Below are 82210 nucleotides of genomic sequence, written 5' to 3' on the forward strand. Positions count from 1 at the left end.
CCAGTGAATGTCTCCACCCACAATGGCTCAGCCCGCAACACCCCACCCATACAGAAGGAATGCCCCATCACGGACGTTCTGCAACAACCTTTAGGAGCTGATGGGCTCGAAGTCCCAGTAGGGGCGGGTGCGGGAGCGGGCCGTCACCGTGTGCGGGTGCTGCGGGCCGAGGGTGGCCGAGAGCGCGGCCAGCGCCTCCTCCTCGATCTTGTCGGCCTCCTGCCGCTTGCGCATGTTGCGCAGGTCGGTGGCGAGCGCGATCCGGCAGGACAGCGTCAGCGGGTGGTCCTTGCCGAGCCGGGCGGTGGCCCGCTCGGCGGTGGCGCGGGAGAGTTCGGCCGCGCTCTCCGGGTCGCCCGCGAAGTTGCGGGCGCCGCTGGCGTTGAGCGCGCAGCCCAGCGTCCACGGGTGGTCGTCGCCGACCGCGCGGGACATGCCGGTCAGCGCGTCCTCGATCTCGATCTGCGACTGCTGCCGCTCTCCGGCCGCCCGCAGCAGCAGGCCGTGGTTGGCGAGCGCGCCGGCGACGAACGCGTGCCGGGCGTTGAACTGCCAGCGGTAGTGCCGCAGTACGAACTCCGACAGCTCCCTGGCCCGGTCGAGGTCGCCGTGCTCCCGCTCGAAACTGGAGTACGTGACCGCGACCCGCAGCGACAGCGGGTCGGTGCTGCCCAGCACCCGCTCGCAGCGTTCCAGCAGCCGGCCCATCAGATGGGCGGCACGCGGCCGGTCGCCCGCCCGGTAGTAGCACTGCGCCAGATTGTGCTCGGCGCGCAGCGTCTGGGGGTTGTCGGCGCCCAGCACGGTGCGGTGGGTCTCGGCGTTGCGCTCCTGCACCGAGGTGGCCTGGTCGTAGCGGCCGAGCAGCCGCAGGTCGTACGCGTAGGAGTTCTCCGAGGAGAGTGTGACGATGTTGCGGGCGCGCAGCAGTTCGCGGCGCGCCTCCAGGATCTCGCCGTCGAGGTCGAGGGCTTCCTGGTAGCGGCCGAGCAGCCGGTAGGTGACGGCCAGGTTGTTCTTGGCGAGCAGGGTGCGGGGGTCCTGCTCCCCGACGAGTCGGGCGTAGCCGCGCTCGACGAACCGGGCCGTCTCCAGGCCCTCGTCGTAGCGGCCGAGGTTGCGCAGGTCCGCGGCGAGACCGTTGGCGGCGCGCAGGGTCAGCAGGTCCTGTTCGCCGCGGTCGGCGCGCAGGGTCTCGAAGGCGTCGCGGTCCAGGGCCTCGGTGGCGACGTAGTCGCCCATGGCGCGCATCATGTTGGCCCGGTTGTTCACCAGGTCCCACAGCCGCGGGTGACCGGGCTCCAGCAGCTCGGGCCAGTGCTTGGCCGTGGCCTCGGCGAGCCGCAGTCCGGCCCGGTACTCGCCCGACAGGTGCAGGTAGCGCAGGCAGTTGACGATCATGAGCTGGATGTCGGGGTTGGTGCTGCGCAGCGCGCCGGACGCCTCCAGGTGCGGGACGATCTCGGCGTAGCGCGGCCACAGCCGGGTGTCGGTGGGGCGGCCGGGGTCGGCGGCGGCCAGGATCTTGCGGACCACCTGGGAGTACAGGTTCTGCTCGGCGGCGGGCATGTCGGCCCGCACCGCCTGGTAGACCAGCCGGTGCATCTGGACGACCTCGGCGCTGCCCGCGGCCTCGTCGTCCTCGGCCTCCGGCGGGTCGGACTGCACGACGGCCCACTGGGCGAGCTTGCTGATCGCCGAGTTCCACAGCAGCGGGTCTTCCATCAGCCCGGTGAGCTGTTCCGGCAGGTCGCGCACGGGCAGGTCGCGCAGCAGCCGGACCGGGATCGGCCCCGGCGCGAAGAAGACGCACAGCCGCAGCAGGTCGACGGCCTCCGGCTTGTCCTCGCGGAGCCGGTTGAGCAGTATCGAGAAGGCGGTGTAGTACGTCATCTGGAAGTCGGCGGCGACCTTGAGGCCGGGCTCGACGTCCGCGCCGTGCCGCAGCAGCTCGATGTAGTCGTCCACCGGCATGGACGAGTCGTTGAGCGCGCCCGCGTTCTGGTCCAGGGCCAGCGCGAGGTCGCCGAGGGCGTCGGCCAGCTTGTCGGCGTCGGCGTCGTCCAGCCGCGGCGCGCGCCGCCGTACGAAGGCGACGCTCTCCGCCCTGCTGTAGACGGGCACTTCGATCAGGGCGCTGTTGTGCTCGGCCCACTCGCGGTTCTGCGAGGTGATCAGTACGTGGCCGGGCCCGGTGGGCACCAGGTCGTGGATGTCCTCGGGCTGGTCGGCGCCGTCGAGGACCACCAGCCAGCGGAAGTAGGGCTCGCCCCGGCGCAGCGCGTCGCGTACCGCGCGCAGCCGTTCGCCGTACTCGCGGCCGGTGACCAGGCCGAGCGCGGGCGCCAGGCCCGCCAGCTTCTCGCGCAGGGTGCCGCGCTCGCTGGCGCGCACCCACCACACGACGTCGTACTCCGGGCCGAAGCGGTAGACGTACTCGGTCGCGATGTGGGTCTTGCCGACCCCGGACAGGCCGTGCAGGGTGGCGACGCCCGCGCCGGGCTCGGCCTGGGTGAAGTGGTTGTGCAGGTCGCCGAGGAGCTCCTCGCGGCCGGTGAAGCGGGTGTTGCGGCGCGGGACACCGCCCCAGACGTCGGGCTGTTCCAGCGGGAAGCGCGGGCCGCCGGAGCCGCTGAGGGTGTCGCTGGAGGAGGCGCGGGAGGGGGTGATGCCGAGCCTGCCGAGCAGTCGCCGCTCGGCCTCGGCCGCGCCCAGGCCCCACAGGTCGGCGGCGCCGAGGGAGGCGACGGCGCTGGGCAGCGCGGCCGGGGTGACGGAGACCGCGGCGAAGCGCTCGCTGTGGTCGGGGACGACCGCGCGCAGCGCCACGTTCCACTCCTCGTGGGTGCGCGGGCCGAGCCGGAAGTACCACTCGCTGAGCACGATCAGCACGCGGCCCTCGGACAGCAGCAGGTCACGTAACATCCGCTCGATGGAGTCCGTGGGGTCGGCGTCCCAGCGTTGCAGCGCCACCTGCTGGCCGTGCCGTTCGAGTCTGCTCGCGATCCACGCCGCCCAGGCCCTGTTGTAGCCCGCGTAACTGATCGTGACGATTCCCGGCCCCCGTGCTGCTGAGGCGGCGTTACGCCCTCCGGCCATGCGTGCGACTCCCTCGTGATACGCGCGTAGTGCTCTGGCGGGTCAGTGGATCGACAGTGAGCCAGGTGCGCCCGACGGCACAGGTGACTTTCGCCAGAAACTACACTGCTTTACTCCCCCGTTGACGTACGGTCATGCCGTTTCGCGCGCCCAAAGACGCCCGTTCAGACCCGCTTTCGCCGCCAGATGACCCGGGCCGTCTCGACGTACGCCGTGGCGCGCGCCAGGTGGCCTTCCGGCGGCGTGTGCCGTCCCAGCCGAGTGTGGTACGCCGCCATGGAGTTGACCAGGGTGCGGCCCTGCGGGGTCAGCCGGTTGGAGCCGAGCAGCTGCGGCAGGACGGCCTCGACCTGGAGGCGGCAGCGGCAGTGCGCGGCCCACGCGGCGTCGCGCTGTGCGGGGTCCGCGGCGGCCAGCGCGACGCCGAGGTGGAAGTCGGCGAGCGCGAGGTGGGCGTACGCGCCCTGGAAGACGCCGTCGAAGGGGCGCGGGTCCTGCCGCCAGGGGGCCCAGTAGCGGGCGGTGTCGTCCGCGGTGTGCAGCGCGGTGACGCCGGCCAGGGCGAGCAGCTTGGTGTGCTGCAACTCGTGGACGAGCGCGGCGGCCATCTTCAGGCCGCCCATCGGCGTACTGCTGAGCAGCGCGCCGAAGGCGTCGCCCAAGGTGGCGCTGTACTGCGCGGACGCGGCGCCGTCCAGCGGCACGAAGCAGTCGAGCAGCGCGGCCACTTCGCGGGCCCGGGTGCCGTCGCCGAGCCGCAGCCAGGGCTGGGCCTCGCGCCAGGCGGTACGCCATCTGGCCCGGTCCTCGTCGGCGAGCCGGTCGGCGGCGGACAGCCCGTACGGGTTGGCGCGGCGGCCCTCCGCGCGGTACGGGTCGGCGTCGTCGATCAGCACCGGGTGGCCGTCGGGGCGGTCCTCCTGCGGCCACAGCGCCTGGATCGGGCGCCAGCCGGGGGCGGCCGAGCGCCACACGCCGTCGGTTCCCCTGCGCACCTCGACCGCGTGGCGGGTGCGCTCCTCGGGGCGCAGCCAGAGCCGGTTGCCGTCGCCGTCCACCCGCATCCGGGGCGCGGCGGCGCCGGGCTTGCGCGGGGGGCCCGCGGCCGGCAGCCGGTAGCCGCCGAGCGTCGGCAGCGTCAACAGGCCGTCGCGTACCGGTACGTCGGCGCTGAAGCGCAGGCCCGCGCGGGCGGCGGCGGACGCGGCGAGCGCGCCCAGGTGCGGCAGCGCCTCCGCGGCCCGCGGCGCCTGGCCCGCCACGGTGAGCGCCCGCAGGCTGCGTTCGGCCCACGCGCCGGTCAGCGGGTAGTGCACGACGCGGCGGGCGGCGGCCGGGTCCGCGCGCTCGGCCCGCTCCAGCAGCCGCCAGTCGCCGAGCACGCGCTCGGCGGTCCCCTCGGGCAGCGACCCGGCGGGCGCGGTCCGCACGGCGTCGAGCAGCGCGCGCAGCACCAGCAGCCGCCGCCCGCGCTGGTGGCTGACCAGCAGTTCCAGTGAGTCCGGCCCGCTGCCGGTGCTGCCGAGCACCGGCAGCACCGCGTCGAGCACGGGCGCAGCGGCGGTGGTCACGGCGTCTCCCGCCGTACGCGGGACGCGGCGGGCGCCGGGGCCGCCGCCTCGGCGAGGCGGCGCGCGATGTGCCGGATGAGCAGCGCCATGTCGGCGCAGTAGACCGACGGGTTGCGGAAGCCGGAGCCCTCCCGGTAGCGGTGGACGTAGTGGCCGCCGCCGCAGACGGTGACCAGCGGGCAGGCGCGGCAGGTGGCGGCGAGGGCGGCGAGCCCGGCCTGGCGGGCGGCGACGCCGGGGTGGGCGAGCGCGTCGTCGAAGCTGTTGCGGAAGACGTCGAGCCCGGTGGCGGCGGCCCCCTCGTACGCGGACTTGAGCGAGTCGACCTGCTCGATGCTGCCGTCGGTCTCGATCACGACGGCGGTGAAGGGCTGGAGCCCGAGCCGTTCTACGGGCGACCGGAGGCCGAGCAGCAGCGCCACGCACTCCTCGAACAGCCGAATCCTGGTCTCCCGGCGCTCCGCGCCCCACCAGCGGTCGAAGACGGCGGAGAGCCAACTCCCGTACGGCGCGGGGTCGTCGGCGGACGCGGGCAGTCCCGGCGGCGGCGCGGTCCAGTTGCCGTGCGGCAGCAGCAGGTCCATCCGCGGCGGCCGGAAGGCCAGCAGCGACTCGTACACCTCGACCGGGTCGTGGGCGAGGTCGACGACGCACAGCAGTCCGCCGTACGCCTCGGGCGCGGTCTCGGCGAGCAGCCGCACCCCGGCGGAGGCGGCGGCCCAGGACGGGCGGCCGGCGTGGTCGACTCGCGCGGCGTTGTGGGCGGGCAGGCCGCCGTCGAGGCTGACGCCGACGCGTATACGCGCGTCACGCAGGACGCGCAGCCGGTCGGCGGTGAGCAGGGTGCCGTTGGTCTGCACGCTGGCGTGCACGGCGCAGTCGGCGGGGACGGTGCGGCGGATCAGGTCGACGTCGGCGGCGAGCGCGTCGGCGCCGTTGAGCAGCGGTTCGCCGCCGTGCAGCACCACGGCGACATCGCGCAGACGGTGGGTCGCGGCGTGTTCCGCGATGCGTTCTGCGGTGCGCCGGGTCACCGCGTCGGGGGCGGCGCGGGGGCGGTCCCGCCAGCCGTGGTCGGGGCCCGCGTAGAGGTAGCAGTAGGTGCAGGCCAGATTGCAGCGGCTGTGCGTCTTGAGGATGAACTGCCGCAGGGGGAAGGCCCCTTCGGCCGCCGTACTGCCGGTCCGCGGCCTGTCGTCGGCCGGATGACGCACCACATCACCTCCCCCGTGTACCTCAGGCCGCCCCGTCGGCCCCAGCGGTTGTTCCCGCTGGGCGGCCGGAAGTAAACACCTCGGCAAGGAATTGGCCGTATTCGCCCTGGAGCACGGCCAAAAGCGGCGTTCCGTCAGGAGTTCACGCGATACGGGGGTACGTGGGCGGTGGTCGCGCGCGCCGGTGCCCGGTGCGCCGGGCGGCGTCAGCCGGTGGCCTCCGGCGCGCTGGGGTCGCTCTCGAAGCCCCACAGCGCCTCGCCGCCGGGACCGGCCGCGCGCGCCCGCAGATCGCTCACCAGGGCGGACAGCACCGGGTGTTCGACGGTGCGCAGCGATTCCAGGTCGAGGCCGAGCAGGTCGATGTCGGCGTCCGCCGGAATCCGGTAGGCGGGGGCGTGCTCGGGCGACGCCGCCTCGGGAAGGTCCCGGTCGGAAGGTGCCCGCTCGGGGGCTGGCCGCTCGGGGGCTGGCCGCTCGGGGACCGCCCGCTCGGGGGCTGGCCGCTCGGGGACCGCCCGTTCGTCAACAGCCCTTTCGTGAACGGCGCGTTCGGGTAACGCCTCGTCGTGGTGAGCGGGTTCGTCCGGGGGCCGCTCGGCCCCGCCGTACGCTCGGTCGTCCATCGTCGGCCTCAGCTCTCGTCCCGTGGTGGCTCGTGGGGGGATGCAGTTGTCGCGGCCCGGATTCGCGCGGGGTCCTGGCCGGTCGGTCCGAGGCGGCCGGACCGGGGCCGGTCGCCCCGGGCTCAGTTCGTCCGTGTCAGCGCCGCCAGCCGTTCGGCGGTCCGCTGCCGTGCCTCCTCGTCCGCGGCGCCGTCCCCTCCGTCGTCCGGCAGCCGCCGCCATTCGGCCTGCGCGGCCCGGTAGGCGTCGGCGGCGGCCCGCGGGCGCCGGGCGAATTCGTAGACCACGCCACGCCAATGATGCGCCAGCGCCGACAGCCGCACCATGGGGCCGGGTTCCGCCGACCGGTCGGCCGCCGTGCCCGCGGCCTCCGCGGCGCGGCGGTAGGCGTCGGCCGCCTGGTCGAGGCGCTCACCGCGCTGGGTGTGCGCGTAGCCCAGCCGGTGCGACTCGCCCAACTCGTACCAGATCCGCGCCACTTGCGCCGGGTCCACGGCGGGCTGCACGGCCAGGCCCAGGACGTGCTCGGCCTCGCGCAGGTCCACCAGGTCCTGTTCCGCCCGGTAGCGCAGCACCAGGGCCCGGCCGAGCATCAGCAGCCTGCCGGACAGCCGCGGGTCGCTCTCGGGGGTCTCCATCCGGCAGTCCCGCAGGACCTGCACGGCCCGGTTGACGAAGAGTTCGCCGCCGGGGAGCGCGGAGCGGCCGAGCAGCGCGTCGCCCCATTCGGCGACGATCTCGCTGTACTCGGGGCGGTCGCGCGGGGTCAGACGGCACGCCTCGGCGAACCGCCCCGCCGCCGCTTCCAGTTCACCGGCCGGGCCGCCCTCGGTGTGCCGGGCGACCCTGATCCGGCCCGCACGCAGCAGGATCGAGGCCCGCGCCAGCCGGTCGCGGGTCTCGCCGAGCGCCCGGTCGACCAGCCGCTGTGCCTCCGGCAGCCGTCCGCCGACCAGCAGATGGGCGTCGACCAGCGACAGCAGCGCGGCGGTCCGCGCTTCGAGGGCCGCCTCCTCGCGCTCCAGCGCGTCCAGTCCCGCGGCGAAGTACTCGGCGGCCTGGAGCGCGTAGACCTGCTCGCGCTCCCGCTCCCCCGCCGTGCCCGCCAGCCGCAGCAGGGCGCGGCCGTGGGCGAGCGACAGCGCGCTGGGGCGGGCGTCGGACAGCGGCCAGGAGTCCGCGAACGCCTCCAGCATCCCCACGGTCTCCTGGAGCAGCCCGGCGTCGCCGCTGAGCTGCCACTGGTCCTCCAGCACCCTGACCCGCTCCAGGGTGGCGCCGAGCACGTCCTGCGGGTCGAGTCCCGGGGCGGCGCAGACCGCGCTGAACTCCCGGTCCGCGCGCCGCAGAAGCTCCAACGCGCCCCGCGTGTCCCCGTTCGCCGCCCGCTCGTCCGCGGCGGCCTGGAACACGCGGGCGCGCACCGCGCGGGCCGGTACCGAACCCGGGTGCGCCGCGGCCGTCGCCGCCGCGTCCTGGGCCTCGCGCAGCAGCGCGGCCCCGCCGCGCAGCCGCCACAGCGTGATGAGATTCTGCGCCAGCTCGCTCCACAGGTCGGGGTCCGAGCCGCGCACCCGCTCCTCGTCCGCCGCGCGGCGCAGCAACTGCACCGCGTCCAGCAGATTCTGGACCATGCCCTCCTCGGTGAAGCGCGCCACCAACTGCCGGGCCCGCTGCACCGCGGACGACGGCTGTCCCGTACCGGCTCCCACGGCCAGCCGGTCGTGGCCGGTGTTCCCCGGCAGCGGCATGAAGCGCTCCAGCACCCGGGCGGCGACCTCCGCGAAGGGCTGCGGGGACTCGGCGACGACGGTCGACGCCTGCTCGGCGAGCGCGGTGGCGCGGGCCGCGGTGGCGACGGCGGCGTCCGCGAGCCGGTCGCCCGGCCCCTCGGTGAGCTGCGTGATGGCCAGCGCGGGGAAGTTGGGGCCGCTCTTGCCGAAACGCTGCTCGACGTACTCCGAGCAGTGCTTGAGCACCAGCAGCGCCTCGTCCCTGCCGAGCGGGCCGAGCAGCACGTCCCGTACGCCGTCGGCGAATTCGTACCAGCGGTGGTCGCGCGCGTCGTCGCCCGATATCCGCTTGAGCAGGCCGCTGAGCAGCACCTCCGACAATTCGGCGGGCCCCGAGTCGGGCAGCATCGTGCGCTGGACGAGCTGCATGACGGGCAGGAAGAGCGGGGCGGCGGCGAGGTAGACGGCGAGCTGGGCGGCGGCGGGCGAGGCGGCCGAGCGGAACCGGCCGACCAGGGCGACCGGCGGCACCGGGGACTGCCGTACGGGCGCCGGGGTCGCGGGCTGGTCGGAGCGCACCCAGCCGACGGCGGCGGGCACGCGGGCCGCGCCCGTGCCCGCCAGCAGCCGCGCCCACGCGCCCAACGCCTCGGCGGTGGGCGGCAGTACGGGCACCGGCAGCGCGTCGCCCGCGGGTGCGGCCGGCACGTAGTGGGAGGAGCCGCCGGTGCCCGAGGAGAAGCGCGGCGGCGAGGCGGGCAGCAGCCCTTCGCCGCGGTGCAGCACGCCGTACGAGACGGGCAGCCGGGTCCGGGCCCACAACCGGGCCGGGAGCGGCTGGAGTACGGCGACCGGGCCGTGTCTGGCCAGCCGGTGCAGCAGCCGGTGCGCCTGCCCCGACCGCCACAGCGGCCCCGCGCAGTCGCTGACCAGCAGGGTCACCCGGCGGCCCGTGGGGTCGCTCAACTGCTCGGCGGAGCGCATCCCGACCGCCTCGGGGTCGAAGCGTCCGCTGACCGCGGGGTCGCCGTCCGGGGTGGCGTGCAGATAGCGGACCTGCACCTCGTGGAAGGCGCCGAGCCGTTCGAAGACCTGGCTCAGCTCGCGGAGCATCCGCTCCCACACGTACATCGAGGACGAGGCGTCCATGAGCAGTTGCATCGAGGCGTCGCCGCGCAGCACCGGCCGGAAGACCGGCAGCAGCAGTCCGGCGGCGCGCGCGCTGTTCTCCGCGGTGGCCGACTCGTCGAGCACTTCGCGCAACGGCCGCGCGGGGCTGCGGTAGCGCTGCAACGGCCGCAGTGCCGACTGGAGTTCGAGCAGCCGGGGCAGCGTCGCCGCCTCGGGCACGGCGACCGACAGCGCGGCGGCGGCCGGTCCCGTACGCGCCCGGCCGGGGGCGCTGACGCCCGGATAGAGCTGGACGAGGCGGTCGTCGTCCGGGTCGGTGAGGCTGCGCGGCAGTACGGTGCCGCCGGGTGGGGTGGGGTCGGTGACGCCGGACAGTCCCGGGTGGTGCGCGCCGCTGCCCGTACCGGCGCCGCCGGGGTCGCGGGCCTCCCCCGCGGCGCTCGCGGGGGAGGTCGGGCGGGACCAGCGGGCCAGCCACAGCGCGTCGGCCAACTCGGTGGGTCCCGGGTCGAGTCCGGCCTCGGTCAGGGCGCCGACGACGGACGCGAGCGGGTCGGGCCGCTCGGTGGCGGTGTCGGTGTCGGTGTCGGTGTCTGCGGAGGGTGGTGTCCTCGGGTCGGGCGTCCTCGGGTCGGGGGCCTGCGGGTCGGGTCTCCGGGTGGCCATGGCCGGTTCACCTGGGCCGGTCGAGCCGTTGGATGAGCATGTCCGCCAACCGGCTGCGGGTGGGGGGCGCGGCGTGATGGGTGAGGAAGATCGCGTTCAACAGCTGGTCGGTGGCGAGGAGTTCGCTGCGCGACCGTTCCAGGAAGCGGGTCACCAGGTCGTCGCCGACGGTCGCCGCCTCGTCGCCGAGGTGGGCGCGGACCACGGTGGACAGCCGCTTGTGGTCGGGGCGGCCCAGCTCCAGGTGGATGCAGCGGCGCAGCAGCGGCGGCGGGAAGTCGCGCTCGCCGTTGCTGGTGAGGATGACGAACGGGAAGGCCCGGCAGCGGATGCGGCCCTCACGGAGCGAGACCTTGGCGCCGTCGTCGGTCAACACCTCGACCTGCGGCTCGCGTTCGGCCAGCCGCTCCAGCTCGGGGATGCCGAACTCGCCCTCCTCCATCACGTTCAGCAGGTCGTTGGGCAGGTCGATGTCGCTCTTGTCCAGCTCGTCGATGAGCAGCACCCGCGGCTTGGCGGTCGGCAGCAGGGCGGTGCCCAGCGGGCCGAGCCGGATGTAGCTGCCGATGCCGCCGGGCGGGGCGGTGCCGGAATTCGCCGCGATCTGGGTGTCCTGGAGGCGGGCGATCGCGTCGTAGCGGTACAGCCCGTCCTGGAGCGCGCTGCGGCTGACGATCGGCCAGTGCAGCACGCGGCCGAGGCCCAGTTCGTACGCCACCGCGTGCGCGAGGGTGCTCTTGCCGGTGCCGGGGCTGCCGGTGACCAGCAGCGGACGGCGCAGGTACAGCGCCGCGTTGACCATTTCCAGCTCCTCCGGGCTGGGCCGGTGCATCTCGGCCATGTGCCGGTACGCGCCGAGCCTGCGGGCGGAGGAACTGTCGGGCCCGGGGCCCTGCTGGACCAGTGGGCCGCCGTCGAAGTCCCGCCAGGGCGGCGGCTCTGGCAGTCCGTCGATGCCGGTGTGCGGTTCTCCCGTGCCCCGGTAGATGAGCCACTCGCCGGCGGGGCTGGCGTCGGTCATCTCACTCACCTCGATACCTCGTCCTCATGGAGTCTCCAACAGCTCGTCGGTCCCCGGTAGGGGGCGAGTCGGATCGTCGTAGAGCAGGGTGATTCCCACCGACCAGAACGCCTCGGGCACGCCCGCGTCCACCGCCGCGCGCAGGACGGCGAGGGCGCGGGGCAGCCGTGCGGCCGTGCGCGCGGCGCGCACCGTACGGTTCACGCCGCGGTGGAAGTCGCCGCAGGCCGTCTCGGGGGCGACCGGTTCCCTGCGCCACACCGCGACCGGGTAGCCGGAGGTCACCAGGCGGTGCAGCTCCTCGGGGGCGGTCGCGGCGCTGCGGCAGAGCGCCGGCAGCGTGTCGCGCGCGCGGTCGCGCAGCTCGTCGTCGGCCGGGAGCGGGCCCGGCGTACCGTCGTCGCAGTCGAACAGGTCGGCGCGCGGCCGCTGTTGGTGCAGGGTGTGCCAACGGCCGTGCCTGGCCTCGGTCACCGCCGGGTCGTCGTCGGGCGGCGCGTCGGTGCGGCGCACCACGACCGGGCGTACGGCGCCGAGCGCGCGCCCGCCGGGGCCGAGCGGCCAGGTCTCGACGGGGAAGCCCACCAGGGCGCCGGGGACGGCCAGTTGCAGCGGCGCCGGGTAGCCGGGCTGGTCGCAGCGGCGGAACACCTCGTCCAGCGGCTCGCGCAGCCGGACCGGCAGGTCGTCGAGCGCGGTGCCGCGGAAGTCCTCCTCGACGCACTCCACTTCGCCGTTCTCCGGCACGACGCAGACCCGCCAGTCGAGGCGGCCCGGCTCCCAGCCGCGCGGGATGATCTCCAGCAGGGCCTCGGGGCGGATACGGCGGTCCGGCCGGCCGCCGGGGCCCGCGTCGGCCGCGGTCGCGGTGGCCGCGTCCGCGGTCGTACCGCTGTCCGGTCCCTGATCGTCGAGGTCCGTGCCCGGGCCGCCGAAGCCGGTGCCGAGGTCGGCGCCGAGGCCGACGTCCGGGTCCGCGCCGAGTCCGGCGCCGAGGTCGCCGGTCAGGCCGCTGACCAGGGTGCCGCGGGCGCGCAGCCGGGCCTTGCGCTCGGTGACCAGGGTGTTGCGGAACAGCCGGGTCAGACCGATCGCGTCGGCGGCGGTGTCCTGCGCCCAGTGCCACAGGACGCGTTCGGCCGCCTCGTCCGCCGCGCGGGTCCTGTCGGCGGTCGCGGCCTGCACCGCGAACCGCAGCACCGCCTCCAACTCGCTGGTGCCGCGCCGCAGGTCGTACAGCAGGCCCAGACCGTCCCGCCAGGCGCGCGGCGCGGTCGGCAGGCCCTGCGCGGGGCTGCCGCGGACCGCTCCGACGATGTCCTGGAGGCTCTTCGCGCTGGCGGGCGGCGGGAGTTGGGCGAGCATCCCGAGCAGTGCGGTGCGCTGGCCCGGGGTCAGGGCGCGGCCCGCGGCGGCGCCGATCTCGCCGTGCGCGTCGGTCCAGGTGACCTCCTGGCCGCCGACGAAGGCGTAACGGTCGGCGTGGTAGAGGTCGTGCGCCGTCATCACGCGGTGGTACAGGTCGGCGGCGGTGCCGGTGGCGGGCAGCCTGCGCAACTCCTGCACGCCGATGGCGAGTCCGCCGTCCTGGCCGGTACGGCGCGCCTTCAGCACCCCGATCACCTCGCCGCGCACGAGGTCCACGACCGGGCCGCCCGAGACGCCGTTGGGCATCTCGTCCTCATTGCCGAGCTTGAGCAGTCCGCCGCTGCCGAGCTGGCCGCTGATGGAGCAGCGGCCGTTGTACGCGACGACCTCGCCGTCCATCGGGATGTGGCCGAAGTACGCGACCTGGTTGGTGGTGTAGCCCTTGGCGGTGCGCTCGGTGAGCCAGACGCAGGGGTGGTCGACGCTGTCCAGCAGCCGGATCAGCGCGAGGTCGGGGGACGGCCAGCGGCCGGTGCCGGTGTGGCCCGCCGGTTCCGCCCACTCCACGACGCCGCTGAGCATGCGGTCGCCGTATCCGACGGAGACCTTGCGGCCGGCCGGGCCGCCGCCGTCGCCGCCGTCATTGCCGCCGCCCTCGCCGCTCTGGGCGAGCGCGACGTGCGCGCAGGTGAGCACCCAGTTCGGCGCCACGAAGAAGCCGCTGCCCCGCAGCGGGTAGCCGGGTTCCCGGCCGTGAACGCGTACGGTCGCCTCGCTGACCAGCGGGGTCAGGATCTCGGCGGGGTCGGCGGGCTCGTCGAGCCCGCCGGGACCGCCGAACGCCGTCATCGCGCGCCCCGCCCTAATCGCGGTGCCGCGGCGGCAGCCGTCTGCGCCCCCATCCCACCCCCAGTGACTGATCGTCTCCGAAGGCTAGCCCGCGGCCAGGACCGGCGCGAGGACCTTCGGACATACTCCCTATCCTTGCGGTGTACGTCCCGTCTCGTCCCTCCCGTTCTTCCCCGTCCACCACCGTCCCACCCCGTTCCGGAGCAGATCTTGTACTTCACCGACCGCGGCATCGAGGAGCTCGCCACCCGGCGCGGCGAGGAGGAAGTCTCTTTCGACTGGCTGGCCGAGCGCTTGCGCGAATTCGTGGACCTCAACCCTGAGTTCGAGATTCCGACCGAGCGGTTGGCGACGTGGCTGGCGCGGCTCGACGACGAGGACTAGCCTCCGGCTCGGTCCTTGGTCTTTGTCTTTGCCCGCCCGCCCACCCGTGCGGGTGCTTTCTTCGTCTGCGGGTGCCGCTTGTGCCTGGTCGGTGCCGGTCCGGGGCACCTCCTCGAAATGCGGCTACCTGGTCTCCTGTATCCGGTGCCCTTCTTGTCACCGCATTTCTGCGGGGGCACCCCGGCCCGTCCCCTCCCGGTACGTCGGCGTCCGGCGGTCCGGTGGGGGTTGCCGGGGAGGGGGGTTCTTTCGGCGTGCCGCCCTGCGCCGGTCCCCCTCCCGGTGAGTCGGAATGCTCGGGCCCTTCCTCCAAGAGCCCAACAAAGCCCCTGCCCACCCCGCCGGAAGGTCGGGGCGCACAGGGCCCGGGCTCTCACCCACCCCCCTTCGCCCACCCCGCCGGAAGGTCGGGGGCGCAGGGGCCGGACTCCCACCCACCCCCTCCACCACCACCACAGCGGACCGTCAGCCGCCGACGTACCCGACCCCACCCACCCCCCTCCGCAACGCCCACCGGCAGGCGGACGCCGACGTACCCAAGCCCACCCACCCCCCTCCCGGCCACCCCCACCGGACCGCCGGACGCCGACGTACCGGGAGGGGACGGGCCGGGGTGCCCCCGCAGAAATGCGGTGACAGGGAGGGTGCTGGATGAGCAAAGAGCAGGTAGCCGCATTTCGAGGAGGTGCCCCGGACCGGCACCGACCAGGCACAGGCGGCACCCGCAGACGACAAAGCACCCGCACGGGTGGGCGGGCGGGCAAAAAGACACCACTTGACTTGTGAGCCACGCGATATATCGTGAATGCACGAGACGCGATATGTTGCGTCCCAAGGCGCACCCGAGGAGGGGCACGATGAGCGGCATGTCGTCGGACCGGACCGTGGCGGAGCCGGAAAAGTTCGTGTTCGAGGAGCCCGTCGACACCCTCTGCGTGCGCATCGTCAACGGCGCCGTGAACGTCGTCGGCACCGACGACGGCCCCGCACGGGTCGAGGTCACCGAGATCGACGGCCCGCCGCTGAAGGTGTACCACCGCGGCGGCACCCTCACCGTGACCTACGACGACCTGCCGTGGAAGGGCTTCCTGAAGCGGCTCGACCCCAAGGGCTGGCAGCGTCACGCGGTCGTGACGCTCGCCGTCCCGCAGCACACCAAGGTCGAAGTGGGAGTCGTCGGCGCCGGCGCCGTGATCTCCGGGATCGCCGGGGAGACCAGCGTCCAGGGGGTCAACGGGGACACGACCCTCGTCGGCCTCAGCGGCCCGGTGCGGGCCAACACGGTCGCGGGCAGCGTCGAGGCCCAGTCCGTCTCCGGCAGCCTGCGGATCAACACCGTCTCCGGTGACCTCACCGTGGTCGAGGGCAGCGGCGCCGAGGTCAAAGCGGACTCCGTGAGCGGCAACATGGTGCTCGACCTCGATCCGTCCGCGGGGGCGGACGTCCGGCTCACCAGCGTCTCCGGCGAGATCGCCATCCGTATCCCGGAACCGGGCGACGCGGAGGTCGACGCCAACACCACCAGCGGCCATGTCTCCTGCGCCTTCGACGAATTGCGCGTCACCGGGCAGTGGGGGGCCAAGCGCATCACCGGCCGGATCGGTTCCGGCGGGGCGCGCCTGAGAGCCACCACCGTCTCCGGCGCCATCGCCCTGCTGCGCAGGCCGCCGCTGGAGGACGCGCCCTCGTTCCGGAAGGACATCTGACATGGCGCCCGTCTTCGCCCACGGCCGACTCCGGCTCTACCTGCTCAAGCTGCTGGACGAGTCGCCCCGGCACGGCTACGAGGTGATCCGGCTGCTGGAAGAACGTTTCCAGGGGCTGTACGCGCCCTCCGCGGGCACCGTCTACCCGCGGCTGGCGAAACTGGAGAAGGAGGGCCTGGTCACGCACTCCACCGAGGGCGGCCGCAAGGTCTACGCCCTCACCGACGCGGGCCGCGGCGAGCTGTCCGACCGCGCCGACGAGATCGCGGGCCTGGAGGCGGAGATCCGCGAGTCCGTCTCCACACTGGCCGCCGAGATCCGCGAGGACGTCCGGGGCGCCGCCGGTGATCTGCGCCGCGAGGTGCGCGCCGCCGCGCAGGAGGCGCGTACGCCCCCGTCGCCCAAGCACGAGTGGCGCGAGCAGGCCGCGCGCGCCAAGGAGGAGAGCCGCCGGGCCAAGGAGGAGGCGCGCGACGCCCGCCGCCAGGCCAAGGCCGCGCGCGAGGAGGTCGAGCGGATCGCCCGCCAGGTCCAGGAGCAGGTGCAGTCGCACGTACGCTCCGGCGACTGGCAGGCGGGGCTGCGCGACGGTCTCGCCGAACTCACCAAGGAGCTGGGCCGGTTCGGCAAGGGCATGGACGTACCGACCACGCCCTGGGGCGCGCCCGGTACGCCCCCGGTCTGGGCCGACGCCACGGCCGAGCCCGCCCAGGAGACGGAGAAGGAGACGGAGGAGGAGACGGAGGAGGAGACGGAGAGGGAAGGGAACACGTCGGCGACGTCGGACGCGGACACGGAAGCGCCCGAGCCCGCGGACGACGACACCCCGCCGTCCGCCGACCCCTTCCGCGACCTCGAACGCCTGCTGGACCGCTTCCGCGACGACATCCGCGACTCGGCCCGCGACCTGGGCGTCGACGACACCCAACTGCGCGAGGTGAGGCGCCACTTGTCCGCCGCGGCGGCGCACATCGCGGCGGCCCTGCACCTCCCGCCCACCTAACGCGGGCCGCTTACACGGTCAGCACGACCTTCCCGAACAGCTCCCCGGCGGCGAGCCGTTCGAAGCCCTCGCGGGCGCGGTCCAGCGGCAGTACGGAGTCGATCACCGGCCGAATGCCGCTGGCCGCGCAGAAGGCCAGCAGGTCCCGCAGCTCCTCCTTGGAGCCCATGGTCGAACCGACCACCTTCAGCTCCAGGAAGAAGATCCGGTTCAGCTCGGCGGCGGGCGGATTCTGCCCGCTGGTGGCGCCGGAGATGACGAGCGTGCCGCCGGGCCGCAGCGACTTGACCGAGTGCGACCAGGTCGCCGCCCCGACGGTCTCGATGACGGCGTCCACCCGCTCCGGCAGCCGCGCGCCCGATTCGTACACCGCGTGCGCGCCCAGTTCGAGCGCGCGTTCCCGCTTGGCCGCGTCCCGGCTGGTGGCGTGCACCCGCAGCCCGGCGGCGCGGGCCAGCACGATCGCGGCGGTGGCGACACCGCCGCCCGCGCCCTGCACGAGGACCGCGTCGCCCGGCCGTACCCCGGCGTTGGTGAAGAGCATGCGGTACGCGGTCAGCCACGCGGTCGGCAGGCAGGCCGCCTCCTCGAAGGAGAGTTCCTTCGGCTTGGGCAGCACATTCCAGGCCGGTACGGAGACCCGTTCGGCGAAGGTGCCCTGGTAGTGCTCGGTGAGGATGGAGCGGCGCTCGGTGGGGCCGACCCCGTGACCGGTCTGGCCGATCACGGAGTGCAGCACCACCTCGTTGCCGTCCTCGTCGATCCCGGCGGCGTCGCAGCCGAGGATCATCGGCAGGCTCTCCCGGCCGAGGCCCACCCCGCGCAGCGACCACAGGTCGTGGTGGTTGAGCGAGGCGGCCTTGACCGTGACGGTGGTCCAGCCGGGGCGCTCCGACGGCTCCGGCCGCTCCCCCAACTCCAACCCGCTCAACGGCTTGTCGGCGTCAATACGTGCGGCGTATGCGGCATACATGCCGTCGACCCTACGGTCGGTCCCGGCGCCCGAGGAACCGCCACGGCATGTGACGCTCCGCGCACCCCGGGCGGCGGTCAGCGGCGCGCCACCCCTTCCGCCCGCGCGGCGGCCGCGACGGCCGCGGTCACGGCGGGGGCGACCCGCGGGTCGAAGGGCGACGGGATGACGCACTGCGGCGAGAGCTCGTCGGCGACGACGGCGGCCAGCGCCTCGGCGGCGGCGATCTTCATCCCCTCGGTGATGGCCGAGGCGCGCACCTGGAGGGCGCCCGCGAAGATCCCGGGGAAGGCGAGCACATTGTTGATCTGGTTCGGGAAGTCGCTGCGCCCGGTCGCCACGACCGCCGCGTACTTGTGCGCGACGTCCGGGTGGATCTCCGGCGTGGGGTTGGCCATCGCGAAGACGAACGCGCCACGGGCCATCGTGGCGACCGCGGACTCCGGGACCGTACCGCCGGAGACCCCGATGAAGACGTCGGCGCCGTCCAGCGCGGCCTCCAACGGCCCGGTGAGACCCGCCTTGTTCGTATACGAGGCCAGCTCGCGCTTGACCGGGTTCAGGTCGTCGCGTCCGGCGTGCACGATGCCCTTGCGGTCGGTGACGGCGACGTCGCCGATGCCCGCCTCGACGAGGATCTTGGCGATGGCGACCCCGGCCGCGCCCGCGCCGGAGATGACCGCGCGCAGGTCGCCGAGGGTACGGCCGGTGAGCGTGCAGGAGTTGCGCAGCGCGGCGAGGGTGACGACGGCGGTGCCGTGCTGGTCGTCGTGGAAGACCGGGATGTCCAGCCGCTCCTGGAGCTTGCGCTCGATCTCGAAGCAGCGGGGGGCGGAGATGTCCTCCAGGTTGACGCCGCCGAAGGACGGGGCGAGCCGGACCACGGTCTCCACGATCTCGTCCACGCCGGTGCAGGCCAGCGCGATCGGCACGGCGTCGACGCCGCCGAACTGCTTGAAGAGGATGGCCTTGCCCTCCATGACCGGCAGGGACGCCTCGGGGCCGATGTCGCCCAGGCCCAGCACCGCGGTGCCGTCGGTGACGACCGCGACGACCTGGGACTTCCAGGTGTAGTCGTGCACCAGCTCCGGCTTGTTCGCGATGGCGGTGCAGACCTCGGCGACACCGGGTGTGTACGCGAGCGACAAGTCGTCGGCGTCGCGGACCGGCACGGTCGAGGTGACCTCCATCTTGCCGCCGCGGTGCAGGGCGAAGACCGGATCGATGGGGAACGCGTCGTCCGTACCGCTCATGCCGTCCGCACGGTCGGCGCCGTCCGCACTGTCGGCGCTGTCCGTACTGTCCGCATCGGTCCGGGGATTGACGATCTCCGCTGCCACTTTTTGACCCCTTTGTCTGAATGATGAATGAGGGTACTCCGCCCGAAGGGGGTGGAGGTGGGCTCGGCATCCGCGTCACCAGGTACGAGTGAGCAAGGTGACGGCCGACGCCAGGCGCGCCGCACGCACGCCATGGGCCCCGGATGAGGGGTGAGGACCCGTTCTACCGGAAGTCGGTTCCGGCGACGAGTGGGAATTGATCGGCATGGCCTCCGCGTGGTCCGGCCTTGGTGTGCCGGCCTGGTGGAGGCCCGGGGATCGCCCGTTATCCGATTTTGACACAACGGGAACCCTGCCCGGGGGTGTCCGGATGGCAAGATGCACAGATCACACACGGTGGCGGTACTCGATGGCGTGTGCCATGTCCACTGCACGACCCCCTCACTTCCGCAGGAGGACACAGCGATGACCGCATGTACGACCCGGCGTTCGGCCGCTCTCACTCGTCTCACCGCGGTCGCCGCCATAGCGGTCGCCGGCACTCTGGTACTGACCGGATGCGGCGACCAGACCAAGAAGGACAAGCCCGCGAACACCGTCACCCCTAGTGGGACGGGGTCCTCGGCGACCTCGGCGGTCGCCCCGCTCTTCTCGAAGCTCCCCCAGAAGTACCAGGACTCCAAGACGATCAAGGTCGGCACGGACGCCTCCTACGCGCCGATGGAGCAGACCGAGAACGGCAAGATCGTCGGCATCGACCCGGACATCGCGGACGCGCTGGCCAAGCAGCTCGGCGTCACCTTCACGTTCACCAACGGCAAGTTCGACGGCCTGATCACCTCCATCTACACCGGCCGCTCGGACATCGTGATGTCCGCTATGAGCGACACGAAGGCCCGCCAGGGCGGTCTGGACGACAAGGGCAAGAAGATCGGCAAGGGCGTCGACTTCGTCGACTACTACACCTCCGGTTCCTCCCTGCTGGTGAAGAAGGGCAACCCTAAGGGCGTCAAGTCCCTGGCCGACGTGTGCGGGCAGACCGTGGCCGTCCAGCGCGGCACGATCTACGACGACGCGTTCGAGGCCCAGAAGAAGGAGTGCGGCTCCAAGGGTCTGACGATCCAGAAGTTCGACACCGACTCCGAGGCGCAGACCCGGGTGAAGGCGGGCGGCGCGGTCGCCGACCTCAACGACACGCCGGTGGCCGCGTACATCGCGCAGAAGTCCGGCAACGGCAACGACTTCGAGGTCGCGGGCTCCCCCGCCGACGCCGGTCCGTTCGGCATCGCGGTCAGCAAGGACAACACGCAGCTCAGGGACGCGCTGAAGGCGGCCATGGACGCGATCATCGCGGACGGCACCTACGCGCAGGTGCTGCAGAAGTGGAACGCGAGCAGCGGCGCCATCGCGTCGGCCGCGATCAACGGCGGTTCCTGACGTGGCATCGGGCACACCGACCCCCTTCGAGAAACCGTCGGGCGACACCCCGCCGCAGGACGCCCCGCCCCGGGACACCCCGCCGCGGGACCCGCTGCGGAAGGACACACGGCCGGCCACGCCGTACGAGGCCATCCGCGCGGTCCCGGTACGGCACTACGGGCGCTGGGTCAGCGCCGTCGTGGTGGTCGTGCTGCTGGGGTGGCTGGTCTACGCGTTCTCGCAGGGTGATGTCATCTGGGGCACGGTCGGGGACAAGGTCTTCGACCAGCAGGTGCTCAAGGGTCTGTGGCACACCGTCCTGATCAGTGTGTGCTCGATGGCGCTCGGCCTGGTGCTGGGCGTGCTCTTCGCGGTCATGCGGCTGTCGAAGAACCCGGTGACGGGGGCGGTGTCCTGGCTGTACATCTGGTTCTTCCGGGGCACCCCGGTGTACGTGCAGCTCCTGATGTGGTTCAACCTGTCGCTGATCTTCCCGGTGATCAACCTCGGGCCGATCTACAAGAACGACACCGTCGCCGTCATGACCCCCTTCGTGGCCGCCCTGCTGGGCCTCGGCCTCAACGAGGGCGCGTACATGGCGGAGATCGTGCGGGCCGGCATCCAGTCGGTGGACGAGGGCCAGACCGAGGCGGCGCACGCGCTCGGCATGACCGGCGGCAGGACGATGCGGCGGATCGTGCTGCCGCAGGCGATGCGCGTGATCATCCCGCCGACCGGCAACGAGTTCATCAACATGCTGAAGACCTCCTCGCTGGTGTCGGTGGTGCAGTACACCGAAGTGCTGCGCGCCACCTCCGACATCGGGTCCGACTCCGGCGCCGTGATGGAGATGCTGTTCGTGGCCTCCGTCTGGTACCTGGTGCTGACCAGCGTGTTCAGCGTCGGCCAGTTCTATCTGGAACGGCGTTACGCGCGTGGCTCGCTGCGGAGTCTGCCGCTCACGCCGTGGCAGAAGGTCATGTCCAACCTGTCCACCCTGCGCCGACCGAAGGTGGCCTGATGAGCGTCCAGCCGATGGTGAAGTCGGAGGCCGTCCACAAGTCGTTCGGCGCCGCGCACATTCTCAAGGGCATCGACCTGGAGGTCGCGCCCCGCGAGGTGTTCTGTCTGATCGGTCCCTCCGGTTCCGGCAAGTCCACCTTCCTGCGGTGCATCAACCACCTGGAACAGATCAACGCCGGGCGACTGTGGGTCGACGGCGAACTGGTCGGCTACCGGCAGCAGGGCGACCGGCTGCACGAGTTGCGGGACCGCGAGGTCGCGGCCAAGCGCCGGGACATCGGGATGGTCTTCCAGCGGTTCAATCTCTTCCCGCACATGACGGCGATCGAGAACGTCATGGAGGGTCCGGTCCAGGTCAAGCGGGAGCCCAAGGCGGTGGCGCGGGAGCGCGCCGTACGGCTGCTCGACCGGGTCGGCCTCGGCGACAAGGCGGCGAACTACCCGTCGCAGCTCTCCGGCGGGCAGCAGCAGCGGGTGGCCATCGCGCGGGCGCTGGCCATGGAGCCGAAGCTGATGCTGTTCGACGAGCCGACGTCGGCGCTCGACCCGGAGCTGGTCGGCGACGTCCTCGACGTGATGCGGGGGCTGGCCGAGGACGGCATGACGATGATCGTGGTCACGCACGAGATGGGGTTCGCCCGTGAGGTGGGCGACGCTCTGGTCTTCATGGACGACGGTGTCGTCGTCGAGTCGGGTCATCCCCGGGAGGTGCTGGGCAATCCGCAGCACGAGCGCACGAGGGCCTTTCTATCAAAGGTACTGTGACGCGACGCGGGACCACAAGGGGGTACGGGCCTCGGGCCCGTACCCCCTCCGTCGTACGCCCGGCGTCAACTCCCGCGCGATCAGGGCTACTTGAGGCCGAGCACGAGGGCGTCGCTGGGCGAACTCCACACGCCCCGGGCCTCGGAGAAGCCCGCCTCGCGCAGTGTGCGCGCGTGCCATTCGAGCGGCGGGGTGTCGCCGTCGGCGTGCTCGCCGTAGATCTCGAACCGTCTGGCGGTGGGCTCGGCGAGCACCGGGTCGGCGGCGGCGAGCTGCCACCACTGGCTCCAGTCCAGGGCGCCCTCGGCCTTGGCCCGGTCCATCCGGGCGTGCCGCTGCGCGCGGTCGGCCGCGTTGAGGACGGGGGTCGCCGGGTCCGGCATGTGGTCGGCGTTGAGGAAGACCCCGCCCTCGCGCACGAGTCCGGCGAGCTGCCCGTACAGCGTCCGGAGCGCGTCGCTGTGCAGCCAGTGCAGCGCGGTCGCGGTGAGCACGGCGTCGTACGAGTCGTGCGGCAGCTTCTCGGTCCAGCGCGGGTCCTTGAGGTCGGCGGTCACGAGGGTGACCCTGTCGTCCCCGGCGAAGGAACCGGCCGCGATGGCGAGCAGCGCGGGGTCCAGGTCGACGCCGGTGCTCCTGGCCGCCGGGAACCTCCGGAGCAGCCGGTCCGTGATACTTCCGGTACCGCACGCGAGGTCCAGCACCCTGGGCGCGGTGCCGACCAGTGCCTCGACCATGTCCAGCATCACCCGAAAGCGTTCCTCGCGGTCGGGCATGTACCACTCCTGCTGGCGGTCCCAGCTCCGCTGCCAGTCCTGCCAGACACTCTCCGTCGCCACAGCCACACCAGCCTCCGTTTCGTAATACCCTGATAGCCCGTTCAGCCATTACCGAGACTAGACCGCCCCCAGTAAGGACCACAAGTGGAACTGGCTTATTACTCGGAATACGCCGTGCGCCTCGTGAACACCGAGGAGCCCAAGCGCGGCACGGACGCGCTGACCTCGGTCGAGGCCGTACGGGAGTTGATCGGCGCCGGTACGCAGGCCGCCGCGCGGGCGGTCGACGCCGATGTGGCCCGGCTGCGGGCGGTACGCGTCCGGCTGCGCGGGATCTTCGAGGCCGCCGACGAGGGCGACGAGGTCCGGGCGGTGGACCTGCTCAACGCGCTGATGCTGGAGTTCCCGGTCAGCCCGCAGATCTCCGGGCACGACTATCCGGACGACGCCACGGGACGCCCCGACTGGCACATGCACCTCGCCGACCACGCGGCGAACGCCGGCGCGTCGTACTCGGCCACCGCCTGCATGGGCCTGGCCGTCCAGCTCACCACGCTCGGCGTCGACCGGCTCGGCATCTGCGAGGCCGCGCCGTGCCGCAACGCGTACGTGGACACGTCGACCAACCGCTCCCGGCGCTACTGCTCCGACCGGTGCGCCACCCGCGCCAACGTCGCGGCCTACCGGGCCCGCAAGCGCCTGGAGAACGACCGGTCGGGCCGCAGCAGCCGCACGCAGGACGCCGCCCAGGAGGCCGCCCCCGCCACCGACCGCTGAACCTCGCCCGGTGGCCGGAACCGGCCCCGCGCACGCGCCATGACCAGCTCGTCGGGCACCGCGCCGAACTCCCGGCTGTCGTTCTCGACGAACGTGTTGTCGCCCAGCACCCACCAGCCGCCCTCGCGCCGCTCCACGGCACGCTTGACGATCAGCAGGTCCTGCTGCAACGGGTGCCGCAGCACCACCACGTCGCCCTCACGCACCTGCTCGGCGCCACTGGCGATCCGCTGGATCAGCAGCCAGTCCCCGTGCAGCAGCGTGGGTGCCATCGACGGACCAGTGACCTCGACCAACTGCCACGACAGCCTGGCCCCCTGCTCCCGCATCCTGCGCCTCCTGGTTCGTTCCTCCACCGACCCCAGAGTGGCACCAGACTTTTGTCCTAAGCCACCTGGGGCACCCGAGAAAACGACTCTCCCAGGGAGTAATCTCCCACGTGGAAAGACGATCACGAGGAAGGACAGCCATGTTCACTCGCCTGTTCGCGCCCAAGGTCAAGGTCAGCGCCCACTGCGACCTGCCCTGCGGCGTATACGACCCTGCCCAGGCCCGCATCGAGGCCGAGTCCGTCAAGGCGGTCCAGGAGAAGTACCAGGCCAACGAGGACGCGGACTTCCGCACCCGTGCCGTTCTGATCAAGGAGCAGCGCGCGGAGCTGGCCAAGCACCACGTCTCGGTGCTCTGGAGCGACTACTTCAAGCCCCCGCACTTCGAGAAGTACCCGGAGCTGCACCAGCTCGTCAACGACACCCTCAAGGCACTCAGCGCGGCGAAGGCGTCGAACGACCCGGCGACCGGGCAGAAGGCCCTGGACTACATCGCCCAGATCGACAAGATCTTCTGGGAGACCAAGCAGGCCTGACCCCCCGGTTCACCCCGGAGCGTCAACCGCCCGCGCCCGGCCGTCACCCATACGGCCGAGCGCGGGCGTTTTTCTAGTCCCCGTCATCATTCAAGAATGTGGCGTGCGCCACAGCGATGGGCTGTCACATCGTGCCGTCCGGCGCACTCTTATGTAGCGCCGGAGGAAACCGGCACGATCACAGAACGTCCCCGTCCGTCAGGTCCCCCGTACCGGCGGACGGGGGCTTTTTGTCTCGGGGCGCCCGCTCACAGGACGTCGGCCAGCTCCTGGAGCAGCCGCCGCTTGGGGCGCGCGCCGACCAGCACCTTGACCGGCTCGCCCGCGCGGAACAGCAGCAGCGTGGGCATCGACATCACGCCGTACGCGGCCTGGGTCGCCGGATTGGTGTCGACGTCGAGCTGGACGATCCGCAGCCGGTGCGACTCCTCGGCGGCGATCTCGGCCAGCACCGGGGCGATCATCCGGCACGGCGGGCACCAGTCGGCGGTGAAGTCGACCAGGACGGGCAGGTCGGAGCCGAGCACCTCGGCGGCGAAGGTCGCGTCGGTGACGGCGGGGACGGATGTGGCGGTACTGGTCATGGTGAATCCCTTTCACTGACGGACAGTTCGCACATCGGCTCGGGGGCGTTCCCCACCCCGCCCGGCCCGGCCTCCAGCTCCGCGCGGGCGAGCTGGGCGGCGACCTGGGCCCGTACCTCCTGGAGCCGGTCGACGACCGCGTCCAGCTCGGCGAGCTTGCGCCGGTAGACCTCCAGCGAGGCGGCGCAGGTGTCCCCCGCCGGGTGCCCGGCGCGCAGGCAGTCCACGAACGGCCGGGTCTCCTCCAGGCCGAAGCCGAAGTCCTGGAGCACCCGGATCTGCTCCAGCAGCCGCAGATGCTCCTCGTCGTACGACCGGTACCCGTTGCCCGACCGGTCGGCCGGCGGCAGCAGGCCCAGGGACTCGTAGTAGCGGAGGGTCCGGGTGGTGGTGCCCGCCCGTTCCGCGAGTTCGCCGATGCGCATACGGACGACGTTAGACCTTGACGTACGCGTCAAGGCCAGGACGATTTCCGGCCGCGCTGGCAAAAAGTTCCAAGATTTACGTCCAGGTGGTTGCTTACTGCCAGTCCGGCTCGACAGGCTGCGCGGAGCAGTTTCTTGACGTACCCCCGACAGTTTTGCCCCGCACGCCCCCGCATACGCCCGCACACGCCCCCGAACACCCCCGGACGACAGCCCCACCACGCAGACCCACGCACACGCGAGGAGCACGGATGCACCGCCCGCTCAGACAACCGCGCAGCCGCAGAACCCTCACCGTGGCCGCCGCGCTCTCCCTGCTGGCCGGCCTCTCGGTGACCGCCGTCACCACGACCTCCGCCACGGCGGACGACCCGCGGACCGCCCGGCAGGCGGAATTCACCGCGGCGGCCCACGAGTTCGGCGTACCGCTGCCCGTACTGGAAGCCGTGTCCTTCTACGAGACCCGGTGGGAGGCACACGCCGGGCAGTCCAACGCCGAGGCCGGATACGGCCCGATGAACCTGACGAACCTCACCGCCGGGGAACTCGACGCGGACGGCCTGACCACCCAGTCGCCGCGCTACGCCGACCTGTTGAAGGCCCCGGCCGAGCACACCGCCGCCGTCGCGGCCGGACTCCTCGGCACCGACACCGCCGCCGTGCAGAGCGACGAGACCCTGAACATCCGCGGCGGCGCCGCGCTCCTCGCCTCGTACGCCAAGGGCTACGGCCACGGCAGGCTGCCGCGTGACATCGACGGCTGGTACGCCGCCGCCGCCCGCTACAGCCAGTCGACCGAGAACAAGGTCGCGCAGACCTTCGCCGACGGCGTGTGGGACACGATGCGCGCCGGCGCGACCCGCACCACGCAGGACGGCCAGCACATCACCCTCGCGCCGACCGGGCACCTGCGCCCGAACCGCGACGACGTGCGCAAGCTGGGCCTGAAGGAGGTCACTCCGCCCAAGAGCTCTCGGAAGCCGGAGTGCCCCACGTCGCTGAACTGCGACTTCATACCCGGCGCGTACACCCTGCTCGACCCGTCGGACCTGGCGGACTACGGCAGCCACGACCTCGCCGACCGCCCCCACGGCAACCTCGACGTCCGTTACATCACGCTGCACAGCACCGACGAGACGTACGACGGCACGCTCGACCTCTTCCGCGACCCGACCTACGCGGCGGGCGCGCACTACGTCGTCCGCTCGCAGGACGGCCACGTCACGCAGATGATCCCCACCAAGGACATCGCGTGGGACAGCGCGAACCGCTCCTTCTACCAGCACTCGATCGGCATCGAGCAGGAGGGCTGGGCGACGCACGGCGCGAGCTGGTACAGCGAGAACCTGTACCGCTCCACCGCCCGGCTCGTGCGCTACCTCGCGGCGAAGTACGACATCCCGCTGGACCGCGCGCACATCCTCGGCCACGACAACATCCCCGGCGGCACCGAGAGCGGCGTCGCCACCCAGCACTGGGACCCCGGACCCGGCTGGGACTGGGAGCACTTCTTCGACCTGCTCGGCGCGCCGATCCGCGCGACCGCCAAGCCGGGCAGCGCCGTCGTCGCCATCAAGCCGGGCTACGCGCGCAACAAGCAGACCACCACGTACTGCGACGACGTGCAGGGCTACAAGCAGTTCCCCGGCCCGTACCGCGCCTTCGACTGCCCGGTGACGTCCACCGACGTGCCGTCGAGCTTCGTACCGCTCCACACCGCGCCCAGCACGAGCGCGCCGCTGGTCGCCGACCCGTATCTGCACCCGGACGGCAGCGCGGGCACCACCGCGATGAACGACTGGGGCGACAAGGCACCGGCCGGTGAGCAGTACGTCGTCGCCGAGCGCAGGCCCGGCTGGACCGCGATCTGGTGGGGCGGCACCGAGGCGTGGCTCCAGGACTCCGCGCAACACCCGGCCACCGTCCCGGTGAAGGCGTCCCGCATCGTCCCCAAGGCCGGGAAGACCTCGATCCCCGTCTACACCACGGCCTACCCCGAAGCCTCCGTCTACCCGCCGGACTTCGTGGCCTTCGAGGGCGGCGTCGCCCCCCGTGCCCAGCTCGCCCGCGCCAAATACACCATCCCGGCCGGCCAGTCCTACGTCTCCGCCGGCCCCGCCGAGTACACCGACTCCTACTTCGCCATCTACTACGACGGCTCCGCCCCGTACGACCAGCACGATTTCGTCGGCACGACCAAGGTGTACGAGATCGTCTACAACCACCGCGTCGCCTTCGTGAACGCGGCCGACGTCGACGTCATCGCGGCCCACTAGCTTGGCTTGCAGCCCGCCCTGTCCGAGCGCGCAGTTCCCCATCCGGGCAAGCCGGGTTCTTCCGGCGCGCGGAGAACTGCGCCACCCGCCCCCACCGGCCGGTGGCCCGGCCACCACCGAACTGCCCCACCGGGGCGGGCGGTGACCTGCGGAAGCGCTTCGGCTGAGCGCGCAGTTCCCCGTCCGGGCAAGCCGGGCTTTTCAGGGGCGCGGGGAACTGCGCGAGCAACCCACCACCGGCCGGTGGTCCGGGGACAACCGGACTGGCCCGGCGGGGCGGGTGGCACCCACCGGGGTCAGCCGGTGCGGTCGCCCTCCAGGGCGGCGTGTGTGACGCGCAGGGCGCGGCTGGATGTGTCGAAGGTGCGCTGGGCGACACAGACGAAGAAGCAGTCGACGACGACCAGTTGGCTGATGCGGCTGGCCATGGCGCCGGGACGGAACGTCGTCTCCCGGCCCGCCGAGACGAGAATGAAATCGGCGAGCCGGGCGGCGGTGGACAGCGGGTGGTTGGTGATCACCACGGTCGTCGCGCCCTCGGCGGCGGCGCGCCGCAACGGCGCGAGGACGTCACGGCTCTCCCCGGAGTGCGAGACGGCGAGGAAGACGTCCCCCGCCCCCAGGAGCACGGCGCTGGTGAGCGCCGACTGTGAGTCGCCGTGGGCGTGACAGGGCCGCCCGATACGCGCGAGCTTCTGCTGGAGGTCCTGGGCGACGAGACCGGACGCCCCGACCCCGGCTATGTGCAGTTGCCCGCCGCCGCAGACGGCCTTCACGGCGCCCGCGAGCTGCTCGGGATCGAGCTGCGTGGCGGTCTCCAGCACCGCCTGCGACTCGGTGTGCACGAGCTTGGCGATCACCTCGGCGGGCGAGTCGTCCTCGGTGATCCCGGAGGTCAGCGTGGAGCGCGGCGCCTGCCGGGCGGCGGACGCGGCCAGCGCCAGCCGCAGCTCGGGGTACCCGGCGAAGCCCAGCGCCCGCGCGGTGCGGACGATCGACGACTCACTGGTGCCCGCCAGGGCGCTCAGCTCGGAGATCGTGCTGCGCGCGACCTGCGCCGGATCCTCCACGATCAGCGAGGCGATCCTGGCGGCGGCCGGGGTGAGCGAGGGCAGCAGCCCCCGCACCGTGGCGGTGAGCGCGTCACCGGCGTCACTGGCCGCAGTGACGCTGGCTGCTCTGGTGGCCGGTCGTCCCGGGACTTTTTCGTGCACGGGGAAAGAATGCACCGTGAATCCTCCGCGTGGGACCTGCCGGGAGGATTCTCTTGTGCCGTCAGGGGATCGTCGCGGCACCCGGCCGCCCCCGGCGAATGTCACACGTCCGGGTGACAATGTCGGCGTGACCCTACCGCCGCCCGCCGCCCCGGAATCCGCCGGCTCCGGTGCCGCCGACCCGCTGGACGCCCGGCTGCCGTCGCCGCTCGTCGAGGTGGCGGACGAGCGCCTGGCCGCCCGCGGGGTGCGGCTCGCGCTCAAGCGGGACGACCTGATCCACCCCGACCTGCCGGGCAACAAATACCGCAAGCTGCGGCTGAATCTGGCCGCGGCGGCCGAGGCCGGGCACACCACGCTGCTCACCTTCGGCGGCGCCTACTCCAATCACCTGCGGGCGACGGCGGCGGCCGGTCGCCTGCTCGGTTTCCGCACCGTCGGCGTCGTGCGGGGCGACGAACTGGCCGACCGGCCGCTCAACCCCTCGCTGGCACGGGCCGCGGCCGACGGGATGCGGCTGGAATTCGTCGACCGGGCCACGTACCGCCGCAAGGCCGAGCCCGAGACGCTGGCCGCGCTCACCGACCGGTTCGGGCCCGCCTATGTGCTGCCCGAGGGCGGCAGCAACGCGCTGGCGGCCGTCGGCGCCGCCGAGCTGGGGCGCGAGCTGGACGGCGAGGCCGACGTGGTGGCGGTCGCCGTCGGCACCGGCGGCACCCTGGCCGGGCTCGCGGCCGGGCTCGGCCGGGCGGAGGCGATCGGCTTCCCCGTCCTGCGCGGCGGCGGCTTCCTGGCCGCCGAGGTGCTGCGGCTCCAGGAGGAGGCGTTCGGCGGCCGACGCGGCCGGTGGCGCCTCGACGACCGCTTCCACCACGGCGGCTACGCCCGTACCACCCCCGAACTCGACGCCTTCGCCGCCGACTTCGCCGCCCGGCACGGACTGCGCCCCGAGCCGGTCTACGTGGCGAAGATGCTGCACGGCGTCCACTCCCTGGCCGAGGAGGGCGTCTTCCCGCCGGGCACCCGGGTGGCCGCGGTGATCACGGGCACCGACCCCGGAGGGACCGGATGATCATCGAGAGGGCGTACGCGCACATCCCCGCCGCCGAGGGCGACGACGAGTTCCGCGGGGACCGCTGGCCGTGGTCGGTCCCGGCCGTCGCCGGGCTGCTGCGCGACGGGCTGCGCTTCACCGCGCCCGTCACCTTCCTGGTCGGTGAGAACGGCTCGGGCAAGTCCACGCTGGTCGAGGCCATCGCCGAGGGCTTCGGCCTGGACCCGCACGGCGGCCGGGCGGGCTACCGCTACGTCTCGGACCGCCCCCGCTCCCCGCTCGGCGAGCGCATCCGCTTCGACACCACGGCGGCGGGCGGCCGGATGCTCGGCGGGCCGCGTACCGGCCGCCGCGGCTTCTTCCTGCGCGCCGAGACCGCGATGGACGCGCTCGGCCGCGAATTCCTGCCGGTGGAGTCCATGAGCCACGGCGAGGGCTTCCTGCTCGCCTTCCGGGAGCGCTTCAGCCACCCGGTGGGCCTGTACGTGCTGGACGAGCCGGAGTCCGCGCTGTCGTTCACGGCCTGTCTGCACCTGGTGGGCCTCATGCACGAGCTGGGCCGCTCCGGCGCGCAGATCATCTGCGCCACCCACTCCCCGCTGCTCACCGCGACCCCCGACGCGGCCATCCTGGAGGTGGGCGAGCGCGGTGTGCGCGAGACGGCCTGGGAGGACCTGGCGATCGTCGACCACTGGCGTCGCTATCTGGCCGACCCCCGCGCTTACCTGCGTCACATCATCGAGCCGTAACCTGGTGGCATGATCCGCACCGCGACCCCGGACGACGTCCCCGTGATCCACGCGCTGATCCGCGAACTCGCCGAGTACGAGCGGGCGCTGGAGGAGGCGCGGGCCACGCAGGAGCAGTTGCACGCGGCCCTGTTCGGCCCCGACGCGGTGGCGCACGCGCTGATCGCCGAGGAGCCCGCGAAGCCCGCGGCGGACGGTGCGGACGACGGCTCGAGCGAGGGCGAGGGCGCGGGCTCGGACTCGGGCGCGGGCGCGGGCACCGTGGTCGGTTTCGCGCTGTGGTTCCGGAACTTCTCCACCTGGACCGGCACCCCCGGCCTCTACCTGGAGGATCTGTACGTACGCCCGCAGGCGCGCGGCGGCGGGCACGGCAAGGCGCTGCTGGCCGCGCTCGCGGCGGTCTGCGTGGAGCGCGGCTACGAGCGCTTCGAGTGGGCGGTCCTCGACTGGAACGAGAAGGCGCTGGGCGTCTACCGCTCCATCGGCGCCCACCCGCAGGACGAGTGGACCGTACAGCGGCTTTCCGGCCCCGCGCTGGCCGAACTGGCCGCGCTGGCGCACGCTCGGTGAACCGGGCGGATTCTCATGCGAATTGAGTCGGCAGACCACTACCCACGGTCCGTGCTCGTGCGCTTACCATGGGTGACAGAGATACGGATACCGTACCGTTCCCCTACCGTGCGCCGTCCGGGCGACAGCGGGGTACGGATCGCGATAGCGTCGCTGCGAACCAGAGCAATCACTGTGTGCCACCGTGGAGGTGAGGGTGTCCCAGATCGCAGGCGAGCCCGGGTCGAAGGACTTCGTCGAGGTCCGGCTGCCCGCGGCGGGAGCCTATCTGTCAGTGCTGCGCACGGCCACGGCCGGACTCGCGGCACGGCTGGACTTCACCCTCGACGAGATCGAGGATCTGCGGATCGCCGTGGACGAGGCGTGCGCGATCCTGTTGCAGCAAGCCGTCCCCGGGTCCGTCCTGAGCTGTGTCTTCCGGCTCGTCGGGGACTCGTTGTGGGTGACCGTCTCCGCGCCCACCACCGACGGCAGGGCGCCGGAGCGGGACACCTTCGCGTGGACGGTGCTGTCGGCACTGGCCGGCGAGGTGGACTCCACCGTCGCCGAGGACAAGACCGTCAGCATCAGCCTCCACAAGAAGCGCGGCGCCGGTCCAGGGCTGTCGTGACTCTCGCGTGCGGGAAGACGGGGAATCGCCATGAGCGCTGAGCTATCCCGGGGTGAAGACCCCGGCACGCCCGCGGGCCACGACGACGCGCACGACGCGCGTCAGTCGCCCGCGGTGCACGGCCGCGCCTCCGTACCGGCCCAACCCGATCCCGCGGGGCCGGCCGGGCGGCGGCACACGGCCAGGCAGCACCCCGAACCCGGCGGGGAGACCCGCACGGACGACCGTATGGACGGAATGGACGCGGCGCAGCAGGCGGAGCAGGCGGACCCCATGGAGCAGCAGGACCAGCGCGAGCAGCCGGAGCGGCCCGGACAGCCCGAGCCGCCCGAGCGACGGGACGCGCCGCCGGAGCAGCAGGCGGAGCCGGCCGGGCCCCCCTCCGCGCGCCAGGAGGCGGAGCCCCGGTCCGACGGGGAAGCCGACCAGGAGCCCGACCGGGAATCCGACCGCGAGGAGCAGCGGGAGGCGCACGACCCGCACGACCGGGCGGGCGCCCGCGCCCTCTTCGTCGAGCTGAGCAAGCTGCCCGAGGGCTCCAACGAGCGCGCGGAGCTGCGCAATCAGCTCGTACGGATGCATCTGCCGCTCGTCGAGCACCTGGCCCGGCGGTTCCGCAACCGCGGTGAGCCGCTGGACGACCTGACGCAGGTGGCCACGATCGGGCTGATCAAGTCCGTCGACCGGTTCGACGTGGACCGCGGCGTGGAGTTCTCGACGTACGCGACCCCCACCGTGGTCGGCGAGATCAAACGTCACTTCAGGGACAAGGGCTGGGCGGTACGGGTGCCGCGCCGCCTCCAGGAGCTGCGGCTGGCGCTGACCACCGCGACCGGTGAGCTGTCCCAGCGGCACGGGCGGGCGCCGACGGTGCACGAGCTGGCCGAGCACCTGAAGATCTCCGAGGAGGAGGTGCTGGAGGGCCTGGAGTCCGCCAACGCCTACAGCACGCTCTCGCTGGACGTCCCGGACACCGACGACGAGTCGCCGGCCGTCGCCGACACCCTCGGCTCCGAGGACGAGGCGCTGGAGGGCGTGGAGTACCGCGAGTCCCTCAAGCCGCTGCTGGAACAGCTCCCGCCGCGTGAGAAGACGATTCTGCTGCTGCGCTTCTTCGGCAACATGACCCAGTCGCAGATCGCCCAGGAGGTCGGCATCTCGCAGATGCACGTCTCGCGTCTGCTGGCCCGCACGCTGGCCCAGCTCCGGGACAAGCTGCTGATCGAGGAGTAGCCCTCGCCGGGCGGGCGGCCGGCCATCAGGCCCGCCCGGGGCGACCGGGACCCGCACGCCCGCGAGAGGCCGGCCGCGGACCGCCGGGGCGCGCGGTCCGTCAGGACGCGCGGTCCGTCAGGACGACGTCTCCGGCTGTCAGGACGACGTCCAGGCTGTCAGGACGACGTCCGGCTCATTCCCAGGGCGTCCGTGGTGGCCGGGTGGGCCAGGAGGACGAGGCAGGTCAGGGCGAGGGCGCCCAGGACCGCGCCGCCCGCGACGAAGCCGCCGCCGTCGCTGTGCAGCAGCGTCCAGGCGATCGGCAGCGACAGGAGCTGGATGATCAGCGCGGGCCCGCGGCTCCACCGGCGGGCCTTGCGCAGCCCGTACGCGGCGCCGAGCGGAAAGCCCGCGAGGACGAGGACGAGCAGCCCGGCGAGCACGGCCTTGCCCGAGCCGCCGAAGAACATCGTGACGCCCCAGGCGACCACGGCCAGGCCCTCCACGGCGGCGACGGCGGCAGCGGCGGTCAGCCGCAGCGGCGGCGGTCCCGCGTCCGCGTCGGCGGCGGCCTTCGCGGCGGCGGCTGCCTCCCGCTCGCGCTCGGTGGGCTGTTCGCGCATCGGCGGCACGAACTTCTGCATCTTCTCCGCCACCCGCTGAGGCGGCTTCCGCGTCTTCTTCGAGGGCTGGCTCACACCGGCCAGCGTAGCCCGCTGTACCAGACGGTAGGTACGCTGTCGACCATGCGCGCTCTCCTCGTGGTCAACCCTGCCGCCACCACCACCAGCGCGCGGGTGCGTGATGTGATCAGTACCGCACTGGCGAGCGACCTCAAGCTGGACGTCGCGACGACCGAGTACCGCGGGCACGCGCGGGACCTCGCGCGGCGGGCCGCGGAAGGCGGCGAGGTGGGCCTGGTGGTCGCCCTCGGCGGCGACGGCACGGTCAACGAGGTGGTGAACGGGCTGCTGCACCACGGCCCCGACCCGGAGGCGCTGCCGCAGCTCGCGGTGGTGCCCGGCGGGTCCACCAATGTCTTCGCGCGGGCGCTCGGTCTGCCCAACGACGCGGTGGAGGCGACCGGCGCGCTGCTGGACGCGATGCGCGAGGGGTCCTCGCGGACGGTGGGGCTCGGTCTGGTGAGCGGGACGCCGGGCACCGAGGACGAAGGGGTGCCGCCGCGCTGGTTCACCTTCTGCGCGGGTCTGGGGTTCGACGCCGGGGTGGTCGGACGGGTCGAACAGCAGCGGGAGTTGGGCAAGCGCTCCACGCACGCGCTGTATTTGCGCCAGGTCGCACGTCAGTTTCTGGCCGATCCGCACCGCAGGCACGGCACGATCTCGTTGCAACGCCCGGACGGCGAACCGGTGTCGGGGCTCGCGATGGCGATAATCTGCAACACCTCGCCGTGGACCTATCTCGGGAACAGACCGGTGTACGCCTCCCCCGGCGCGTCCTTCGACACCGCCCTCGATCTGCTGGGCGTGACAAAGATGTCCATGGCCTCTGCCACGCGTTACTCGGCGCAATTGCTCCGTTCCACTCCGGAGCGGGGACCGCGCGGGAAGAACGCGCTGGCGCTCCACGACCTGACCGACTTCACCTTGCAATCGCAGGCGGCACTGCCCTTCCAGGTGGACGGTGACCACCTGGGGCTGCGAACGAGCGCGACCTTCACAGGCGTACGCCGTGCACTGCGTGTGATTGTGTAAGTCGAAGAGCCTAAAGTCCTTTTACTCGAACGTTTAGACTGCCCTGCACCCCATGGAAGTACGGCTGTGACCGAGGCGACACCGAGGAATCCAAAAAAACTTCTCTGAAGGGGTTGTATCTCCAGCCGAGGTTTGCGAGTCTCTAGGTGGCGCTCGGGACGGTCTGACAACGACCCCCTTGAGAGCCCGAATCTTCTACCTCACTCAGCGGGACCAGCACCAGTGAAGACTGGGCGGCGTCCCGTTGCCTGCGTAGGGATTCGTGAAAGCGTTCACATTCACAAGCAACGTGCTTGTCACACAAGGAGTTGGAGCAGCCATGGACTGGCGTCACCGCGCCGTTTGCCGCGAGGAAGATCCCGAGCTCTTCTTCCCCATCGGCAACACCGGTCCTGCGCTGCTGCAGATCGAGGAAGCCAAGGCCGTCTGCCGCCGCTGCCCCGTCATGGAGCAGTGCCTGCAGTGGGCGCTGGAGAGTGGCCAGGACGCCGGTGTCTGGGGTGGCCTCAGCGAGGACGAGCGCCGCGCGATGAAGCGCCGCGCCGCTCGCAACCGGGCCCGCAACGCCAGCGCCTGACGCGCACTTACCGCTTCCCCCCGAGCCGCAGCGCGCAGCACCCACCAACACGCGCAGCACACAGCATCATGAAGGACCCCGACCTTCCAGGTCGGGGTCCTTTGCTGTCCCCTCGCGGAGGAAGGGCGAACTCTCAGCTCTCCAGGGGCAGTTCGAGGACGACGCGGGTGCCGCGCGGCTCGGCGGGGACCATGTCGAAGGTGCCGCCCAGTTCGCCGACCACGAGGGTGCGGACGATCTGGAGGCCGAGGTTGCCCGCTTCCTGGGCGTCGAAGCCGTCGGGCAGGCCCCGGCCGTCGTCCTGCACCGAGATGGTGATCCGCTCCCGCCCGCGGGTGGCGGTGACGTCCACCGTGCCCGACTCCCCCGGCCCGAAGCCGTGTTCGAGCGCGTTCTGGAGCAGTTCGGTCAGGACCATGGACAGCGGAGTGGCGATCTCGGCGGTCAGGATGCCGAACCGGCCGGTGCGGCGCGGGGTGACCCGGCCGGGTGAGATCTCCGCGACCATCGACAGCACGCGGTCGGCGATCTCGTCGAACTCGACCCGCTCGTCCAGGGTCTGGGAGAGCGTCTCGTGCACGATGGCGATCGACCCGACCCGGCGGACCGCCTCCTCCAGCGCCTCACGGGCGTTGTCGGAGTCCATCCGGCGGGCCTGGAGGCGCAGCAGCGCGGCGACCGTCTGGAGGTTGTTCTTCACCCGGTGGTGGATCTCCCGGATGGTGGCGTCCTTGGTCATCAACTCGCGCTCGCGGCGGCGCAGTTCCGTCACGTCCCGCAGCAGCACCAGCGAACCGGTGTGGACGCCCTTGGGCTTGAGCGGGATCGCGCGCAGCTGGATGACGCCGTCGCCGCCCTCGACCTCGAATTCGCGCGGCGCCCAGCCGCTGGCCAGCTTCACCAGCGCCTCGTCCACCGGGCCGCGGGCCGGGGCCAGTTCCGCGGTGGCCTTGCCCAGGTGGTGGCCGACCAGGTCGGCCGCCAGGCCCAGCCGGTGGTACGCCGACAGGGCGTTGGGGCTGGCGTACTGCACGAGCCCGTCCGCGTCCAGCCTGATCAGGCCGTCACCGGCGCGCGGTGAGGCGTCCATGTCGACCTGCTCGGCCGGGAACGGGAAGGCGCCCTGGGCGATCATCTGGGCCAGGTCGCTGGCGCTCTGCAAGTAGGTGAGTTCGAGGCGGCTGGGGGTGCGTACGGTCAGCAGGTTGGTGTTGCGCGCGATCACCCCGAGGACCCGGCCGTCGCGGCGCACCGGGATCGACTCGACCCGTACCGGCACCTCCTCGCGCCACTCCGGGTCGCCCTCGCGGACGATACGGCCCTCGTCGAGCGCCATGTCCAGCAGCGGACGCCGCCCGCGCGGCACCAGGTGGCCGACCATGTCGTCCTGGTACGAGGTCGGCCCGGTGTTCGGCCGCATCTGCGCGACGGACACATACCGGGTGCCGTCGCGGGTGGGGACCCACAGCACGAGGTCGGCGAAGGACAGGTCGGAGAGCAGCTGCCACTCCGAGACGAGCAGATGAAGCCATTCGAGGTCGGAGTCGTCGAGGGCCGTGTGCTCGCGTACGAGGTCGTTCATGGAGGGCACGCCTGTGAGCGTACCGGCCGGGGAGGGGGGTGCGGGACGAGCCGTTTTCGGAGATGATTTCGCTGGAGGGTGCATCGACCCGCCGGGGGCCTGGCGAGGAAGCGTCGCCGGGAACCGTAGACAAGGCCGAATGGTCTAGTCCACAATGAAGCGTGACACCACGCGTGGCGCGTACCGCGCGTCGAACGTGACACCTCGTGTGTCGCGTACACGCGTGGCATCAGACCTCCGTCCTCCCCGCACAGGAGGACGGACCGAGGCAAGGCGTTCTCTGCCCTGACTACGCCCTGACCTCAAGGTCGGCCCATCGCGCCGGGGGGAACCGCACACCCCGCCGGCCAGGCGCCGACGGCTGCTCCGGGCTGCGGTGCCGGCGGGGTTGAGGGTCCCCGCTGCGCACCGCGGCCCGTGGGTTTTTTCGGGGGGCTCTTTTGTGGGCGGGCTCTTTTGTGGGGGCGCCGTGGGGTGGGAGCCGTCTTTTGTGGGGGCGCCGTAATTCCCTTTTTATTGCCGCCTTCTCGCCTCCGGGCGCTTAAGCCCGGTGTCGACAGTCGATCGTGCTCGTTCGCTCGTTCCTCGCTCTCTGTGCGCGTTCTCCCTTTCAACACCGGCGCGCCCTTCGGCTCGCTGGCTACCGGCGCACCCACCTCGCGCACACGTGGCCCAGGGGCTCAGCGCCACGCGCAGCCGCACCCGAGCGGTGGCGGGCAGAGGTGCCCCGGCGCAGCGCCGACGGGGCCCTGCTCTGCTAGATTGGTCTATACCACACAAGTCCCCTCCAGAACGGCAGGCCCAGCGTGGAAGTTGTCATCGTCCCGGACGCCGCGGCAGGCGGCGAGCTGATCGCGGAGGCCATGGCCGCGCTGCTGCGCCGCAAGCCGGACGCTCTGCTCGGCGTGGCCACCGGATCCACCCCGCTGCCCATCTACGAGGCGCTGGCGGCGAAGGTCCGCTCGGGCGCCGTCGACGCGGCCCGTGCCCGCGTCTGCCAGCTCGACGAGTACGTCGGCCTGCCCACCGGCCACCCGGAGTCGTACCGCTCGGTCGTGCTGCGGGAGGTCGTGGAGCCGCTGGGGCTGTCGGAGAAGTCCTTCATGGGGCCCGACGGGGCCGCCGACGACGTGCAGGCCGCCTGCGAGGCGTACGACGCGGCGCTGGCCGCGGCCGGCGGCGTCGACCTCCAGCTCCTGGGGATCGGCACCGACGGGCACATCGGCTTCAACGAGCCCTGTTCGTCGCTCGCCTCCAGGACCCGGATCAAGACGCTCACCGAGCAGACCAGGGTCGACAACGCCCGCTTCTTCGACGGCGACATCGAGCAGGTGCCGCACCACGTGATCACGCAGGGCATCGGCACCATCCTGGAGGCCCGGCACCTGGTGCTGCTCGCCACCGGCGAGGGCAAGGCGGAGGCCGTCGCGCAGACCGTCGAGGGGCCCGTCGCCGCCGTCGTTCCCGCCTCGGCGCTCCAGCTCCACCCGCACGCCACCGTGGTCGTGGACGAGGCCGCCGCCTCCAAGCTGAAGCTGGCCCCGTACTTCCGCGCCACCTTCGCGGCCAAGCCCGCCTGGCAGGGCGTCTAGGGCCTGCCCGGCGGAACGCGAAAGAGCGCCGGACGGACTGATCGCAGTCCGTCCGGCGCTCTGTCGTGTCAGACGGAGCCCGCGTCAGACGGAGCCCACGATGGCCTCGGCGGCGGCCGTGCCGCAGACGCGCGCCGCGCCGTGGGTGGCGATGTGGAGAGCGCCGGTGGCGGGCGCCTGGGGCACGCCCATCTCCACGACGACCGTGCTTGGGCGGCGGGAGACGACCGCCGCGAGCGCCTCGGACATCCAGCGGTGCCGGTGGGCGTCGCGGACGACGACGACGATCGTACGGTCGCCGGCCTCGTCGAGGAGTCCGGCGGCGAACGCCTCGGCGCCCAGCTCCTCCACCTCGCGGCCGGGGTAGGTGCCCGTGACCGTGCCCGGCAGGAGCCTGGCGAGGTCGGCGGCGATGCCCCAGGGGGTCACGTCGCCGACCGCGATGTTGGCGACCGGCGTGAGGGCGGCGACGTAGGGCGCCTCGGTGAGCGGGGTGAACTCGGCGCGGCGGGTGATCCGCAGGGCGCGGCGGGCCGCCTCCAGGCCGATGTCGGACTCCCCTGCCGGGGCGGCGGACGCGGTCCCCTCCGCTGCGGCCGCCCGCTCGGCGGCCCACACCTGGAGGTCGCGCACCCGGGCGGCGGCGTCGGCCAGCCGCTCGGCGGGGAGGTCGCCCTCGCGCACCGCGCGCACGATGGCGTCGCGGAGGCCGAGCACGGTCTGCTCGTCGGACAGGCCGCCGCCGACGCAGATCGCGTCGGCCCCGGCGGCCAGCGCCATGACGGTGCCGCGTTCGATGCCGTACGCGGCGGAGATGGCCTGCATCTCGATGCCGTCGGTGACGATGAGGCCGTCGTAGCCGAGGCCGCCCTGCTCGCGCGGGGCGCGCAGCAGGCCGGTGAGGACGGCGGAGCTGAGCGTGCCCGGCAGGTCGGGGTCGAGGGCCGGGACGAGGATGTGAGCGCTCATCACGGCCTTGGTGCCGGCGGCGACGGCCGCCTTGAACGGCACGAGTTCGCGGTCGCGCAGGGTGTCGAGGTCGACGTCGATGCGCGGCATCGCGTGGTGCGAGTCGACGCCGGTGTCGCCGTGGCCGGGGAAGTGCTTGACGCTGGTCGCGACCCCCGCCGACTGCATTCCCTCCACGTAGGCGGCGGTGTTGCGCGCGACCAGTTCGGGCTCGGCGCCGAAGGAGCGGACGCCGATGACCGGGTTGCCGGGGTCGGAGTTGACGTCGGCGGACGGCGCCCAGTTGAGGTTGACGCCGCACGCGGCGAGCCTGCGGCCGAGTTCGGCGGCGACGGCCCGGGTGAGCTTGACGTCGTCGACGGCGCCGAGCGCGAGGTTGCCGGGGAAGGAGGAGCCGCCGCGCGCTTCGAGGCGGGTGACGTCGCCGCCCTCCTCGTCGGCGGCCACGAGCACGTCGGGCCGTACCGCGCGCAACTGGGCGGTGAGCCGGGCGACTTGCTCGGGCGACTCGATGTTGCGGGAGAACAGCGCGACCGCGCCGAGCCCTTCGGCGAGCAGCCGCAGCACCCAGTCGGGGGCCTCGGTGCCGCGGAAGCCGGGCTGGAGGACGGTGAGGGCGTCGCGGGCCAGGACGTCCGCGGGCGTGTCGACGGTAATGACGGTCATCCCTTCACCGCGCCTGCGGTCAGGCCGGAGGCCACCTTGCGCTGGACGAACAGGAAGAAGATCACGACGGGCAGGGCGATCAGGATCGAGCCCGCCATGAGGGCCCCGTAGTCCGTACCGCGCTGTCCGGTGAACTTCAGCAGCCAGATGCTCAACGTGTACTTGTCATTGTCCTGGAGAAGTACGTAGGCGAACAGGTACTCGTTCCAGGCGGTCATCAGCGCGTAGATCGACGCGGCGACCAGGCCGGGCGCGAGCAGCGGGAGGACGACGCGGCGGAACGCCTCCATCTGGCTGCACCCGTCGACCATCGCCGACTCCTCGAGTTCCTTGGGGATGTTGACGATGAAGCCGCGCAGCATCCATACGGCGAAGGGCAGGGTGCTCGCCGCGTAGACGACGATGACGCCCCAGTACTGGTTGAGGCCGCCCATCTTGTTGAGCTGGATGTAGATCGGGATCAGCATCGAGGTGGCCGGGATGAGCTGGATCACCAGCAGCGCGATGACCAGGCCGCGGCGGCCCCAGAACTTGAACCGGCCGATGGCGTACGCCGCGAGCAGGCCGATGCCGATGGCGATCACGACGCTGCACGCCGAGATGATCACGCTGCTCTTGACGTTGTCCCAGAAGTTGGGCATGTCCATCGCGCGCTTGAACTGGTTGAACGTGACGGAGCTGGGATAGAGCTTCTGGTGGTAGCTGAGGATCTCCTGGCTCGGGCGGAGCGCGGTGATGACCATCCAGTACACCGGGAAGCCCATGATCACGGTGACGATCAGGCCGAGCACGTTCCAGCCGTTGCGCTTCTTCTTCGGAGTGCGGTAGACGACTCCGGCCGTGGGGCCCTGGGTCGCGGGGCCGCTCTTGACAGCGGTGCTCACTCGACCTCTCCGATCTTCAGAAGCTGGCGCAGGTAGTAAACGGCGACACCCGACAGCAGCAGGACGGAGACCACGGAGATGGCCGCGCCCCGGCTGAAGGAGTTGGAGATGAACGCCTGGGTGTACGCGTACAGGCCGAGCGTCTGGTAGTCCTGCTCGGGCTGGCCGCCGCGCATCAGCAGGATCTGGCCGAGCACGCCGAAGTCCCAGATCACCGACAGGGTGCTGGTCATCACGAAGACCGGCTTGATGATCGGGAAGGTGACGTAGCGGAAGATGCCGAAGCCCTTGGCGCCGTCGATCCGCGCGGCCTCCTCCAGTTCCTTGGGGACCTGGGTGAGCGCCGCGTGCAGGCTGATGGCGATGAAGGGGATGGCGCCCCAGACGACCAGGACGGCGATGATCGCCATGCCGGTGGTCGGGTTGAGGAACCAGTTGTGCCGGGTGTAGTCGACGCCGGGCAGCCGGGTGAGGAGCTGGTTCACCAGGCCGTAGTCGGAGTCGAACATGAACTTGAAGACCGAGGTGGCGACCAGCAGCGGCATCGCCCACACGGCGATCATCACGCTGCTCATGGTGACCCGGACCCAGTTGGAGACCCGCTGCATCAGCAGCGCGATCAGCAGGCCGAGCGACATGGTGGCGACGACGCAGACGACGACGAAGACCACGGTGCGCAGCACCACGGCCCAGAACTCGCTGTCGCCGAGGATCGAGCTGTACTGGTCGAAGCCGACCCAGGGCGCCGCGACGCCGTTCCAGAGGTTGTTGCGGCGCTCGTCCTGGAAGGACAGCACGATGGTGTCGACGAGCGGGTAGCCCAGCACGCCGATCATGATCAGCAGCGCCGGAGCGATCAGCAGATACGGCAGCGATCTGCTCTGCCGGTTGCGCCCGGCGGCGCGGCCCGCTGTCGTGGCGACCGGACCGGTCGAGCGCGGCGGCGGGATCTGCGGGCGGCCCCCCGTCACCGGCTCGGTGGCATGCGTGTCGGCGGCACTCATCCGCTCTGACCTTTCTTCGGTGTCCATGCCGGGATACCGGGGCGGGCGGCCCGCGACCGCGGACCGCCCTCCCCTGGTGACGACCGCCGTGTCAGGAGGCGGTGTTGATCAGCGAGTTGATCTTGTCGTCGGCGGCCTTGGTGGCGTCGGCGACGGACTTGCCCTTGAGGATGTCGAGCAGCATCGACTTGAGGATGCCCTGCTTCTCGATCGCGGCCCAGCCCGGTGCGATCGGCGTGAACCAGGCGTCCGGCACGGCGTTGGCCGCGGCGGCGGTGGCCGGGTCGGCCTTCATCGGCTCGAGCTGCTTGGTGTTGTTCGGCAGCGTCGCCTTGGTGACCAGCGCGGCTTCGTTCTTCTCGTCGGTGAAGTCCGCGATCCACTCCTTGGCGAGGTCCTTCACCTTGGACTTGTTGACCACGGCGAGGTCGGAGCCGCCGATGAAGGAGGGCAGCGCCTTGCCGTTCGGGCCGGGCATCGTGGCCGTCTTGATGACGTCCTTGAGCTTGGCGTTGCCGTTCGGCGGCGTGATGACCGAGCCGGACTCCCAGCCGTTGCCGTAGATGACGCCGGCCTTCTCGTGGGCCATGACGTTGGCGTGGTCCGCCTCGTCCTTGGTCTGGTCGCCGTGGTTGTACTTCTTCACCAGGTCGATGAAGTGCTGGATGCCCTGCTGCGCCTGCGGGCTCTCCAGGTCGGCGGTCCACTTGCTGCCGTCGGTCTTGGCGATCTGGCCGCCGTACGCCTTCACGTACGACATGGCCGCGTACCAGTACTGGCCGGGGAGGTAGAGCGGCGAGTACGTCTTGTCGCCGCCCTTCTTCGCCTCGATCTTGTCCAGGGCGGCGGTCAGCTCGTCCTCGGTGGCGGGGAAGGCGTCGGAGCCCGTACCGGCCTTGAAGTCGGCGGTGTTGTAGATCGCGACGCGGGCACCGGCGTAGTAGGGCGCGCAGTAGAGCTTGCCCTGGTAGGTGCAGGTGTCCTCGAGGCCCTTGATCCAGGTGTCCGAGTTCTGGAAGGTCTTCTTGTCCAGCTCGGCGAGAGCGCCGTTGAGGATGTACGTCTGGGTCTCGGTGTTGCCCAGCTCGACCACGTCGGGGGCGCTGGAACCGGAGAGCGCGGCGTCCAGCTTCTGGACCTTGTCGCTCCACTGCTGGTACTGGATCTTGACGTTGACCTTCGGGTACTTCGCCTTGAACTGGGCGGTGGTGTTCTGTACCAGCTCGGGCCAGGCGGTCTGCGCCTCGGCCATCAGCCAGACGGTCACCGTGCCGGTCTGGTCGGCCGGCTTCTCAGCGGCCTTGTCGTCCTTCTTGTCCGACCCACAGGCCGCAATACCAGCAATCATGGTCGCGACGCCGATCGCCGCGATGAGCTTGCGCTTCACGCCACCCTCCTCAGGATGCCCGAAACTCCCCCCACCACCCGAAATGTCGGCTACCGCGAGACACGTGTGCAGCCGCGTCCTGCTCGTGGGTCTGGGATTTGGTCGTTAATGGTTTAGACCAGTACCCGGAGCTTGGCCTAGACCTTTGGGGGTGTCAAGGGTGTATAAGAACCCATGTCGGCTCTGTTATCGGACCGACACCTGAGCGGGAAGCGACCACTACCGCCTCCCCGCTCCAGGTCAGGCCGTGCCACGATGTGAGCCGCATATAACGGAGGAGCCGGTGACGGCAGCACGACAGCAGTCGGGAGTAGACGTCATGGACAGCGACGCGGGCAGTGGCGCGGAGAGTACGGCGGGGACCGCGAGCACCGCGGGCCGTACCGCACGCGTGCCCAAGTACTACCGGCTCAAGCGGCATCTTCTGGACATCACCCAGACCATGCCCCCCGGCACGCCCGTACCGCCGGAGCGCACGCTGGCCACCGAGTTCGACACCTCGCGCACCACGGTCCGCCAGGCGCTCCAGGAACTCGTGGTCGAGGGCCGGCTCGAACGCATCCAGGGCAAAGGCACCTTCGTCGCCAAGCCGAAGGTCTCCCAGGCGCTCCAACTGACCTCGTACACCGAGGACATGCGCGCCCAGGGTCTCGAACCCACGTCCCAGCTCCTGGACATCGGCTACATCACCGCCGACGACCGGCTCGCCGGGCTGCTCGACATGAAGGCCGGCGGCCGGGTGTTGCGGATCGAGCGGCTGCGGCTGGCCAACAGCGAGCCGATGGCGATCGAGACGACGCACCTGTCGGCCAAGCGCTTCCCCGCGCTGCGCCGCAGCCTCGCCAAGTACACGTCCCTTTACACGGCGTTGGCCGAGGTCTACGACGTGCGGCTGGCCGAGGCGGAGGAGACCATCGAGACCTCGCTGGCCACCCCGCGCGAGGCCGGGCTGCTCGGCACCGACGTCGGCCTGCCGATGCTGATGCTCTCCCGGCACTCGATCGACACCGTCGGCGAACCGGTCGAGTGGGTGCGCTCGGTCTACCGCGGCGACCGCTACAAGTTCGTGGCACGACTGAGCCGCCCCACCGACTGAGACCGCCGGTTTGACTTCTCACGAGTGAGATCGCCGCACACATGGTGACGTGCGCTACTCCCCTCCCCTAGATTCCCGCGAGTCACACTCGTAGCTCTAGGGGACGGGAGCCGCACGTATGCCCGACGACCTATCACTTGAGGAACACCCCGCACCGCCGCGGCGGCCGGTGGTCACCGCGTCGCGCGTGATCGCCGGGATATGCCTGGTCGCGCCCTTCGTGGCGCTGCTCTGGGTCGGCTCGTACTCGCGGCTCACCCCGAGGTTCATCGGCATCCCGTTCTTCTACTGGTACCAGATGGCGTGGGTGCCGGCGGCGGCGCTGCTGACGTACACCGCGTACGTCCTGGTGCGCCGCGAGGAGCGGGCGCGCAAGGGGGGTGCGGGCAAGTGACGAACGACGTGAACGGCGTGGCGCTCGGCGTCTGCGTCTTCTTCTTCCTCCTGGTCACGGTGATGGGCTTCCTCGCCGCCCGCTGGCGACGCGCGGAGAACGCCCTGCACCTGGACGAATGGGGCCTGGGCGGCCGGAGTTTCGGCACCTGGGTGACCTGGTTCCTGCTCGGCGGCGACCTCTACACCGCGTACACCTTCGTCGCCGTGCCCGCCGCGATCTACTCCGCGGGCGCCGCCGGGTTCTTCGCGGTCCCGTACACGATCATCACCTACCCGCTGGTGTTCCTCTTCCTGCCGCGGCTGTGGTCGGTCTCGCACAAGCACGGGTACGTGACCTCGTCGGACTTCATCCGCGGCCGGTTCGGGTCGAAGAGCCTGTCGGTCGCGATGGCGCTCACCGGGATCGTCGCGACCATGCCGTACATCGCGCTCCAACTCGTCGGCATCCAGGCCGTGCTGGACGTGATGGGCGTGGGCGGCGGCGACTCCACCAACTGGTTCGTCAAGGACCTGCCGCTGCTGATCGCCTTCGGTGTGCTGGCCGCGTACACGTACTCCTCGGGGCTGCGCGCGCCCGCGCTGATCGCCTTCGTCAAGGACGCGCTGATCTACATCGTCATCGTGGTCGCGATCATCTACATCCCGTACAAACTGGGCGGGTTCGGCGACATCTTCGACAAGGCGGACGCGGCCTACAAGGTGACCAATCCCGCCACCGGCAAGCCGCGCGGCTCACTGGTGTCGGCGCCGCAGGCCCAATGGGCGTACGCCACGCTCGCGATGGGCTCGGCGATGGCGCTCTTCCTGTACCCGCACTCGGTGACGGCCGTGCTCTCCGGAAAGAGCCGCAACACCATCCGCCGCAACACCACGATCCTGCCGCTGTATTCGCTGATGCTCGGCCTGCTGGCGATGCTCGGCTTCATGGCGCTGGCGGCGGGCGTCGGAAAGGGCGTCAAGGGGTACAACGCCCAACTGGCCATCCCCCAGCTCTTCGAGGACATGTTCCCCTCCTGGTTCGCCGGGGTGGCCTTCGCCGCCATCGCCATCGGCGCGCTGGTCCCGGCGGCGATCATGTCGATCGCGGCGGCCAACCTGTTCACCCGCAACATCTACAAGGACCTGTTCAAACCGGACGCCACCCCCGCGCAGGAGACCAAGGTCTCCAAGGCCGCGTCCCTGGTGGTCAAGGTCGGCGCGCTCGTCTTCGTGCTGTCGATGGACAAGACGGTCGCGATCAACTTCCAGCTCCTGGGCGGCATCTGGATCCTCCAGACCGTCCCGGCCATCGTCGGCGGCCTGTTCACCCGCTGGTTCCACCGCTGGGCGCTGCTGGCCGGCTGGGCGGCGGGCATGGCGTACGGCACGTGGAAGGCGTACGAGCAGACCAGCGCCAGCCAGTCGCACTTCGGCGGCAACTCCGCGAAGATCCCCGGCATCGGCGAGCTCGGCTACATCGGCCTCACCGCCTTCGTCCTGAACGCGGCGGTCGCGGTCGTCCTCACCCTGGTCCTGCGCGCCCTCAAGGCCCCCGACGGCGTGGACGAGACGGCGAAGGGCGACTACGTGGTGGAGGCGGAGGAGGCGGCGAAGGAGGCGGTTCCCGCACCGGCGTAGAGCGCGAGGGGGCGGGTCCCGGGGGCGCGAGGCCGCGTTGTGGTGTGCGGCCCGCGCCTTGGGGACCCGCGCCTTGGGGACCCGCGCCTCAGCGCGAGGCGAAAGTGCGCCGGTACCCCTGTGGCGTGGTCCCCGTCCAGCGGGCGAAGTGATGCCGCATGGTCGCCGCGTTCCCGAACCCCGCGCGGAGCGCGACGGCGTCCATGGTGTGGTCGGTGGCCTCCAGCAACTCCCGTGCCAGCAGAACCCGTTGACCCAGCAGCCAGCGGTACGGGGTGGTGCCGGTCTCCTGCTGGAAGCGGCGGGCGAAGGTGCGCGGCGACATGTGGGCGCGGGCGGCCAGCTCCTCGACGGTCACCTCGCGGTCCAGGTGCCGTTCCATCCAGGACAGCACCCCGGCCACGGTGTCGCTCTGCCCGCGCGGCAGCGGCCGGTCCACGTACTGCGCCTGGCCGCCCTCGCGGTGCGGCGGCACCACCATGCGGCGGGCGATGCCGTTGGCGACGGCGCTGCCCTGCTCCTTGCGCACCAGGTGCAGGCAGGCGTCGATGCCGGAGGCCGTACCGGCCGAGGTGATCACCCCCGCGTCGTCCACGTACAGCACGTCGGACTCGACCTTGATCTGCGGGTACCGGCTCGCGAGGCGTTCCGCGTGCCGCCAGTGCGTGGCGCAGCGCCGGTCGTCGAGCATGCCGGAGGCGGCCAGCACGAAGACGCCCGAGCACACGCTGAGCACCGTCGCGCCGCGCTCCACGGCCCGGTTGAGCGCCGTGAGCACCTGCGGCGGGAAGTCCCGGTCGATGTACGAGTCCCCGGCCGGTACGGCGATCAGGTCCGCCTCGTCCAGCCGGTCCATGTCGCAGGAGGCCGACAGCTCGAACCCGGCGTGCGTGCGCAGCGTCGGGCCCTCGCCGGAGATCACCGCGAAGTCGTACACGGGCAGCCCGTCCTCGCTGCGGTCGAGGCCGAACACCTCGCAGATCACCCCGAGTTCGAAGGGGTGGACACCGTCGAGCAGTACCGCGGCCACGTTCTTCAGCATGCTCCCGAGGATGCCACTTGGCAGGATGTCGCGGTAGTACGGCGGTCCTGCCACTGTTCGCGGGTAAGCGGCGCGAGCACGATTGACCCATGACCGTTCTCCTGGACATCGCAGCCCTCTCCGCCCTCCTCCTCATCCTCTCCTTCGTCCCCGTCCTGGGCCTGCGCGCCGAGGCCAGGATCACCCGCCAGATCCGCGCGGCCGACGCCGCCCGCGAGGCCGAGGCGACACGCCGGGCGCACGCGAGACGCGCCGCGCGCGCGGACCGCGAACCAGGCCGCGAACCAGGCCGCGAACCAGGCCGCGAACCAGGCCGCGAACCAGGCCGCGAACCGGCCCTCACAGCGGTCGCGGCCCCGCGGATCTGAGGGCGCCGGAGGGAATAAAATCCCCTCCGGCGCTTGCGCGCCGACCTCGGCGACCCGCCCTCACGACACAACATCTGGGCTTCCACGCGAACCGCGGCACTACATGTATGCTCAACTTCGCTGTCGAGCAGGGGAAGCCGGTGCGAATCCGGCGCTGCCCCGCAACGGTGAGCGGGCGTACGCCCGCACAGCCCGAGGACCTGCCGCCAGCGCGCCCGTAGCGCCCACAAGCGACGGGCGCAGTTGTGTCCGGGCCTCGCGGATTGGGCCGGCGGACGCGTCGCGGCACGCCCATGCCTGAGCAGGGGTGCGCCTCCGCACGCGTACCCGCTCCTCCCCGCCTGGCCGTCGCCGCGTTCGAGGGAGAGAGCACCACCGTGACCATCGCGCCCGCAGACCCCGCTTCAGCCGAACTCCGCACCGTCGCCCCCCGGATTCCCTCGGCTCCCCCCTCCGGACCTCTCCCCGGACCTCCCGCCGGTCCCGACGAGGGCCCGGGCGCGGACCTGCTGCGTACGCTGGTGCGGCTCACCGCCGACCTGACCGACACCGACCCCGGCCGGGTCGCCGCCGCCGCGCTGCGCGGCCGTAACGCCGCCTCCGACGCGGCCGAGATGCACAGCCTGGCCACCGAGGCGGCGGCCGGCCTGATCTCCGAGGACCCGGCGTACTCGCGGCTGGCCGCCCGGCTGCTGACCTCGACCATCGCCGAAGAGGCCGCGGGCCAGGGCGCGGTGTCGTTCTCCGCGTCCGTCTCGGTCGGGCACCGCGAGGGCCTGATCGCCGACCGCACGGCCGCCTTCGTGGCCCTGCACAAGCCCCGGCTCGACGCGCTGGTGGACGAGGCGCTGGCCGCCGGTGCGGACGACCGCTTCGGCTACTTCGGCCTGCGCACCCTGCACAGCCGCTACCTGCTGCGGCACCCCATCACCCGTCAGGTGATCGAGACCCCGCAGCACTTCATGCTCCGCGTGGCCTGCGGTCTCGCCGAGGACGACTCGGTGCGCGCCGCCGAGGAAGTCGCCTCGCTCTACCGGCTGATGAGCGCGCTGGACTACCTGCCCAGCTCCCCCACCCTGTTCAACTCCGGCACCCGGCACCCGCAGATGTCCTCCTGCTACCTGCTGGACTCGCCGCTGGACGAGCTGGACTCGATCTACGACCGCTACCACCAGGTGGCGCGGCTGTCGAAGCACGCGGGCGGGATCGGCCTGTCCTACTCCCGGATCCGCTCGCGCGGTTCGCTGATCCGCGGCACCAACGGCCACTCCAACGGCATCGTGCCGTTCCTGAAGACGCTGGACGCGTCGGTGGCCGCGGTCAACCAGGGCGGCCGTCGCAAGGGCGCCGCGGCGGTCTACCTGGAGACCTGGCACTCCGACATCGAGGAGTTCCTCGAACTGCGCGACAACACCGGTGAGGACGCGCGCCGCACCCACAATCTGAACCTGGCGCACTGGATCCCGGACGAGTTCATGCGCCGCGTGGAGACCGACGCCGACTGGTCGCTGTTCTCGCCGTCCGACGTGCCGGAGCTGGTCGACCTGTGGGGCGACGACTTCGACGCCGCGTACCGCAGGGCCGAGGCCAAGGGCCTGGCGCAGCGCACGATCCCGGCGCGCGAGCTGTACGGCCGGATGATGCGGACCCTCGCGCAGACCGGCAACGGCTGGATCACCTTCAAGGACGCCTCGAACCGTACGGCCAACCAGACGGCGGAGCCCGGCCGTACCGTGCACTCCTCGAATCTGTGCACCGAGATCCTTGAGGTCACCGACGACGGCGAGACCGCGGTGTGCAACCTGGGTTCGGTGAACCTGGGCGCCTTCGCCACCCTGGGGGGCGGCGCGGGCGACGAGATGGACTGGGAGCGGCTCGACGAGACCGTCAGGACCGCGGTGACCTTCCTCGACCGGGTCGTGGACATCAACTTCTACCCGACCGAGCAGGCGGGCCGCTCCAACGCCAAGTGGCGCCCGGTGGGCCTGGGCGTGATGGGTCTTCAGGACGTCTTCTTCAAGCTGCGGCTGCCCTTCGACTCGGCCGCGGCGCGCGAGCTGTCCACCCGGATCGCCGAGCGGATCATGCTCGCCGCGTACGAGGCGTCCTGCGACCTCGCCGAGCGGCAGGGCCCGCTGCCCGCCTGGGACAAGACCCGTACCGCCCGCGGTGTGCTGCACCCCGACCACTACGCGACCGAGCTGAACTGGCCGGAGCGCTGGACGGCGCTGCGCGCCCGGATCGCGGCCACCGGCATGCGCAATTCGCTGCTGCTGGCCATCGCGCCGACCGCGACCATCGCGTCCATCGCCGGTGTCTACGAGTGCATCGAGCCGCAGGTCTCCAACCTCTTCAAGCGCGAGACGCTGTCGGGTGAGTTCCTCCAGGTCAACTCGTACCTGGTCGCCGACCTCAAGCGGCTCGGCGTGTGGGACGCGCAGTCCCGCGAGGCGCTGCGCGAGGCCAACGGCTCGGTGAACGGCTTCAGTTGGATTCCGGCCGAGATCCGTGAGCTGTACCGCACGGCGTGGGAGATCCCGCAGCGCGGCCTGATCGACATGGCGGCGGCGCGTACGCCGTTCCTCGACCAGAGCCAGTCGCTGAACCTGTTCCTGGAGACGCCCACCATCGGCAAGCTCAGCTCGATGTACGCGTACGCCTGGAAGCAGGGCCTGAAGACGACGTACTACCTGCGGTCCCGGCCCGCGACCCGGATCGCCCGCGCGGCCCGCGCCCAGCAGCAGACGGCCGCCACCCCCGTCCCCGTACCGGTGATCGCCGACGCCGACGCGATCGCCTGCTCCCTTGAGAACCCCGAGTCCTGCGAGGCCTGCCAGTAATGACGTCCACCGACAAGAATCTGCTCGACCCGGGCTTCGAGCTGACCCTGCGTCCGATGCGCTACCCGGATTTCTACGAGCGCTACCGCGACGCGATCAAGAACACCTGGACCGTGGAGGAGGTCGACCTCCACTCCGACGTGTCCGACCTCGCCAAGCTCAGCCCCGCCGAGCAGCACATGATCGGCCGCCTGGTCGCGTTCTTCGCGACCGGTGACTCGATCGTCTCCAACAACCTGGTGCTCACGCTCTACAAGCACATCAACTCCCCCGAGGCGCGGCTGTACCTGTCCCGCCAGCTCTTCGAGGAGGCCGTGCACGTCCAGTTCTATCTGACGCTGCTCGACACCTACCTGCCCGATCCCGAGGACCGCGCGGCGGCCTTCGACGCGGTCGAGGAGATCCCCTCGATCCGCGAGAAGGCGCAGTTCTGCTTCCGCTGGATGGACTCGGTCGAGAAGATCGACCGCCTGGAGTCCAAGGCCGACCGCCGCCGCTTCCTGCTCAACCTGATCTGCTTCGCCGCGTGCATCGAGGGCCTGTTCTTCTACGGCGCCTTCGCGTACGTCTACTGGTTCCGCTCGCGCGGCCTGCTGCACGGGCTCGCGACCGGCACCAACTGGGTGTTCCGCGACGAGACCATGCACATGAGCTTCGCCTTCGACGTGGTCGACACCGTCCGCAAGGAGGAGCCGGACCTCTTCGACGAGCAGTTGCGGCAGCAGGTCACCGACATGCTGCGCGAAGCCGTCGAGGCCGAGCTCCAGTTCGGCCGCGACCTGTGCGGCGACGGCCTGCCCGGCATGAACACCGAGTCCATGCGCGCCTACCTGGAGTGCGTCGCCGACCAGCGCCTCGCCCGCCTCGGCTTCCCCCCGGTCTACGGCTCGGAGAACCCCTTCTCCTTCATGGAGTTGCAGGGCGTCCAGGAGCTGACGAACTTCTTCGAGCGCCGCCCGTCCGCCTACCAGGTCGCGGTCGAGGGCAGCTTCGCCCTGGACGAGGACTTCTAGACCCCGGGGCCGGAACGGTCAACGGCGAAAGGGGCGGCGGAAGGCGATGAGCCTTCCGCCGCCCCTTTCCCGTCGGGCGGGCGCGCGGGGCGGGTCAGTCGTTGGGGACCGTTTCGAACTTCGGGGTGGCCTCGGCCATTTGCTTCATGACGTCTTTGCGGTCGCGCTTGGAGAGACGGTCGATGTAGAGGCGGCCGTAGAGGTGGTCGGTCTCGTGCTGGAGGCAGCGGGCGAAGTAGCCGCTGCCGTGGACGACGATCGGCTCGCCCTTGGCGTTCTGGCCGCGCACCACCGCGTAGTCGGGGCGGGCCAGTTCCATGTAGGCGCCGGGGACGGACAGGCAGCCCTCGTTGGAGTCGTCCAGGCGGCGCCGGTCGGCGGGCAGTTCGTCCAGTACGGGGTTGCAGACGACGCCGACGTGCCGGTTGTCGTCGTCGTCCGGGCAGTCGTAGACGAAGACCTTGAGGTCGACGCCGATCTGGTTGGCGGCCAGGCCCACGCCCTCGGCGGCGCGCTGGCTGGCGAACATGTCGGCGATCAGCGCGTCCAGGTCGTCGTCGAAGGACGTGACGTCCTTGCACTCCCGGTGCAGCACCGGGTTGCCGACCACGGTGATCGGGCGGACGGTGCCGCGCTCGCGGTACGCCAGTTCGCGCGCCTGCGCGTCGGTCACGTCGTCGAGGAAGCCTTCGGTGGCCGCGTCGTGGCTGTGCGCGTGGTCGTGGTCATGCCCGTGGTGGTGCTGGTGACCGTGGCCGTGCTCGGTGTGCTGCTGGGACATCTGCGCCGTACGCCTTCCGCGAACCCGTAAACGAACCCCCCTAGGGTACGGGCCCGCGCACGACGGTGTTCCCCACACCTCGTGGTTCGTCGCACCTCGCCGTTCGGGGCACGCGGTTCAGGGCGTGCGGTTCAGCAGACCTCTTCGAGGTCCCGCCAGTCCCGGGTGTCCGGGCTGTCGGCGACCCAGCCGTCGAGCAGGCCGCGGACCAGGGACGCGGGGGCGGCGATCCCGCACTCGCGCTCCGGCGACCAGCGCACACCCGCGCTGTGGTGGCTGAGGTGGCCGGGGTGACCGGGCTCACCGTGGTCGTGCGGGTCGCGCGTGGCCATCGAGCCGTCGTCGGTGGGCATCCGGCTCTCCGAACAGGTGCGGCACAGCAGCCGGACGGACGACGACCAGTCCTCGGCCGCGTATCCGGCCTCCGCCGCCAGCCGCTCCAGCGCGTCGCGGTCGGCGGCCGTGTCCGCCTCGAGGAGCACCAGCCAGGTCGGCACCGGGGACGGCGCCCACAGCTCGATCTCGTCGAAGACGGGGTAGACCGCGCCGCCCGCGGTGTCGGCGGTGGCGCGCTCGCCGTGCGGGACGCCGTCGTGCAGCACGACCTCGCCCCAGCGGCGCCCGGACGACGGCAGCGGGATGGAGAGCACCTCGACCCGCGCCGGGTCGAGCCTGCGGCCCCACACGACCTCGGCCTCGCCCTCGGGCGACAGCCGTACGGCGGCGCTGCCCAGCGGCAGCCGTACCGACTCCTCGCCGTTGTGACTCGCGGTGCCCGCGGGCATCCGCAGGCCGTACGCCTGCCAGGCGCGGCGGGCCAGCGGCCAGTCCTGCACGGCGGTGGCGGCGATGCCCAGGTTCCACCAGTCGGGGGAGCCGACCGGGCGGTCGAGCAGCGCCACCGCGCGCAGCCCGGCGATCCGGGCCTGCGCCCAGTCGTGCCGGAACTTGTGCAGCAGCGCGAGGTTGTACCAGGACTCCGACAGCCACGGCTCCAGATCGGCGGCTCGGGTCAGCAGCGCTCCGGCGTCCTCGTAACGGCCGTCGCCGATCAGCGAGAACGCCCGGTCAGTGGCCTGCCGCCACGTGGGCGACGGCCGGTGCCGCACTCTTCCGAAGATGTTCAACGTCGTTACCCGCCTGCCCGCTCAGCCGATCACTGCCAGGACGTCGCCTTCCCGCACCACTACGATCGCGTCCCCCCGTACGACTCCAACCTTGCACATTTTGGCCGTTGTCTCAGCCCGGCCGTCGCCCCCGTCCCCCGGGGCCGGCGACCCGGTCCGTGCGGTCCGCGGCTCCCCGGTGAGCGCGCTTCCTCACTCGACACCCTTGCCACTCCCGTGGGCATCCAACCATGCCCAGGTGGGGCGCCGTGCGAGCACCCTGGTGAGTGCCGCCACCACCTGCGGATCGTACTCACGTGCGGTCGCCAACCGCAGCCGCTCGACCGCCGCGAGCCGGTGGTCGAGGGCCGCGCCCGGCTCCCCCGTCAGGTCCTCGTAGGCGTTGACGGCCCGGACGATCCGGCCCGCCAACGGCTGTTCCCGGTACGGGTGCGCCTGCCGCTCCACGATCAGCGCCACCTCGGCCGGGGCGCCGGTCTGCCGCACCACCTCGCCGCCGAGCGCGGCGATGGCGCGCTGCCGCTCGCCGTCCAGCGGCTCCGTCGCCCCGCGCGGCACCGGGTCGACCAGCGAGAGCTGGCCGATGTCGTGCATCAGCGCCGCGTACTCCAGCAGCATCAGGTGGCGGGCGGGCAGGCCCAGCTCCCTGCCGACCGCCGTCGCCAGCTCGCTCACCCGCCGCGCGTGCCCCTCCGGTGTGTACCCGGCCACCTCGGTGGCCCGCGCCAGCGACCCGATCGTCTGCCGGTACGTGGCCCGCACCGCCGCCTGGCCCCGCAGCGACATCTGCGCCAGCAGCAGCGGCGCCGCGGCCATCGGCAGCGCCCACAGCCCGGCCGTCGCGACCGCCAGCGCCATCACCACACCGCCCGCGCACACCGCGCTGGCCATCCCCGCCAGCGCCCGCACCTCGTCGCGCAGCGCCGGGGCGTACGGGTGGCCGGTCCTGGCCGCGCCCAGGGCCGCCGCCAGCGCCGCGTCGCACAGCGCCGTCAGGCCGAGGACCGCCAGGAGTGCGGCGGCGTACGCGGGGCCTTCGCCTCCCGCGAAGGGTTGGGCGCACACCCCGGCGAAGGTCGCTGCCGCGACCCGCCGCACCTCACCGTCCCCCTTGGCCCCCGACCCCCCATGCCGCCCCGAACCCGGGCGCCCCTCCCCAAAAGGTCCCGCCCCCGCAGCAGGGTCCGCCTGCCCAGGAGGGTCCGCCTGCCCAGGAGGGTCCGCCCCGAAGGGGCGCGGGGAACTGCGCGGCCCGCCCCCACCGGCCGGTGGTCCGGAGACCACCGAACTGCCCCGCCGGGGCGGGTGGTGACCTGCGGGAGCGTCGTGGCTGAGCGCGCAGTTCCCCGCGCCCCTACGGGGCAGCCACCTGCGCAAGGGACCCGCGTTCGCCGCGGCCCTGGGGGGCACCCACCTGCGCAAAGGGCCCTCACCCGCCGCGGCCCTGGGGGGCAGCCACCTGCGCAAGGGGCCCGCGGCCGCCGCGGCCCTGGGGGGCGCCCACCTGGGTGAGGGGGGCGGGGCGGGGGCGGCTGCGTGGCGGGGGCGGCTCAGGGTCAGCGGGACGGCGGCCGCGAGGGCGGAGACGGCCACGGTTTGGGCGAGGCCGTGGCGGCCCGGCGCCAGGAGGGCGTAGGCGAGAGCCGTCGCCGTGGCGAGAGGCGCGGTGTCGCGGTCGACGCCGAAGGGAAGAGGGGCGAGGGGGGCGGGAAGGCGGAAGGTGACGCCCACGGCGATGACGGCGGCGAAGGCGAGGGCGGTGCCGGGCGCGGAGAGGCCGGTGAGGGCGGTACGGGCGACGGCCGCGGCCGTCAGGGTGAGGGCGGCGCCGTACACGCCCAGGACGAGCCGGGCCCTCATCGCGGCACCGGCGCGGAGACGGCGGCCGGAAGAAGCAGCGGGCCCCGCCCGGCGGTGGTGGCGCCGACCGGCCCCGAGGCGGCCACCGGCCAGGAGCGGTGCGCCAGCGCACGCGTCAGGGCGGCGACCATCGCCGGGTCGAAGTGCGTACCGGCGCAGGCGTGGAGTTCGTCGAGCGCGGCGCGAACCGGCCGGGCGCGCCGGTAGGAGCGGGTGGACGTCATGGCGTCGAAGGCGTCCGCGACGGCGACCACGCGGGCGAATTCCGGGATCTGGTCGCCCGCGAGCCCGTGCGGGTAGCCGCTGCCGTCGAGGCGTTCGTGGTGGTGCAGGATCGCGTCCCGCGCCTCGCCGAGGAAGGCGATGCCGCGGACCATCTCGTGCCCGTACTCCGGGTGCAGCTCGACCACCCGCCGCTCGGCCGGGGTCAGCGGCCCGTTCTTGCGCAACAGGCGGGTGGGGACGCCGAGTTTGCCGATGTCGTGCAGGATTCCGGCGAACCGCAGGGCGTCGACGCGGGGTTCGGGCATGCCCAGCTCGCGGGCGATGAACACCGAGGCGCGGCCCACGCGTTCACTGTGCCCGCGCGTGTAGTGGTCCTTGATCTCGACGGCCTGGACGAGCGCGCGCACGGTCGCCCGGTGGGCGTCGCGTTCCCGGCGGGCGCGGGCGAATCCCCAGCAGGCCGCGTACATCGGCAGCGGTACGAGAACCGCGGCGAAGGCGCCGTAGCGGGCCTGCCACAGGACGGCGGTCATGAGGGCGACGAGGCCGTAGGTCAGGTGCGGGGCGAGGGCGCCGAGCAACGGGGCGCCCCAAGCCGCGCGCGGTGTGCGGCCCTCGGCGGTGACCAGGACGGCGCCGGTGAGCGCGGTGGCGGTGACGCAGAGGACGAGCGCGGCGGCGGTCGCGGGCAGCAGCGCGTACGGCAGGTCGGCGGCGGCCAGCGCGCGGGGGCCGTCGAGCAGCCGGGCGGCGAGCGCGGCGGCCCAGACGGCGACGGCCAGGTGGGCGGCGCGCCACAGCCGCCGTACGCGGCGCGGCTCCTGTTCCACGCGGCCCGCGAGCGAGCCGGGGACGGCCACCAGCGCGGCGGCGGCCGGGGGCAGCAGCAGGGCGGCGGCCAGCAGGACGGGCAGGAACGGGCCGACGGCGGCGGGCGGGTGGCGGCCCGCGGCGCGGTCGGGGAGCACGCCGGGCTCGCACAGCGCGTACAGGGCGGCGAGTACGGCGACGGTCCCCCACGCGGTGGCGGGTCGCAGGGCGGGCGCGGCGCACAGCGTCCCGGCGGCGCACACGGCGGCCACGGTGACCCGTGCGGGTGTCGGCATGGCGGACACGAGAGGCGGCCTCCTCCGTACGCGAACGTGCGCGAACGCGCGGCGGGCGCGGCCCGATTCGCTCCCGGCCCGTTGAGAGTCAGGAGGATAGGGCCGCGCCCGTCGTGGAAGAGGCGTTTGCCGGGGTTGGGCCGTCCGTGGGACCCGACGCTCACCCGCACGGGTGACGTGAGGCGTATGCGCCCTCGTCCGAACGCCCGAACCCCGTCCACAAGCGCAACGGGGTACGAGCCGGGACGAAGGGGTACCGGGGAGTGTCCCGGCGGTGGCCGACGGCGGCGGGGAAGCCCTGGCGCGCCCGGCGGTGGAGACAGGAGCTAGCGGGCCTCGGCCTCGGTCGGGGTGGCGAGGATGTCGGGCGCCTGGTCCGGGACCGGGGCGACCTCACCGGAGCGGATCAGCTCGATCCGCATCATGACCTTCGAACGGAGGTCGGTCGGCACGTCGTCGGAGCCGCAGCACCGCTTGACGAGCTTCTTGACGGCCTGTTCGAGGCCGTACTTCTCCAGGCACGGGTGGCACTCGTCGAAGTGCTCCTTGAACTTGGCGCAGCTCTCATCGGGCATCTCGTTGTCGAGGTACTCGTAGAGGTGGCCGAGCACCTCCGAGCAGTCCGTCTCATGTGCGTCGCCGCAACTCATGAATCCGCGCCCTTCTCATCCGCCGCGCCCGCGGGTACAAGACCGCGGTCCCGCGCATAGTCCTCCAGCAGCTCACGCAACTGGCGACGCCCGCGGTGCAGCCGGGACATCACTGTGCCGATGGGTGTTCCCATGATGTCCGCGATCTCCTTGTAGGCAAAGCCCTCGACGTCCGCGAGGTAGACCGCGATGCGGAACTCCTCGGGGATCGTCTGCAACGCCGCCTTCACGTCGGAGTCGGGCAGGTGGTCGAGCGCCTGGGACTCCGCGGAGCGCAGGCCGGTCGACATATGGGATTCGGCTCGTGCGAGCTGCCAGTCCTCGATCTCCTCCGAGCCGCTGCGCAGCGGTTCGCGCTGCTTCTTGCGGTAGGAGTTGATGAAGCTGTTGGTGAGAATGCGGTAGAGCCACGCCTTGAGGTTGGTGCCCTCACGGAACTGGTGGAAGGAGGCGTACGCCTTCGCGTACGTCTCCTGGACGAGGTCTTCCGCGTCGGCCGGATTGCGGGTCATCCGCAGCGCGGCCGAGTACATCTGGTCGAGGAAGCCAAGGGCGTCCCGCTCGAAGCGCTCGGTGCGCTCCGCGCTGCTCTCCTGTGCTGCCTCACCGGACGCACTCGCGTTTTCCGCCGTGCTGTCGTCGGTGCCGGTGACCGCACCCACCTCCTCAGAAACGTCAGCGCGCCCAAAAGCGGCCACGCCTGTTCCGGAGGATATCCCGCTGGAGATCGACGTGCCGGATGCGCCCTTGCCGTCGTCCTTGACCGGCCATTCGGCCCAGTTCAGGTAGGGCGCGGCTGCGTCCGGTCGCGCGGTGGCCTGTGCGGCCTCTGCGCGGGACCGGCAAGCGGCTGAAACCATGCGGCTGCCTCTCTCACAGATCTCACGGATTGCTTCGTCAATGCGGGATCGAATCGTTCTGCCGATTCGCACAACACCGGTATCGCGCGGCTCATTCCCGGTGGCACAGGGGGCGCGCGGGCGGATCGCGCGGAAGTCGCACGGCGGTCGTCCGGAGTTCGCGCCGGGGTCGTACGGCAAACGTGCTTGCCGGTATGGCAAAATCGGCGCATGGCGGAGAAAGCACCCAAGGGCACGGACGACGGCGTCGAGCGCACTCTGGCCGAGGTCGGGCCGCGGTTGCGGGCGGCGCGGCTGGAGCGCGGGGTGACGCTGGCCGCGCTGGCGGAGGCGACCGGGATCTCGGTGAGCACCTTGTCGCGGCTGGAGTCGGGGCAGCGGCGCGCCACGCTCGAACTGCTGCTGCCGCTGGCCCGCGCGCACCAGATGCCGCTGGACGAACTGGTGGGCGCGCCCGAGGTCGGCGACCCGCGGGTGCGCACGGTGCCGCGCAAGATGGACCACATGACGGTGCTGCCGCTGACCCGGCACCCGGGCGCGCTCCAGGCGTACAAGATGATCATCGAGCCGAACAAGCCCTGTGAGCAGCGCACCCACGAGGGCTACGAGTGGATCTACGTGCTCTCCGGGCGGCTGCGGCTGCTGCTCGCCGACAAGGATCTGGAGCTGCGGGCGGGCGAGGCAGCCGAGTTCGACACCCGGCTGCCGCACTGGTTCGGGCCCGCGGGGCACGAGACCGTCGAGGTGCTCAGCCTTTTCGGCCGCCAGGGCGAGCGGATGCATGTCCGAGCCCGGCCAGCCAGTCGCTGACGGCCCCGGTCAGCACGGCCAGCGCCGCGTCCTGCGTCAGCTCCGCGCGCTTGGGTACGGCGAACGAGTGATCGCCGTACGGCACCTCGACCGGTTCGTACCCGGCGGGGAACTCCGCGGGCCGCCCGAAGGTGTCGTTGCCGCCCTGCACGATCAGCAGCGGCCCGGCCGCGGCGCCCAGGTCCAGCTCGGCCGCGCGGGACTTCTCCGGCTTCCCCGGCGGGTGCAGCGGGAAGGACAGCGCGAGGACGGCCGCGGCGCCCAGCTCCTTCGCCGTACGGCAGGCCACCCGGGCGCCGGCGCTGCGTCCGCCCGCGACCACCGGCAGCCCCGGCTCCGCCAGCGCGGGCCACACCGCCGTCCACCCGGTGTCCAGCGTCTTGGGCGCGGGCGCCAGCTTCTTGCCCGCCACCCGCCAGGGCTGCTCGACCAGTGCCACGGTCACGCCGTGCGCGGGCAGCGCCGCCGCGAGCGCGGCCAGGTCGCGGGCCTCAATGCCGCCGCCCGCGCCGTGGCCGAGCGCGAGGACCGCGCGGGCGGCGCGGGCGCGGTGCCAGGTGACGCGGGCCTCGCCCGCGGGGGTGCCGACCGTTTCCACCGACCGCTCGGGGGACGGGGACGCTGTGTGTGCTGCGCGTGCTGTCATCAGAACAGCGTCTCCTCCTCGGGCGCCTCCAGCTCCGTCAGCAGCTCCGGTCCGTTGTTCTTCACACTGCTCACACCGGTGCCGACCGGATAGGCGCGCATCAGGCCGCCGGGCGGCGGGGCGAGCAGGGCGCCGAGCGCGTCGGGGTCGGTGGTGGCCGGGTCGAGCCAGGCGTTCCAGCGGTCGGGGGTCATCATCAGCGGCATCCGGGGGTGGATGTCGGTGAGCGAGCGCGGGCCCTCGCCCGCGTATCCGGCCAGGGTGTCGGTCTCGGCCGCCGTGGTGATCACCGTGCAGGTGGCCCACCAGGCCATCGGGTGGTCGTCGGGCAGCGTCCGGTCGCGCCAGAACTCGTACAGCCCGGCCATCGCCATCACCGAGCCGTCGGCGGGCGTCACGAAATACGGCTGTTTGCGGGACCGCTTCTTCCTGCCCTGCTCCTCCAGCGCGCGCTCCTCGGGCGCCGTCACCCACTCGTAATAGCCGTCGGCGGGTATCAGGCAGCGCCGGGCGGTGAGCGCACGGCGGAAGGACGGCTTCTCGTGCACCGTCTCGGCCCGCGCGTTGATCAGCTTGGCCGCTCCTTCCGGCGACTTGGCCCACGACGGGACCAGGCCCCAGCGCAGCACGCGCAACTGTCTGACCGGTTCCGGGGAACCGGAGTCGCGCACGGGACGGTCAAGCACCGCGTAGACGTCCTTCGTCGGCGCGACGTTCCAATCGGGGGCGATGGTCTCGGTGGGGTCCCACTTACGGACTTCGAAGAGTCCTGCGAGATCCTCTGGTTTCCGGCTCGCCGCATATCGACCGCACATAGGTGCCAGACTGCCACGACCGTGGACCCGAACGGCCCACAGTCCGCCCTTTCGCAAGCCCCCGGCACTCCCCTCCGCAGCCCCCTAGTAGCAAGGACTGGCCACGTCATGAACGTCGCGAGCGTCACCGAGATGTGGGACCGGCTGACGGGGACACAGCCCGATCCCTCGCGCTGGCTGATCGGCGCGACGGCGCTGCTCGCGCTGGCGGCCGTACTGCTGCGGCGGGTGTGGCACGTCACGCGCAACGCGGTGACGATCGCGCACGAGGGCGGTCACGGGCTGCTCGCGCTGCTGACCGGGCGGCGCCTGGAGGGCATACGCCTGCACTCGGACACCTCGGGCCTGACCGTCTCGCGCGGCAAGCCGCACGGCGTGGGCATGGTGCTGACGGCCGCCGCCGGGTACACCGCGCCGCCGCTGCTGGGTCTGGCGGGCGCGGGGCTGCTGGCATCCGGCCACATCACCGCGCTGCTGTGGGGCGCGACGGCGCTGCTGCTGGTCATGCTCGTGATGATCCGCAACGCGTACGGGGCGCTGACCGTGGTGGTCACCGGCGCGATCTTCCTGTTGGTGTCCTGGCTGACCAAGGCGCAGGTACAGGCGGCGTTCGCGTATCTGGTGGTGTGGTTCCTGCTGGTCGGCGGCGCGCGGCCGGTCGCCGAGCTGCAACGTACGCGGCGCCGTGAGCGCTCCGGCACCTCGGACGCGGACCAGCTCGCCCGGCTCACGCACACTCCGGCGGCCCTGTGGCTGCTCCTGTTCTACGCGGTCGCGATCTGCTCGCTGGTGGGCGGCGCCCGGTGGCTGCTCCTCCAATAACGCGGTGACGGCGGTGACGGGAGTGACGGGGAACACCCACCGTGACGGCCGTGGCGGCCCCGGCGGAGAGAACGGCCGGGGCAACGGGGGCAGACCGGCGCACAGACCCACGGCACTGGCCCCGCGCATGAGCCCGGCGCACGACCCCGGCGCATGTGGCCGAGAGTGACAGCACCTGTTTCCGGCAGATTTCGCCGCATTCGGCGTCCTATCTCCCTGTGCCTGAGCCACTACGCTTGGGCCCCATGAGCGACAGCACCGCGCAGACCGCCCTCTGGCCGGCCCCGACCGCGCCCCGCGCCGTGGACGCGACCGTCACGGTGCCCGGCTCGAAGTCGGTGACCAACCGCGCTCTGGTGCTCGCCGCGCACTCCACGGAACCCGGATGGGTGCGCCGTCCGCTGCGCAGCCGCGACACGGTCCTGATGGCCGACGCGCTGCGCGCCATGGGCGTGCAGATCGACGAGACGGTCAACCCGTCCGGCGGCGAGGCGTGGCGGATCATCCCCGCCGGGCTGCACGGCCCCGCCCGGATCGACGTCGGCAACGCGGGCACCGTGATGCGCTTCCTGCCGCCGGTCGCCGCGCTCGCCGACGGCCCGGTCCGCTTCGAGGGCGACGCGCGGGCGTACGAGCGTCCGCTGCACGGCGTGATCGACGCGCTGCGCGCGCTGGGGGCCAGGATCGACGACGAGGGCCGCGGCTCCCTGCCGCTGACCGTGAACGGCGCGGGCTCGCTGTCCGGCGGGAGCGTGTCCGTGGACGCGTCGTCGTCCTCGCAGTTCGTCAGCGCGCTGCTGCTGTCCGCGCCGCGCTTCAACCGGGGCCTCGAACTGCGGCACACCGGCCGCACCCTGCCGTCCCAGCCGCACATCCGGATGACCGTGGACATGCTGCGGAAGGCCGGCGCCAAGGTGGACGCCCCGCAGGACGGCGGCGCGCGCAATGTGTGGCGGGTGGCGCCGAGCGCGCTGCTCGGCCGGGACCTGACGGTGGAGCCCGACCTGTCCAACGCGGCGCCGTTCCTGGCCGCCGCGCTGATCACCGGCGGCCGGGTGACCATCCCGGACTGGCCGCGCCGCACCACCCAGCCGGGTGACGCGCTGCGCACGCTGTTCACCGCGATGGGCGGCTCGTACGAGCTGACCGAGCAGGGGCTGACCCTCAGCGGCACCGGCCGGGTGCTCGGCATCACCGCCGATCTGCACGAGGTCGGCGAGCTGACCCCGGTGATCGCGGCGGTCGCGGCGCTGGCCGAGGGCGAGAGCGTGCTGACCGGCATCGCGCATCTGCGGCTGCACGAGACCGACCGGCTGGCCGCGCTGGCCAAGGAGATCAACGAGCTGGGCGGTGACGTCACCGAGACCGAGGACGGCCTGCGCATCCGGCCGACCACCCTGCACGGCGGGGTCTTCCACACCTACGAGGACCACCGGCTGGCGACCGCCGCGGCCGTCCTGGGCCTGACCGTGGACGGCGTCCAGGTGGAGAACGTGGCGACGACCGCGAAGACCCTGCCCGAATTCCCCGAGCTGTGGACGGCGATGCTCGCGGGCCGCGCGCCCGCGCCGGGGATCTCCACGCCGGGCGCCGTCACCCCGGGCGCCGCCGCACCGGAGACGACCGAGACAGCGGAGACAACCGGCACGGCGGACCCGACGGATACGGCGGACGCGACGGACACAGCGGACACCACCGCACCGGGCCGGGGCTGAGGACCGCCGTGCGCCGCTACGGAAAGAACCCCGACGAGGACGACGTCAGAGTCCGCCCCAACGCCAAGGGCAACCGGCCGCGCAGCACGATCAGGCCCAAGCACGAGGACGCCGCCGAGGGCATGGTGCTGACCGTGGACCGCGGGCGGCTGACCGTGCTGGTCGACGACCGCGAGGTGGTCGCGATGAAGGCCCGCGAACTGGGCCGCAAGTCGATGGTGGTCGGCGACCGGGTCGCGGTCGTCGGCGACCTGTCGGGCGCGAAGGACACCCTGGCCCGGATCGTACGGATCGAGCCGCGCAAGTCGGTGCTGCGGCGGACGGCCGACGACGACGACCCGTTCGAGCGGGTGGTGGTCGCCAACGCCGACCAGCTCGCGATCGTCACGGCGCTGGCCGACCCCGAGCCGCGCCCCCGGATGATCGACCGCTGCCTGGTCGCGGCCTTCGACGCGGGCCTGAAGCCGCTGCTGGTGCTCACCAAGTCCGATCTGGCCCCGGCCGCGCCGCTGTTGGAGACGTACGGCGCGCTGGACCTGGCGTATGTGGTGACCAACAGGGACGACTTCCTGACCGGCGGGGTCGACCAGATCCGCGAGCGGCTGGCCGGGCATGTGACGGCCTTCGTCGGCCACAGCGGCGTCGGAAAGACCACGCTGGTCAACGCGCTGGTGGAGCGTCAGCGCACCACCGGCTCGGTGAACGCGGTGACCGGGCGCGGCCGGCACACCACCACCTCGGCGCTCGCGCTGCCGCTGCCGGGCGACACGGGATGGGTGATCGACACTCCGGGCGTACGGTCGTTCGGCCTGCACCACATCGATCCGTCGCGGGTCATCCACGCCTTCCCCGACCTGGAGCCGGGCACCGAGGAGTGCCCGCGCGGCTGCTCGCACGACGAGCCGGAGTGCGCGCTGGACGCGTGGGTCGCGGCGGGGCACGCCGAGCCCGCCCGGTTGGACTCGCTGCGGCGGCTGCTGGCCACCCGCGAGCGGCGCGAGGGAGACTGACGCGCTTTCGGCGACCGGAGGGGCGGTTTCCGGGCAGGCTGTGTGATGATCGACAGCGCACACAGGTTTCGGAGACGGAGTGGGAACGGGAGGCACCCGATGGCCTGGCTGCTCGTGGTGGTCGCAGGCATCCTTGAGACGGGGTTCGCGGTCTGCCTCAAGCTGTCGCACGGCTTCACCCGTATCTGGCCGACCATCGCCTTCGCCCTGTTCGCGCTGGGCTCCTTCGGTCTGCTGACGCTGTCGCTGAAGAAGCTGGACGTCGGCCCGGCGTACGCCGTCTGGACCGGCATCGGCGCGGCGGGCACCGCGATCTACGGCATGATCTTCCTCGGCGACGTCGTCTCCACGCTGAAGATCGTGTCCATCTCGTTGGTGATCGCGGGCGTCATCGGCCTCCAGATCTCCGGCTCGGCGCACTGACGGTTCACGGGCGGCGCCCGCGCGGACCGTGGCCCGCTACGGCTCCTCCCCCGTCGCGGGCCACGACAGCAGGCTGCGGACGAGCTGCGCCACCCGCAGACACGCCTCCTCGTCACTGGCGGCGGGCGCGATCACGTACGACAGGGTGAGCCGGATCGCCGCCTCGCAGGCCCATCCGATGTCCTGGGGCCGCAGCCGCGGGTAGCCGCGGACGAGCGCGTCGACCGTACGGGCCTTGAGGGATTCGACCAGGCCGCCCTCGGCGCCGGTGAGGGCTGCGGCGACCACCGGGCTGCGCCGGGCGGACCGCAGGGTCCAGCCCGCGGCGCCCGCGAAGCACTCCCCCGCGTCGGCGCCGACCCGGCCCGCGGCGGCCAACTCGCGGTCGACACCGGCCAGATAGCCCTCGGTCTCGCGCCGGGCGAGGGCGCGCGCGAGCCCTTCCTTGCTGCTGAACTCGTTGTAGAGGGTCTGCCGCGACACCCCGGCCGCCGCCGCGACCTCGACCATCCGTACGGCTTCCCAGGGCCGGTCGCCGAGCGCGGCGAACGCCGCGTCCAGGAGCGATTCCCGCGCTGTAGGCATCATTGCCTCCAAGGCGCCACGAGGTGTCCGCGCGATGGCGCGGACAGCGGCCGTGCGGAAAGAATTGACGCGCTGTCCTGGTCTGTCAAGGTTGCGCGCAGGGCGGAGATGACCGGGACCAGGCGAGATCGCTACTGTTCGGCTTATGCCCGAATTCAACGACGATCTGCGCCTGGCCCACGTGCTGGCCGATGCCGCCGACGCCGCGACCATGGCCCGCTTCAAGGCGCTCGACCTCAAGGTCGAGACCAAGCCCGACCTGACGCCGGTGAGCGAGGCGGACAAGGCGGCCGAGGAGCTGATCCGGGGCCAGTTGGCACGGGCGCGCCCGCGGGACGCGGTGCTCGGCGAGGAGTACGGCAGCCAGGGCGCGGGGCCGCGCCGCTGGGTGATCGACCCGATCGACGGCACCAAGAACTACGTGCGCGGCGTTCCGGTGTGGGCGACCCTGATCGCGCTGATGGTCCGCGGCGAGCAGGGCGACGAGAGCGTGGTCGGCGTGGTCTCCGCGCCCGCGCTCGGCCGCCGCTGGTGGGCGGCGAAGGGCGACGGCGCGTACACCGGCCGCAGCCTGTCGTCGGCGACCCGGCTGCACGTCTCGGGCGTGAGCCGGCTGGAGGACGCGTCCTTCGCGTACTCCTCGCTGAGCGGCTGGGAGGAGCGGGGGCGGCTCGACGGCTTCCTGCGCCTGTCGCGCGACGTCTGGCGCACCCGCGGCTACGGCGACTTCTGGCCGTACATGATGGTCGCCGAGGGTTCGGTGGACATCTGCGCGGAGCCCGAGCTGAGCACGTGGGACATGGCGGCCAACGACGTGATCGTGCGCGAGGCCGGTGGCCGCTTCACCTCGCTCGACGGCGAGCCGGGCCCCTTCGGCGGGAACGCGGCGGCCTCCAACGGCCTGCTGCACGAGGAGCTGCTGGGGTACGTGGGCGGTTCGGACGGCGTCGCCTAGCAGGTCGGAGCGGCGCGGCGCGAGCCGCGCGCGGCGGCGGGTCACCTCGCGGCGGGAGCTTCGCGCGCCCCCTTGCCGGTCCTCCGGGGGCGTGTGACTATGAAGGTGCCCCCGCTTGTGAACTTGTGAAACCGTTCACGCGAGCGTCTCCCGGCTCGCCGGACGGCGGTCCCGTGTGAGGGCTTCACACAAGGAGGTGCCCGTCCCATGCTGGTCCGCGACGCGATGAGCACGGTGGTACTCACCATCGGCCCCGCCCACACCCTCCGCCAGGCCGCCCAGTTGATGTCCGCCCGCCGAGTCGGCGCGGCCATAGTCCTCGACACCGACACCTGCGGTCTCGGCATCCTCACCGAGCGCGACGTCCTCGACGCGATCGGGGACGGTCTCAGCCCCGACCGCGAACTCGCCCACGCCCACACCACGACCGATGTCGTCTTCGCCGCCCCGCAGTGGACCCTCGACGAGGCCGCCGCCGCCATGCTGCACGGCGGTTTCCGTCACCTGGTCGTCCTTGAGGGCCGCGATCCGGTCGGCGTGGTCTCCGTCCGCGACATCATCCGCTGCTGGTCCGCGCAGCGGCCCGCGACGCCGTCCACGACACCGGCCACGACACCGGCCGGGACACCGGCCGCGACCGCCCTGACCAGCGCGTAACCGCTTTTCGGAACGGCCGGCACGCTCGGCTTCGGAACGGCACGCACGCGCCTTCGGTTCCGCACGCGGACGCGCAGAAGAGGCCGGAGCCCTTTGGCGTCCGGCCTCTTCGGCCAACGGCGAGCGACGGGTCAGGTGCGGAGGGCCTGGACCGCTGCCTCCAATCGCTTGCCGTAGTCGGGGTCCGCGCGGCGGAAGTTGTCGACGGCGCGCTCGACGACGTCCTCGCGGGAGACCTTGGCGATGAAGCCCGCCAGGTTGTCGATCAGCCGGGTCTTCTCGTCCTCGGACATGAGCCGGTACAAGGTGCCCGCCTGCCCGAAGTCGTCGTCCTCGGCGTGCGCGGGCGCGGCGGAGTACCGGGTCGCGCCGGACACCTCGACGGACTCCCACAGCGGGCGGCCGGTCTCGGCCGGACCGCCGAAGCTGTTCGGCTCGTAGTTCTTGGCACCCTGGTGGCGGCCGTCGTAGAGGGCGCCGTCCCTGCTGTGCGTCCGCGCCTCGGTGGCGTGCGGACGGTTGACCGGCAGGTGGTCGGCGTTGACGCCGACCCGGTAGCGGTGCGCGTCGCCGTACGCGAACAGGCGGCCCTGGAGCATCTTGTCCGGGGACGGGCCGATGCCGGGCACGAAGTGCGCGGGGCTGAAGACCGACTGCTCGACCTCGGCGAAGACGTTCTCCGGGTTGCGGTTCAGCTCCAGCCTGCCGATCTCGACCGGCGGGTAGTCCGCGTGCGGCCACACCTTGGTGAGGTCGAACGGGTTGAAGCGGTACGTGGCCGCGTCCGCCGCGGGCATGATCTGCACCTGCACGGTCCAGGACGGGAACGCGCCGCGCTCGATCGCCTCGCGCAGGTCGCGCTGGTGGGAGTCGGGGTCCATGCCCGAGACGCGCACGGCCTCCCCGGTGGCGAGGTTCCTGATCCCCTGGTCGGTCTTGAAGTGGTACTTGACCCAGAAGACCTCTCCGGCCTCGTTGTTCCACTGGTAGGTGTGCGAGCCGTAGCCGTTCATGTGCCGGTAGCTGGCCGGGATGCCGCGGTCGCCGAAGAGCCAGGTCACCTGGTGTGTCGACTCCGGGCTGAGCCCCCAGAAGTCCCAGACGTTGTCCGCCTCCTGGGAGCCGGTGTACGGGTCGCGCTTCTGGGTGTGGATGAAGTCGGGGAACTTCAGGGCGTCCTTGATGAAGAACACCGGGGTGTTGTTGCCGACGAGGTCGTAGTTGCCCTCCTCGGTGTAGAACTTCAGCGCGAAGCCGCGCGGGTCGCGGACGGCGTCGGCCGAGCCGAGGTTGCCCGCGACGGTGGAGAAGCGCAGGAACGTCTCGGTCCGCTTGCCGACCTCGGACAGGAACTTCGCCCGCGTCCAGCGCGAGACGTCCCGGGTCAGCGTGAAGGTGCCGTACGCACCGGCGCCCCGCGCGTGCACGACCCGCTCCGGGATGCGCTCGCGGTTGAAGTGCGCGAGCTTCTCCAGCAGGTGCTGGCTCTGGACGAGCACCGGGCCGCCGAGGCCCGCCGTCTCGCTGTTCTGGTTGTCCGCGACCGGCGCTCCGGCCTCCGTGGTCAGCGCACTCGTGGTCAGCGGACCCGTCTCCTGAACCGTCACGTGCTTCTCCTCCAGATCGTCCGGCCCCCCGGCATGCCCATCGGCTCGCGCCGGAGCCGATCCTACTCTGGACAATGTCTAAGTCAAGAAGAGAGCCAATAGAGGATGGGAGTCAGGAACAGACCCTTTCGATCCAGGTTGCCCCGCTGTTACCCTGGCTCGCATGAGCGACCTGCTGGAACGACTGCGCGAACGCGGCTGGCGGCTGACCGCCCAGCGGCGCGTGGTGGCGGAGGTCCTCGACGGCGACCATGTCCATCTCACCGCCGACGAGGTGCACGCGCGTGCCATCGCACGGCTGCCGGAGATCTCCCGCGCCACCGTGTACAACACGCTGGGCGAGATGGTGAGCATCGGCGAGATCATCGAGGTCGCCACCGACGGCCGCGCCAAGCGCTACGACCCCAACGCGCACCGGCCGCACCAGCACCTGGTCTGCTCCCGCTGCGGCACCATCCGCGACGTCCACCCGCACGGCGACCCGCTCGCGGCCCTCCCCCCGACCGAACGCTTCGGCTTCGCGGTCCAGGCGGCCGAGGTCACCTACCGGGGACTGTGCCCGGACTGCTCGTAGGCACGGTCCGCTCGCAGGCCCTGCCGCCGATCCGCTCGGCGGCCCTGCGTACGGCCGGTTCCGTACGGGTCCTGCCGACCCACAGGGTCTCCACCGGGACATCGGCAGGCACCCGGGCCAGCGCCTCGAACACCTCGCGCGCCACGCCCGGATCGGGGTCGGTCGCCAACGGGCCGAGCAGGCCGACCAGTTCGGCGGGCTTGGCCAGCCGCCCGATCGCGCGGGCGGCGGCCCTGCGCACCATCGGCGGCCAGTTCTCGGCATGATCGCGCTCGCGGGGTCCGAGCAGCCGCGTCAGCAGCGCCGCGTCGGAGGCGTCCCCGCACTCCCCGAGACCGGCTGCCAGTCCCGCGACGAGCCGGGGCGCGGTCGTCCTGCCGACCTTGCGGAGCTGCCTGCGGTAGACGTCGGCGGGCGGCTCCCCGCGCCGGTACAACTGCCAACGGGCCTGCGCCCGTACCATCCTGGCCCGGTCGGCCAGCGGCGCGACCAGCCGCGTGGCGGGCACGTCGCCGGGCAGCGCGGCCACCGCCAGCTCCCGTACGCCCGCGCCGCGCGCCCACATCAACCGGCCCGCCTGGTCGGGGTCGAGCTCCAGCAGCCGCTGTGCGCAGAGCCTGCGGCAGATCTGGTCGCGGTCGTGCAGCGCGGTCCGCAGCAGGTCGCCGCGGACGTAACTGCCGAGGTCCAGGGCGAGTTCGACGCCGAAGCGGCGGGCCAGCGGGTCGGAGTCGGCGGCCAGCGCCCGCACGGCGCGGCGGTGCGGAGGCTCGCTCAGCACCGCGCGGTACGAGGCGAGCAGCCCGCCCGCCCGGCGCCTGCCGCCCAGCCTGAGCAGCACGCGGACGGCAGCGGCCACCTCGTCCGGCGCGTTGCGGGCCACCAGGGCGGCGGTGGCGCGCTCGCTCACCTCCGGCACCCAGTCGACCGTCCGCAGGGCGAGCGCGGCCACGGCCAGCGGCCCGCCGCACCCGGCCAGGCTCTCGACGGCCCCGGCCCGCACCCGGCCGTCCTCGTCGAGCGAGGCCAGCAGCAGACGCAGCGGATCGACACCGGCGTGGCCGCCGGCGGCCCAGCGGTGGGCGCCGCCGCCGTGCCAGGGCCTGGCGTGCCGGTCGAGCAGCAGCAGGAGGTCCGCGGGAGCGTCGCCGAGCGCGGCGAGCGCGGCGGCCCTGTCGTACGGCGGTCCGTCCTCGACGACGGCGCGCAGGCCCGCGAGCAAGGTCACCGCGTCCTCGCGACGCCCGCCGAGCGCGGCCTCGCACCAGCGCTGCCAGCGTCCCGTGTCCACCACGGTGACACCCGCCTCGGATCGCCCTCGCCGCCTGCGCAGCAATCCCGCCTCCTCGCCCGTCGTACCCGACCAGGATCGCGCGCGAAGGTGCCGCGCCCAAGACGGTTCGGCGGGTCTTTGCCCGAATAAGAAGCCCGCACAAGGAGACTAAGAGAAAGCGCGCGGTGCCGCCGCGCGCGCAGCGCCCAGCGAACCGGCCCCGCAGCCCGGCCGACGACCGGTGTCGCACAGGAAGAAGGCCCGGAAGCCAATGGCTTCCGGGCCTTCTCTTTCCGTAGCGGGGACAGGATTTGAACCTGCGACCTCTGGGTTATGAGCCCAGCGAGCTACCGAGCTGCTCCACCCCGCGTCGTTGTGCCCTCACTGTAGACCAGCGTTCCTGACCAGCGCAAATCCATAGGCGGGCGGCCGTCGCAGCGGGTGGCCATTCCGGCTGAGGGGTGCCCCGCGCGGGGCGCCCCTCAGCCGGAAACGGTCAGGAACCGTACGGATGACCTGGTCAACCGCCGCTGACGACCGTCGGCTCACGCGGTCAGCTCGTGCTTGACCGCGGCGGTCAGCCGGGCCGCGCGCTCGGCGACCTCGGCGGGCCCGTAGGTGACCGCGCGGGAGCACCAGTGCTGCGCCTCGGCCAGCTCGCCGCGCCGGGCGGAGAGCAGCGCCATCCGCAGGGCGGCGCGGCCGTGCCCGGCGTCCGCGGCCCGCGTCCACCACATGGCGGCCTCGGGCTCGGCGCCCTCGCGGGCCAGCAGCAGCCCGAGGTTGAAGGCCCCGTTGCGGGAACCGGCCTCGGCGGCCTGCCGGTACCAGTGCGCCGCGTCCACCACGTCCCCGCGCTTGGCGGCGCACATGCCGAGCCGTACCTGGGCGCGGCGGTGCCCCTGCCGGGCGGCCCGCTCGTACCACTCCTCGGCCTCGACGCTGCCCGTGGCCTCCGCGCCCGCGTCGCCCTCGTCCCGCTCGCGCTGCCTGCGCTCCAGGAGCGCGCCGAGCCGGAAGGCGGCCTCCGGGCTGCCGCCGCCCGCGGCGCACCGCAGGTGCCGCTCGGCGGCGTGGTGGTCGCCGTCGCGCTGGAGCGCGATGGCCACCTGGAGGGCGGCCTCGGCGTGTCCGGCGGCGGCGGCCCGCTCGTACCAGGCGCGCGCGGTGTCGGCCTCCTCGCGCCCGGCGTGCAGGATGCCGAGGTTGAAGGCGGCGTCGATGCTGCCCGCCTCCGCGGCCTTGGAGAACCACGGCTCGGCGCCCATCGCGTCGCCGCGCTGGAGCAGCAGCACCGCCAGCGCGTTGGCGGCCTCGCGGTGCCCGGCGTACGCGGCCTTGCGGTACCACTGCTCGGCCTGCGCGTTGCGGCTCTGGCCCGCGCAGAGCAGGCCGAGGTTGTAGGCGCCGTTGATGTCGCCCGCGTCCAGGGCCGTGCGGTACCAGCGCTCGGCGGTCTGCGTCTCGCCCTCCTGGGCGTGCAGCGCGCCGAGCGCGTTGGCGGCCTGGCCGTCGCCCGCCTGGGCGGCGCGCCGCCACCAGGTGGCGGCCTGGTCGATGTCGCCCGCGTCGCGCAGCAGGAACGCCAGCGCGCAGGCGGCCCGCGCCTCGCCGTCCCTGGCGGCCGTCAGATACCAGCGGCCCGCCTCCGCCTGCTCGCCGCGCTCCTCCAGGAGCGTGCCCAGGCGCAGCGCGGCCCGCCGGTGGCGGCGCGCGGCGGCCTGCCGGTACCACTGCTCGGCCTCGTGGTTCTGGCCGCGCGCGGCGCATATCCGGGCGAGGCGGTACGCGGCCTCGCGGTGGCCGTGCTCGGCCGCGGCGCGGAACCAGCGCTCGGCGCCGCTCTCGCGCCGGTGGTCGAGCAGGTCGGCCAGCGCGTACGCGCCCAGCGTGTGGCCGGACTCGGCGGCCTGCCGCAGCCAGTACTCGGCCGCGGGCTCGTCGCCGCGCTCCCGGTAGTGCCGGCCCAGCGCGTGCGCGGCGGGCGCGGAGCCCGCCACGGCGGCGGTCCGCCACCAGTCGGCCGCCTCGTCGGCGTAACCGCGCTGGTGCAGCAGCAGGGCCAGGTTGTTGGCGGCGGCGCGGTCCCCGTGCGTGACGGCGGCGCGCAGGTACGGCTCCGCGCCGTCGAGGTCGCCGCGGCGCAGCAGCAGCGTGCCGAGCGCGCTCATGGCGTACGGGTCGCCGAGGTCGGCGGCGTGCCGGTGGCGCGCCTCGATCTCGGCCTCCTCGCGGAGTGCGAGTCCGTCCTCGTCGGTCGGTTCGGGAAGCCCGGGCAGGTCGTTGAGCCCGGCGGCCGGGGCCGGGGCCGCGACGGGCCCCAGGGACCGGGTGGCCACCGTCCCGGTGGACGCGGTGAGTTCGGCGGACGCGGGCTGCTCAGCCGACGGGCGCGGTGCGGGCAGCAGCGCGGTCGCGGTGACGGGCACGGTCGCGGACGCGGTCACGGGCGTCGAAGCCGACTCCTGGGCCAACCCTTCGGTCGACATGTCGACATCGCCCGTAGAACCACGCCGTTCGTGGATCTGACGAGTGTTCAGCAGTCTTGCACCATCCCCCATGAGGTCCATCGTCGCACCGTCCACTACCGCCGTACACCTGGTATACCGCAACCCGATTGGTCACTTCAGCGGTTTGTCGACTTCCCGACAAGGCGGCTTGCGAAACCCCGTTCACCGAACATCCCCCATATAAGTGAAGAGGGCCAAAGTCAGTTGACTTTGGCCCTCTTCGTACAGTAGCGGGGACAGGATTTGAACCTGCGACCTCTGGGTTATGAGCCCAGCGAGCTACCGAGCTGCTCCACCCCGCGTCGTTGTGTCCTCACCGTACCACGACGCGGAGTGTCACCCGATCAGCCCGCTTGTCGACCCATCAGGTCGATCGGCCCCGTCCTATGTCCCCTTGGCCGCCTTCTCCGCCTCCCGCGCCTGCTTCAGCGCCTCGGAGAGCTTCTTCTGCGCCTCGCCGTACGCCTGCCAGTCGCCCTTCTTCAGCGCCGCCTGACCGTCGTCGTACGCCTTCTGAGCGTCCGTCAGGGCCTGCTCCAGCGTCGCGTCGCCCGGTGGGCTGGTGGTCGGCGGGCTGGTCGTCGTCGGCGGCTGCGTGGTGTCGTCCGGCGGCGGCTTCGTCGTCGACTCGCCGTCGGGGCCGAACACCTCGTCCAGCGCGGCCTTCAACGTGGGCTGGAAGCCGATCCGGTCGCCGAAGAGCACCACCACGCTCTTCATCAGCGGGTAGTTGTTGCCCGCGCCGCGTACGTACACCGGCTCCACGTACATCAGCCCGCCGTCCATCGGCACGGTGAGCAGATTGCCGTACTCCACGGTGGTGTCCGCGCCCGCCCGTTTGAGCTGGTTGATCTGCGGCGCGACCTTGTTGTCGGAGTTGAGCTTGGCCTGCACCTGTTTGGGCCCGTCGACCGTGGTGTTCGGCGGCAGTTGCAGCACTCTGATCGTGCCGTAGTCCTTGCTGGACGCGTCGGCGTTCACCGCCATGAACGCGCTCAGGTTGGAGCGGTCGTTCGGCGTGAAGGTGGACGTCAGCGAGAACGCCTGCTCCGACTGGTCGGGCATCTTCAGACTCAGGTAGTACGGCGGCACCGCCTTGCCCGTCTGGGCGGCCGGGTCGTCCGGGACCTCCCACACCTCACTGCCGGTGTAGAAGGTGGACGCCTTGGTGACGTGGTACTTGGTGAGCAGTTGCCGCTGCACCTTGAACAGGTCCTGCGGGTAGCGCAGGTGGTCCATCAGCTCGGCGCTGATCTTGTCCTTCGGCTGCACCGTGTGCGGGAACGCCTTCATCCACGTCTTGAGCACCGGGTCCTGGGTGTCCCACTGGTAGAGCGTGACCTCACCGGTGTACGCGTTCACGGTCGCCTTGACCGAGTTGCGGATGTAGTTGACCTGATTCTGCTGCGCGATGACGGACCGCTGGTCGTCGGTGAGCGAGTCGGTCGTGGTGTCGCCGAGCGTGGTGCGCGACGCGTACGGATAGCCGTTGGTGGTGGTGTACGCGTCGACGATCCACTCCACCTGGCCGTTGACCACGGCCGGGTACGGGTCGCCGTCGATGGTCAGCCAGGGCGCGACCGACTCCACCCGCTCCTTGGGAGTGCGGTTGTAGAGGATCTTCGAGCCCTTGCCGATCGCCCCCGAGTACAGGATCTGCGGCTCGCCGAACTGCACCGCGTACGCCGCCCGCGTCAGCGGGTTGGACAGGTCCACGCCGCTCTTGCCGGTGTACGTGAACGGCTTCTCGCCGCCCGCGTCGGTGTAGTCGATCTCCTGGGTCGGACCGCCGACGATCGAGTACTGCGTCGTCCGCTCGCCGTAGTAGACCCGCTGCTCGTACGTGCCGAGCTGGCCGGTGGTCGGCAGGTCCTTCTCGGTGAAGGCCGGTGAGCCGTCGCTGGACACGTCGGTGCCCTTGGCGGCGACGATGCCGTAGCCGTGGGTGTACTTGAAGTGGTCGTTGATCCAGTTGTTCTCGGGGATGCCGTTGATGTTCAGCTCGCGCAGGCCGACGACCGTGTCCTGCTCCTTGCCCTTGGCGTCGCTGTAGCGGTCGACGTCGAGCGTGGAGGGGAAGGCGTAGTAGCCGCGCGTCTGCTGCAACTGCTGGTACGTGGGCGAGACCACGTTCGGGTCCAGCACGCGCACGCTCGCCGTGGTGTCCGCGTCGGCCCGCAGCTTTTCCGTACTGGACTCGCTGGTGCCGCTGTACGGCTTCACCTGGCTGTCCTTGATGCCGTACGCGGCCCGCGTGGCATCGATGTTCTTCTGGATGTACGGCGCTTCCTTGGCCGCCTCGTTCGGCTGCACCTGGAACTTCTGCACGATGGCCGGGTAGAGGCCGCCGATCAGGATCGCCGAGAGCACCATCAGGCCGAAGCCGATCATCGGCAGCGACCAGGTGCGGCGCCAGAGCGTCGCGAAGAACAGCAGCGCGCAGATCACCGCGATGCAGAACAGGATCGTTTTGGCGGGCAGATACGCGTTCGCGTCCACGTACCGCAGACCGGTCCAGTTGTCGGTGGCCTTGAAGCCGCTGGACTTCACCGCGAGGCCGTAGCGGTCCAGCCAGTAGGCGACCGCCTTGAGCGAGATGAAGATGCCCAGCAGGACCGACAGATGCCCGGTGGCGGCGGCCGTGGCCCGGCCGCCGGGCGAGGTGATCCGCAGCCCGCCGTACAGGTAGTGCACCAGGGCGGCGGCGACCAGCGAGAGCACCACGGCCGCGAAGCCGAAGCTCAGCAGGAAGCGGTACCAGGGCAGGTCGAAGGCGTAGAAGGACACGTCCTTGTGGAACTGCGGGTCCTTGACGTTGAACTTCGTGGCGTTCGTCCACAGCAGCCACAGCCGCCACTGCCCCGAGGCCGATCCGCCGGCGATGAGCCCGACCACCGCGCAGACCCCGAGGAGCACCCACTTCTTGTACGGCGCGAGACCCATCCGGTAGCGGTCGAGGCTCTGCTGCTCCAGCGACATCGCGCTGAGCGGCGGGCGGAGCCGGTGTGCCAGATAGATGTTCACGCCGACCGCTCCGGCCATCAGCAGGCCGAAGACGAAGAACAGACCGACCTTGGTCCAGAGCGTGGTGGTGAAGACCGACGAGTAGTGAACCGATCGGTACCAGAGCCAGTCGGTCCAGAATCCCGCGAAGATCACGAACGCGATCATCAGACCGGCGAGCACGCCGATCGTGATGAGCAACGTCCGGGTCCGCCGGGATGGGCGGCCGACTCTGATCCGTGGCCCCGACGATCCTCCGCCGCGGTCCGGCATCTCGAATACCAAGGTGCGCACCTCGAATTGTCCGTATTTCTGGGGTGTCCCGGGTCGGACTCCCACTGGTGCAACTTACCTACGCTTTGGCCGGTTCCCGATTCCGGCAAGGGAAGAGGCAGGATACTGACCATGTCCAACAATGCGACCGATGGTGCACCGCTCGCGGCGAGCCCGCTGACCCGTGCCGTACTGGAAATCGACGAGTACGCGTCCGGCCTCGGCTGGGACCGGCCCGCACGGCTGTTCGCCCTTGTCGACACCGCGCAGCTCCGTACGCAGGAACCCGGCCTCGCCGATCAACTCGGCCTGACCGAGACGAACGAGACGGGGTCGCTGACCCCGATCGAGCAGGACGAGCTGCCGTCCGGCACGGCGCTCGACGAGTTCCTGGCGACGATCGCGTGGCCCGAGGTGATCGCGGGCTGCGCGCTGACCGTGGAGCGGCTGATGCTGCCGCCCGCCGCCGAGGCGGCCATTCCCGAGGGCCTGGACGACGCCTCGCTGGCCACGTGGGTGGCGGCGCACCCGCAGCGCCAGGAGGTGCGGATGACGGTCGCGGTGCTGCGGGACGGCGCGCGGGAGTCGGCCGTACGGCTGCGGGCCAAGGACACGCCGACCGAGGTGCTGACCGGTTCCGATCTGGTGCCGGGTCTGGCAGAGGCGCTGTCGGCGACCTTCGAGGTCTGAGCGCCCGGTGGCGCCGCCGGGCTGAACCGACCTGAGCTGACCGGGTCTGAGCGGACCGGGACTGAGCCGGTCTCAGCTCTTGCAGCTCGGCAGCGCCGCGTCGTTGCCCGACTTGATGTCCTTCAGCGCCGCCAAGGCGTCGTCGAGGGTCTTCACCTTCACCAGGGTGAGGCCCGAGGGGATGCTCTTGGCGGCCTCTTCGCAGTTGTCGGCCGGGGTGAGGAAGAACTGCGCGCCCTTGTCGCGCGCGCCGATCGTCTTCAGGCTGATGCCGCCGATCGGTCCGACCTTGCCGTTGTCGTCGATCGTGCCGGTGCCCGCGACGAATTTGCCGCCGGTCAGGTCGTCGGGCGTCAGCTTGTCGATGATGCCGAGCGCGAACATCATGCCCGCGCTGGGTCCGCCGACGTCGGCGAGCTTGATGTCGATGGTGAACGGGTACAGGTGCTCGACGCCCGCCTGGATGCCGACCACGGCGCGCGACGGGCCGCCGTCGTCCGAGGCGCGGGTGGTGATGGTCACCTTCCGCGTGGTGTCCAGCTTCTTCTTCGCGTCGGCGGCCGGGATGATCGTGAAGACCACCTTCTCGCCCGGCTTGTGCTTGGTGACCAGGCCCGCGACCTGGTCGGCCTTGGTGATCGCGGTGCCGTCGACGGCCTTGATCACATCGCCCGCGTGCAGTTCGCCCTCGGACGCCCCGCCGCTGACGACGGCCGCCACGATCACCCGTGAGGGCACGGGGATCTTCAGCGAGGTCAGCGCCGCGTACTTGGCGCTGTCCTGTGACTGGCTGAACTCCTCGGCGTTCTGCTGGTCGGCCTCCTGGGCCGTCTGCCCCTTCGGGTACAGCGTGTCGTGCTCCACGACCTTGTCGTCCCGCCGCGCCCAGCCGAGCAGGGACTCCACCAGGTTCATGGAGTAGTCGGCGCCGGTGACCCGCACGGTGGTCATGTTGAGGTGACCCGACGTCGCGTACGTCTTGTGGCCGCCGATCTGGATGACCATTTCGCCGTCGTAGCTCCCGAGCGTGTTCACCGTCGGTCCCGGCGACATCTCCGAGTACGGTGCGGGAGCCAGCAGCGCGATGCACAGCAGCGCTATCAGCGTCAGTGTCGAGGCGAGCAGCGTCGCGGTGCGGCGTGGCATGGCACGACCCTACGGGAACCGCCGGACAACCGGCCCGCGGGGTGAGTCCGGACGGGTACGCGGCCGTGCGGCGCCTGTTCTGCCGTCCCGGTGCCCGGTCCTCAGACCGTCCCGGTGCCCGGTCCTCAGACCGTCCCGGTGCCCGGTCCTCAGACCGTCTCGGTGTCCGGCTTCTCCGCCGACTCGGCCTGCATGGCCTGCCGGAACCGCTCGTACCCGGCGAGCGACGCGCCGTCCCCGGTGGTGCGGGTGTGCGACGCCCAGCGTGCCCAGACCGCGGCGAACACCGCGGCGACCAGCGGAATGAGCAACCAAGCGAGTGCTGCCACGTCGAACTCCCGACCCCATGTACACCAAAACGGACGTATGAGCAGATTAACCGCTCTGTGCACCAACGGCCCGGTGGGGTACGGGGTTACGCCCCCGCGCGTCGCTCACGATCCGCCGGACAGGCCCTAGACGCCGACCCATTCCTCGGTGCCGTCGGTGAACGTCTGGTGCTTCCAGATCGGGACCTCGCTCTTGAGGTCGTCGATGAAGCGGCGGCTGGCCTCGAACGCCTCGCCGCGGTGCGGGCAGGAGACGGCGACGATCACCGCGATGTCGCCGACCCGCAGTTCACCCACCCGGTGGACGGCGGCCAGCGCGCGTACCGGGTAGTCGGCGGCGATCTTCTCGGCGATCCCGCGCAGTTCGGCCTCCGCGCTGGGGTGCGCCGAGTACGCCAGACCGGTGACCTCGGCGGCCGAACCGCCGTCGTGGTCGCGTACCGTCCCGACGAACAGCGCCGTGCCGCCGGCCGCGTCGTCGCCGACCGAGGCGAAGACCTCGTCCAGCGACAGCGGGGTGTCGCGGATCGCGAGCAGCCGGATCGGACCGTCGGCGGCCCGGGCGCGGTCGGCGGGGGCGGCGTGTTCGCCGTGCGTGGATGCCATGCGGCACATGCTGCCTCATATGCCCGCGATACGGAAAGCGGCTTCCACCGCCGCGGGGCGACGGACACGCCTTCGGATCTATCGGATCTAGAGGCCGCGCCGCTTGCGGGCCCTGCGCACCAGCGCCGCCGTACCGACCAGCGCGACCGTGGCGCCCGCCGCGCCCAGCGTCGTGGCGTCCTTGCGGCCGAGCCTGCGGCCCGCGAGCGAATTGCGGCCCTCGACCTCGGCGAGCAGCTCGGCCAGCACCTCCTCGTTGGACCACTGCGGGCGCCAGCCCGCCTCGTGCAGGCGGCTGCCGCTGACCACCCACGGGTGCATCGTGTACGCGAGGTCCCCCGCGGGCGACGGGGTCAGGCCGAGGCGGTGCAGCCGGGCGGCGGCGCCGAAGGCGATGGCCGCGGGCAGCTCCATGCGCCGGATTCCGGTCAGCTCCTCGATCTCCTCCTGCTCCAGCCAGCCGTCGCAGCCCACCGCCATCTCGCCGTCGACCTTCTCCAGGACGGCGTACTCCAGCGCCGACACCAGGTCCTCGACGTGGCAGAACTGCCAGCACGGCCTGCTGCCCGCCACCACCAGCAGCCGCGGCGACTCGAAGTAGCGGGTCAGCGCGGTGTCCGTGCCGCCGACCAGGACGGCCGGGCGCAGAACCGTCACATTGAGGCCGGGGTGGGCGCGCGGGGCACGGCGGCCGAGCCGTTCGATCTCCAGCAGGTCGTCCACGAAGCTGGCCTCCGAGGTGGCCCGCAGCGGGGCGTCCTCGGCGAGCGGCACGTCGTTGTCGGCCTGGGCGCCGTAGACCATCGCCGAGGTGCACAGCACCACACGGTGCACGCCCGCGGCAGCGGCGGCGGTCAGTACGGTCTGCGTACCGCGCACATTGAACGCGGACCGCGCCTTGGCGTCGGATTCCAGGTCCAGGTCGAGCGCGAGGTGGACGACGACGTCCGCGCCGCGCAATTTGTCGGCGATGACCGGGTCCCGCACGTCGAGCACCCGCCAGGTCGCACCGGGCACGTCACCGCGCCGTTCGTCGATCGCCACGACCTTCTTGACCTGGTCGGATTCCACGAGCCTGAGCGCCAGCTGGCGGCCCACGCCGGACGCGGCGCCGGTGATCGCGACCACCGGTCCGGACGCGGCCCTGCCCGCGCTCCGCTCTGGGCGAACGTGTCCTTCTGGGGAACTCACCGGGTGTCTCCCACGGTTGTTTCAAGTACGGGTGCGGCTGGCGCACGCCATCGGCGTGACGTCGGTACGCAGCCATCCTGCCTGACACGTGTCTAGGCTGGAGGTACTGCCCGTACACCGAGCCCGACACAACCCCAGCCCATCACAACACAGAGCCGAGGAATCCCGTGAGTGACAACCCATTCGGATTCGGCGTCCCTCCCGAGGAGCCCGAGGACGGGGACGACGGCCGGAAGAACAAGGGCGAAGGGGGCCAGGGCGGAGCGCCGAACCCGTTCGGCTTCGGTGGCGTCGGCGGCGGCGCCGCCGGCGACAACCCGTTCGCGGCGATGTTCGGCTCGCTCAACCCCAACGACCTGGGGGCCGCCTTCCAGCAGCTCGGCCAGATGCTGTCCTACGACGGCGGCCCGGTGAACTGGGACATGGCCAAGGACATCGCCCGCCAGACGGTCGCCCAGGGCACCCAGGACGGCGTCAAGGACGCGACCGTCGGCCGCGCCGACCGCTCGTGGGTCGAGGAGGCCGTACGGCTGGCGGATCTGTGGCTGGACAGCGCCACCTCGCTGCCGTCCGGGTCCGGCTCAGCGGTGGCCTGGAGCCGCGCGGAGTGGGTCGAGGCGACGCTTCCGGTGTGGAAGGAACTGGTCGACCCGGTCGCCGAGCGCGTCGCCGGGGCGATGGGCGATGTGCTGCCCGAGGAGATGCAGGCCATGTCCGGCCCGCTGATCGGGATGATGCGCTCGATGGGCGGCGCGATGTTCGGCTCCCAGATCGGGCAGGCGCTCGGCACCCTGGCCGGTGAGGTCGTCGGCTCCACCGATGTCGGCCTTCCCCTGGGCCCGGCGGGCAAGGCCGCGCTGCTCCCCGCGAATGTGACCGCCTTCGGCGAGGGCCTGGGCGTCCCGCAGGAGGAGGTGCGGCTCTACCTGGCGCTGCGCGAGAGCGCCCACCAGCGGCTCTTCGCGCACGTGCCGTGGCTGCGCGCGCATCTGTTCGGCGCCGTGGAGGGTTACGCGCGCGGGATCAAGGTCGACACCGCGCGGCTGGAGGAGGCGGTGGGGCAGCTCGACCCCTCGCAGCCCGAGCAGCTTCAGGAAGCGCTTCAGCAGGGCATGTTCCAGCCCGAGGACACCCCGGCGCAGAAGGCGGCGCTGGCACGGCTGGAGACGGCCCTCGCGCTCGTCGAGGGCTGGGTGGACGCGGTCGTGCACGAGGCCGCCGCCCCGCACCTGCCGTCCGCGGGCGCGCTGCGCGAGACGCTGCGCCGCCGCCGCGCCACCGGCGGTCCCGCCGAGCAGACCTTCGCCACCCTGATCGGTCTTGAGCTGCGGCCCCGCAGGCTGCGGGACGCCTCCCGGCTGTGGGCCTCGCTGACCGACGCCCGCGGTGTCGACGGCCGCGACGGCCTGTGGGCGCACCCCGACATGCTGCCGACCGCCGCCGACCTGGACGACCCGGACGGCTTCGTGCACAGCGAGGGCGTCGACTTCTCCGAGCTGGACAAGATGCTCGGCGAGGCCGCGAGCGGCGGCGACCGCAAGCCCGAGGCGCCCGGCGACGCGGCCGACAAGGGCGAGAACCCCGACGAGGACGGCGACTCCGGCAAGTGAGCCTTCTGCACGCGGACGCGGTCGGCGTCCTGGAGCGGTGGAGTGCGCCCGACGAGGGGCAGGAGCGGCTGCGCGAGGAGTATCTGGCGCACCTGGCGGCGTATCCCGACGGCATGTGGAAGGCGTGCGCCGACGGGCACATCACGGCGAGCGCGCTGGTGGTCGACCCGCCGCGCGAGCGCGCCCTGCTGACGCTGCACGCCAAGCTGCGCCTGTGGCTCCAGACCGGCGGCCACTGCGAGCCGCAGGACACCACCCTGGCCGGGGCGGCGCTGCGGGAGAGCGCGGAGGAGTCCGGGATCGCCGGTCTCGGCCTGCTGCGGCCCGAGCCGGTGGCTCTGGACCGGCACCGTACGCCCTGCGCGTGGCATCTGGACGTGCAGTACGCGGTCGTCGCCCCCGAGGGCGCCGTCGAGGCGATCAGCGACGAGTCGCTGGATCTGCGCTGGTTCGGCTACGACGAGGTCGCGGCGGTCGCCGACAGCTCCGTACAGGCGCTGCTGGGCCGGATACGCGCGCTGACGCGGAGCGCCTGACACTGGCCGGAAAGAGGTGGGCGGGAAGGGGGCCACCGGACCGGCGGCCGAGCTGCCCGGCGCCAACACCAGCAGCACCCACCACCACAACAATCGCGAATGCTAGGCGGACCTCGAC

At 72.0% G+C, this 82210-nt stretch carries 71 protein-coding genes, 2 tRNA genes, 1 pseudogene and 1 riboswitch; of the genes and pseudogenes, 34 read left to right on the forward strand and 40 right to left on the reverse strand.

Going from position 1 to position 82210, the window contains the following annotated elements; genetic code table 11:
* Window positions 1-90: 90 nt before the first annotated feature.
* From fxsT to ABZX65_RS30665, 7 genes are all read right to left on the reverse strand, one after another.
* Window positions 91-3099: an FxSxx-COOH system tetratricopeptide repeat protein gene (fxsT, locus tag ABZX65_RS30635; RefSeq protein WP_355347232.1), complete on the reverse strand. Its 3009-nt coding sequence runs from the start codon at window positions 3097-3099 to the stop codon at window positions 91-93.
* A 164-nt stretch (window positions 3100-3263) separates the two neighbouring features.
* Entirely contained in the window at window positions 3264-4670 is a 1407-nt protein-coding gene (locus ABZX65_RS30640) for an HEXXH motif-containing putative peptide modification protein (RefSeq protein WP_355347235.1), read from the reverse strand.
* Window positions 4667-5821 (reverse strand): FxsB family cyclophane-forming radical SAM/SPASM peptide maturase, encoded by a 1155-nt coding sequence (locus tag ABZX65_RS30645; RefSeq protein ID WP_355347401.1) that lies wholly within the window; start codon window positions 5819-5821, stop codon window positions 4667-4669. Before ABZX65_RS30645 ends, ABZX65_RS30640 begins: the two co-directional genes overlap by 4 nt.
* A gap of 269 nt (window positions 5822-6090) precedes the next feature.
* Window positions 6091-6510 (reverse strand): FxSxx-COOH cyclophane-containing RiPP peptide, encoded by a 420-nt coding sequence (fxsA, locus tag ABZX65_RS30650; protein WP_355347238.1) that lies wholly within the window; start codon window positions 6508-6510, stop codon window positions 6091-6093.
* 122 nt (window positions 6511-6632) lie between these two features.
* On the reverse strand, window positions 6633-10040 hold the full coding sequence (locus ABZX65_RS30655; protein WP_355347241.1) for an SAV_2336 N-terminal domain-related protein: 3408 nt from the start codon (window positions 10038-10040) through the stop codon (window positions 6633-6635).
* Window positions 10041-10047: 7 nt separating this feature from the next.
* On the reverse strand, window positions 10048-11061 hold the full coding sequence (locus ABZX65_RS30660) for a MoxR family ATPase (protein WP_188283451.1): 1014 nt from the start codon (window positions 11059-11061) through the stop codon (window positions 10048-10050).
* Window positions 11062-11085: 24 nt separating this feature from the next.
* Window positions 11086-13278, reverse strand: a complete 2193-nt coding sequence (locus tag ABZX65_RS30665) for a trypsin-like peptidase domain-containing protein (RefSeq protein WP_355347244.1) — start codon at window positions 13276-13278, stop codon at window positions 11086-11088.
* Window positions 13279-13488: 210 nt separating this feature from the next.
* On the opposite strand from ABZX65_RS30665, the gene ABZX65_RS30670 reads away from it, so the two are divergent.
* From ABZX65_RS30670 to ABZX65_RS30680, 3 genes are all read left to right on the forward strand, one after another.
* Window positions 13489-13662, forward strand: a complete 174-nt coding sequence (locus tag ABZX65_RS30670) for a DUF6104 family protein (RefSeq protein ID WP_355347247.1) — start codon at window positions 13489-13491, stop codon at window positions 13660-13662.
* 857 nt (window positions 13663-14519) lie between these two features.
* The gene (locus ABZX65_RS30675) at window positions 14520-15368 is read left to right on the forward strand and encodes a DUF4097 family beta strand repeat-containing protein (protein ID WP_355347250.1); all 849 of its coding nucleotides are present in this window, start codon (window positions 14520-14522) and stop codon (window positions 15366-15368) included.
* 1 nt (window position 15369) lies between these two features.
* A complete protein-coding gene (locus ABZX65_RS30680; RefSeq protein ID WP_355347253.1) occupies window positions 15370-16371 on the forward strand; it encodes a helix-turn-helix transcriptional regulator in 1002 nt (333 codons plus the stop codon).
* A 10-nt stretch (window positions 16372-16381) separates the two neighbouring features.
* Here ABZX65_RS30680 and ABZX65_RS30685 read toward each other — a convergent pair whose 3' ends face one another.
* Both ABZX65_RS30685 and ABZX65_RS30690 read right to left on the reverse strand, forming a co-directional pair.
* Complete coding sequence (locus ABZX65_RS30685) at window positions 16382-17344, reverse strand: zinc-binding dehydrogenase (protein ID WP_355347256.1); 963 nt, start codon at window positions 17342-17344, stop codon at window positions 16382-16384.
* Window positions 17345-17421: 77 nt separating this feature from the next.
* Entirely contained in the window at window positions 17422-18684 is a 1263-nt protein-coding gene (locus tag ABZX65_RS30690) for an NADP-dependent malic enzyme (protein WP_355347259.1), read from the reverse strand.
* A gap of 405 nt (window positions 18685-19089) precedes the next feature.
* Here ABZX65_RS30690 and ABZX65_RS30695 point away from each other — a divergent pair, with 405 nt between their 5' ends.
* The 3 genes from ABZX65_RS30695 to ABZX65_RS30705 all read left to right on the forward strand — a co-directional run bounded on the left by ABZX65_RS30695 (window position 19090) and on the right by ABZX65_RS30705 (window position 21831).
* A complete protein-coding gene (locus ABZX65_RS30695) occupies window positions 19090-20061 on the forward strand; it encodes an ABC transporter substrate-binding protein (protein WP_355347262.1) in 972 nt (323 codons plus the stop codon).
* 94 nt (window positions 20062-20155) lie between these two features.
* Window positions 20156-21064 (forward strand): amino acid ABC transporter permease, encoded by a 909-nt coding sequence (locus ABZX65_RS30700; RefSeq protein ID WP_355347404.1) that lies wholly within the window; start codon window positions 20156-20158, stop codon window positions 21062-21064.
* Window positions 21064-21831 (forward strand): amino acid ABC transporter ATP-binding protein, encoded by a 768-nt coding sequence (locus ABZX65_RS30705; RefSeq protein WP_355347265.1) that lies wholly within the window; start codon window positions 21064-21066, stop codon window positions 21829-21831. The genes ABZX65_RS30700 and ABZX65_RS30705 overlap by 1 nt, the downstream gene beginning before the upstream one ends.
* Window positions 21832-21917: 86 nt before the next feature.
* Here ABZX65_RS30705 and ABZX65_RS30710 read toward each other — a convergent pair whose 3' ends face one another.
* On the reverse strand, window positions 21918-22607 hold the full coding sequence (locus ABZX65_RS30710; RefSeq protein WP_355347407.1) for a class I SAM-dependent methyltransferase: 690 nt from the start codon (window positions 22605-22607) through the stop codon (window positions 21918-21920).
* A gap of 147 nt (window positions 22608-22754) precedes the next feature.
* Between ABZX65_RS30710 and ABZX65_RS30715 the strand changes: the two genes are divergently transcribed.
* Complete coding sequence (locus tag ABZX65_RS30715; RefSeq protein ID WP_355347268.1) at window positions 22755-23387, forward strand: CGNR zinc finger domain-containing protein; 633 nt, start codon at window positions 22755-22757, stop codon at window positions 23385-23387.
* On the opposite strand, the gene sodX is transcribed toward ABZX65_RS30715, so the two are convergent.
* Window positions 23291-23716, reverse strand: a complete 426-nt coding sequence (sodX, locus tag ABZX65_RS30720; RefSeq protein ID WP_355347270.1) for a nickel-type superoxide dismutase maturation protease — start codon at window positions 23714-23716, stop codon at window positions 23291-23293. The two genes, ABZX65_RS30715 and sodX, sit on opposite strands and share 97 nt — an antisense overlap.
* 140 nt (window positions 23717-23856) lie before the next feature.
* Here sodX and sodN point away from each other — a divergent pair, with 140 nt between their 5' ends.
* Window positions 23857-24252 carry a superoxide dismutase, Ni gene (gene sodN / locus ABZX65_RS30725; protein ID WP_355347273.1) on the forward strand — a complete coding sequence of 132 codons (396 nt, stop codon included), beginning with the start codon at window positions 23857-23859 and terminating at the stop codon, window positions 24250-24252.
* A 248-nt stretch (window positions 24253-24500) separates the two neighbouring features.
* On the opposite strand, the gene trxA is transcribed toward sodN, so the two are convergent.
* The gene (trxA, locus tag ABZX65_RS30730; protein WP_355347276.1) at window positions 24501-24836 is read right to left on the reverse strand and encodes a thioredoxin; all 336 of its coding nucleotides are present in this window, start codon (window positions 24834-24836) and stop codon (window positions 24501-24503) included.
* On the reverse strand, window positions 24833-25261 hold the full coding sequence (locus tag ABZX65_RS30735) for a MerR family transcriptional regulator (RefSeq protein ID WP_355347279.1): 429 nt from the start codon (window positions 25259-25261) through the stop codon (window positions 24833-24835). Before ABZX65_RS30735 ends, trxA begins: the two co-directional genes overlap by 4 nt.
* A 251-nt stretch (window positions 25262-25512) precedes the next feature.
* Between ABZX65_RS30735 and ABZX65_RS30740 the strand changes: the two genes are divergently transcribed.
* A complete protein-coding gene (locus tag ABZX65_RS30740; protein WP_355347282.1) occupies window positions 25513-27537 on the forward strand; it encodes an N-acetylmuramoyl-L-alanine amidase in 2025 nt (674 codons plus the stop codon).
* A 296-nt stretch (window positions 27538-27833) separates the two neighbouring features.
* Here ABZX65_RS30740 and ABZX65_RS30745 read toward each other — a convergent pair whose 3' ends face one another.
* Entirely contained in the window at window positions 27834-28751 is a 918-nt protein-coding gene (locus tag ABZX65_RS30745) for a MurR/RpiR family transcriptional regulator (protein ID WP_355347285.1), read from the reverse strand.
* A gap of 184 nt (window positions 28752-28935) precedes the next feature.
* Here ABZX65_RS30745 and ABZX65_RS30750 point away from each other — a divergent pair, with 184 nt between their 5' ends.
* From ABZX65_RS30750 to ABZX65_RS30770, 5 genes are all read left to right on the forward strand, one after another.
* Window positions 28936-29823, forward strand: a complete 888-nt coding sequence (locus ABZX65_RS30750) for a pyridoxal-phosphate dependent enzyme (RefSeq protein ID WP_355347410.1) — start codon at window positions 28936-28938, stop codon at window positions 29821-29823.
* A complete protein-coding gene (locus ABZX65_RS30755; RefSeq protein ID WP_355347288.1) occupies window positions 29820-30554 on the forward strand; it encodes an AAA family ATPase in 735 nt (244 codons plus the stop codon). The genes ABZX65_RS30750 and ABZX65_RS30755 overlap by 4 nt, the downstream gene beginning before the upstream one ends.
* A gap of 9 nt (window positions 30555-30563) precedes the next feature.
* Window positions 30564-31124: a GNAT family N-acetyltransferase gene (locus ABZX65_RS30760; RefSeq protein ID WP_355347291.1), complete on the forward strand. Its 561-nt coding sequence runs from the start codon at window positions 30564-30566 to the stop codon at window positions 31122-31124.
* A gap of 196 nt (window positions 31125-31320) precedes the next feature.
* Window positions 31321-31734: an anti-sigma regulatory factor gene (locus tag ABZX65_RS30765; protein WP_188283433.1), complete on the forward strand. Its 414-nt coding sequence runs from the start codon at window positions 31321-31323 to the stop codon at window positions 31732-31734.
* Between the two features lie 228 nt (window positions 31735-31962).
* The gene (locus ABZX65_RS30770) at window positions 31963-32967 is read left to right on the forward strand and encodes a SigB/SigF/SigG family RNA polymerase sigma factor (protein ID WP_355347413.1); all 1005 of its coding nucleotides are present in this window, start codon (window positions 31963-31965) and stop codon (window positions 32965-32967) included.
* A 158-nt stretch (window positions 32968-33125) separates the two neighbouring features.
* Here the strand turns inward: ABZX65_RS30770 and ABZX65_RS30775 are convergent, their stop codons facing one another.
* A complete protein-coding gene (locus ABZX65_RS30775; RefSeq protein ID WP_355347295.1) occupies window positions 33126-33647 on the reverse strand; it encodes a hypothetical protein in 522 nt (173 codons plus the stop codon).
* 48 nt (window positions 33648-33695) lie between these two features.
* Between ABZX65_RS30775 and ABZX65_RS30780 the strand changes: the two genes are divergently transcribed.
* A complete protein-coding gene (locus ABZX65_RS30780) occupies window positions 33696-34664 on the forward strand; it encodes a diacylglycerol kinase family protein (RefSeq protein WP_355347298.1) in 969 nt (322 codons plus the stop codon).
* Window positions 34665-34983: 319 nt separating this feature from the next.
* Window positions 34984-35241: a WhiB family transcriptional regulator gene (locus ABZX65_RS30785; protein WP_031520293.1), complete on the forward strand. Its 258-nt coding sequence runs from the start codon at window positions 34984-34986 to the stop codon at window positions 35239-35241.
* A gap of 133 nt (window positions 35242-35374) precedes the next feature.
* On the opposite strand, the gene ABZX65_RS30790 is transcribed toward ABZX65_RS30785, so the two are convergent.
* Window positions 35375-36823, reverse strand: coding sequence for a histidine kinase N-terminal domain-containing protein (locus tag ABZX65_RS30790; protein ID WP_355347416.1), 1449 nt, complete (start codon window positions 36821-36823; stop codon window positions 35375-35377).
* 806 nt (window positions 36824-37629) lie between these two features.
* Here ABZX65_RS30790 and nagB point away from each other — a divergent pair.
* Window positions 37630-38415, forward strand: a complete 786-nt coding sequence (nagB, locus tag ABZX65_RS30795; RefSeq protein ID WP_355347302.1) for a glucosamine-6-phosphate deaminase — start codon at window positions 37630-37632, stop codon at window positions 38413-38415.
* Between the two features lie 84 nt (window positions 38416-38499).
* On the opposite strand, the gene ABZX65_RS30800 is transcribed toward nagB, so the two are convergent.
* From ABZX65_RS30800 to ABZX65_RS30815, 4 genes are all read right to left on the reverse strand, one after another.
* Window positions 38500-40050, reverse strand: coding sequence for a glycoside hydrolase family 3 protein (locus ABZX65_RS30800; RefSeq protein ID WP_355347305.1), 1551 nt, complete (start codon window positions 40048-40050; stop codon window positions 38500-38502).
* A complete protein-coding gene (locus ABZX65_RS30805; RefSeq protein ID WP_355347419.1) occupies window positions 40047-40841 on the reverse strand; it encodes a carbohydrate ABC transporter permease in 795 nt (264 codons plus the stop codon). The genes ABZX65_RS30800 and ABZX65_RS30805 overlap by 4 nt, the downstream gene beginning before the upstream one ends.
* 89 nt (window positions 40842-40930) lie before the next feature.
* Window positions 40931-41938 (reverse strand): sugar ABC transporter permease, encoded by a 1008-nt coding sequence (locus ABZX65_RS30810; RefSeq protein WP_355347308.1) that lies wholly within the window; start codon window positions 41936-41938, stop codon window positions 40931-40933.
* Between the two features lie 91 nt (window positions 41939-42029).
* Window positions 42030-43325, reverse strand: coding sequence for an extracellular solute-binding protein (locus ABZX65_RS30815; RefSeq protein WP_355347311.1), 1296 nt, complete (start codon window positions 43323-43325; stop codon window positions 42030-42032).
* Between the two features lie 319 nt (window positions 43326-43644).
* Between ABZX65_RS30815 and ABZX65_RS30820 the strand changes: the two genes are divergently transcribed.
* From ABZX65_RS30820 to mctP, 3 genes are all read left to right on the forward strand, one after another.
* On the forward strand, window positions 43645-44421 hold the full coding sequence (locus ABZX65_RS30820) for a GntR family transcriptional regulator (RefSeq protein ID WP_355347422.1): 777 nt from the start codon (window positions 43645-43647) through the stop codon (window positions 44419-44421).
* 118 nt (window positions 44422-44539) lie between these two features.
* Window positions 44540-44815, forward strand: coding sequence for a DUF3311 domain-containing protein (locus ABZX65_RS30825; RefSeq protein WP_355347314.1), 276 nt, complete (start codon window positions 44540-44542; stop codon window positions 44813-44815).
* A complete protein-coding gene (gene mctP / locus ABZX65_RS30830; protein ID WP_355347317.1) occupies window positions 44812-46434 on the forward strand; it encodes a monocarboxylate uptake permease MctP in 1623 nt (540 codons plus the stop codon). The genes ABZX65_RS30825 and mctP overlap by 4 nt, the downstream gene beginning before the upstream one ends.
* An 88-nt stretch (window positions 46435-46522) precedes the next feature.
* On the opposite strand, the gene ABZX65_RS30835 is transcribed toward mctP, so the two are convergent.
* Complete coding sequence (locus tag ABZX65_RS30835) at window positions 46523-47476, reverse strand: helix-turn-helix domain-containing protein (protein WP_355347320.1); 954 nt, start codon at window positions 47474-47476, stop codon at window positions 46523-46525.
* A gap of 89 nt (window positions 47477-47565) precedes the next feature.
* Between ABZX65_RS30835 and ABZX65_RS30840 the strand changes: the two genes are divergently transcribed.
* From ABZX65_RS30840 to ABZX65_RS30850, 3 genes are all read left to right on the forward strand, one after another.
* Complete coding sequence (locus ABZX65_RS30840) at window positions 47566-47844, forward strand: hypothetical protein (RefSeq protein ID WP_355347323.1); 279 nt, start codon at window positions 47566-47568, stop codon at window positions 47842-47844.
* Window positions 47845-47921: 77 nt separating this feature from the next.
* Window positions 47922-48067, forward strand: a riboswitch (cobalamin riboswitch).
* A 211-nt stretch (window positions 48068-48278) separates the two neighbouring features.
* On the forward strand, window positions 48279-50684 hold the full coding sequence (locus ABZX65_RS30845; RefSeq protein ID WP_355347425.1) for a ribonucleoside-diphosphate reductase subunit alpha: 2406 nt from the start codon (window positions 48279-48281) through the stop codon (window positions 50682-50684).
* Window positions 50684-51697 (forward strand): ribonucleotide-diphosphate reductase subunit beta, encoded by a 1014-nt coding sequence (locus tag ABZX65_RS30850; protein ID WP_355347326.1) that lies wholly within the window; start codon window positions 50684-50686, stop codon window positions 51695-51697. Before ABZX65_RS30845 ends, ABZX65_RS30850 begins: the two co-directional genes overlap by 1 nt.
* 94 nt (window positions 51698-51791) lie before the next feature.
* Here ABZX65_RS30850 and def read toward each other — a convergent pair whose 3' ends face one another.
* From def to ABZX65_RS30880, 6 genes and pseudogenes are all read right to left on the reverse strand, one after another.
* Entirely contained in the window at window positions 51792-52478 is a 687-nt protein-coding gene (gene def / locus ABZX65_RS30855; protein ID WP_355347329.1) for a peptide deformylase, read from the reverse strand.
* A 131-nt stretch (window positions 52479-52609) separates the two neighbouring features.
* On the reverse strand, window positions 52610-53605 hold the full coding sequence (locus tag ABZX65_RS30860; protein WP_188283420.1) for a hypothetical protein: 996 nt from the start codon (window positions 53603-53605) through the stop codon (window positions 52610-52612).
* Between the two features lie 192 nt (window positions 53606-53797).
* A pseudogene (locus ABZX65_RS30865) lies at window positions 53798-54646 on the reverse strand (HD domain-containing protein); the annotation flags it as partial.
* Between the two features lie 815 nt (window positions 54647-55461).
* Window positions 55462-56796, reverse strand: a complete 1335-nt coding sequence (locus ABZX65_RS30870) for an HD-GYP domain-containing protein (protein WP_355347332.1) — start codon at window positions 56794-56796, stop codon at window positions 55462-55464.
* A 326-nt stretch (window positions 56797-57122) separates the two neighbouring features.
* Entirely contained in the window at window positions 57123-57446 is a 324-nt protein-coding gene (gene rsrA / locus ABZX65_RS30875) for a mycothiol system anti-sigma-R factor (protein ID WP_355347335.1), read from the reverse strand.
* On the reverse strand, window positions 57443-58306 hold the full coding sequence (locus ABZX65_RS30880; protein WP_355347338.1) for a sigma-70 family RNA polymerase sigma factor: 864 nt from the start codon (window positions 58304-58306) through the stop codon (window positions 57443-57445). Before ABZX65_RS30880 ends, rsrA begins: the two co-directional genes overlap by 4 nt.
* A gap of 210 nt (window positions 58307-58516) precedes the next feature.
* On the opposite strand from ABZX65_RS30880, the gene ABZX65_RS30885 reads away from it, so the two are divergent.
* The gene (locus ABZX65_RS30885) at window positions 58517-59116 is read left to right on the forward strand and encodes an XRE family transcriptional regulator (RefSeq protein ID WP_355347341.1); all 600 of its coding nucleotides are present in this window, start codon (window positions 58517-58519) and stop codon (window positions 59114-59116) included.
* On the opposite strand, the gene ABZX65_RS30890 is transcribed toward ABZX65_RS30885, so the two are convergent.
* Both ABZX65_RS30890 and ABZX65_RS30895 read right to left on the reverse strand, forming a co-directional pair.
* Window positions 59055-59762 carry an alpha/beta family hydrolase gene (locus ABZX65_RS30890; RefSeq protein ID WP_355347344.1) on the reverse strand — a complete coding sequence of 236 codons (708 nt, stop codon included), beginning with the start codon at window positions 59760-59762 and terminating at the stop codon, window positions 59055-59057. The two genes, ABZX65_RS30885 and ABZX65_RS30890, sit on opposite strands and share 62 nt — an antisense overlap.
* Window positions 59762-60577: an SOS response-associated peptidase gene (locus ABZX65_RS30895; RefSeq protein ID WP_355347347.1), complete on the reverse strand. Its 816-nt coding sequence runs from the start codon at window positions 60575-60577 to the stop codon at window positions 59762-59764. The genes ABZX65_RS30890 and ABZX65_RS30895 overlap by 1 nt, the downstream gene beginning before the upstream one ends.
* 108 nt (window positions 60578-60685) lie before the next feature.
* On the opposite strand from ABZX65_RS30895, the gene ABZX65_RS30900 reads away from it, so the two are divergent.
* The 4 genes from ABZX65_RS30900 to ABZX65_RS30915 all read left to right on the forward strand — a co-directional run bounded on the left by ABZX65_RS30900 (window position 60686) and on the right by ABZX65_RS30915 (window position 64547).
* Entirely contained in the window at window positions 60686-61399 is a 714-nt protein-coding gene (locus ABZX65_RS30900; protein ID WP_355347350.1) for a M50 family metallopeptidase, read from the forward strand.
* Window positions 61400-61644: 245 nt separating this feature from the next.
* A complete protein-coding gene (gene aroA, locus ABZX65_RS30905) occupies window positions 61645-63114 on the forward strand; it encodes a 3-phosphoshikimate 1-carboxyvinyltransferase (protein WP_355347353.1) in 1470 nt (489 codons plus the stop codon).
* An 8-nt stretch (window positions 63115-63122) separates the two neighbouring features.
* Window positions 63123-64124: a ribosome small subunit-dependent GTPase A gene (gene rsgA / locus ABZX65_RS30910; RefSeq protein ID WP_355347356.1), complete on the forward strand. Its 1002-nt coding sequence runs from the start codon at window positions 63123-63125 to the stop codon at window positions 64122-64124.
* Between the two features lie 99 nt (window positions 64125-64223).
* Entirely contained in the window at window positions 64224-64547 is a 324-nt protein-coding gene (locus tag ABZX65_RS30915) for a multidrug efflux SMR transporter (RefSeq protein WP_355347359.1), read from the forward strand.
* A gap of 36 nt (window positions 64548-64583) precedes the next feature.
* On the opposite strand, the gene ABZX65_RS30920 is transcribed toward ABZX65_RS30915, so the two are convergent.
* A complete protein-coding gene (locus ABZX65_RS30920) occupies window positions 64584-65132 on the reverse strand; it encodes a TetR family transcriptional regulator (RefSeq protein WP_355347362.1) in 549 nt (182 codons plus the stop codon).
* A 145-nt stretch (window positions 65133-65277) separates the two neighbouring features.
* Between ABZX65_RS30920 and hisN the strand changes: the two genes are divergently transcribed.
* Together hisN and ABZX65_RS30930 are read left to right on the forward strand one after the other, a co-directional pair.
* Complete coding sequence (gene hisN, locus ABZX65_RS30925) at window positions 65278-66087, forward strand: histidinol-phosphatase (RefSeq protein WP_355347365.1); 810 nt, start codon at window positions 65278-65280, stop codon at window positions 66085-66087.
* A gap of 207 nt (window positions 66088-66294) precedes the next feature.
* Window positions 66295-66744, forward strand: a complete 450-nt coding sequence (locus ABZX65_RS30930; RefSeq protein WP_355347368.1) for a CBS domain-containing protein — start codon at window positions 66295-66297, stop codon at window positions 66742-66744.
* 131 nt (window positions 66745-66875) lie between these two features.
* On the opposite strand, the gene ABZX65_RS30935 is transcribed toward ABZX65_RS30930, so the two are convergent.
* Entirely contained in the window at window positions 66876-68327 is a 1452-nt protein-coding gene (locus ABZX65_RS30935; protein WP_355347428.1) for a catalase, read from the reverse strand.
* Between the two features lie 187 nt (window positions 68328-68514).
* On the opposite strand from ABZX65_RS30935, the gene ABZX65_RS30940 reads away from it, so the two are divergent.
* Entirely contained in the window at window positions 68515-68925 is a 411-nt protein-coding gene (locus tag ABZX65_RS30940; RefSeq protein WP_355347371.1) for a Fur family transcriptional regulator, read from the forward strand.
* Here the strand turns inward: ABZX65_RS30940 and ABZX65_RS30945 are convergent.
* From ABZX65_RS30945 to ABZX65_RS30965, 5 genes are all read right to left on the reverse strand, one after another.
* A complete protein-coding gene (locus tag ABZX65_RS30945; protein ID WP_355347374.1) occupies window positions 68891-70219 on the reverse strand; it encodes a HEAT repeat domain-containing protein in 1329 nt (442 codons plus the stop codon). The two genes, ABZX65_RS30940 and ABZX65_RS30945, sit on opposite strands and share 35 nt — an antisense overlap.
* A 275-nt stretch (window positions 70220-70494) precedes the next feature.
* Window positions 70495-70568: transfer RNA gene (locus ABZX65_RS30950), tRNA-Met, on the reverse strand.
* Between the two features lie 175 nt (window positions 70569-70743).
* Complete coding sequence (locus tag ABZX65_RS30955) at window positions 70744-72687, reverse strand: tetratricopeptide repeat protein (protein ID WP_355347377.1); 1944 nt, start codon at window positions 72685-72687, stop codon at window positions 70744-70746.
* A gap of 249 nt (window positions 72688-72936) precedes the next feature.
* Window positions 72937-73010, reverse strand: a tRNA-Met gene (locus ABZX65_RS30960).
* An 82-nt stretch (window positions 73011-73092) separates the two neighbouring features.
* A complete protein-coding gene (locus tag ABZX65_RS30965; RefSeq protein ID WP_355347431.1) occupies window positions 73093-75984 on the reverse strand; it encodes a UPF0182 family protein in 2892 nt (963 codons plus the stop codon).
* 132 nt (window positions 75985-76116) lie between these two features.
* Between ABZX65_RS30965 and ABZX65_RS30970 the strand changes: the two genes are divergently transcribed.
* Window positions 76117-76674 carry a PPA1309 family protein gene (locus ABZX65_RS30970; RefSeq protein ID WP_355347380.1) on the forward strand — a complete coding sequence of 186 codons (558 nt, stop codon included), beginning with the start codon at window positions 76117-76119 and terminating at the stop codon, window positions 76672-76674.
* 72 nt (window positions 76675-76746) lie between these two features.
* Here ABZX65_RS30970 and ABZX65_RS30975 read toward each other — a convergent pair whose 3' ends face one another.
* The 4 genes from ABZX65_RS30975 to ABZX65_RS30990 form a co-directional block, all read right to left on the reverse strand.
* A complete protein-coding gene (locus tag ABZX65_RS30975) occupies window positions 76747-77820 on the reverse strand; it encodes a S16 family serine protease (RefSeq protein ID WP_355347383.1) in 1074 nt (357 codons plus the stop codon).
* Between the two features lie 149 nt (window positions 77821-77969).
* Complete coding sequence (locus ABZX65_RS30980; protein WP_355347386.1) at window positions 77970-78149, reverse strand: hypothetical protein; 180 nt, start codon at window positions 78147-78149, stop codon at window positions 77970-77972.
* A 126-nt stretch (window positions 78150-78275) separates the two neighbouring features.
* On the reverse strand, window positions 78276-78755 hold the full coding sequence (locus ABZX65_RS30985; RefSeq protein WP_355347389.1) for a molybdenum cofactor biosynthesis protein MoaE: 480 nt from the start codon (window positions 78753-78755) through the stop codon (window positions 78276-78278).
* Between the two features lie 87 nt (window positions 78756-78842).
* Window positions 78843-79946, reverse strand: a complete 1104-nt coding sequence (locus tag ABZX65_RS30990; protein WP_355347392.1) for an SDR family oxidoreductase — start codon at window positions 79944-79946, stop codon at window positions 78843-78845.
* A gap of 167 nt (window positions 79947-80113) precedes the next feature.
* On the opposite strand from ABZX65_RS30990, the gene ABZX65_RS30995 reads away from it, so the two are divergent.
* The gene (locus tag ABZX65_RS30995; protein WP_355347395.1) at window positions 80114-81556 is read left to right on the forward strand and encodes a zinc-dependent metalloprotease; all 1443 of its coding nucleotides are present in this window, start codon (window positions 80114-80116) and stop codon (window positions 81554-81556) included.
* Window positions 81553-82092, forward strand: a complete 540-nt coding sequence (locus tag ABZX65_RS31000) for an NUDIX hydrolase (protein WP_355347398.1) — start codon at window positions 81553-81555, stop codon at window positions 82090-82092. Before ABZX65_RS30995 ends, ABZX65_RS31000 begins: the two co-directional genes overlap by 4 nt.
* Window positions 82093-82210 lie beyond the last annotated feature (118 nt).

The sequence above is a fragment of the Streptomyces sp. NPDC003300 genome (genome assembly GCF_040610915.1).
GTDB lineage: Bacteria > Actinomycetota > Actinomycetes > Streptomycetales > Streptomycetaceae > Actinacidiphila.

What these genes read in the sequence shown, in the direction of transcription:
- fxsT (WP_355347232.1), bottom strand. Translation starts at nt 3,099, where the DNA reads ATGGCCGGAGGGCGTAACGCCGCCTCAGCAGCACGGGGGCCGGGAATC.
- fxsA (WP_355347238.1), bottom strand. Translation starts at nt 6,510, where the DNA reads ATGGACGACCGAGCGTACGGCGGGGCCGAGCGGCCCCCGGACGAACCC.
- ABZX65_RS30655 (WP_355347241.1), bottom strand. Translation starts at nt 10,040, where the DNA reads ATGGCCACCCGGAGACCCGACCCGCAGGCCCCCGACCCGAGGACGCCC.
- ABZX65_RS30660 (WP_188283451.1), bottom strand. Translation starts at nt 11,061, where the DNA reads ATGACCGACGCCAGCCCCGCCGGCGAGTGGCTCATCTACCGGGGCACG.
- ABZX65_RS30665 (WP_355347244.1), bottom strand. Translation starts at nt 13,278, where the DNA reads ATGACGGCGTTCGGCGGTCCCGGCGGGCTCGACGAGCCCGCCGACCCC.
- ABZX65_RS30675 (WP_355347250.1), top strand. Translation starts at nt 14,520, where the DNA reads ATGAGCGGCATGTCGTCGGACCGGACCGTGGCGGAGCCGGAAAAGTTC.
- ABZX65_RS30680 (WP_355347253.1), top strand. Translation starts at nt 15,370, where the DNA reads ATGGCGCCCGTCTTCGCCCACGGCCGACTCCGGCTCTACCTGCTCAAG.
- ABZX65_RS30685 (WP_355347256.1), bottom strand. Translation starts at nt 17,344, where the DNA reads ATGTATGCCGCATACGCCGCACGTATTGACGCCGACAAGCCGTTGAGC.
- ABZX65_RS30695 (WP_355347262.1), top strand. Translation starts at nt 19,090, where the DNA reads ATGACCGCATGTACGACCCGGCGTTCGGCCGCTCTCACTCGTCTCACC.
- ABZX65_RS30705 (WP_355347265.1), top strand. Translation starts at nt 21,064, where the DNA reads ATGAGCGTCCAGCCGATGGTGAAGTCGGAGGCCGTCCACAAGTCGTTC.
- ABZX65_RS30710 (WP_355347407.1), bottom strand. Translation starts at nt 22,607, where the DNA reads ATGCCCGACCGCGAGGAACGCTTTCGGGTGATGCTGGACATGGTCGAG.
- sodX (WP_355347270.1), bottom strand. Translation starts at nt 23,716, where the DNA reads ATGCGGGAGCAGGGGGCCAGGCTGTCGTGGCAGTTGGTCGAGGTCACT.
- sodN (WP_355347273.1), top strand. Translation starts at nt 23,857, where the DNA reads ATGTTCACTCGCCTGTTCGCGCCCAAGGTCAAGGTCAGCGCCCACTGC.
- trxA (WP_355347276.1), bottom strand. Translation starts at nt 24,836, where the DNA reads ATGACCAGTACCGCCACATCCGTCCCCGCCGTCACCGACGCGACCTTC.
- ABZX65_RS30735 (WP_355347279.1), bottom strand. Translation starts at nt 25,261, where the DNA reads ATGCGCATCGGCGAACTCGCGGAACGGGCGGGCACCACCACCCGGACC.
- ABZX65_RS30740 (WP_355347282.1), top strand. Translation starts at nt 25,513, where the DNA reads ATGCACCGCCCGCTCAGACAACCGCGCAGCCGCAGAACCCTCACCGTG.
- ABZX65_RS30755 (WP_355347288.1), top strand. Translation starts at nt 29,820, where the DNA reads ATGATCATCGAGAGGGCGTACGCGCACATCCCCGCCGCCGAGGGCGAC.
- ABZX65_RS30760 (WP_355347291.1), top strand. Translation starts at nt 30,564, where the DNA reads ATGATCCGCACCGCGACCCCGGACGACGTCCCCGTGATCCACGCGCTG.
- ABZX65_RS30770 (WP_355347413.1), top strand. Translation starts at nt 31,963, where the DNA reads ATGGACGGAATGGACGCGGCGCAGCAGGCGGAGCAGGCGGACCCCATG.
- ABZX65_RS30780 (WP_355347298.1), top strand. Translation starts at nt 33,696, where the DNA reads ATGCGCGCTCTCCTCGTGGTCAACCCTGCCGCCACCACCACCAGCGCG.
- ABZX65_RS30785 (WP_031520293.1), top strand. Translation starts at nt 34,984, where the DNA reads ATGGACTGGCGTCACCGCGCCGTTTGCCGCGAGGAAGATCCCGAGCTC.
- ABZX65_RS30790 (WP_355347416.1), bottom strand. Translation starts at nt 36,823, where the DNA reads ATGAACGACCTCGTACGCGAGCACACGGCCCTCGACGACTCCGACCTC.
- ABZX65_RS30800 (WP_355347305.1), bottom strand. Translation starts at nt 40,050, where the DNA reads ATGACCGTCATTACCGTCGACACGCCCGCGGACGTCCTGGCCCGCGAC.
- ABZX65_RS30810 (WP_355347308.1), bottom strand. Translation starts at nt 41,938, where the DNA reads ATGAGTGCCGCCGACACGCATGCCACCGAGCCGGTGACGGGGGGCCGC.
- ABZX65_RS30820 (WP_355347422.1), top strand. Translation starts at nt 43,645, where the DNA reads ATGGACAGCGACGCGGGCAGTGGCGCGGAGAGTACGGCGGGGACCGCG.
- ABZX65_RS30825 (WP_355347314.1), top strand. Translation starts at nt 44,540, where the DNA reads ATGCCCGACGACCTATCACTTGAGGAACACCCCGCACCGCCGCGGCGG.
- ABZX65_RS30835 (WP_355347320.1), bottom strand. Translation starts at nt 47,476, where the DNA reads ATGCTGAAGAACGTGGCCGCGGTACTGCTCGACGGTGTCCACCCCTTC.
- ABZX65_RS30840 (WP_355347323.1), top strand. Translation starts at nt 47,566, where the DNA reads ATGACCGTTCTCCTGGACATCGCAGCCCTCTCCGCCCTCCTCCTCATC.
- ABZX65_RS30850 (WP_355347326.1), top strand. Translation starts at nt 50,684, where the DNA reads ATGACGTCCACCGACAAGAATCTGCTCGACCCGGGCTTCGAGCTGACC.
- def (WP_355347329.1), bottom strand. Translation starts at nt 52,478, where the DNA reads ATGTCCCAGCAGCACACCGAGCACGGCCACGGTCACCAGCACCACCAC.
- ABZX65_RS30870 (WP_355347332.1), bottom strand. Translation starts at nt 56,796, where the DNA reads ATGCCGACACCCGCACGGGTCACCGTGGCCGCCGTGTGCGCCGCCGGG.
- rsrA (WP_355347335.1), bottom strand. Translation starts at nt 57,446, where the DNA reads ATGAGTTGCGGCGACGCACATGAGACGGACTGCTCGGAGGTGCTCGGC.
- ABZX65_RS30880 (WP_355347338.1), bottom strand. Translation starts at nt 58,306, where the DNA reads ATGGTTTCAGCCGCTTGCCGGTCCCGCGCAGAGGCCGCACAGGCCACC.
- ABZX65_RS30885 (WP_355347341.1), top strand. Translation starts at nt 58,517, where the DNA reads ATGGCGGAGAAAGCACCCAAGGGCACGGACGACGGCGTCGAGCGCACT.
- ABZX65_RS30890 (WP_355347344.1), bottom strand. Translation starts at nt 59,762, where the DNA reads ATGACAGCACGCGCAGCACACACAGCGTCCCCGTCCCCCGAGCGGTCG.
- ABZX65_RS30895 (WP_355347347.1), bottom strand. Translation starts at nt 60,577, where the DNA reads ATGTGCGGTCGATATGCGGCGAGCCGGAAACCAGAGGATCTCGCAGGA.
- ABZX65_RS30900 (WP_355347350.1), top strand. Translation starts at nt 60,686, where the DNA reads ATGAACGTCGCGAGCGTCACCGAGATGTGGGACCGGCTGACGGGGACA.
- aroA (WP_355347353.1), top strand. Translation starts at nt 61,645, where the DNA reads ATGAGCGACAGCACCGCGCAGACCGCCCTCTGGCCGGCCCCGACCGCG.
- ABZX65_RS30915 (WP_355347359.1), top strand. Translation starts at nt 64,224, where the DNA reads ATGGCCTGGCTGCTCGTGGTGGTCGCAGGCATCCTTGAGACGGGGTTC.
- ABZX65_RS30920 (WP_355347362.1), bottom strand. Translation starts at nt 65,132, where the DNA reads ATGCCTACAGCGCGGGAATCGCTCCTGGACGCGGCGTTCGCCGCGCTC.
- hisN (WP_355347365.1), top strand. Translation starts at nt 65,278, where the DNA reads ATGCCCGAATTCAACGACGATCTGCGCCTGGCCCACGTGCTGGCCGAT.
- ABZX65_RS30930 (WP_355347368.1), top strand. Translation starts at nt 66,295, where the DNA reads ATGCTGGTCCGCGACGCGATGAGCACGGTGGTACTCACCATCGGCCCC.
- ABZX65_RS30940 (WP_355347371.1), top strand. Translation starts at nt 68,515, where the DNA reads ATGAGCGACCTGCTGGAACGACTGCGCGAACGCGGCTGGCGGCTGACC.
- ABZX65_RS30955 (WP_355347377.1), bottom strand. Translation starts at nt 72,687, where the DNA reads ATGTCGACCGAAGGGTTGGCCCAGGAGTCGGCTTCGACGCCCGTGACC.
- ABZX65_RS30965 (WP_355347431.1), bottom strand. Translation starts at nt 75,984, where the DNA reads ATGCCGGACCGCGGCGGAGGATCGTCGGGGCCACGGATCAGAGTCGGC.
- ABZX65_RS30970 (WP_355347380.1), top strand. Translation starts at nt 76,117, where the DNA reads ATGTCCAACAATGCGACCGATGGTGCACCGCTCGCGGCGAGCCCGCTG.
- ABZX65_RS30975 (WP_355347383.1), bottom strand. Translation starts at nt 77,820, where the DNA reads ATGCCACGCCGCACCGCGACGCTGCTCGCCTCGACACTGACGCTGATA.
- ABZX65_RS30985 (WP_355347389.1), bottom strand. Translation starts at nt 78,755, where the DNA reads ATGGCATCCACGCACGGCGAACACGCCGCCCCCGCCGACCGCGCCCGG.